Genomic DNA, 112648 nt, shown 5'->3' with positions numbered 1-112648 from the left:
TGACCGTATGGCGAACGGAGCTGCTTTGCTCAAAGACCTATTGCAAGCCGCGAGTGCCGAACGTGAACCAGTAGCAAACCCAGTAGACCCAATGCTTCAAGACTTGAGTCTGCGGCTCAAGAAGCTTGGCGCTCGAGTCGACACCGGCTTCTCGCAAGAGACACCTTTGGTGGTTGCCTATGCCAAGAGCGCTGCCGTAATCGAAGCTGACTGGTCTATTCCTGGCGAGAACAGAACCGAGAAATTCCACATTCGACCGGGCCTTTTGACAGCTCTCGGCTGGAAGTACATCCGTGTTTATAGTTTTGAATTGTTCTCTAACCCGCAGGCGCTAGCAATTCGCATCGCCGAGCAATTGGGAATGCAGGTGACTAAACGGTCAGTGCCATTATTTGATGATTCAGACCGAGCCTTTGAAGACACCGATGCAGCATGGGGTGACCGTGTCGATTCAAATGATCAGCGTTTGAAACAAGACAAGCCGCCGCACTGGGGCTAGGCCTCAGGAGTCTTGTATTAGCTGCTTTTCTTAGGTGAGGCATTATCGGTTTTGTAGAAACCGCTGCCTTTGAAAGTGACGCCCACCTGGCCGAAAACCTTGCGAAGTTCACCCTGGCATTTTGGGCAAACCTTCAGCGCGTCTTCTGAGAATGACTGCTGAATGTCGAAGGTGTGCTCGCAGTTTTTGCAAGCGTATGAATAAGTAGGCACGCTTCTATTTTAACCGTTCGGTGAACAACACAACCTGCGAGGGCGTGACAGCTGCGTCGACGGGGTGATCATGGCTCTCGTTGGGCACTGACTCAAGCAATTCATCGTCAAACACAACAGCGATAACCGGCGGCAGCGGTTCAAACTTCAAAAGCGCTCGATCGTAATAACCCTTGCCCTTGCCAAGCCTGGTTCCGGTCTGGTCAACAGCCAGGGCTGGGATGAACGCTAGATCAACATTCTCGGGAGCAGTGGTCGTACCGGTTGCTTCGTGGAAACCAAATATCCCTACTTCTGATTCGCCTTCGAAAATGACCCATTCGAGCTCGCCGTCTGCTTTTGAAACTGGAAGGAGAACCTCGATATTGTTGTCGATGGCCCAGTCAATGAAAAGTTCGGTATCTGGCTCGTTTCCGTATGGTAGGTAGCAGGCAATGCGATTTGCTCCAGTTGCTAGGCAAAGCTCGGCTAGGTGAACATTGAGCTGCTCTGCAACCTCAGGGTCATACTCCAAGCTGGCCCGACGCTCTTTTAGTTCGGCACGCAGTTGTTGCTTGTTCGCGGCAAGTTCATCCATGCGACTAATCTTGCCATCGTGCCTATGTCTTTTGCGCTCACCCACGGCGACGTTCTGCTTCGAATTATCAAAGCCAAGGATGCCAAGGACCTCGAGCATGCTGTTTTGTCGAATAGAGAGTGGTTGCGCCCCTGGGAGGCGACCAATCCGTATGGACCGAATTCATTTGACTACCGAGCTCAAATTCGAGGTTGGCTAAGGCAAATGAACGACAATCAGGGTTTGCCGTTCGTGATTCTCGTCGACGGAAAAATCGTCGGGCAGCTGAATGTTGCCGGTATAACTTTTGGTTCGGTTGGCGGCGCAGTAATTGGCTACTGGGTCGTGCCTGAGGTAGCCGGTCGAGGCGTAGTGCCGACCGCGGTTGCACTGGTGACCGATTATCTTTTCAACGTTGTCGGGTTGCACCGAGTGGAGATTGACATTCGTCCAGAAAACGTAGCCTCACTGCGAGTGGTTCAGAAACTGGGTCTTCGATACGAAGGTTTGAAAGAGCGCTACATTCACATCAACGGAGCTTGGCGAGACCACTACGTATTCGCGATCACTCACGAAGAGGTGATTGGTGGATTACTTAACCGTTGGATTCAGGGCAAAACGCCCGAGCAAAATTATCCGTGGCTTCAAAATATTGAGCCTGAAATTAAACACACCGAATTAAATGATGGCTTCGGCGGTAGCTGACTCATATCTTTGAGATATGAACTTCAATGGATCCGGCGGCTTGATGCTGCTAGTCATCGCCGCATTGTGGTTTTGGGTTTTCGTACCAAGTTGGCACCAGCGTTCTGAGCAGCGCGATGACGAGCGAAGCTATAAACGACAGATCAAATCTGAACTGAAAAATTTGCAGCGTGAAACTGTTGGCCGCAAGGGGTCGGTGGCTTCTGTTGCACATCGAAGCTTCAGGTTGTCTTTGACTAAACGAGCTTTTGGTGCTCTAACTTTGATGTTTGTCGCAACCGCGGCTGTTACCGGGTATCTGGCAGTTGAAGCGCCTTACTATTGGGCTGCAAGTGCTTCTGCTTTTTTGATGGGTTCCCTCACCATGAGTGTTTTTGTCAAAGCTGTGAAAGTAAACCGTGCTCTCTTGGCAAGCAGTGCTCAGGGCAAGGCGGGGTTCAGATCGGGTCTTGCAAATTCACGAATTCTTGGTGAGGCGAACGAGCAAGAGGCTGAGAACGACCCAAGAGCTTGGCAGCGAAACCCGCTACCGGCACCACGCCAACACATCGGTCAGCTTGAGATTCCAGTGCTTGCCGATGTGGTTTCAATCGAAGATTCACCAGCTTCAAAAGCCAAGCAAAAATTTGATTCAGCAGAACTCGATGAGATTCTTCGTCGCCGCAGGTCAAACGGCTAGCTTCGCATTAGCGAATAGCCCTAGGTCGATTTCTGAGTTGAGTCGACTAAACTTATAGCAATTCCAAAATCAATTTTTCAGGAGATACTCATGGGCATTTTTGCTTCAGTAAAGAAGGCGTTCTCAAAGAACGCAAAGAGCATTGCAAAAGACACCGGCGCACTTGTTGCCGAGGCTGTTGACGAAGTAGCGAAGACCGCTGCCGTTGTTGAGAAGAAGGTTGAAAAGGCCGTTGACAACGTAGAGAAGAAGGTTGCTTCAACTGCAAAGGTTGTTGAGAAGAAGACCAACGCCGCAGTCAAGACTGCAACCAAGACTGCAACCAAGGCAACCAAGACTGCAGGTACTGCAGTAAAGAAGGCTGCTGGAACCGCTGCAAAGACCACCGCAAAGGCTGCTGCTGCAAAGCCAGCCGCTGCAAAGAAGCCAGCTGCTAAGCCAGCACCGAAGGCTGCTGCTAAGCCAGCCGCTAAAACTGCTGCCAAGCCAGCGCCGAAGGCTGCCGCTAAGCCAGCTGCAAAGCCAGCTGCTAAGCCTGCTGCTAAGCCAGCTGCTAAGCCAGCCGCTAAGCCAGCTGCAAAGCCAGCTGCTAAGCCTGCTCCAAAGAAGTAATCACTTTCAATAAAAAACCCCGCCAATCACTGGCGGGGTTTTTTATTTTTCTCTTGAATTAGTTTTTTGAAACCACCCAGTCGGCGCCTTGTTTCAAAGTCGGGTGTTGAAATTTAAACCCAGAAGCAACCAGTCGATCGGCACTCATTTTTTGACTGCAAAGCAGAAGTTCTGTCGCAGCCTCACCTAGCAAAAGCTTCAGTGCAAAACTCGGAACAGCGAGGATTGTTGGTCGGTGAAGGGCCTTACCCAGCGAATCGACAACATCCTTGCAGGTGGCGAATTCTGGTGCAGTTAGGTTGAAGGCGCCGCTAGCTGACTCGGTGTTGATCAAGTGAATGATTGCTGCAGCTTCATCTTTGAGGCTGATCCACGCCCACCACTGTTTGCCTTTACCCAGAGGGCCACCGATTCCCAATTTGATCAGCGGAAGAAGTCGCCCCAGGGCGCCAAGAGTGCGAGACATGACCATTGTGGTTCGCACCAAGACCACTCGAACATCAGCCGGTGCTTTTAGAGCCTCTTGTTCCCATTGGTAGGCAAGGTCGCTCAAGAAACCCTTGCCTTTCGGTTCATTCTCGGTCAGCAGGTCGTCGCCACGATCTCCATAGATTCCAGATGCTGATCCGCTGACAAAAACCTTCGGGCGCTTCTTTGTATTTTGCATGGCGTCGACCAATGTTTTTGTTGAGTCAAGTCGCGATTGAATAATTTCTTTTTTATAAGTTGAAGTCCAAGGAATTTTGCCAGTGGTGGCACCAGCAAGATTAACAACCGCATCAACGGTTTCGATTACCCCAGGGGTCAGGTACCCGGTGCTAGGGTTCCACTCAACCTCATCTTGCGAAACACTCTTTCGTCTCACTAAGCGAATCGGTTCATGACCGGCAGCGCGCAGTTGAGCTGCAACCTCTGTGCCGACTAGTCCGCTTGCACCTGAAATTAGTACTCTCATGAATTGCTCCTTCGCATACCTAAAGATGTCATACCTTTTGGCAACCGAATTATTCCTAGGGTTTTGCCTCTGCCTAGAATGGAGTCATTATGCATATTGAACCTTGGGTTTGGATTGTCACTGTCAGCGCACTTGTCGCCCTAATCGGTATTGACTTGGTTTATCAGTCACGTCACCCGCACGAGCCTTCATTCAAAGAGTCTGCCCTCCAGAGCGGAATGTTTATTGGGTTAGCTTTGGTATTTGCCTGGTTCGTAGGTCAAATCTGGGGTGGGCAATTCGGTTCAGAGTTTCTTGCCGGTTTCATCACCGAGAAGAGCCTCTCGGTTGACAACTTGTTTGTCTTCTTAATCATCTTTAGCCAATTCAAGGTTCCCCGCAGACTTCAGAGCGAGGTTTTGCTTGCAGGTATCGCAATCGCACTTGTTCTTAGAGGAATCTTCATCGCACTTGGTGCGGCCCTGATTGAGCAATTTAGTTTCATGTTCTACATTTTTGGCGCGTTCTTGGTTTACACCGCCTTCATGCTGATCTGGGATTCTTTCCACGAAGACAAAGAAGACAAGGTTCCTGGCGGAAAGCTAATGGAGTTAGTCAAGAAGCGCTTTGCGACCACTGAGGAATATCACGGCAGCAAGTTGACTGTAAAAATCGATGGCAAAAAATTCATCACCCCAATGCTTTTGGTGATGCTAACCATCGGAACCACCGATGTGTTGTTTGCCCTTGACTCAATTCCTGCGGTCTATGGTCTAACCGACGAGGCTTACATCGTGTTTACTGCAAACGCATTCGCACTATTGGGTCTCCGTCAGTTGTACTTCATGCTGAGCGGCCTCATGGAGCGCTTGAAGTACCTAGGTGTTGGGCTTTCGATCATCCTTGCCTGGATTGGTGCCAAGTTGGTCTTTCACGCGTTGCACACTAACGAGCTGCCGTTCATCAATGGCGGTCACCACGTTGAATGGGCGCCTGAAATTAGCACTGAACTTTCGCTAAGCGTGATTCTGGTAACTCTGATCGTGACAACTGCTGTGAGCCTGTTTGCAACAAGCGAAAAGCGTGCCGCCAAGAAAGCTAAAAACTAGCCTTTAGTTTTGGCTAGCCAAACTCATCTGGGTTTGGTCCGGTTCGCTCGCCTGCATCTAGAAGGCCAATAATTCGCATTTCGGTTTCATCCAAGGTGAAATCAAAAACGTTGATGTTTTCGGCAAGTCGTTCTGGGTTTGTAGTTTTTGGAATCACAAGATTGCCCAGCTGAATGTGCCAACGCAAAATGATTTGCGCAACGCTCTTGCCGTGTTTTGCTGCCAGGCCCGAAAGAACTTCGTTTTCGGAGTATCGACCACGGCCGAGCGGTGCCCAAGCTTCAGTTTTGATGTCGTGGGCTGCTCCAAACTTTCTAACTTCTGACTGTTGAAATGCTGGGTGCAGCTCGACCTGGTTCACGGTCGGAATCGCACCGCCGGCAGCAACCAATTTTTCTAGGTGGCTTGGCTGAAAGTTCGAAACACCGATTGAGCGAACCTTGCCGGTTGCAACTACCTCTTGAAACGCCTGCCAAGTCTCTAAGAACAGGTCTTGAGCAGGGCATGGCCAGTGAATCAGCAAAAGGTCGATGTAATCGATGTCTAGGCGTGCAAGGCTCTCTTCAATTGCCACTTTGCTCTCTGCAAAACCCTGTCGGTCATTCCAGATTTTGGTCGTGACAAAGATCTCTTCGCGAGCAATTTTTGAAGCTCGGATACCTGCGCCAACTTCTGCCTCATTACCGTAGAGGGCGGCGGTGTCGATTCTTCGGTAGCCAGTGTCAATTGCCGATTGAATGAGGTCGACTGCAACATTTTGGCTCACCTTATAAACGCCGAGGCCCAATTGCGGAATTGAGTTGCCGTCTCGTAAAGCGATGGTTGGCATGGCGGTTGGGTCAAAAGTCATTATTCGCTCCAAGGTCCGTAGATGGGGTTCCACTCAGCAATAGTTCTCTCGCCGATGAAGCCGGCAATGTCAAATGGATCTCCGTCGAGAATTACGGCCAGAGTCGAGAGTGATTCTGCTTTGAAAATAAGAAGAGCGCTCGGGGTGTCAACCATTGGTCCCGAGGCTAAAAGCGTTCCGCCGTCGAGAAGCTGGGCAAGCCACTCACGATGCGCAGGCCTCACGGCAGCTAGGTCGTCGGCATCGGCCGAATAAAAATAAGTAACCGCAAAGATAGCCATGTCTCAAGACTAAATGCTGCCGCTCAGAGCGCTTGCTAAATGCTGCTTAAATCCAGCTCGGCAACCACATGTGTATCAACCAAAAGCCATAAGGAATCTTGGTGCCAATCCAGATCGGCAGATAAAACATAGACAGCCCGAAAACTGCAGCGAGGTAAATCAAAAACCCACGCTTGATTGATCTGGCAACTTTTGGCTCGGCAAAGCGCAGGTAGATTTTGACCACATAGAGCAGAGCCAAAATCATCCAAGGTAAAAATGCAATTGAGTAGAACTGAAAAACAGTGCGTTGCATGAAGAAAAGCCAAGGCACATAACCCGCGAGAACACCCAGCAAAATTAGTCCGGCGGTGCGGTCGCGTTGGCGAAGGTACCAAACCAAGAGAAAGAAAAGTGAAAGAGCGGCTGGCCACCAAATCAGTGGGTTTCCTAATGCGGTAATTGCGCTTGAGCAACCACTCGCCAGCTGGCAACCGTCAACGCCTTCAGCCTGCCCCTCATAAAAGAAGCTGGTTGGTCGAAGAGCAAATAGCCAGGTAATCGGGTTTGATGCATACGAGTGCGGTGTGTTTAGGCCAACGTGAAACCCGTATGCGCTCTGGTGATAGTGAATGAGCGAGGTAAACCAATTGCTTTCGGAGTTGCGCTCATAACCATCAGAACCAAGAATCCATCCGAGCCAACTGAGCACATAGACGCCAAGCGCGGCGGGAACCATGATTAAGAATTCGCGTAACCCTTGCTTGATTGTGACCGAGGTGAATTGGTCTACCTCTGATCGACGACGCGCTAAATATTCACTGATAACGAGGTAAAGGCCGAATGCCGCCAAGAAATAAAGGCCAGACCACTTGACCGCCATTGAGGCACCGAGTGCTAGAGCCGAGGCTAGCAGCCAAGGTCTGCGCCAAGTAACGACGGCTAGGTCAACCCTTGCCCGATCTCGAAGCAAGAAATAGAAGGCGAGCAAAACGAAAAATGCCAGGATGCCATCGAGAAGTGCGGTTCGAGCAAGCACGATGGCGTGCCCATCGATAGCCATCAGAAAACCAGCTGCCAAAGCCCATTTTTGTGATTTGAGCAACCGCTTGGCAATCAGCATGATCAGCCACACCGAGGCAATGCCTAGAACGGCGGTCGAGATTCGCCAGCCAACTGGGTTCGTCGGCCCAACCAGCCACATTCCGAACCCGATAATCCATTTGCCCAGTGGAGGGTGAACTACAAACGCAGGTGCCGGCAAAAAGGAATCAACCTGACCACTTTCGAAAAGGGTGTTGGCATCAGCCGGCCAAGCGCGTTCCGCTCCGGTTTTCCAAAGCGACCATGCGTCTTTCACATAGTAGGTTTCGTCGAAAACAAGCTTCGCCGGATAGCCAAGGTTGATTAGTCGCAACAAGGTGGCAAGAGCAACAACCATCCATGTTGAATAGCGTGCAAAAAATTGAGCCAGCTGCTTATTGGCCTGAATTCGATTTTGCAAAGCATTCACCTGCCCAATGCTAGACAATAGAGCGTGCTCATTCTTGCTGCGACCCCAATCGGAAACCTATCCGACGCTTCGCCGCGTTTGCTCGAACACCTGCAAACTTCAAAATTTATTGCTGCTGAAGACACCAGAAGCCTGCTCAAATTGGCCAACTCGCTGGGCGTAAAAATCAATGCGCGCCTTTTTAGCCTTCATGAGCACAATGAGGGTGACCGTCTCGATCAAATTCTTGAAATTGCCAAGGATGAACCCGTGCTGGTCGTCAGTGATGCGGGAATGCCAACAGTTAGTGACCCGGGGTTCCTTTTGGTGCGCGCTGCCGTTGCAGCTGGAGTTGAGATCACCGTTGTGCCAGGGCCTTCGGCAGTTCTAAGTGCGCTCGCGGTATCAGGCCTACCAACCGACCGATTCACCTTTGAGGGGTTCTTACCTCGAAAGCAGGGCGATCGACGCAAGATGTTTGCATCTCTGGCAAGAGAACCCCGCACGATGGTGTTCTTCGAGTCACCGCATCGAATTCTTGAATCACTGCAAGATGCTGCGCAAGAGCTGGGTGAAGGTCGACAGGCAACTGTTTCACGCGAATTGACCAAAAAGTTCGAGCACACCGAGCGTGGCACGCTTGAACAGCTGGTCGACTGGGCTCGAAGTGAGCCACGCGGAGAAATGGTGCTGGTCATCGCCGGGGCTGCAGTGATTGAAATCAAGACCGAAGATTTAGTTGGGCAAGTCATTGCGCTCACCGAAGAAGGCATGCGACTCAAAGAAGCGGTAGCCGAAATCGCGAGTTCAGCTGGTGCGAGCAAGAGTGAACTTTATCAATTGGTGCTTGAGCAACGTCAAGCTTCGAAAAACTGAGCCACAGCCTCGGTTAAGATGGAAACCATGCCAAATAACAACGGAAAGTCGTTTTATGTAACGACGCCGATCTTCTACGTCAACGATGCCCCTCACATTGGCCACGCCTACACCGAGGTTGCATCTGACGTACTCGCACGCTGGCACCGCCAGCGCGGAGAGAACTCATTCTTGTTGACTGGCACCGACGAGCACGGTGAAAAGATTCTTCGCACCGCAGCCGCAAACAAAACCACTCCACAGCAGTGGGCTGACAAGTTGGTTGAAGAAGCCTGGTTGCCCCTTCTTGAAACCATTGATATTAAGAATCAAGACTTTATTCGCACCACCGAACCTCGCCACGAAAAGGCTGTTCAAAAGTTCTTGCAGCACCTTTACGACACCGGCTTTATCTACCGGGGTTCATACGAGGGTAATTACTGCGTGGGTTGCGAAGAGTACAAAACCGAAGCTGACCTAATCGAGGGCGAAGGCGCATTTAGCGGGCAAGCAGTTTGTGCCATTCACTCGAAGCCGGTTGAGAAACTTCAAGAGACCAACTACTTCTTCAAGCTGAGCGAGTTCGAAGACAAGCTTCTCGCGCACTATGAGGCGAATGCCAAGTTCATTCAGCCAGAGTCTGCTCGCAACGAGGTTGTTTCTTTTGTTCGTCGCGGTCTCGAAGACCTTTCAATTTCTCGTTCAAAAGAGAAGTTCGACTGGGGAATTGACATTCCTTGGGACGACAGCCACATCACTTATGTTTGGTTCGATGCTCTTCTGAACTACATCACCGCCATTGGCTATGGCGAAGATACCGATGAAGCGCGAGCAAAATTCGCTTCACTTTGGCCAGCCTCAGTTCAGGTAGTTGGCAAAGACATTCTTCGTTTTCACGCGGTAATTTGGCCAGCAATGTTGATGGCTGCAGGTCTTGAGCCGGCAAACCAGATCTTTGGCCACGGATGGCTTTTGGTCGGCGGCGAGAAGATGTCGAAGTCAAAGCTCACCGGCATCGCTCCAAGTCAAATCACCGACACTTTCGGTTCAGACGCGTTCCGCTATTACTTCATGAAGGCCATTGCTTTTGGTCAAGATGGTTCGTTCTCTTGGGAAGATCTTTCGGCTCGCTACCAGGCTGAGTTGGCTAACGGATTCGGAAACCTTGCCTCGCGCGCGATCGCAATGATTCACAAGTATTTCGACAGCGTTCTTCCGGCTGGCACAGATTTCACCGAGGCAGATCTTCAGGTTCAGAACATTGCTGCGACCGCTGTGAAAAACGCAAACTCAGCTATCGATGACGTAGCCATCCAGGATGCAATCAGCTCAATCTGGACTTTGGTAGACGAACTGAACAACTACATCACCGTGCAGGAACCTTGGGTTCTGGCGAAGGATGAAGCAAATCGCGCTCGCTTGGGAACCGTCTTGAACACCACCGCTGAGGGTCTGCGCATCCTTGCTGTTTTGTTGAACCCGATCACCCCAAAGGCAACCGCAAAGCTTTGGGCGGCACTTGGTTCAGGTCTTGGAGAACTTGATGCTCAGCCACTAAACGAGGCTGCAGCGTGGGGTCAACTGAAGCCGGGCAACGTTCTAAACGTGCTCGAGCCACTGTTCCCTCGCATCGAAACTGACACCGAATCGAAGTAGCAGTGAGCAACGCTGAGTTCAAGCGAAGTTCGAAGGCGGGTGAATCTGTGAGCGAAAAGCAATCAAAAAAGGCGCCGAGTTTTGCCCCAGCTCCTGAACCGCTTGAAGTTGCGGTCTATGACAACCACTGCCACCTTGAATTTGAGTTCGACGAGCAATTAGGCGCAATGCCATGGATTGAAAACCTAGATCTTGCCGAGAGCGTTGGTGTGAAGGGCGTTCTTCAGGTTGGCGTAACCCTCGAAAGTTCAAAGTGGTGTGCTGAACTTGCCACCAAGGATTCTCGTGTTTTAGCGGCAGTTGCACTGCACCCAAATGAGGCGCCGCTTTATGAAACAATCCAACGCTTGGATGATGCCATCGCAGAAATTGCTGAACTGGCCAAGCAGCCGCGTGTGCGTGCAATCGGTGAAACCGGTTTGGACTTCTTTAGAACTGATGGCGAAGCTAGCCTCGCCCTTCAGCAACACAGTTTTGAAGAACATATTCGAATCGCCAAAGAGAACAACATTGCATTGATGATTCACGATCGCGATGCCCACGACGAAGTGGTTGCAACTTTAAAGCGAGTCGGCGCACCTGAGAAAGTGGTGTTCCACTGCTATTCGGGTGAAACCGACTTGGCTCAGATCTGCATCGAGAACGGTTGGTACATGTCTTTCGCCGGAAACATCACCATCAAGAGAAACCAGCACCTTCGCGACAGCCTGAAAATGGCGCCGGCTGAACTGATTCTGATTGAAACCGATGCTCCATTTCTGGCGCCTGAGCCATTCCGCGGGCGACCAAATGCGCCTTACCTCGTGCCAATTACCGCCAGATTTATGGCAGAAACCCGTGGCCAAGACTTGAATGAACTTTGTGCCCAACTGGCGCTGAATACTGAAACTGTTTATGGCTCATGGTCGGAGGGTTTCTAATGGTTGATCTACTCGGCGGTGCAGACATCCGTGAATTGGCAACTCGCCTTGACGTCATGCCAACGAAAAAACTTGGTCAGAATTTTGTTACCGACCCAAACACCATTCGTCGCATCGTGTCGGCCGCGAAGCTTTCGGGTGAAGAGACAGTAGTTGAGATTGGCCCTGGTCTCGGTTCGCTGACACTTGGCCTGCTCGAAGTTGCCAAAAAGGTCATTGCGGTTGAGATTGACCCGAAAATGGCTGCTGAACTTGAGTCGACCATTGCTAAGCGAGCACCGGGAACTGATTTCACGCTCGTGCGAAACGATGCCCTAAAGGTGACAGAACTGCCGGCTGCTCCAAATGCGCTGGTTGCCAATTTGCCTTACAACATCTCGGTGCCCGTGCTGCTGCATTTCTTGGAGCAGTTCGAATCGATTGACAAAGGTTTGGTGCTAGTTCAGGCAGAGGTTGCTCACCGTCTCGCCGCGACTCCGGGTTCAAAAATCTATGGTGTTCCAAGCGTTAAGTTGGCTTGGTATGCCGATTCTTATCTTGCCGGCAACGTCGGCAGAAACATCTTTTGGCCGGTTCCAAATGTTGATTCGGCGTTGGTTTACTTTGCTAAGCGAGAGACCCCGCTTGGTGACGAAAATCTGCGACTAGCAACTTTTGAGGTTGCCGATGCAGCTTTTGGTCAGCGACGAAAAACTCTGAGGCAAGCTCTGGCAGTGTGGGCTGGTTCGCCCGCTGAAGCAGAGCGAATTTTGATAGCCGCGGGTGTAAGCCCGCAGGCCAGAGGTGAAGAACTTGATGTTCATCAATTTGTTGCGATTGCGCAGGCTCGCTAATGTCTGTTGCATTCAAGATCGATACTGAATTTGAAGTCGAACTAGCCCGGTTATTCACGGTTCTAAACGATGTCTCGAGCTGGGCTGTTTTTGAAAAGCCTCGAGTCATGAGCACCAAGAATGGTCAGCTCACACTTGCTTTTGATGACCGCACTCGTGCCATTCTTAGCTTTGAATTGGTCGAGGGTGCAGTGAAGTTGCGCGTGGTTCATGAGTTGCTAAAAGATGCATCTGAAATCAAACCGCGAGAGCAATACTGGTTCGAAGTTTTGGCCGGCGTTCGCCGCCGTCTCGAGGCAGCATGATTACCGCCAGTGCACCCGGAAAAATCAATATCTTTTTCGATTGCGGAGCACTTCAACCAGATGGATTTCACGAGGTTGCCAGTGTTTACCTGGCCCTTAACCTTCGTGAGCGGGTAAGCGTTTCGCTAAGTCAGACCTGGGCTGTGACAGTTCAAGGCGAAATCAGTGCAGAGCACCTGGCCGGTGTTCCAACCGATGAATCAAACCTGGTTGTGCGGGCGGCAAAACTAGTTGCCAAAATTGCCAAGATCGATGCCCCAACTCCTTTACATTTTGTAATCGACAAGGCGGTGCCGGTTGCTGGCGGAATGGGTGGCGGTTCGGCCGACGCCGCTGCAGCCATGGTGGCTGCCAATGAGATATGGCTTGCGGGTCTTAGTTTTGAAACTCTGGTTGCCGAATCGGGTCGTCTCGGTGCCGACGTGCCATTCGCACTTGCGGGTGAAGTTGCCGTGGGTCTTGGCCGTGGCGAGCAGTTGCGAAGCATCCATGCAACTAAACCACTTCACTGGGTGCTGGTGGCCAACGATGGCGGTTTGAGTACCCCGACCGTTTATAGACACTTGGATGAACTACGTAGCGCTCAGCAGGTTGACCCAACTAAAGTTTCAGCCCCTAGTGTTCCTGCTTTGCTTGAGCAGGCAATCATGAACGGCGATGCACACGCGCTTGCCGGTTTGATGCGAAACGACCTTGAAGCAGCTGCTGTCGACCTCATGCCAACCCTTGCGCAAACCATCGAAGCCGGTGTGGCTGCCGGCGCCTTGGCCGGAATGGTTTCGGGGTCAGGGCCAACTGTGGCTCTGCTAGCCGAGTCTGAAAATTCAGCTGAAAGTATCGCCAACTATCTTGCGATTCAGGGTTACACGGCAATCACTGCAGTTGGCCCCGCAGCTGGAACAATTTTGGAGAGCAACTAAATGGCGCACCTTCTAGGCGCAGAGTCGCTAACCCTGGAGTTTCCGACTAAAAAAGTCTTTGACAATGTCACCGTTGGCCTGAACGAGGGCGATCGAATTGGAATCGTCGGTCGAAACGGCGACGGCAAATCAACCCTCTTAAAACTGCTTGCAAAGCGAATGAACCCAGATGACGGGCGAATTACCCACCGAAACGGCATAACCTATGGCCTGCTTGACCAAGCTGATGTGATTGACCCGGGGCTAACCATTGGGCAATCTGTGGTTGGCGATACCCCAGAGCACGAATGGGCAGGAAACCCAAAAGTTCGCGATGTCATCGGCGGTTTATTAAACGATCTCGATTGGCAAAAGCAGGTCGGTGAGCTTTCGGGAGGGCAGCGCCGCCGCGTAGCCCTTGCCCGACTTTTGGTGCAAGACCTAGACATTGTCATGCTCGACGAGCCGACTAACCACCTCGACATCGAGGGTGTTGCTTGGTTGGCTAATCACCTAAAAACTAGATGGGCATCAAACGCCGGTGGTCTGATTGTCGTCACCCACGACCGCTGGTTTCTAGATGAAGTTTGCAACATCACCTGGGAGGTTCACGACGGTGTAATTGAGCCTTTCGAGGGCGGTTACGCAGCCTATATTCTTCAGCGCAATGAACGCGACCGCAGTGCAGCAGCCTCTGAGGCCAGACGTCAAAATCTGATGCGCAAAGAACTTGCTTGGTTGCGCCGCGGTGCTCCTGCTCGCACCTCAAAGCCAAAATTCCGCATGGATGCAGCGGCTGAGCTAATTGCCAACGAACCCGAACCTCGCGACCAAGTGGCTCTCTCGAAACTGGCAACTCAGCGTCTGGGCAAAGATGTGCTCGACATCGAAAACCTTGATTACTCTGTTGGCGGTAAAGAGCTTCTGCACGATGTGACCTGGCGGGTTGGGCCAGGCGATCGAATCGGGCTGGTTGGCGTAAACGGAGCTGGCAAGACCACGCTTTTGAAGCTAATTCAAGGAACTATTGAACCTACCGCTGGGCGAATCAAGCGTGGAAAAACGGTGAACATCGCCACCCTCAGCCAAGAGGTTCGAGAGCTTGACGAATTCGATGACGAGCGAATTTTTAGCCTGATTGCACGAGAAAAATCATTTTTTGTTGTCGACAAAAAAGAAGTTGGCATCGGTCAATTGGTTGAACAGCTGGGCTTCACGCAGGCCCAGTTGCAAACTCCAATTTCTGATCTTTCAGGCGGGCAAAAGCGTCGCCTTCAGTTCTTGCGCCTGCTTTTTGGTGAGCCAAATGTTTTGATTCTTGACGAACCAACCAACGACCTCGACACCGACATCCTTGCCGCAATGGAAGACCTGCTCGATGGTTGGCCTGGAACGCTGATTGTGGTCAGCCACGACCGTTATTTGCTAGAACGAGTCACTGATCAGCAATTTGCTCTGCTCGGTGATGGCAGCCTTCGTCACCTGCCCGGTGGTGTCGACCAATACCTCGAGTTGCGCAAGCACTCGCTAAACGGTCAGTCAAAAGGCGCGGCAATCAACAGTGCGACTTCTAAGCCAAACACGGATGCACCTTCGGCCGGCAAGCTTTCGGGAGCCGAGGCACGTGAGGCAGAAAAAAACATTGCGCGAATTGAGCGAGCACTAGAAAAAATTGCAGCTGATGAGACCAAGCTTCACGAGATGATGGCCGCTCACGACCAAAACGATTACGCCGGTTTGGGCAAATTTGTTGAGCAGCAGACCGAATTGAATAACAAACGCGATGAACTAGAGCTTGAATGGCTCGAAACATCTGAGTTACTTCAAGATAAATAGCAAGAGCGGGCCTGCCGTATGGCAGACTTAAGGGGCAGTTGAAAGACTGCAGATCCCCCATGGTGTAATGGCAACACTCCGCCCTTTGGAGGCGGCTTTCTAGGTTCGAGTCCTGGTGGGGGAGCGCATTTATTCTGATCGGAGTGCAATGAGCAATAAGCAGTTGGCAATCGTGATTTTGTCGGCCGGCGAAGGCACTCGCATGAAGTCAGCCAAGCCAAAGGTCATGCACGAACTTGCGGGCCTTCCGCTTTTGGGCCATGTTTTGGCAACTGCCAGTTCACTCGACGCACAGCACGTGATTCCGGTAATTCGCCACAAAAAAGAACTGCTTGCCGAATACATTCAGTCAGCTTTCCCTCACGCCGTTATCGCTGAGCAGGACGATATTCCTGGCACCGGCCGCGCAGTTGAATGTGGGCTATTCAGCCTGCCTAGTGACTTTGAAGGCACTGTTGTTGTTACCTCGGGCGATGTTCCATTGCTCGACACTGCCACTTTGACCGCTTTGCTAGAAGCGCACCAGGATGGAAACTTTGCCGCCTCTGTGCTCACCACAATCGTTGATGACGCAACTGGTTACGGTCGAATCATTCGCAACGATTCAGGCGACTTCGTTCAAATTATTGAGCACCGCGATGCAACCCCCGAACAGCTCGAAATCTGCGAGGTAAACGCCGGTGTCTATGTATTTGACGCGGCACTGCTTCGCGCATCGCTTTCAAAAATTGGTTCGCACAATGCACAGGGCGAGAAGTATCTGACTGATGTTGCAGCCGAGTTGCTGGTTCAAGGTCACGGTGTGCAGGCGCTAGCAATCGAAGACAACTGGTTGGTTGCCGGAATCAACGATCGCGTGCAGCTTGCTGAACTTGCTGCTGAATTGAACTTTAGAATTTGCGAGGCCTGGCAGCGTGCCGGCGTCACCATTCTTGACCCAGCCAGCACCTGGATCGACGTAAATGTTCAGCTTGGTCAAGATGTGACCGTATTGCCTGGAACATTCCTTAAAGGCTCAACCGTGATCGGCGAGGGTGCCACGGTTGGACCAGACGTAACCCTGATTGATTCTGAGGTTGGTGCGGGCGCATCCGTGTTGAAATCACACGTACTTGGTTCAAAGATTGGTGCAGGCGCGAGCGTCGGCCCGTTTGCCTATCTGCGCCCCGGAACCGACCTAGGTGCAGATGGCAAAATCGGAACTTTTGTTGAGACCAAAAACGCCAAGATTGGCGCTGGTTCCAAAGTTCCACACCTCAGCTATGTAGGTGACGCAACCATCGGCGAAGAATCAAACATCGGTGCCGGCACGATTTTTGCCAATTACGATGGCGTGAACAAGCACAAGAGCACCATCGGTTCGCACGTTCGAACCGGCTCGCATAACGTGATGGTCGCACCTATTACGATTGGTGATGGAGCCTACACAGCAGCCGGAACAGTGGTTCGCAAGGATGTCGCGTCAGGCGACCTCGCGATGAATGTAGCACCGCAGCGAAACATCGCCGACTGGGTGATTTCAAAGCGCCCAGGCACCAATGCAGCAGACGCAGCCCAAAAAGCTAAAAACTAAAAACCTTCAGACAGAGCGGGAGCCCACCTTGGAAATCACAGCCAGCAACTCAAAGCGACTGGTAATCGTAAGCGGACGTGCCCACCAAGAACTGGCTGAAGAGGTAGCAACCCTGCTAAACACTTCACTTGTGCCAACCACGGCATATGACTTCGCCAACGGTGAGACCTTTGTTCGTTATGAAGAGTCGGTTCGCGGAGTAGACGCTTTTGTGATTCAGTCACACGCTGCAGGCATTAACAACTGGGTTATGGAACAGCTTTTGATGGTTGACGCTATGAAGCGTTCGTCAGCAAAACGAATCACCGTTGTTGCACCGTTCTTTCCTTATGCCCGCCAAGACAAGAAGCACAAGGGTCGTGAGCCAATCTCAGCTCGACTAATGACCGACCTATTCAAAGCAGCCGGCGCTAACCGCATCATGTCGGTTGACTTGCACACTCCTCAGATTCAAGGTTTCTTTGACGGCCCAGTTGACCACCTTTGGGCGTTGCCAATGTTGGCAGATCATGTTGCTGAGCGTTTTGGCAACGAAAACCTGACCGTGGTTTCGCCAGACTCTGGTCGCGTTCGTGTTGCTGACATCTGGGCAGAGCGTCTTGGTGCTCCACTGGCAATCATTCACAAGCGTCGCGACCCAGACCGCCCAAACCAGGTTGAAGCTCACGAGCTTGTTGGTGATGTTAAGGGCCGAACCTGTTTGTTGGTTGACGACATGATCGACACCGCCGGCACCATCGTTGCCGCTGCTAAGGCTCTAAAAGACAACGGCGCAGCTCGAGTGATTGTTGCTGCAACGCACGCAGTATTCTCGAACCCAGCCGTTGAGCGTTTGTCTTCAGGCGTTGTTGACGAGGTTATCGTTACCAACACCCTGCCTATCACTCCAGAAAAACAGTTCGACAACCTAACCGTGCTCTCGATTGCGCCGCTAATCGCAGCAGCAATCAGCGCAGTTTTTGGTGACGAATCAGTCAACAAGCTGTTCCCAGGTCACGCCTAAGTCGCGTAGCCAACCACGATGAAACCTACCCAGCAGGTCGGGTTATTCGGAGCAATCGCCATCGGGCTTGCTTCAATGCTTGGCGCTGGTGTTTTCGTAGTTTTTCGTGAAGCATTTGACTTGGCTGCCAACTGGCTTTGGCTAGCTCTTATGATTGCTGCAACTACTGCCGCACTCAATGCGGCGTCGATTTATCAATTGGCTAGACAAGTCGATCGACCAGGCGGTGTTTATGCTTATGCCCGGGTTTACCGAACCGAGAAACTAGCTCGCACCGCTGGGCTGGCATTCATCCTCGGAAAAATTGCCTCAATTGCTGCCATTGCTCTAGTCTTTGGCTCGTATGTTTTGCCCGAGTACAAAACTCAGGTCGGCGCGGCTGCTATTGCAGTTTTGGCAATCATCAACATTCTTGGAATACAAAGAACCGCCCTCATAGCCGCAATTTTGGCCGGCATTACTGTTTCGTTGTTGGTGTTCACAATCGTGATTAGCGGTTTTCACCCATACGCGATTGATTTGGTTGCTCCGGTAAGCATGTCTGAAGATCCAAAAATTCTGGCAGCGGCAGCAATCTTCTTTTTTGCCTTTGCTGGCTACGCGCGAGTTGCCACGCTTGGCTCTGAGGTGCGTGACGCCAAGAACAACATTCCAAAGGCTATCGCCATCAGCCTTGCCTTGGTTTTGCTGATTTACATTGGGCTGGCCAACGTGCTCGCACCAATTCTTCCGGCTACGGTAGTTGCCGATTCAATGCCCTTTGTCGCTCACTTTTCTGCCATGGGGCTGCAGCTTGGTTGGCTGGTTATCGCAGTTGCAGCACTTGCATCGTTGGGTTCAATGTTGGCGTTGTTGGCCGGTGTCTCTAGAACTGCCGCTGAAATGGCTACGGATGGAGCCATCACCGCACTCTTCGCTAAGCGAAACCGCTTTGGCGCACCTTGGATGGCAGAAATCTTTATCGCTCTGATTGCCGGCGTATTGGTCTTCTCTGGACCGATTGCTTGGGTAATCTCGCTGTCTTCACTTGGTGTCCTGTTCTATTACGCGGTAGGGCACCTGAGTGCTTTGGCTCAGCCTGATGAAGAAAGAATCATGCCAAAATTTGTTCCGCTGATTGGCCTGGCGCTTTGCCTTATTTTGGCGTCATCGGCCGGTTTGCTGTTTGCCGAAGGGCTTCAACCCCGCTAGACTGGCATAAAGACAACGGCGAGGGCTCCATTTGGGGCCGTTATCGACGGGGCAATTAGCCGGTTTCCACTGGCAGGTATCCTCGCGTTCAACGCTTGAGTTGATAAACCAAATCAGAATGGAAACAAACATGAACACAGCAGCAAAGCTAACCGGTTCAGTCCGCAACGCATTCGGTAAGGGTGCTTCTCGCAAGTTCCGTGCAGCAGGTCAGACCCCTGCAGTTATCTACGGTCACGGCACCGAGGCTCGTCACATCACCGTTCCTGCTCGCGAGCTTGCACTTATCCTTCGCCACAAGAACGCAGTTATCGACCTAACCATCGATGGCAAAGAAGAGTCAGTTCTTGTAAAGAGCGCTTCAAAAGACCCAGTAACCCAGATCATCGAGCACGTTGACCTAGTGACCCTAATCAAGGGTGAGCGCGTTCACGTTGAGGTTCCTGTTCACGTAATCGGTGAGTCACTATCTGGCACCGTAATCGACCTTGAGCACAAGACCGTGAAGCTAGAAGTTGCTGCAACCAGCATTCCTGACTTCGTTGAGGTTGTCTTCAACAAGGAGGGCGCAGGCTTCCACGTTCTTGCTAAGGACGTAAAGGTTCCTGCAGGCGCAAAGCTTGAGCTAGCAGACGACGAGCTAATCGCTTCTGTAGTTGCAACCGCAGCTGGTCACGCAGCAGAACTAGCAGCAGAGTAATCAACTGAATAATTCGGCTTACTTAGTAGTCGGGCTCGGTAACCCCGGGCCCGACTATTCTGCTAATCGGCACAATGTTGGCCAGATGGTTCTTTCAGTTTTGGCCGATCGAATCAGTGTCAGTTTCAAAAGCCACAAATCTAATGCTGCCGTAGCCGAGGCTCGGCTCTTTGCTGGTGGCCCAAAAGTTATTCTCGCCAAGCCTGGTTCATACATGAACACCAGCGGTGGCCCAGTCTCGTCGCTGATGAAGTTCTATGACATCCCAGTTGAAAATGTCATCGTGATTCACGACGAACTAGATATTGATGCCGAAACCGTTCGCATCAAACAGGGTGGTGGCCACGGCGGGCACAACGGTCTTCGCGACATTATTGCGGCAAGCGGGTCGAACGATTTTGCTCGTATTCGAGTGGGTATTGGTCGACCACCGGGTCGTATGGATACCGCAGACTTTGTACTTAAAGATTTTTCATCGGCCGAGCGCAAGAACTTGCCGGTCACGCTAGAAATCGCAGCCGATGCAGTTGAGGCCATCGTGCGCAATGGAGTTCAGGCAGCTCAAAATGTCTTCAACACTGCTGGCAATTAGACTTGCCCTGTGAGTACGCAAAATCTCAAGGCCCTGTCGCGCCTTGGCGCACTCATTTCTGAAGGGTATCCCTTCGCAGCACTTCAAGCGAAAATCAAAAATCAACGTGTTGATCTAATCGCTCCTCAGGGCGCGCACTCGGCTGTAGTGGCGGCAATCACCGAATTTCGAAAGAGCTCAAAGCTCTCGCCAGTGCAACTAATCGTTGTTGCGACCGGTCGTGAGGGCGAAGACCTTGCAGCTGCCTTGCATGATTTGGAACCAGACTCAGAAATACTTGAGTTTCCTTCTTGGGAGACCCTGCCTCACGAAAGGCTTAGCCCTAGCCCCGAAACGGTAGGACGGCGACTCAAAGTTTTGCATCGTCTCGGTGACATCGAGGCGCTGGGCGAGAAGATCACCCACCCGGTTTACGTGATTGCATCAGTGCGCGCTGTTCTCCAGCCGGTTGTCGAAGGTTTGGCAAAGTTTCCGCCTCTCAAACTTGAGCGCGGCAAAGATTATTTGTTATTCGAGTTGTCGCTAAAGCTCGTTGAGCTGGCTTACCACCGAGTAGACATGGTTACCAAACGTGGCGAGTTCGCTGCTCGCGGCGGCATCCTGGATATTTTTCCGACCACAGCCGAACATGCAATGCGCCTTGAATTCTTCGGTGATGAACTCGATGAGATCCGACAATTTTCGGTGGCTGACCAACGTTCAATCGAAGGCAAAGTCGACGAAATTGAGATCTATCCGGCTCGCGAGATCATCATCACACCGAGTGTTGCGTCGCGGGCCCGTGAGATGGTTCACGAGTTTCCAAACATCTCCACCATGCTTGCCAAGTTGGCCGAAGGCATTCCAGTTGATGGCATGGAATCATTGGCTCCGGTACTGGTCGACAAGCTGGTTCCATTCACCGATTACCTGCCGAAGAATACATTGGTCACCCTACTTTCACCTGAAAAATCTGCTGCACGAGCGGCCAGCCTGGTTGAAACTAATGAAGAGTTTTTGCATGCTGCCTGGGATGCCGCCACCGAAGGTGCGAGCGCTCCGATTGATTTGAGCACCGGCGGTTTTGTCGAACTTAGCCAGTTCAAAGATGCCTTGGATGGCCGGGCCATGTTCACCGTTTCACAGTTCGGTGCCGATGATGATTCGCTGGTCAATCTTGGGTTATTCGAGATTCCGAATTTCAAGGGGCTCGACACGACGGCAACCGAGTGGCTTGAAGACCAAGCTAAAAACGGGCAGCAAATCATCCTGGTAGCTGAGGGGCATGGCACGGTAGAGCGCCTACAAGAGTTGATGAACGCCGCCTCAATCAAGGCTGAGGTTGCTCAGGGTTCGCTTCGAAAAGGTTTCACCGCACCCGACAGCAAACTGATTGTTCTTACCGAAGCTGAGTTTTATGGCAAGAGCTCGGCTTATGTGAGCCCGCAGGTTCGAAAGTTGGCTGCCAAACGTGGTCAGGCTGTTGACCCGCTGAGCCTCAAGTCTGGCGATTATGTGGTTCACGAAACTCACGGAATCGGCCGCTTTATTGAGCTTGTTCAGCGAACCAGCGGCGTTGGCAAACTGCAGTCGCAACGTGAATATCTGCTGATTGAATACGCGCCAAGCAAGCGCGGCTACCCTGGCGACACACTGTTTGTGCCAACCGATCAACTTGATTTGCTCACTCGCTATGTTGGTGGCGAGGCGCCGGTTCTTTCAAAGATGGGCGGCACCGACTGGGCGAGAGCAAAGGGCAACGCTCGCAAGGCCATTCGTAAAATTGCTATCGACTTGGTCAAGCTCTATTCAGCCAGAATGAAGTCTCGGGGCTATGCCTTTGGGCCTGATACCGAGTGGCAGCATGAACTCGAAGAAGCATTCTCGTTCGTTGAAACGCCTGACCAGCTCACCACGATTGACGAGGTAAAGCGCGACATGGAGCGCGAGATTCCGATGGATCGCCTGCTCGCGGGTGACGTTGGTTATGGCAAAACCGAAGTTGCCGTTCGAGCCGCCTTCAAGGCTATCCAAGATGGCAAACAGGTGGCAATGCTGGTGCCAACCACGCTGTTGGTGCGTCAGCACACGGATACTTTCGAAGCGCGTTACGCAGGTTTTCCGGTAAATGTCAGGTCTCTCTCACGTTTTCAAACGGCCAAAGAGGTAAAAGAAACCCTCGCTGGGTTGGCTGACGGTTCAATTGACATGGTCATTGGTACCCACCGCTTGTTAAGCGAGAGCGTCAAGTTTAAGCAGCTGGGCCTAATCATCATCGATGAAGAGCAACGGTTTGGCGTTGAACACAAAGAGAAGTTGAAAGAGATGAAGACTAATGTCGACATTCTTTCGATGTCAGCAACTCCTATTCCTCGCACACTTGAGATGGCAATTACGGGCATCCGTGAGATGTCGACCCTGGCGACCCCGCCTGAAGAGCGTCACCCAATCTTGACCTTCATCGGTGCTTATAGCGAGAAGCAGGTAGCTGCGGCTATCAGGCGCGAGCTTATTCGTGAGGGGCAGGTGTTCTTCGTGCATAACCGCGTTAGCTCAATCGAGGCCGTTGCACATCAATTGGCCGAACTGGTTCCCGAAGCCCGAATTGCTGTAGCACACGGTCAAATGTCAGAAGTTGCTCTTGAGCAGGTTGTGGTTGATTTCTGGGAACGCAAATTTGACGTTTTGGTGTCAACCACGATTATCGAAACCGGCATCGACATTCCTAATGCCAACACCTTGATTATCGACCGAGCTGAGAATTTTGGCCTCAGCCAGTTGCACCAAATTCGTGGCCGCGTTGGTCGCAGTCGCGAGCGTGCCTACGCCTACTTCTTCTATGCACCAGACAAGCCGCTGACCGAAACAGCTCACGACCGCTTGGCAACAATCGCTCAAAACAACGAGCTGGGTGGCGGCATGCAGATTGCAATGAAAGACCTTGAGATTCGAGGTGCCGGCAACCTTCTCGGTGGCGAACAATCAGGGCACATCGCGGGTGTTGGTTTCGACCTCTACCTACGAATGATCGGTGAGGCTGTGGCTGATTTCAAAGGTGAGAGGATTGAGGCGCCAGCAGAGCTAAAACTTGAATTGCCTGTCGATGCTCACATTCCATCGACTTATGTAGACAGTGAGCGCTTGCGCCTGGAGGCCTATCACAAGCTTTCGGCGGCATCTGGCGAACTCGGCACCAGGGCCCAGCTTGACGGCATTCTCGCCGAGCTAGAAGACCGCTATGGCAAGGCTCCTGACCCGGTCAAGAATCTAATTGAGGTCACCGAGCTGCGCCAGCAAGCGAATCGTCTCGGCCTCAAAGATTTCAACATCCTTGGCTTGCAGGTTAAATTGCAACCGGTCACCTTGGATGAAGCTGCGCAGGTAAAACTCACACACCTGTTCCCGGGTGCCAAATACCTGCAATCTGCGAAGACCCTGATGGTGCCTGCACCAAGAGACCAAAACTTTGAACCAATGCGAGACAAAGAAATCATCGACTGGGCCTGGGCGTTTTTGTCGCGGGTTTTTGCAGTCGCACCAGATCAAAATAATGAACAGGCAGGCACAAAATGACAAAACTTGATGAATTGATTGCGGTTGCTCACAAGCTTCGCCAGCCTGGCGGTTGCCCTTGGGATGCCGAGCAGACCCATGAGTCGCTGACGAAATATTTGATTGAAGAGACTTACGAACTGGTTCATGCCATCGAATCGGGCGACCGTGACGAAATTCTAGAAGAACTCGGCGATGTGCTCTACCAAGTGATTTTTCACAGTGACCTCGCCGCCGCAGGGTCTTTGGGCGAGAGCTTTGACATCCAAGATGTTGCAGAGCTTTCGGCCAAAAAGATGATGGGTCGACACCCGCACGTTTTCGGTACGCCCGAGGAGCTTGAGAAATATGCAGCTAAAACCGGCGACGAGGTGATGGTCAACTGGGATGCCCACAAGCAACGCGAAAAGCCTGAGCGTTCGAGTGTTCTAGATGGCATTCCGCAGAGCCTGCCAGCTTTGGCGCTTGCCGACAAGGTGCTTGGAAAAGCCGAGAAGATCGGTCTGCTAGACGCAGACGAGCCAGGTGCATTCACCATAACCGGCGAAGACGAGCTTGGCGCAATTTTGTTGGCCATCGTTTCGTCGGGCCGCAAGGCAGGGCTTGACCCAGAGCGTGCCCTTCGAAGTGCCGTTCGTGAACTTCAGGTTGAGATTCGCGAAGTCGAGTTAGAAGACGCCACGGATGCCGGTGTCATCGCTCTTCCCACAGAGGAATAACACCGTTTTCACAGAGATTTGTCAGGTGCGAGTGCTTTTCTAATTGTGCAGAAACACTGCAATTGGAGGGCAAAATGGACGAGAACCAGTCACCTTATGAATACGACGAAAAGCCAAAAGCTGGCAAGTCTGTTTGGGTGCCCGGGCTGACTATTGCCGCAAGTGCGTTATTCGCTTTTCAAATGGTTGCCCCAGCAATTGGCAGCAGCGGCTTCTTCGGTGAAAATGCGGTACCCGCTCAAACCAGCGATTCAGCGGCCAAAATTGCAGCTGATACTGGCCTAGACACAGCCAACGCAACCCTGCCAGTGGCTGAAGACGCACTAAGTCTTAGCAATGACACAGTGTCTTCAGCTTCAATCGATTCATCTCTTGACCCTGCGGTCGTTGACTCAACTGCACCAGCTATTGATGTGCCTCTGCCGGCACTTGATTTCGGAAACGTTTCTAGCGCGACGCCAAGCGCAGGTGGTTCAAACGGTTCAGGTTCATACACAGGCGACGAAGATGACGATGATCGCGGCAGCTACTCTGACGATGATTCTGACGATGACCAAGATGAAGTCGATTCTGAAGATGCTGCAGATTCTGAAGATTCTGGTGAAGACGACTAGTTGAGTTGGCTCCGGCTAATCGGCTAAGCGCCAACCCTGTGGCAAACTTGGGGAATGGCTAAAGATGTGCACCCACCTCGCGGAATGCGCGACTTTCTTCCGGTTGAGAAGAATCGTCGCGATCAAGTTCTAACCAAGATTCGCGAGACCTACCTTGGCCATGGCTTTCAAGAAATTGAGACTCCTGCGCTTGAAGATCTGGCTCGACTAACCTCGGGCCAGGGCGGCGACAACGAGAAACTTGCATTCAGGGTCATGAAGCGTGGAGCAGAGCTTGAGGCTGCGCTCGCCGCATCTGACGGCGAAGATAATCTTGCCGATTTGGGCCTTCGTTACGACCTAACCGTGCCTTTGACTCGCTATTACGCAACCAATCGCACCAAATTGCCTGCAGTTTTCAAGGCATTGCAAACCGGGCCCGTTTGGCGTGCAGAGCGCCCGCAAAAGGGTCGTTACCGTCAATTTGTGCAATGTGACATTGACATCATTGGCGACGCCAGCATCCTTGCCGAAATTGAACTTCTAAATGCCAGCTTGGATGCCCTCGCTGCAATTGGTTTGAATGATGCGAGCATCAGAGTGAACCACCGCGTTCTCTTGGCCAATCTATTGGAGCAACTTGGTGTGCCCGAGGCTGGCAAGGGTTCGGCGATGATCACCATCGACAAGCTCGACAAAATTGCCGCTGAAGGCGTGGTTGCTGAGCTAGCCGAGAAGTTCGATGCTGCTGTTGCCGAGCGTGCTGCCGCGTGGTTGAACGCCATTGCTGGCGATTTGCCTATTCCGGCTGAGTTGAACGAGATTTTTGCTGCTGTTGAGGCGCGTCACGGTAAAGGGCGACTTCGATTTGACCCAACCTTGGTCAGAGGCATGGGCTACTACACCGGCACAATTTTTGAGATTGAGCACCCTGAGTCTGGCTCATCAATTGGCGGTGGCGGTCGTTATGACGGCATGGTTGGCCGTTGGCTTGGCACCGATGCGCCTGCGGTAGGTATTTCAATTGGCTTTGAACGCGCGGTCGACTTGGTCGAGGTCTCGCCTGACAATGCCAAATCGCTGGTGTTGATTCTTGATTCGACTGATTCTGCAGTGATCGGTAATGCTTTGAATCTTCAGCAAGAGGCAATTGCAGCTGGTTACCGTGTGCGACTCGAGCAGCGCCCGAAAAAACTCAACATGTTGCTAGGCAGTATGGCTGAACAGGGCTTCGGCTCGTTCGCTTCTGTAGGTGTAGACGCCATTTCATTCGGTGATTTGGCATTGCGCCAAATCGGCTAATGTCTCGCTAAATCTAAACGGCTAGAACTAAACTAATAACCATTACGACGACGTTTTTTAGCGCCGTCTGGCGCGTTCAAAACAGCCCAAATAAGGAGAAACCTTGTCAATCATTGAAGCCATTGGCGCTCGCGAAATTCTTGACTCACGTGGAAACCCAACCGTTGAGGTTGAGGTTCTGCTAGAAGACGACAGCTTTGGTCGCGCTGCAGTTCCATCAGGTGCATCAACTGGTGCATTCGAAGCACACGAAAGCCGCGACGGCGACAAGGGCCGTTACCTTGGCAAGGGTGTTCAGAACGCAGTTAAGGCTGTAGTTGAGACCGTTGATGAGGCACTTGCAGGTTTTGACGCACAAGACCAGCGCCTAGTCGATGCAGCACTTATCTCTCTAGACGGCACTGCAACCAAAGAGAACCTGGGCGCAAACGCCATCCTTGGTGTCTCAATGGCAAACGCACGTGCAGCAGCTGAGTCAACCGGTCAGCCTCTTTACCGCTACCTAGGTGGCCCAAACGCACACACTCTTCCAGTTCCTCTAATGAACATCATCAACGGTGGCGCTCACGCTGACACCGGTGTTGACATTCAGGAGTTCATGATTGTGCCTCTAGGTGCAGAGACTTTCAGCGAAGCAATTCGTTGGGGTGTTGAGGTTTACCACGCACTAAAGAGCCTGCTTCACAGCAAGGGCCTTTCAACCGGTCTGGGCGACGAGGGTGGTTTCGCACCTGAGCTTCCGACCAACGCAGCTGCGCTAGAGCTAATTGCTGAGGCAATTGCCAAGGCTGGATACAAGCTAGGCACCGAAATTGCACTTGCTCTTGATGTTGCTGCAACCGAGTTCTACTCAGAGGCAACTGGCAAGTACACCTTCGAAGGCCAAGAGCGCACCGGTGACGAAATGATCGCTTACTACGCAGACCTAGTTGCACGCTTCCCGCTGGTATCAATCGAAGACCCGCTATCAGAAGATGACTGGGCTTCATGGACCAAGATGACTGCTGAGCTTGGCTCAAAGGTTCAGCTTGTTGGCGACGACCTTTATGTAACCAACCCTGCACGTTTGCAGAAGGGTATCGACGAGGCTGCTGGCAACGCAATCTTGGTGAAGGTAAACCAGATTGGTACCCTGACCGAGACCCTAGATGCAGTTTCACTTGCTCAGCGTCACGGCATGAAGGCCATCATCTCTCACCGTTCAGGCGAGACCGAAGACACCTTCATTGCTGACCTAGCCGTTGCAACCAACGCTGGCCAGATCAAGACCGGTGCACCTGCTCGTTCAGAGCGTGTTGCAAAGTACAACCAGCTTCTACGCATCGAAGAAGAGCTATCAGATGCAGCGTTCTACGCTGGTCGTTCAGCTTTTCCTCGTTTCACCGCTAAGTAAGCTCGGGTTCTAAACCTATGAAACGCCCCGCAAAGGCTCCGTCGATGGCAACATCGATGGCATTGCGGGGCGTTTCTAATAAGTTTCAACTGCTGGCCATTTTGGCTGCCATTGTGGTTGGCGTAATCTCGCTGGCGCCTGGCATGCAAACCTGGGTTTCACAACGACAGGCCATTGCTGAGGCTCAAGCTGACGTAGACCAGGCCAAGGCTGACGTTCTAACCATGCAAGAAGAGCGCAAGCGCTGGGAAGACCCTGTTTATATTCGTTCTCAAGCCCGTGACCGCCTCTATTATGTGATGCCGGGCGAGATTTCATACCTGGTTTTGGGTGCCGATGAAATCGACCCGAATGACACCTCGGGAACAGTTGGCGCACAGTTGGCTGACCGAACAAACACCATCGAAATATCTACTGAGATTCGCGAAACTAAAAACAACTGGGTAGATGCCGTTCTCGAATCTGTGATTCGCGCCGGAACCGAAGTGCCGACCGAAGAATCAACAGGAGCAACCAAGTAATGCCGCTAACCCCAGTAACCGAAGCTGACATCGCTGAGGTATCACGCCAGCTTGGGCGACCTGCTCGAGACATCGTTGCTATCGCTGCCCGATGCGTTTGTGGCAAGCCAACCGTGGTTCACACCGCTCCAAGGCTTTCAGACGGAACACCTTTTCCGACTACTTATTACCTAACCCACCGTGGTGCTACGGCTGCTGTTTCAACTCTTGAAGCAAGCGGACTCATGGCCGAACTGCAGGCTCGTCTTGGTGAGGAGCCAGAACTAGCCGAGGCCTATCAAAAGGCCCACGAATCTTTCATCGCCGACCGTGATCGCACGGCCAAAAAACTTGGTTTAGATGTGCCTGAAATCTCAGGAATCTCAGCCGGTGGAATGCCAACCCGTGTGAAGTGCTTGCACGCGCTAATCGGTCACGCTTTGGCCGCGGGCCCTGGTGTGAACCCAATCGGCGACATTGCCCTTGAAGCCTGCTCATGGAGCCCATACAAGTGCGTCTGCGAAAGCTACTAGCACTAGCACTCACTGTTGCTGGGGTGCTATTTGCAGCCCAGCCTGCCTCAGCCGATGAAATTCGCGATCGTGAATATTGGCTCACCGACTACTCATTTAAAAAAGCATGGAACCTCACCAAAGGTAAAGGCGTTCGCGTTGCTGTAATCGACACCGGCATTGATGCCACCCACGTCGACCTCAAAAACGTAGTTGTTGATGGCGAAGATTTTTCTGGGCTCGGAGATATCAACGGAACCACACCGGTTGGCGCGAGTAATTATCACGGAACCATGGTGGCTGGATTGATCGCAGGGCGTGGCCATGGCAATTCAAAAGGCGCAATCGGCACAGCTCCCGAAGCCTCGCTCATCAGCGCATCCTTGGCTTTTGGGGTTGACGGCATCAACACTGACGATGAAATCGCAAAAGCAATCTACTGGTCAGTCGATCATGGGGCATCAGTAATCAACCTCTCGCTCTCTCGAAGCAGTGCGGGCTGGCCAGAGAGCTGGGATGCTGCTTTTGGTTATGCCTTTGACCATGACGTCGTGGTTGTTGCAGCAGCAGGAAACCGGTCTTCTGGCACCGATACCGTAGCGGCGCCAGCGACTATTCCAGGTGTTTTGGCGGTAGCTGGAGTCGATCGCAACGGCAAGGCAAGCCGCGAGGCATCAACCACCGGGCTGACTATCGGTGTGAGTGCGCCGGCCGATGACTTGATTGGTGTTTACCCTGGTGGTGACTATCGGGTCTGGAGCGGAACAAGTGGCGCAGCCCCAATTGTTAGCGGACTAGTGGCCTTGGTGCGGGCTTATTACCCCGAACTTGACGCAAATAATGTGATCAACCGAGTGATCAAGACTGCCGACAAGCAAACCGAAGAGTCCTATTCTCCGCTTTATGGTTATGGCCTGATTGACCCGCTGCGCGCACTCACCGCAAGTGTTGAACCGGTCACCGAAAACCCCCTTGGGTCGCTTGACCGATGGGTTGACCTTTACCGTGCCAGCGGTGAAATCACGGATGTCTCCGGCGAATCTGGCATCCATGAACCTCTGCCTCAAGACTCACTGGGGGAGACCATCGAGGGTAAGCCAACCGACAATTCTTGGATAGCCACATCTGTGTTCTATGGAGTGCTTGGAATCGGCGTCATATTTTCTGTGGCGCGCAGACTTAGACGTAACATATTGGCCCGTAGAAGGTAGTAAATTAGAAGAATGTCTGCAAACAAGAGCGGCGCCGCTGCGCCAAAAATTCTAATCGTCGGTGGCGGTTACGCTGGTTTCTACACCGCATTCAAACTTGAGAAGCTACTTGGCAAGGGCGAGGCTGAGGTCACCATGGTTGACCCGCTTCCATACCTTACCTACCAGCCTTTCCTACCTGAGGTTGTTGCCGGTTCGATTGAGGCACGTCACGTTGTGACCTCACACCGTCGCCACCTAAAGAAGACCAACATCGTCTCAGGTAAGGTCACCAACGTTGACCACGCCAAGAAGACTGCAACCATCGAGGTTCCTGGTCTAAAGCCTTATAAGCAGAAGTACGACCAGATCGTGGTTACTGCTGGTGCGGTTTCACGTACCTTCCCGATTCCGGGTGTAGCCGACAACGCAATCGGCCTAAAGACCATTGAAGAAGCAGTTGAGATTCGCAACCGCATCATCACCAACCTAGACAAGGCAGCTAACTTGCCAGCGGGTGCTGCTCGTGACCGTCTTTTGACCTTCGTGGTTATTGGTGGCGGTTTCGCAGGTATCGAGACTTTCGCAGAAATGCGTTCTTTGGTCAGCTACCTGTTGCGTTACTACCCAAACATCACTTTTGAAGACACTCACTTTCACCTGGTTGAAGCAATGGGCCGCATCATGCCTGAGGTTTCACTTGAGACCAGCCAGTGGGTTCTTGCAAACCTAGATGCACGCGGTGCAAAGGTTCACCTAAACACCCAGCTTCAGTCAGCTGAAAAGGGCAAGATTGAACTTTCAACCGGCGAAAGCTTTGAGTCAGACGTAATCGTCTGGACTGCTGGTGTTATGGCTCACCCATTTGTTCGCAACACCGACCTACCTCTAGACGAGCGTGGCCGCATCACCGCTAAGGCAACCCTTCAGGTTGTCAACGGTGAAGAAGTTGTTGCTGATGCTTGGGCTGCCGGTGACGTTTCGGCTGTTCCAGACCTTTCAGGCGGCGGCGTTGGTGGCTTCTGTGTTCCTAACGCTCAGCACGCTGTGCGTCAGGCTAAGTTGCTTGCTAAGAACGTTGTGGCTGCTATCCGTGGCGAAGGCATTCAGGAGTACTTGCACAAGAACAAGGGTGCTGTTGCAGGCCTTGGAATCGGTGTAGGTGTGTTCCAGTACAAGAAGCTAGCAATCAAGGGCTTCATCGCCTGGTGCATGCACCGTGGTTACCACGGCTTGGCGATGCCTATGTGGGAGCGCAAGCTTCGCGTATTCTCTGGCTGGGTATGGAACTTCTTGCTGAAGCGCGACATCGTTGCGATCTCAGCGACCAAAGACCCTCGCGTGGCCTTCGAGACCTTCGCATCTCGACCAAAGAAGTAATCTTCTAAATCGAAAAGGGATGCCTTAGGGCATCCCTTTTCATTAGACGCCCCTATAGCCCAATGGCAGAGGCAGTCGACTTAAAATCGACACAGTGTGGGTTCGAGTCCCACTAGGGGCACCAAAATGAAGCCGCCGGTCCAAGTGACCGGCGGCTTCATTTTTGGGCGTGTAGGGTGAGAAACACCTTGGGGCCCCAGCTTTGCTGGGGAGGGGTGAGAGGCTCCGTGAGTACACAGCTGTGCTGGGGAGGGGGCCCGTGAACAACTAGCATTGCTCAAGTGGCTACTCGACCAAAGAGCATAAAAAATTGCCCCGACCAATGGCCGGGGCAATTTCTACTTTTTGCTAATTAGTTGGTCTGGCGGCGTCGCGCAAACATAACTACTAGACCTGCAATCAACAGTGCTGCACCAGCTGCAAAAGGAGCAACTGCGTCAACACCGGTGTCAGCTAGCTCTTCTTTAACAGTAGGCTCAACAACTGGCTCTTCAGTGGTTGGAGGAGCAATCTGACCGGTTGCTGCGAACTGCAGGGTTTCATCCCAGGTTGCACGCACGCCGTTGGTGATTTCGTCTGAATCTGGGTACCAGTCGTAGGCATTGTAGATGTAGTAGCCCGAACCGAAAGTGAAGTAGGCAACGCCAAGGTTGTCTTCACCCTCGCTGTAGTAAACCGGGGTCACGAAGGCCTTCTTTTCAGCAGACCAGGTTGAGTAGCCCATCAGGCCGCCGGTGTAGTTACCGTTTGGAACAGTCGCTGGAAGATCGGCGTTATCGGTCTGCTTGGTCCAAGGGTTGGCAAGTTCATCACTGAGTTCTGTGTTGTTGTCGAACTCGGTGCTGAAGTCAAGACCAGTCATGTAGTTGATGAACTCAGCGTGGTCGTATGAGCCGGTTCCGACAACAGTCTTGCCTGACTCGATCCAAGTCTTAATGTAGGCCTGAGCTTCAGCTGAGAACATGGCTACCTCGCCGAAGTTACAGCCCTCTGGCAGGGTAAGCACGTCAATGCCGTCAAGGGCGTCTGTCCAGGCAGCTTCGCTAGCGTCGCCGCCATCAAATAGGGTTACCGATTTGGCAATGACGCCGAGTGAAGCTGCGATGTCTGCGTCTTCTTGGTCAGGGTCAGTGCAGCTCTCGTTTGAGAAAACCAATACTGCTGGGCCGTCTGCAACAAGTGCTGAGGCAGGGGTTGAAGCCATGGTCATTAGTGCAATTGCGGTTGCGCCCGCAGCCAGCACCTTTGAGATTTTGCGATTCATACTTTTCTCCTGATTGGGTTGAAAGAATATCCCCCTGGAAATCCTTTATCAGGTCTAATTATTGCCCCAAAACATTCCCTTTTAAGAACATTTATTCGGCATAAATGGCTTAAAGCCACTTATTTTTGCTGATATGCGAGGTATACCCAACATCTATTTGCGAGGGCGGAGAATTACGTTGGGTAACTCAGGGGCGGGCGTCCATTTGCCAATTCGATCAGGGAATTCTGCAAAGCGATTTTCGCGAGCGTTCCAGGCTCTTCGCATTTCGAGAATTTCGCCGTGAGAGCGCCCGATGAAGTTCCACCACATCACAATTGGCTCTTCAAACGGCCTGCCACCGAGCAAAATCACAATCAAATTTTCTGAGCCTGCAGTGACTTCAAAACTATCCGTGCCGGGCTGCCGATACATCATTTGGCCAGTCAAACCAATCTCTTCAGCCACCCGCGCTTCACCCTGAACAATCAAGAATCCGTGTTCAAAATCATCTCTAACCGGCAAGGTGATTTTTTCGCCCGCAGGGATGCGCACCTCAGCACCGACGAGCTCGCTGAACAGAGTGGTCTCGGCCGTCTTGCCCAATAACGACCCAGCAAAAATACAAACCTGGTTTGCGCCCAGCATCACTTTAGGTGGATATTCAACGTGCTGAAAAGCAGGTGCCATGTCGCGAGCTGAATCGGGCAGTGCGATCCAAAGTTGAACAGCGTGCAGAAGATTTGCGTCGGCAAGACTCAACTCACTGTGAGCGATTCCGTAACCTGCAGTCATAAGGTTCAGTTGACCCGGGTTTATGTGCTGAATTGTTCCTAGACTGTCGCGGTGTTCAATGCTGCCCTCAATTAGCCAAGTGGCTGTTTGAAGCCCGGTGTGGGGGTGTGCTGCAACTACCATGCCATCGGCTTGAACGGTCGGGCCAAAGTGATCGGCAAAAGCCCACGCCCCAATCATGCGTTTCTTGGCATTGGGCAGAGTGCGCGAAATCTCGATTCCGGTGCGAGTGGTGAGCTTCACCAAACGAGGTTCTAGCAACATGGCATCAGCCTAACTACTGTCGACAGTGATTAGTGGCGGTGATGAAAAGGCTGAATGGCGTCATCGGGAATTTGGCCAAAGCGACCGTACTGATAGTCCTCCATGGCCTTGATTACCCCAGCTTTGTCGTTCATCACAAACGGACCGTAGGCAACCACTGGTTCGCGGATCGGCAGCCCGCCAAGCAAGAAAATCTCGAGCGAGTTGTGGCGAGAATCTTGGGTTTCATCCGCGGTGAAAACAACTCGATCACCATGACCAAACACGGTCAGTGCGCCTGTTGAAATCTTGGCGGTATTCGTGCCCGGGCCTTCTTCGCCCACGGTGCCTGCACCAGCGAGCGTGTAGGCAAGGGCGTTGAACATTGGGTTCCAAGGCAGTGAAACCGAAGCTCCAGGGGCCAAGGTGATGTGTGCGATCGCCATCGGGGTTTGTGATTTTCCGGGGCCAACAAAGCCGCCGATTTCACCAGCAAGCACACGGATGAGTGCGCCGCCATCTTGGCTAGAAATCAACTTGACGTCGTCACCGTTCAAACCTTGATAAGCCGGGTCAATCATCTTTTTCGCGGCTGGAAGATTGATCCAGAGCTGAAGCCCGTGGAAGATTCCACCAGACATCACTAGCGATTCAGGCGGGGTTTCAATGTGCAAAACTCCAGCACCAGCGGTCATGTATTGGGTGGCGCCATTCTCAATGATTCCGCCACCGCCGTGGCTGTCTTGGTGCAAGAAGGTGCCGTCAATCATGTAGGTGAAGGTTTCAAACCCGCGGTGAGGGTGCCAAGCTGTGCCTCGCGGCTCGTATGGTGCATATTCAACTTCACCCATTTGGTCCATGTGAATGAACGGGTCTAGGTCTTGATATGAGACTCCGGCAAAGGCTCGGGTTACTGGGAATCCTTCGCCCTCGTGAGCCTGCGGGCCGCGAGTAACCGACTTGATGGTTCGCGCTCGGCCAACTGCTGCATCTAAACGAGGCAGAGTGAGGGTGTCAGCGGTTACTGCAGGCATTTGAGTCTCCTTTATTGCTGTGAATATACTTAGAGTACACCCAAGTAAAGCCCCACTAGACAAATCTTATTCCCATAGCATTGAGCCATGGAAACTGGATTAGTAGCACTCATCGTAATCGTTGGTATTGTTGCCATCGCAATTATTTGGCTTTGGTCAACCTACAACGGGCTAGTCACCCTGAATGTTCGTGTTGACGAGGCCTGGAGCGACATCACCGTTCAGCTCAAGCGCCGAGCCGACCTGATTCCGAACCTGATCGAAACCGTCAAGGGTTATGCAACCCATGAGCGCGAGGTCTTTGAGAACGTAACCAAAGCTCGCGCGGCAACTGTGTCTCCGGCAGCGATGGCAGACCCTGCCGCGGCAGCTGTTGCCGAAGATGGTTTTCACTCAGCAATCAAGAGCCTGTTCGCAGTTGCCGAGGCTTACCCTCAACTGCAGGCTAACCAGAACTTTTTGAGCCTTCAGGCAGAGCTAACCGACACCGAAGACAAGATTATGGCCGCTCGCCGTTTCTACAACGGTGGCGTTCGCGAACTGAACACCAAGATTCAGCAGTTCCCTCAGAACGTCTTTTCTAAGCGTCTAGGTTTTGCTGCACGCAAGTTCTTTGAGGTTGCCGACAGCGCTGCTATTCAAGAGCCACCGACTGTAAAGTTCTAAACTTTTTCGCAGTTAGTTTTCAAAACACAGGGGCCTGATGTACTCAGCTATTGCAGCAAATAAACGCAACACCTTTCTAATCGTCGGTGGCTTTATTGCCCTACTTGGCGGTATCTCGATTTGGTGGGGGCAAACCACTGGCAATGGTTCAAGCGCGATTTTCATCCTTGGCTTCATTGTGGTTTATGCACTTTTTCAGTATTTTGTTGCGTCTTCAATTGCAGTGGCCATGAGCGGTGCCGTGCCGATTGAAAAGGCCGATAACCCTAGACTTTGGCGCATTGTTGAGAACCTCTCGATCACCGAAGGCATGCCGATGCCAAAGGTTTATGTGATTCCAGACGAAGCACCAAACGCTTTCGCCACCGGGCGCGATCCTAAGCACGCGATTGTGGCGGCCACCACCGGTTTGTTGGCAATCATGGATGACAAAGAGCTCGAGGGCGTCATGGCTCACGAGCTTGGCCATGTGAAGAACTACGACATTAGAGTTTCAACCATTGTGTTTGGCCTAGTTTCGGCAGTTGGCGTTTTGGCCGACATGGCAATTCGTGCGGCTTTCTTTTCTAGCCATGGCAACAACCGAAACTCAAACGACAATGGTTTTGGTCTTGCGCTTATTTTGATCGGCATTGTCGCCAGCATTATTGCTTGGTTCATTGGGCCAATCGTTTCGGCTGCCGTTTCGCGCGAGCGTGAGTACCTCGCCGATGCAACCGGAGCCCACACCACGAGATACCCAGAGGGTCTGGCATCAGCGCTAGAAAAACTTGGTCAGTATGGTCGACCGATGCGCAGAGCAAGCAGCTCAATGGCGCACATGTACATCAACGACCCAATCAAGCCAGGTCTAGTTGAGCGTGTTTTTTCTACTCACCCGCCGATTCCAAAGCGCGTAGAACGTCTACGCGAAATGGGCGGCAAGTTCTAAGGCCCAATTGCCTTTAGGTTCAATCTGAACCTGAGTGCAGCCTTGCCACTTGGCCACTGCAGCAAGATGCTTTGCAAGTGCACCTGTCGAACTGTTGAGTTTTCGGGCAGGTAGGCCGTCTTCGTGCCAACTCGCTTTTGCAATTAGGTAGTTGTTTTGGCGGTCATTTTTAAGGTCGATGCGGCCAATAATTTGGTTATCGTGCAGCACCGGAAGCGTGTAATAGCCGAACTTCCGCTTTGCCTCGGGAGTGTAAATTTCAATTCGGTAGTGAAAATCGAATAGCCGTTCAGTTCTTGGTCGATACCAAATCAACGGATCAAAAGGGCTCAGCAGTGTGGTTCTCGATTTTGAGTCAACCCTTTGCTCGAGTGTCGACGGCGAGGCCAAAGCGGCTTCGCGCCACCTTTCAACCTTCATCTCAACAATCGAACCAGCCTCAATCAACTCATCGATGATGTGATTCGCATCGCGCTTGTTTAGTCGGTGCCAGTCAAGAATGTCGGCCCTCGTGCCGATACCGATTGCAGTCACGGCTTGCAAAATCAAACGGCGTTTTGCCTCGTCTGCCGAAATCGAGGCATTGAGAATCTCAGTAGGCAAGACCTGCTCGGGTAGTGCATAAATTCTGCTGAATTTTTCTCGGCCGCCTGAGACCAAGTCGCCGATTCCAAACAAAGCTTCGAGACCACGCTTGACGTCGCTCCAGCCCCACCAATTACCCCTTCGAACGTTGCGATCGTGTTCGATGGCATTGGCTGTTAGCGGGCCCTTTTCGGCAAGCTCCGCCTTTATCCACTTCAATAGGTCGCTCTGTTGCGCCATCCAAGAATCGTTGCCCTTGGCTAATTCGCCAGCGCGCCAGTTATACATGCGCCATTTATAAAGCGGTAGATTCTCGGTTCGAATGATTGAGGCTTCGTGGGCCCAGTATTCAATCAAGGATGGATTGAAGCCGCCCGAAAGGCTATCGAGTTCGTGCTTTTCATAGGTGCCCAGACGCGAGAAGAGCGGCATGTAGTGCGCGCGCTCGAACACATTGACTGAGTCAATTTGCAAAAGACCTAGTCGGTCGATGGTCTGCAACACTGTTGAATCTGGCGCACCCGAAAGGCCCTGCGCTGCAATCGCTAGCGACCGTGCTTCGCGCATGCTCATTGGTTCAGCCATGTGCACCTCATCTCAAACTAGACTTCTAACCAGCATAGATTTAGTTAGGAATCCGCCATGTCAAAGACTGCTCCTGTAGTTGCGCCGACTCTTGCCGAGTTTGAAGCCGCTCACGAGAATGTGTCTCAGGTGGCAATTCAGACCCCGGTGCTGCACTCGAACTACCTTTCAGAGCTCATCGGTCACGATGTCGAACTGAAGTGTGAAAATCTTCAACGCACCGGCGCCTACAAAATTCGCGGTGCATTCAACATCATCAGCAAATTGTCGCTAGCCGAGCGCAAAAAGGGTGTTGTTGCCGCATCTGCCGGAAACCATGCCCAGGGTGTTGCCCTTGCGGCTAGAAATTTGGGCATAAAAGCCACAATTTTTATGCCGGTTGGTGCTTCTTTGCCAAAGCTTCAGGCAACGGAAAACTACGGTGCCCAAGTGGTTTTGACCGGTTCGATCTTCAGCGAAACTTTGAAGGCCGCCCAGGCACATGCAGCCAAGAAAGGTGCGATTTTTATCCCGCCTTATGACCACATGGATGTTGTGCTCGGCCAAGGAACCGTTGGTCTTGAAATCTTGGATCAAGTACCTGATGTGAATACCATCGTGGTTGCTATCGGTGGCGGTGGCTTGGCAGCTGGTTTGGCAGTGTCAGCCAAGCTGAAAGCTGCTCAGCAGGGTCGCAAGATCAAGGTAATTGGTGTTCAGTCTGAGCATGCCGCACCATATGTGCCTTCGCTCAAAACTGGCAAACTAACCGAACTGACTATCACGCGAACAATCGCTGACGGCATCGCAGTGGGCAAGCCAGGTCGTATTCCATTCGAATTGATAAAGCAGCACGTAGACAAAGTTGTGACCGTAAGCGACGATGAAATCGCCAAGGCAATTGTTGTTCTGATGGAGCGTGCCAAGCAGGTTGTTGAGCCTGCCGGAGCCGTTGCTGTTGCTGCACTTATGTCGGGTGCTATCAAGCCTCGAGGCAAGACTGTAGCTGTGCTTTCTGGCGGAAACATCGATCCGCTGCTAATGCAAAAGGTCATTGGCCACGGATTGGCGGCATCTGAGCGCTACACGACGATTTCGGTGATGTTGCCAGATCGCCCTGGTCAATTGGTCAAGACTGCCGAAGCAATTGCTGCAGCACACGGAAACGTAGTTGAGGTTTTGCACACTCGTCACGGTAAAGGGCTTGAGATCAGCGAAGTTGAACTGCGTATGAGTGTTGAGACCACCGGCCACGAACACCGCCAACGGGTGCTCAAGGCTTTGCATGATGCCGGCCTAAAGGCCCGCATCGAAGCCGAATAGCCTTCAAACCAAAAACCCGGTCTGCGTGACCGGGTTTTTTTATTTAGGTTTCTAGCCTTCGAAGTTTTTGACTTCGAGAATCTCAATTGAACGTTCCTTGCCATTTGGGGCAAAGAAGCTCACTGTGTCGCCAACTTTGGCTCCTATAATTGCGGTGCCGATTGGGCTATCTGGGCTGTAAACATCAATGGCAGTGCCTTCAGCAATCTCGGCGCTACCCAATAGAAACTCAAGTTCGCTGCCGTTCATGTTCAGGCGAACAATGGTGCCCTGCTCAACAACACCGTGGCTCTCGCGAGCTTCACCAACCACTGAATTAGCCAGGATGTTCTCAAGTCGCGCAGCACGAGCCTCGATCTTGCCCTGCTCTTCTTTGGCTGCGTGGTAGCCGCCGTTCTCTTTGAGGTCGCCTTCTTCTCGCGCTTCTTGAATCTTCTTAGCGATGTCAGAGCGTGCAACTGTCAACAGATACTCGAGCTCGGCAGCGAGTCGGTCATAGGCAGCTTGGGTTAGCCAGGTTGGCTCATGGGTTTCAGACATAGTTTCTCTAGTTTATTTCAACCAGCATTTGTCGACTTGACCGGTAACTGCCAATTCAGTCGTTTTAACGATGGTTTCGTAATTTCCTGAGCCGCCGGCCGGAATTTCAACCTCGACATAACCCACCACGCTATAACTTTCACTCAGTGCCTGAACGGCGCAGGTGGCTGTATCTTTGTCGTTTGCAAGTATGACGTTGAAGTTGACTTTGGTTTGACCCGAGTTTAAAACTTCATAGCCGGTTGATTTCGCGACGATTTGATTTGCGTTGGTCATGGTTGTGCTGATTGCCCAAATTACAAAAAGTGCCACCAGTGTCGAAGCGAGCGCAATTACGATTTTGCGCTGACGAACTGAGTCGACAGGCTTTTTGCCATAGCGCTCAGACATTAGGTCAGCTTGAGAATTCATAGGCTTTAAGGCTACATACTTAAACCATGAACATTCTGTTTTCAGCACTGCTAGCTGCATCGCCAAGCCCAAGCCCGTCGGTTGATCCTTCTGAAGTTTGGTACAGCCCAGGCACAGTTGGTTTTCTTGCTGTTTTCGGAATCACAGCTGCGGCAATCGCTCTGATTTTTGACATGGTTCGTCGAGTGCGCCGCATTCGTTACCGTGCAGAAATCGCGGCTCGTCTAGATGCCGAACAGGAAACCGTAACCTCAGAAAAGCCTGCTGCAACTGTCAAAAAGGCTGTTACTAAGCCGGCTCGCCCAGCTGCCCCGGCCAAGCCAAAGCGCGACTAACTAAGCGGGCAGTTTCGCCCAAGCCTGTTCGTCGTCTGCGGTTGGGCGCTTGACCTCAAGCCCAGCTTCTTCGGCAATCAACATGGCTCCGGCCCAGTCGTGTTCTTTGATATCGACTTGGTAATACGCGTCGATTGTGCCTTCGGCCACGTGGCAAATATCTAAGGCAGCTGAACCGAATCGTCGAACGTCTACATAGTCAGGCATGAGTTCAGTAAGTTTTTGAAACTCTGCTCTGCGGGTTTCAGCCGAATACGAAAAACCAGTAGCAAGGATGCGCGCCTCGCGCTCAACCGGTGGGCCAGAAATAGCTTCGCGTTTTCCGTCGCGAATTCTGAATGCACCGCTACCTCGCGTTGCTAAGAAAGTGTCGCCAAGAGCTGGTGCAATTACAACGCCAACAACCCACTGGTCGGTAGCCAAATCTAAAGCTGCAACTGAAACTGCAAAATTCGGCAAGCCGCGAGCAAAATTAACGGTTCCATCAAGTGGGTCGATGCTCCAGCGATAAGCGGCATCCGTGCCCTCAGTTGCATCATATTCTTCGCCGGTCACAGCGTCGTTTGGTCTCAACCGCTTCAAAACGTCACGAACCGCTGTTTCGCTGGCTAGATCGGCATCAGTTACATAGTCGGCGATGCTGGTCTTGGTTTGAATTTTCAATTCGCCGCGAAAGCGTTTTACTAATTCGGCAGAACCTGCATTAGCAGCTTCGATTGCCGTTTGAAGAAGAGCGTCTAAGTTCATGCTTTAAGGCTAAGCCCCAAATGTGCCGGCAGCTGGTGAAAGCGCGATGAGCAGAATGCCGGCCCAGTGGCACATGAAAGCGAGCACGGTGAAGCTGTGAAAAATCTCGTGAAAACCGAATTTGCCTGGGAACGGGTTAGGTCGCTTCATTCCATAAACCACGGCACCAAGGGTGTAGCAGAGGCCGCCAGCCAAAATCAGAATCATCATTGGGGCATTGGCATTCATGAAGTCGACGATGAATACAAAGGCGCCCCAGCCCATGGCGATGTAGATAGGAACATAGAGCCAACGCGGTGCGTGAATCCAGAAGACTCGAAAGCCTATTCCGAGAATTGCAGTCGACCAAATGATGGTGATCAAAACCAGAGCTTTGTCTTGGGGCAATGCCAGCCAAGTAATGGGGGTGTAACTTCCGGCAATCAGCAAGAAAATGTTGGCGTGGTCAATGCGTTTGAGTGTGACCTTCACCTTTGGGCTCCAGTTGAAGCGGTGGTATAGGGCGCTATTGCCGAAGAGCAACAAAGATGAAGCAAAGAATATCGCTGAGGTGACTTTAGCCGGCATACCGTTGGCCAGCACGATGAGAACAATGCCGCCAGCTATCACCAGTGGAAGTATTCCGGCGTGGATCCAGCCACGCCAGGTTGGCTTCACATCGGCCGGCTGTTCGCGAAATCCCTCGGAGATTGGCATGCTCATATGCCAACTCTACGCCTCGGGCTGGGCTAGCGTTAAGCCTGTGCGAAACCTGATTTATCGACTCTATGAGCGCAACCTTGAACGTGGTCTGCTGCCTCAAGATCTGCCTCGCCACGTAGGTGTAATTCTTGATGGCAACCGTCGTTGGGCCGAGCGCCAGGGTGGAGCTAAGGCCAGTCACGGCCATGCCGTTGGCGCACAAAAGACGCTCGAATTTTTGGGTTGGTGCTCTGATCTCGGCATCAAGGTTGTGACCCTCTACCTTTTGTCTACCGACAACCTGAAGGGCCGAGCTGGCGAAGAGCTAAAAGAACTTCAAGACATCATTGGTGGTTTGGCGTTAGACATTGCTAACGATGGCCGATTCAAGACGCAACTGGTCGGCGACCGCGAAGCACTGCCGGCAAGCTTGGCTGATTCGATTGCCAAGGCTGAGGCAAAAACCGTGAAAAATAAGGGTCTGCACGTAAACCTTGCCGTTGGCTACGGCGGTCGAAAAGAAATTGCCGATGCCATGCGTTCAATTCTCAAACAGCATGCCAAAGAGGGCACAAGCATCGACGACTTAGCCGAATTGCTAGACCCAGAATTGATCACGCAGCATCTGTACACTTCTGGGCAACCCGACCCTGACCTGGTTATTCGAACCTCGGGTGAACAGCGGCTTTCGGGCTTTTTGCTTTGGCAGTCTGCGCAGTCTGAGTTTTATTTCGAAGAAGCGCTCTGGCCAGATTTCAGGCGCGTTGACTTCTTGCGAGCCATCCGTGCGTTTGAATCGCGACACCGCCGTTTTGGCGCCTAGGTGAACACTAAATAACGTCCTGAAAAAGTTGGCGTGTCTTTGTGATTGTCGAGCCGCGTTCGGGCGTAATCTCACCTCAAGCTGAGATAAAGGAGCTTTGGTGGGTAAGACATCAGCAGCTAAAGAAAAAGTGACCACAGCGGCCTCGCAGGCAACCAAGACTTATGTTCTTGACACCTCGGTTTTGCTCTCAGACCCCAAAGCAATTTTCAAGTTCAAAGAACAAGAAGTTGTTATTCCCATCATTGTGATTAACGAACTTGAAAAGAAACGGCACGACCCAGAAATTGGCTATTACGCTCGTCAGGCGCTTCGACTGCTAGATGACCTTCGTGCTGAGCACGAGAGACTTGATTTTCCGATTCAGGTAGGCGACGGAGGAATTCTTCGCGTTGAGCTGAATCACATTGACCAGTCAGTTTTGCCGGCAGGTTTTCAACTGGGTGACAACGACAGTCGTATTCTTGCTTGCGCCTTCAACCTCGCAAGTGAAGGTTCGAATGTCACGGTGGTTTCTAAAGACTTGCCTATGCGCGTAAAGGCTTCGGCACTGGGTATGAGTGCTGAGGAATATCGCAATGACAACGTGGTTGATTCTGGCTGGACAGGTATTGCCGAGGTGAGCCTTTCTGCTGACGAGATGGCCGACCTTTATGAAACCGAAGTAATTAAATCCAAGGATGCAGCCGGCCTGCCGGTAAACACTGGCTTAGTGATTTCTTCAGATCGGGGGAGTGCCCTCGGTCGCGTTGAAAAAGGCGGCAAAATCAAACTGGTTCGCGGAGACCGCGATGTGTTTGGCGTTCACGGTCGATCGGCCGAACAGCGCCTAGCAATTGACGTGTTACTTGACCCTGAGGTTGGCATAGTCTCACTCGGCGGTCGCGCCGGAACTGGTAAATCGGCGATGGCGCTGCTCGCGGCTCTAGAAGCTGTGCTCGAACGCCGCCAGCACAAGAAAATTATTGTTTTTCGCCCTATCTTTGCCGTTGGCGGTCAAGAACTCGGCTACCTCCCTGGTGGCGAAACTGAGAAGATGAACCCATGGGGTCAGGCCATTTTCGACACCTTGGGTGCTCTGGTTTCTAAAGAGGTTATCGACCACATCGTTGATCGCAACATCCTAGAAATTTTGCCGCTGACTCACATTCGCGGTCGCTCTTTGCACGACGCTTTTGTGATTGTTGACGAGGCTCAGTCTCTCGAGCGAAATGTTTTGCTAACCGTTCTGTCGCGCATTGGTCAAAATGCAAAGGTGGTTCTGACTCACGATGTTGCCCAGCGCGATAACCTGCGGGTTGGTCGTCACGACGGAATCGCCGCGGTAATTGAGTCACTCAAGGGGCACGACCTTTTTGCTCACATCACACTGATGCGTTCTGAGCGTTCGGCTATTGCTGCTTTGGTCACCGACTTGCTCGACAACTAATTTGACCTGTTCATAACTTGCGCAGGTGATGGCGCTTTTCAATAGCCTGCTCGGGTGAATGCACAATTTATATTTGCCATGCTGTTGCCTTGGCTGGGCCCTGCCTATCTACTGGCGGTTGCCTGGCCGCTAGCCAAAACAGACATCCGTGAACATCGCCTGCCTAATCGACTGGTTCTTCCAGCTTTGCCCATAACGCTGCTGAGCCAGCTACTGACGGCTTGGCTTGAAGATGCATGGATGCAGGCCCTGCTGGCACTTGGTGTGGCTGCTGTGGCCTTTGTAATAGGCTTGCTGCTAAATCGCCTGGCATCACTTGGAATGGGCGATGTGAAGCTAATCACGGTCATTGCGCTGGCGCTTGGATGGTTTAGTCCTATGTCACCGCTGGTTGCAGTTTTTCTCGCATTTCTCGCGGCGAGTTTGGCAGTATTGCCACTTTTGATTCTTCGCAAGCTAAGTCGGTCAAAGAGTATTGCGCTTGGGCCTTACCTGCTGGGAGGCTTTAGCGCTGCCCTCGCGCTGGTGCCTTTTTCATAGGCTGAGAACTTGAGATCAATCGCAAGCCATCGGGTACCAATTCAATGAAGCTAATGGCGAGCATGATTGCAGCAACGATCAGCAATAAGTGCGAATTGATTTCAGAATTTAGTAGTGATTGGTTGAGCCAAATGGTGCCGGCACCGATGATTTCAGCAATCACAGATACCGCGACCAAAACAAAAGTCTGAATGCGGCTGTGTCCGGCGGCTAAAGCCAAGGCAGCAATCGAGAGGCCCTCTGGAATGTTCTGCAGTCCGATGGCAATTCCAGTGGCTAATCCGGTGTTCAGGTCAGCACTTGCCGCTGCTATCGAGGCAGTGCCCTCTGGGATGTTGTGCAGGGTAAGTGCGATCGTTACAACGGTTACAGACCCAAGAATTCCGGTAGCTTTTTTCTGAAGCTGAGCCGAACCAAATTTGATGAGCGCAAAAATCAACAGGCCAATAATGAACCAGAGCGCAGAGTCGGCCCAGCCGCGGTCAATTGAGAACGCATTTGGAATCAGTTCGACCACGCTGGCGATGATCATTGCTGCAGCGGCCACAAGAAGGGCATAGCCGTTAAAGATATTGCTTTGTTTGGGCAGGTAAGCCACCAAGACATAACCAATCAGGGTTGCTATCGCCGCAAAAGCGGCAATAGCAAAACCCAGATCGATTGAGCCGTTGATAAGAAACCTTCTATAAGCCAGGGCTGGTCATAGACAGAACGTCAAGCGCCTTGTCCAGTTGCTCCATCGTAAGTTTTTCGCCATCAACATAGCCAAGTTCGATTGTTGCTTCGCGAACAGTCAGGCCCTTCGCAACTGAGTGCTTAGCGATCTTCGCCGCTGCTTCGTAACCGATGTATTTGTTTAGCGGAGTCACGATTGACGGGCTAGATTCAGCAAGAGCACGGGCACGCTCGACGTTAGCCTCAAGCCCCCTTACGGTCTTGTCGGCCAACAAACGCATTGAGTTTGCCAGCAGGCGAATCGATTCGAGCAGTGCGTTACCCATGACTGGGATCGCTACATTGAGCTCAAAGTTACCGGTGGCGCCAGCCCAGGCAACAGTTGCATCGTTGCCGATTACTCGAGCGCAAACCATCATTACAGCCTCAGGAACCACAGGGTTCACCTTGCCAGGCATGATTGATGAACCAGGCTGCAGGTCAGGAATATGCAGTTCAGCGATACCTGCGTTTGGCCCTGAGCCCATCCAGCGAAGATCGTTGTTGATCTTGGTGAGCGAGACTGCAAGTACACGCAAAGCACCAGATGCTTCAACCAGTGCATCGCGTGCACCCTGGGCCTCAAAGTGATCGCGAGCCTCGGTAATAGGCAAACCAGTTTCTTCGGCAAGTAGGCGAATGACTTCTTGTGGAAATCCCTTTGGGGTGTTGATTCCAGTGCCAACTGCGGTGCCACCAAGTGGAACTTCGGCAGTACGGCCGATGGTTGACTGAACGCGCTCAATTGCATAGCGAATCTGCGCTGCATAGCCACCGAATTCTTGACCCAGGGTCACTGGGGTTGCATCCATGAGGTGAGTGCGGCCAGCTTTGACTACGGTCTTCCAGAGCTCTTTCTTCTCTTCAAGAGCAACCGCTAGGTAGTCGAGTGAAGGCAAAAGGTCGTTGATAAGAGCTGCGGTTACGGCAACGTGAACCGAGGTTGGGAACACATCGTTTGAAGACTGCGATGCATTCACATGGTCATTCGGGTGAACGTCTTTGCCAAGGCCACGGGTTGCAAGAGTTGCAAGTACTTCGTTCATGTTCATGTTCGAAGAGGTTCCCGAACCGGTCTGAAAAATGTCAACCGGAAATTCACCGTCGTGCTTGCCGGCAATAACAAGGTCTGCAGCATCGGCGATTGCATTAGCGAGCGCAGAATCTAGAACGCCAAGCTTGGCATTGGCCAGGGCAGCGGCCTTCTTGATCTGGGCAAGCGACGCAATGTGGGCGCGCTCTAGCGTGGTGCCAGAGATAGGAAAATTCTCAACAGCGCGCTGAGTCTGGGCACGATAAAGAGCGTTTACTGGAACTTTTACTTCACCCATGGTGTCGTGTTCGATGCGGAATTCCACTTGGTGTGACCTTTCGTTGCGTTAAAAATGCTGTCTAAGTTTTGTTTTTAGTTGAGGTTGTCGCTCGTGAAAATTGTTGCGATTTCGCCACGGCTCAAGGTGTAGTTAGCGCCAACCACGGCCAGCTTGCCGGCCTTGACGGCATCGGCAATTAGTTTGCTGCGGGTTAGAAGTTCATTGATGGTGTCTTGGATGTGCAACTGCGTGATGTCATCAATGTGGTGCTTGCCGTCACGGTTTGCTGCCTCAACGGTTGGCCTAATGCGCTCGACTAGGTCGTGAATGAATTCGCCCTTAGATTCAAGTTTGCCTTCGGTCGAATCTATGGTTGCGCGAATTGCTCCACACTCGTCGTGACCAAGAACCAAAATCAGGGGAACGCCCAAAACTTCAACTGAATATTCAAGTGAACCAAGAATGGTCTCGGCAATAACTTGGCCGGCATTGCGAACTACAAAAAGGTCGCCGAGGCCGACGTCAAAAATGATTTCTGCCGAAAGACGAGAGTCTGAACAACCGAATAGGGCGGCAAATGGCTTCTGCCTTGCAGCTAGCGACTCGCGGCGATCAATGTCTTGTCTTGGGTGAGCCGGAGTGCCAGAAACAAAGCGACGGTTGCCGTCAAGAATGGCCTGCCAGGCGTCACGCGGGGTTTCAGGTCTGGTTGATTCGATCACTTGTCTAACTCCGTTTCAACTAGTTGGGCAAACTCGGCAAATTCATCTGGGGAGGCATTGCCTTCAAGCGACACATAGTCACTCTCTAGATTGAGAGTCCATAACACCGGATCAGCCTCAACCTTTGGGCCGGGGGTTTGCTTCAGCCAGTTTGGTGCACCAGCAAAACTTTCATCAGGCACAAAGCCTGCGCTTCGAAGCGTAACCCAGGTTGGGTTCACGGCAAATGCCTGGGTCAGGCCAACGTACTGATTCTTAGGGCCGACAAAGCCAACCTCCCAATACTCAACGCCGTCAGCTGCGGTCGAAACCCACTTGGCGTGGTTGGCCCACCACCCCTGAGGCAGTTCGGGGGCAAGAACCTCGTGGCCACTGGCAGTTTTGGCCTCAATGGCAAGTGCGATGTGATCAACAGGCTGAATTCGGTTGCTGTCATCGCGAGGAACAATAAGAACAATTGCAATCATGATGCCAAGCGAAGCTACCAAAGCCAGAAGCAGATTATTGAGCGTCTGCTTTGCTCTGTGTTTAGCCGCTGAGTCTTCGCTCACTATTTTGCTTTCTTTGTTTCGATTGCGTCGTCGAGTCGCTTGCGAGCACCGGTTAGCCAGTTTTCGCATTGGGTGGCAAGGGCCTCGCCGCGCTCCCAAAGAGCCAGTGACGCCTCGAGAGTTACAGCGCCTTGCTCTAGCTCGGCGACAACTTTAATGAGTTCATCTCGAGCTTGCTCATAGCTGAGTTCAGCCACGTCGGCATTTGGGTTCTTTTGTGCGCTCATCTTGGGTTCCAGTCTATTTCTTAGTCGGCAGTGACGCCGATTTGTCCCTTGGCCAAGCGCACTGTTAGCGCCTGCCCTGATTTAACTTTTGCGGCATCTTGAATCACATGGCCCTGTGCATCTCTAACCACCGAGTAACCGCGATCAAGGGTTGATTGTGGTGATAGTGAACGAACTTGCTGACGAAGGTGCCCGATAAGCATCGATTCACGATTCAACACCTGGTCTAGTTGGCCACGCGCCGATTGAAGTGATCTTTCGAGTTCAAGTTCTTTGTCGTCGATGAATGAATAGGGGTTAGCCAGGCTTGGTCGACTGCGAATTTGCTCTAGGCGCTCTAACTGCGCATTCACATAACCTTCAACGCGCAAAAATGCACGCTGCCCAAGCTGTGCAACTTTATGAAGTTCTTCAACGACGTCAGGAACCACACGTTTTGCAGCATCGGTCGGAGTTGATGCTCGAAGGTCTGCAACATCGTCAAGAACTGGGCGATCATTTTCGTGACCGATGGCAGAAACAATTGGGGTTTTGGCAGCTGCGGCTGCTCTAACCAAGGCTTCGTCGCTGAAGACCATGAGGTCAAGAAACGACCCTCCGCCTCTGGCAATGATGATGACGTCAATCTCAGGGTCTTCATCCAGGGTTTGAATGGCACGGATAACCTCTGGCGCGGCCTTGTCACCCTGAACCAAAGTGTGAATTACACGAAATGAGACATCTGGCCAGCGAAGTTTGGCATTTTGCAGCACGTCTTTTTCGGCGTCGGAGTCTTTGCCGGTAATTAGGCCAATTTTGTTCGGCAAGAACGGCAGCGGCTGCTTGCGCTCTGGCGAGGTGAGGCCTTCGATGCCTAGCTGCGTGCGAAGGCGTTCGATTCGTTCAAGTAGTTCGCCAAGGCCCACCTTGCGCATTTCGAAAACCTGCATTGTGAGCTTGCCGCCCTTGGGCCAAAAAGCTGGTTTGATTAGCGCTAAAACACGGTCGCCCTGCTTCAAATCAGCAGGAATCTTCGCCACGTTCCAAGAGTGAATCGAAACACTGTTTTCAACCTGCAGGTCGCGAAGTTCGCCGAACATGTTGCTTGGCCCAATTTTGATCGAGGCAAGTTCGCCTTCGACCCACAGAGTGCCTAGGCGCTCGATCCACTCTTTGAGAGTTGCCGAAAGGCGAGACACCGGCCAAGGAGAAAGCTCCGAACTGACTTTAGGGGCGCCAGAGAGTTCGTCTTCTTGCATTTCGCCTCCTAAAGTTGGCCACCACAATCCGTCAATTGAAGCCGTTTATCATTGAGGGGTGACTGAAATCAAGGATACCGCCGACCAGCGACTTCAAAGTTCTTCAAAGATGGTGCTGTTAGCTGCTCCGCGTGGCTATTGCGCTGGTGTTGACCGAGCAGTAATCGCAGTTGAGAAAGCACTCGACCACTACGGTGCTCCGGTTTACGTGCGCAAGCAAATTGTTCACAACAAGCATGTGGTTTCTTCGCTGGAAAAACGTGGAGCGATTTTTATCAACGAAGTTGACGAAGCACCCGAGGGTTCAGTTTTGGTTTTTTCTGCTCACGGTGTTTCACCGGCCGTGGTTGCCGCTGCCGAGGCTCGCGGGCTCAACACCATTGACGCAACTTGCCCATTGGTAACCAAGGTTCACCGCGAGGTTCAGCGATTTGCTGCTGAAGACTATGACATTCTTTTGGTTGGCCACGAGGGTCACGAAGAAATCGAAGGCACCGCAGGTGAGGCGCCGCACGCTGTTCAAATCATCGACAAAGACGAATCGATTGAGCGCTCAACTGTTCGTGACCCAAAGAAGTTGATCTGGCTCTCGCAGACCACGCTTTCAGTTGACGAAACCATGGAGACCGTGGTCAAACTTCGCAAGAAGTATCCAGATTTGCAGAACCCACCGAGCGACGACATTTGCTATGCCACGCAAAATCGCCAGGTTGCCATCAAGAAGGTTGGCGCTGGTTCAGATCTTGTTCTGGTAGTTGGTTCGGCTAACTCTTCAAACACCGTTCGTTTGGTTGAGGTTGCACTCGAGGCCGGCGCAAAGTCTTCGTATCGCATCGACTATGCATCTGAAATCTTGGATGAATGGTTTGACGGAGTTCAAACCGTTGGTGTGTCATCTGGTGCATCAGTGCCTGAAGAACTCGTTGATGAGGTGCTAGTAGATCTAGCTCGCCGCGGCTATGGCGACGTTCGCACCGTGCAGACCGCTGAAGAAGACGTTCAGTTCTCATTGCCAGCTGAACTTCGCAAAGAACTCAAAGCTGCCGGCACCGACCTAAACAACAAGGTCAAGCGCTAATAAATTTAGTTAAATAAATGGGCCCCTTCGAAATGAAGGGGCCCATTTATTTGAGACTTTTTACAAGCTCATTGACTTTCCGGCTGAACCTAGCTCGGCAGCTGCTTCGCCAACGCGAACAGCCATGCCTGCCTCGGCAACCTTGCCCCATGCGCGTGGGTCATAGAACTTTTTGTTGCCAACTTCGCCGTCAATCTTTAGTACGCCGTCGTAGTTAGCCATCATGTGGCCAGCAATTGGGCGGGTGAACGCATACTGAAGGTCGGTGTCGATGTTCATCTTGATGACACCGTGTGAAACAGCCTCTGCGATTTCTTCTGGGGTTGAGCCTGAACCACCGTGGAACACTAGGTCGAAAGGCATCAACTTGCCGTACTTTGCACCAACAGCTGACTGGATTTCACCAAGTAGCTCTGGGCGAAGCTTTACGTTGCCTGGCTTGTAAACTCCGTGAACGTTACCGAAGGTTAGAGCAACCATGTAGCGGCCGTTCTCGCCAAGACCAAGTGCCTCAGCAGTTGCTAGACCGTCAGCAGGGGTGGTGTAAAGGTGCTCGCCCATGCCGCCCTCAACGCCGTCTTCTTCGCCACCAACAACGCCAACTTCGATCTCAAGAACTGCACCGATGTTCTTGGTCAATGCCAGCATCTCTTTTGCAATCTGTAGGTTCTCTGCCATTGGAACAGCTGAGCCATCCCACATGTGTGAGTTGAAAAGTGGGTCTTGACCGTGCTTGACGCGGTCTTCTGAGATGGCAATCAGCGGGCGAACAAAGTCGTCAAGCTGGTGCTTTGCACAGTGGTCAGTGTGAAGTGCAACGGTGATGCCGTAGTTCTTCGCTGCCTCGCGTGCGAATGCAGCCATTGCTGCAGCGCCAGATGCCATCTTCTTGATGGTCGGGCCAGACCAGTAGTCGCCACCACCGGTGGTTACCTGGATGATGCCGTCTGAGCCAGCTTCTGCCAAACCTGCAAGTGCAGCGTTTAGAGTCTGTGAGCTAGATACGTTGATCGCTGGGTAGGCAAAGCCACCATTCTTAGCGCGGTCAAGCATTTCTAGGTATTGGTCTGGTGATGCTACTGGCATAGCTGAACTCCTAAGTTCTATAAGGTGAACGACGTCATCGGCGGCTTAATAAGATGTTAGCAAGGATGCGGGTTTGTCCGCTCCAAGAAAGGCACCGATGCTGCACAACGCTAATGGCCCAACCATGGATATTTTTGCTGCCACTGTCGCTGCCACGGTTGGCTGCTGGCCGCTGGTCGGCTCGGGCGACAAATTAGCCGTAGACGGCGCTGCAGTAGATGCAATGCGTGCATCTCTCAGAGGTGCAAACTTTGGCGGAATCGTTGTCATCGGTGAGGGTGAAAAAGACGAAGCACCAATGCTGTACAACGGTGAAATTATTGGCGGGGGCCAGCCAATCGAGTGGGACATTGCTGTTGACCCAGTAGACGGAACCGCACTGGCGGCAGCGGGTATCGATGGTGCGGTAGCTGTGATGGCTGCCTCTGAGCGCGGATCGATGCTCGAATCATCCGAGGTTTATTACATGCAAAAGATAGTTTCGGGGCCAGCGGCAAGGGGCCTACTCGATCTTGATGTTTCGCCAGCTGAAAACATTCAGCGCCTTGCTTTGGTTTTGGGTAAGCCGGTTTCAGAAGTCTGCGTTGCAGTAATCAATAAGCCTAGAAACGCTGAATTGATAGCCGAGGTTCAGGCATCTGGTGCCAAATGGGTTCGATTCGATGAAGGCGATATCGCGATGGCAGTTGCGGCGGCCACGCCAAACACCGGGGTAGACCTACTGCTTGGTGTTGGCGGATCCCCAGAAGGTGTTGTCACGGCGTGCGCAGTTCAGGTGCTTGGTGGTTTCATGCAGACTCGCTTTGCGCCTGAAACCCCTGACCAGATTTCACGCGCGCTCGCTGCGAACTATGACTTGGAGCGCAAATTTGAACTTGAAGAACTGGCATCGGGCACAAAATTCATTTTTGTGCTCACCGCCATTACCGATGGCCTGCTAGCCGATGGTGTTCGCGTTGATGGTGATGATCTTGTAGTTCAGAGTTTTATTTTGGATTCTGAATTGGGCGTTGGCCACACCGTCGAGGTTCGCATTCCGCGCGACTAATCTGCAGTGCAACGTCAAAAAAAGAAAGAGACCCGGTTGGGTCTCTTTCTTTTTAGTTGAATCCTTTAGATGATCGCTGGCTCGCTCAAAGGCTCGTCGCGGTTTGGCTCTACAGTCAAAATAGCCTCTGGCATGTTGTCTAGGTTCATCAAGCCTGAGGTTGGCTGCTGAACTGAAACAGCTCCCCACTGAACGGCTGCGCTGATGCCCTTAGGGACATCGAAGCCGACACCAAAACGGTCGTCTTCTTCTGCAGTGGTGGTTGCAGCTACAGCTGACAAGAACCCTGCAAGAGTTGAGTCGCCGGCACCAACAGTGTTGATTACCTTGATTGGCGGGGTGCGGGCTGCCCAAGCGTGGTTCTTGGTTACGCCGATCATTCCGTCTGCACCAAGGCTGGCAAGAACGCATTCGACACCGTTTGCACAAAGTTCGCGCGCTGCATCAATAACGTCTCCGTTGGTCAACAATGAGCGGCCAACTGCTGAGGCAAGTTCTTCGGCGTTTGGCTTCATAACGCTTGCCGCGCCATTCTTAGCCCAGTACTGCAGCGCTTCACCAGAAGTGTCAAGGGCAACGCGAACGCCAAGCTTCTTCATTGCATCGAAAAGAGGCTGAAGGTCTACGTATTTTCCGGTTGAAAGATCAGTAGGTAGTGCGCCAGCAATAACCAACCACTTTGCGTCACACTTGGTTACGGTTTCGACGGTTAGCTCGATAACCGCCTTCCAGTCTTCTGAGGTGAGTGGTCGTGGAGCTTCGTTGACCTTGGTGGTTGCGCCGTCTTTGATGACCATGGTCGTCGAAACGCGAAGGCTGCCGTCTACCCAAAGCGGAACAAGAGATTCGGTGTGACCGGTGCGCTTTAGAACGCTTGGGTCTTCGTTGCCAATTGGAACAACGCCAGGTGCGGCCATTCCGATTAGGTTTAGGCCCTTGGTTACGTTGATGCCTTTTCCGGCAAGCTCTTCAACAACGCCATCGGCACGGTTTACGCCACCCTCAATAAGGTCGTGTACGTAGTAGGTGCGGTCCAGTGTCGGTGACGGTGTCAGCGTGACTACTGGTGACTTGATGTCAGACATGAAGTTCTCCTCGAGATGCTTGATAATCGCCGATTTGAAAGAATCGGATTAAATCGGGCTACTAACTTCATTGTCGAGCGCTTCAAAAAAGTATAGCGAGACCAAGATGCCCTCTTTGGCTAATTCATCGACAAAGTGATGACTTTGTTATTCGGGTTTTTCGGTCAATTCGCTTGCGGTTAGAGCCTGTGGAGCCGCATCAATCTCTCGCGGTGCCGCAATTTCTTCGGTGCCGAGAGCGTTTTCATCCAAGTCATTTAGCTTTCGAGCTGTCACCAAGACACGAGACTCGAGGCTCGAGACAAACTGGTTGTAATCCTTGACTGTAGACATGATCGAGCGGCCGAGTTTGTCAGCGTGCTCAGCAACTTTGCCAACCCGCTCATAAAGTTCTTTGCCAAGTTTGATCATGGTTCGCACCGATGTTTCATCTGCGTTCTGGCGCCAGATGTAGTTAATTGTTTTCAGAACCGAGAACAAGCTGACCGGTGAGGCCAAGGCCACGTTCTTTTTGAACGCGTATTCGAGCAAACCTGGGTCTGCATCAAGTGCAGCTGACAACAACGATTCGCTCGGCACGAATGCGATGACAAAGTCTGGGCTAGCGGCAAGGCCGCTCCAGTATCCGCGAGTAGCTAGGTCATCGATATGTTTTTTAACGGCCTTGACGTGCTCATCAATCAAACGCTTGCGACGAGCAAGTTCTTCTCCTGAAGCCAGTTCAGAAATTGTTGATGCCTCTTGATAAGAGTTGAACGGAACCTTCGAGTCGATTGCCAAAGATTTGCCACCTGGCAAATTGATCACCATGTCGGCTCGGCCCGAACCGGTGTCGGTGCTGAAGCTTGCCTGTTCGTCAAAATCTGCGTGCTTGATAAGACCTGCGAGTTCAACCAACTTGCGAAGCTGCGTCTCACCCCAAACTCCGCGGATGCTATTTGAAGATAGCGCTTGCGAAAGTTGCTGGGTTTGTTTGCGAAGTGCCTCGTCAGAGTCGATGGCATTCTTTAGCTGTTCTTGAATAGAACCAAACTGCTCGGTGCGTTCTTTTTCTAGGCGCGTGACTACACCCTGCATTTGCTCGAGGTGAACCTTTACCGGCGCTAGGGCCTGAAGAAGCTTGTTTTCTTCACGATCGCGTTCATCGCGTTCGCGTTTCTCGTTTTGTGCTTGCCCCAATTGAGCTTCGAGCCCGGCAATTTGTGCCTGAAGACCAGCAGCCTGAATTAGCAGCGCTTGTTCCTGCGACTCTGGCGTCGAAGCTGATTTTCGGGCATTGGCGATCAGCCAGCCGATGACCGCGCCGACTACTAGACCCATGGCGAGAAATAGAAAAGTTTCCATTCCCCGAGTATTTCATCCGTGCCCGACAATTAGGCGCTGGGTTTGTGGATTGGTTTCAGAACCTGTTTAGTGGCAGTTAGCAATGACTCAAGGTCTTCGGCATCATGTCGATTGGCTGCATGAATAATGATGTTCGCGCAGGCATCGCTGTCGGCCAGGGCATCGTGATGAGCGAACTCTTCGATTCCAATGGCATAGGCAACCGCGTTCAACCGATATGACTCGAGATTGTAGGTTTTTCGCGCAATGGCGAGCGAGCAGGCATAGGTCAGATTGGGAATGTCGCGACCAACTAATTGGGCAGTCGCTCGAAGCACGCCCATGTCGAAAGGTGCGTTGTGCGCAACCAGGGTGTCGTTGCCAATAAAGCCCAACATCAGGTCAAGCGCTTCAAAAGCCGTGGCAGCGCCATCAACATCACTCGGTCGAATGCCATGAACACGGATGTTGCCCTCGTGAAACCAGTCGTTTGGATACGGGGGCTGAATCAGAAAAGAGAGTGTGTCTGAGATCTTGCCGTCACGCACTTTTACTAAGCCAACCGCGCATGGGCTGGCCGGCGAACCGTTAGCGGTTTCAAAATCTATGGCGGTGAATTCAAGTGGCACCAAGCCAGTCTGCCAGTTAGAGCTGACAGCAAAGTAGACTTGACCCTCGTGGCTCTAACTATCGGAATCGTGGGACTGCCAAATGTTGGCAAGTCGACCCTCTTTAATGCACTCACCAAGAACAACGTTCTAGCGGCAAACTACCCGTTTGCAACCATCGAACCAAACGTTGGTGTTGTGAACCTTCCTGACCCTCGCCTTCAGGGCTTGGCTGACATGTACGGCTCAGAGCGCTTGCTACCGGCCCCGGTGTCATTCGTTGACATCGCCGGCATCGTTCGCGGCGCCTCAGTTGGTGAAGGTCTCGGCAACAAGTTCTTGGCCAACATCCGTGAAGCTGACGCGATTGCTCAGGTGGTTCGCGGTTTCGTTGACGGTGATGTGGTTCACGTTGACGGCAAGGTAGATGCCAAGAGTGACATCGAGACCATCAACACCGAGTTGATTTTGGCCGACATGGAGACCCTCGACAAGGCTCGCCCGCGAATTGAAAAAGAAGTTAAGGGCAAGAAGATGGAGCCAGCGGCTCTTGAGGCTATTGACGCTGCCAAGGCTGTTCTTGATGGTGGCCAACCGCTATCTTCGAGCGATGTCGACCTAACTCCGATCAAAGACATGGGCTTGCTAACCGCAAAACCAATTATTTATGTTTTCAACGTAGACGAGTCGATCTTGACTGATGCAGCTAAAAAGAAGGCGCTCGCCGACTTGGTGGCCCCTGCAGAAGCTGTGTTCCTTGACGCCAAGGTTGAGTCTGAACTAATCGATCTTTCGGTTGAAGAAGCTAATGAGCTGCTTGCATCGCTAGGCCAGGATGAATCGGGACTAGACCAGCTGGCTCGAATCGGCTTCGACACCCTCGGTTTGCAGACTTATCTAACTGTTGGTCCAAAAGAAGCCCGTGCCTGGACAATCCACAAGGGTTGGACCGCACCTCAGGCTGCCGGTGTCATTCACACTGACTTTCAGCGCGGATTCATCAAGGCCGAAATTGTCTCTTATGACGACCTAATGGCGGCTGGCTCAATGGCTGATGCCAAGGCGGCCGGCAAGGTGCGCATGGAGGGCAAGGACTACGTCATGAAAGATGGCGACGTAGTGGAGTTTCGCTTTAACGTATAAACCCACGGGGTATATTAGAAGGACCTTCGCAATAGCGAATCTTTTATATATCTTTCACCTGGGGGCCCCACATGGGACTGTTTTCTTCGTCGAACGACCGTGCGTCAGACTCAGCTCTTGACGCCTTCGTTGGTCAAGTTCTTTTGCCGCCAAAGCTTTTTCTTACAAAGCAACCGGGCGAGCAGAAGATTCGAGTTTTTGGGCAAACCATTTATGCCGACACTCGTCAGAACATTCTGAACAAAGCTCTCAACGAAGGCTTGCCTTTCTGGCAAGGAAAAGTTGTTCTTGAGCAACGTGTGGTTACTGAAGAGGGCAGCCTGCCTAAGCAGGTCTTTGCCATCCTTGCCAACGACGGCGAGTGCATCGGTGAACTAAGCGAATTTGATCGCAGCGCACAGGCAATTCTCGACTTTGATGGCGAAACCAGCTACCTGGCTCGCGCAGTGATCCAAGACGACTTAATTGGCAACCTGGTTCAACTTTTTATCGACCCAGCAAACCGGGCCTAGTTTCTTAGCGCCAACGAGGCTGTGGTTGTGGTCATCTAAACTGGTTCGCATGTCTGAAAAACCATTTGCCTACTCAGTAGAGCGCACCTTCAAAACTGACCTTGAAACCATGTGGTCGGCATGGATGAACCCAGAGTCGCTCGAAGCTTGGTATCACCCAACCATGCTCAAGTCGGTCGAAGGGGTTTTTGAATCTGAGCCGGTTGTCGGCGGCGTGTGGGCAGCTGCGGTTGATGTCTCAATGCATGGTTTCAATGCCTATTTCTATGGCAAATACACAGCTTTGGTTGAGAATGTTCGTATCGAGCACACCATGCACTACACCCAGGATGTTGCCGCGTTCGAGGCAAAAGACTTTGGCACCGAATTTCATAACGTGATCATTGATTTTGAACCGCGTGACGGGGGAGTCTGGGCTAAATTTAGTCAGTTCGGCGTTCTGCCTGAGGGCGAGGCTCCGCGCGCCCAAGAGGGCATGGAGAGTTACTTTGATTCGCTCGATGCGTTTCTAGGCAATCGCTAAATGCAGCGCAACGGCAAGTTTGCTTCTGTCTACATCGAGACCCACAAAGATAGCCTGGCTCTCCAGTTAGAAATTCTTGGTGAGAATGCAATCAGCCCAGCAGTTGAGAAATATTTTCTCCGTAATCTGCTTATTTCTCTTGAGATGCATTTTGTTGAAAGAGACCGAAAGCTTGAGGTTGCCGGTGGTGCACTGCAAGAACTTCGAGATGCTGTCGACACCCTGATGCACGATGACAAAGCGCCGGTTGCTTTGGCTTATTTGCTAGAACTTTCAGCCGATGCCTTTGCTGAGTTAGAGGCTAACTTCGCCGAATGATTTGCCCTCGAGCATTGTGGGCAAGCGCGCGATCCTGGCTTAGTTTCTTCGCCTCGAACGCGTTCACCAATTCGGGCCTCATACGAGTGGCCTTCAGGGCATAGCCACCAAACCTTCACATTTGACTTGCGAGTGAAATCTGAGGGTTTGGCCTCTCCGTTCTTGCCCGGATGCCATTGCGAAGCGACCACCGGGCATTGAGTGGCTAGGTCGTTTTCTCCAGCAATCACCGACTTGCCAGCGCACACCGGGCAACCTCGCCCGCCACAGCGAGCGACGGTCGTTGCCTGCCATTCATGACCGCAGTCTCCTAGCCACCAGACTTTGCGGCGATCAGACAATCCAACTTCGCTGGCAGTCAGGCCAGAATTCAACTCAAGGTGCCACTGGGTTGCCAGTTCGGGGCGTTCATCCGTGAGAAATTTCTTCGAGGCCATGCAAACAGGTTACTTATTGCTAGGGGCCAATCGATTATTGAACTTGGTTTACGGTCAAAATCACCGATGGAATGCCAGGCCTGGCAGGTGAACTTGTGGCCGGCTGAGAAAGCAATCGAAGGTCAACATCAGCTGATGCCCAATTGAGTTCCACATAGTCTCCAGCCTCGACGGTCACAAAGAAGTTCCAAGCGGCAACGACTTTGGCATTGTTGCCGTTGATGGTGATGCCGGTGTTGCTGAAGGCTTCAGCGGATCCGTTCTTAGACAACCAAATTTCAAAGTCATCAAGGCCAGAATCGGTTTTGTCTGCCTGAGCTGAAAATTGCACGTTATAGGTGCCAGCGGTGCTGAAAGTGATTTTTGAACCCTGCGAAATCGAAACTCCGTGCAGTTGACCCGGTTGATTGAAAGTCATGACGTTTATGTCGTTTGCAACCATATTGGTTTGGGTTGTGGTGTCATACCAAGAACCAAAATTTCCAAAGCCTGAAGTTCCAGCCGGTCCTTGCGCGCCAGTAGCTCCTACTGGCCCTTGTGCGCCGGTTGCCCCCTGCAAACCTTGCATTCCTTGTGGGCCGGTGGCGCCGGAGGGTCCCTGCGGCCCAATCAAGCCCTGCGGTCCGGTAGGTCCGATGATTCCGCTAGCGCTGGTCAAAAAGCTGTCATCTGGGAATCGAATTCCATTAGCTACAGCAAGATATCCAGTGTCGCCAGGGGCGCCAATTGTTATGTCTTGATCCGAGAGAATCGAGCGAATTCCTGTGGCGGTTAAGCGAATGTTTCCGATTCGTAGTGAGTCGACACCGTCGATTAGCAGGGTGCCGTCATCGACCGTGAGACCAGCTTGGATGTGAGTTGTCATGTCTTCGATATAAAGCGTGCCTGGACCAAGTTGGAGGCTCTTCCAGCGAAACTGCGGTGTTCCAAGTGAGTAGCCATTATCTACGGCTGGAACCAGGTCACCTTCGATGGCGCTGAGAGTGATCGGATCAGTACAAATGCCGGCCGCACCATCTGCGCCGTTCACACCATCGGCACCATCGACGCCGTTTGTCCCGTCGACGCCATCCGTTCCTGCTTCGCCAGGTGCACCATCCGTGCCGGCTTCACCATCAGAACCATCAGAACCATCAGAACCATCAGAACCATCAGAACCATCAGAACCATCAGAACCATCAGAACCATCAGAACCATCAGTTCCAGCGCTGCCATCCGAGCCTGCTTCACCATCAACACCATCGGTGCCATTAGATCCATCAGTACCGTTGGCCCCGGCCTCGCCATCCGTGCCATTTGTTGCAGAAGGTTCGGGTGAAGGTGAACCAATTGGCGGCACTGGGCAGAACCCAAGTACCTTGATTGAATTGAGAAGTTGATTTTCACCGCTTATCGACTCAGCTAGGTAGAAGCCCCCAGTGGTCAATGCAATTGCCAGTGCAGCGGCACTTAGCGACAAACCTAATTTTGAATTTTTAGACACTTGTTCTCCCCAGAACTGTAATGAAAGCTAGTCGCTTTCCCCCCGGGCGTTCCAATCTGGAACAAGTAACTAATGTTGCTAGCCTAACGCTGCATTTGTATTAACAAACACCATTTCTATTTCTGTGAATACCTTGGGAGAACCCAGATAAATCGCAGCAGCAACGTAGTCTTGATACATGACCCTTTTGACCGCAACTAAGGCGGCGACAAACTTTCACGAAGTTCTTGATTTAGTAAGAACGGCAGGGTTGCTAAACAAAAAGCCGAGCTTCTACATCATTCGACTTTCTGTCATTTCAGCACTTGCCACCGGCCTCTGGTTCTTTGGTTCATTCGTTGGTCAGCTTGTCTCACAGCACTGGGCCTGGATCTTCCTCGCCTTTTTGGTTGCCGGCCTCCTCGGCATCTTGAGTGCGCAATACGGATTCATCGCCCACGAAGCTGCCCACCGACAGATCTTTAGAAACAACAAGGCAAACGACTGGCTGGGGCTTGTGCTAGCAAACCTTTTTGCTGGTTTGAGCTATGGTTTCTGGTTGCGCAAGCACAACAAGCACCACCAGCACCCGAACCAAATCGGTCAAGACCCAGATATCGCAATTCGTATCTTGAGCTTTACTCCTGAGTCACGCAACGAAAAGCGCGGCATCGAACGCTGGATCAGCGAGCGCCAGGGCTACTTCTTTCCTTTCCTGCTGCTGCTAACCGGTTTCGACCTGCTGCTTGACAGCATGAGCAACCTGCGAAAGACCGATCGCCCGCTTTCAAAGCGTTTGATTGAGTTTGGTCTAATGCTTGTTCGCCAAACCGCGCCTTACCTTTTGATGACGCTTTTCTTTGGGTGGCTGTGGGCAATCGCACTATGGGTATTCATGATGATGGTCTTCGGTTTCTTTATGGGTGCGGCCTTCGCGCCAAACCACAAAGGCATGCCGTTGGTTCCCAAGGATGCAAAAATCGACTTTTTCGAACGCCAGGTTTTGACCAGCCGCAACATCAAGGGCAGCTGGTTGAAAGACAACCTAATGGGTGGTTTGAACTATCAGGTCGAACACCACCTATTTCCATCCATGGCACGGCCTAACCTCATCAAGGCCAACAAAATCGTGAAGCAGTTCTGCGAAGACAAGGGCATCACCCTGGTCGAGATGAACCTGCTGGCTAGTTACAAAGTGATCATCGATTACTTGAGCAAAGTGGGTTTGAGCAACAACGCCGACCCATTTGTTTGCCCGATGGTCGCTTCACTGCGCCCACGCAGCTAGTTCTAAACTTGGTTGCATGACTGCAATCGATGAATACCTAGAGGGTGTCGAGAGTTGGCACCGCGAAATGCTAATTAGCTGGCGCGACGAATTGCGCAAGCAATTGCCAACCGCAGAAGAAAGCATTTACTATGGCGTGCCTTGCTTCAAGGTTGACGGTGATGCGGTCGCCGGTTTTGCGGCTTATAAGAAGCACTGCGCATACTTTCCATTTAGCGGCCAGACGCTGAAAACACTTGAACCCCACTTGGATGGCTTCACCCGCACCCAAGGCGCCCTGCACGTCAAAGAGCACCAGGTTCTGACCAGCAAAATGGTGAAAGAATTATTGGCAGCACGAAAGATAGAAATTGAACAGGGCTACGGCCACAGAAAGAAGAAGTAATGGACTTTTCACAAATCAACTGGTTGGCAGTTGTTGTTGCTGCAGTTGCAGGGTTCGTAGTCGGCGGTGTTTGGTTTGGTCCAAAGACTTTTTATCCAATTTGGTGGAAGCTAAGCGGAAACGAGCCGACCACTGAACCTGGCGGCCAAAGCCCACTGGTGCTATTTGGCTCAACCTTTTTGGCTACTTTGGCACAGGCTGCCACCGTTGCAATCTTCATTGAAGTTGCCACAATCGTTGACCCTAACTTTGGCCCCGTTCAGGGTCTAGCGGCCGGTGCGCTACTTGGTGCAGGTATCGCCGCGGCCAGCTCGCTCTCTCACCGTCTTTTCAGTCGCGCAGGCTTTGCTGTTTGGATCATCGAGGTTGGGCAAGACATCGTTAGCCTTGCCGTGATGGGTCTGATCATTGCATCCTGGCTGTAGAGCTTATTGAGCTTAAAAAAGAAATCCCCGACCAATGGTCGGGGATTTTTCTTTACTTGCCGCAGTTGCAACCACCGTTGCAGCAGCCATCAGTCATCTTGTTCATTTTCGCCTCCCTACTGTTCGTATATCAGTAGAGTACATCCATGATTTTGGGTGTCAAGCGACTCACAGGCAACTGACAGAAACTGCAGTTAGTTATTTGATGGTTCGCATTTGTGGGCCAACAACAATTGAGCCCGCTGGAAGATCTTTGGTCACGATGGTGGCTGCGCCGATCGATGAATTGTCGCCGATGGTGATGTTGCCGAGAACAACCGCACCTGCGCCGATCACAACATTGTTGCCAATTGTTGGGTGGCGCTTTGCAGTGATGTTTTCTTTTCCGCCAAGAGTCACGCCGTGATAAATGAGCACGTCGTCGCCGATAATTGCGGTTTCGCCAATTACAACCCCCATACCGTGGTCGATGAAGACTCGACGGCCAATTTGGGCACCTGGGTGAATTTCAACGCCGGTCCAGAAGCGCGTAGCAGTAGCCATAACGCGAGAAAGAACGCGAAAACCGCTCTTGTAGACCGCATGGTTAATGCGGTGCTGCCAAAGAGCGTGGAGTCCTGGTGAGGTTAAAACAAGCTCGAGCGCGCCGTAAGTTGCCGGGTCGCGCTCGATGCCAGTTTTAATGTCTTCGCGAAAACGTATCAAAGTACTTTTTAGTCTAGGTCCTGAAGGTCTTTGTAAAGAACTGTTGATAGGTAGCGCTCACCGAATGAAGGAATGATTACAACAATCTTCTTGCCGGCAAACTCCGGGCGAGCTGCAATCTGAGAAGCGCCCCAGATAGCTGCACCTGATGAAATACCACCAAGGATGCCCTCTTCAGCGCCCAATCGACGTGACCACTTGATGGCCTCTTCGGTAGGAGCGTCAAGAACCTCGTCGTAGATGTTGGTGTCAAGAATCTCAGGGATGAAGTTTGCACCAATTCCCTGGATTGGGTGACCAGCTGGGGTTCCACCGTTAAGAATCGGTGATGCCTCTGGTTCAACCGCAAAGATCTTTACATCTGGGTTCAGTGCCTTCAGAGCCTGGCCAACACCGGTGATGGTACCGCCGGTGCCGATGCCGGCAACAATAGCTGCAACCTGGCCGTCGGTGTCGCGCCAGATTTCTTGTGCTGTGGTGTTGCGGTGAATCTCTGGGTTTGCTGGGTTGGCAAACTGACGAACCTCTACAGCTCCGCGGGTCTGGCCGATCTCGGCTGCCTTAGCAACAGCACCGCGCATACCCTCCGCAGCTGGGGTTAGAACTAGCTCTGCACCATAAGCGCGAAGCAGGGTGCGACGCTCCTTGCTCATTGAATCAGGCATGGTCAAGATAACCTTGTAGCCGCGAGCAGCACCCACCATCGCCAATGCGATTCCGGTGTTGCCTGAGGTTGCCTCAACAATTGAGCCGCCTGGCTTTAGCTGACCTGAACGCTCTGCGGCGTCGACCATGGCAATTCCGATGCGGTCTTTTACGGTTGCGCTTGGGTTATAAAACTCAAGCTTTGCTAGAACTTCGGCAGGGCCCTCGATAATGCGGTTGATTCGCACTAGAGGGGTGTTTCCGACTACCTCGGTGATGTTGTTGTAAATCGCCATGATTTTCCTTTGGGTAAGACGAGTTGGAGCTTCTGGGTCAAATATAGCGACCCGAAAATGCTTGTTTCTAACTGTTACGATTTGCCGCTAGCCTCTAACCATGAAGCGTTTATTGACCGGCATCAACCCATGGTTGCCCGTCTTTGCATTCGTTACGCTTTTTCACATCATCCGTGGCTCTGGGCTAGATGCCCTCATTTTTGGCCTTGGATGTTTGCTGCTTATTGCCGACTGGAAGCACTGGGTTAAGTGGCACATGCCAGAGCGCCCAAAGGTCAGTGGTTGGGTGATTCTGCTGGTTATGGCTATCAGCTCGAGCGTGTTGTTTTTTTCAGAGCGCGATGGTTGGCAAGACAAACTGCTCTTGCTGGTTCTGGCGCCGATTGCCATCACTATGGTTTATTACCGTGATCACGGGCCGAAGCCGGGCTCAACCAAAGTTATGGGGCGAACCAAAGCGATTTGGATCACGCTGGCGCTAATGATGGCTGTATCTGAACTCTTTGCCTTCATCTTTGCTGAGGTTTATAAAGACGATTCGAGCTTTCCGACAATTTCGGTTCTGGTGAATCCGGTGCTTGATTCGCCCTACGGCCGAGCAATCTTTTTGATTGTTTGGATGGCTATCGGCGTTGGGTTGCTTCAGATACGGAGAAAGCGCTAATGCCTTCGATTCCAATTCTTGAATACATAGCAGTGATTATTTTGGGCTTTGCTATTTGGCTGGGCGGCAGATTTTGGCCAAACAAAATTGCCCCGTTTGGCGCGCTAATTAGCAGAATCATGCATCATCGCAACACCCGCCTGGCATTGGTTGTGGTGTGGTGGTGGCTAGGTTGGCATTTCTTCACCGAATAGCGTGTTGCGCGGAGAAACTTGTGACTATAGTGTTGTTTAATGTCAGTATGTTAGGACAAACACTTAGTTCCTAAGTTTCACCAATCAGAAAGTTGTACGAGGAAGTATGGCCGAGCGCAATGCACCCTTTGATGTGATCACTATTGGTCGCGTAGGTGTCGATATTTATCCTTTGCAAGTTGGCGTTGGCCTTGAGCACGTCACTTCTTTTGGCAAGTTTCTTGGCGGCAGTGCCACCAACGTTGCTGTTGCTGCTGCCAAGTATGGTTTGAAGTCAGCGGTGATCACTCGCACCGGTAACGACCCGTTCGGCAAATACATCCATGAAGAGTTGACTCGCTTGGGTGTTGACGACCGCTTCGTTTCTGGAGTCGAAGGTTTGCCAACCCCGGTTGTTTTCTGCGAGATTTTTCCACCGGATGACTTTCCGCTTTATTTCTACCGCGAGCCGAAGGCACCAGACCTGGTCATCAACCAGAATGAGCTAGACCTAGACGCTATCTCGCAGGCAAGGATCTACTGGTCAACTGTGACCGGTCTTAGCCAGGAGCCGAGCCGCACCGCTCACCACGTTGCCTGGGATGCCCGCGGTCGCAAGGCAAACACCATTCTTGACCTTGACTACCGCACCATGTTCTGGTCTTCACCTGAACTAGCCAGTGAACAGGTTTCACGAGCACTAGACAAGGTGACCATAGCAATCGGCAACAAAGAAGAGTGTGAGGTGGCCGTTGGCGAGACCGAGCCAATGCGTGCCGCCGATGCATTGCTAGAGCGTGGCCTTGAGATTGCAGTCGTAAAGCAGGGCCCGAAGGGTGTGCTTGCCAAGACTCGCGAAGAGACCGTTGAAGTACCTCCTTACTTTGTAGACGTGGTCAATGGCCTTGGTGCTGGCGACAGCTTTGGTGGCGCATTCTGCTATGGATTGCTTCAGGGCTGGGAGCTAAAGCGAATCTTGCAATTCGCAAACGTAGCTGGCGCAATCGTTGCTAGCCGCCTCGAGTGCTCAACTGCAATGCCAACTTTTGAAGAAGTTGAAGACATCTTGAAGGGAATGAACAAGTGAATCTAGATTTCGACAAGTTGCGCGAAACACGCGCTGCTAACCCGGGTGCGCTCGCCGAGATTTACAAGAACCGCAAGCGCCGCGAGGTTATCCAGGGTGATGGTCGACTATTCATCGTCGCTGCTGACCACCCGGCCCGTGCAGCACTAGGCGTTGGCAAAGACCCTGAGGCCATGGCTAACCGCTACCAGCTTCTTGAAAACCTGGCTATTGCCTTGCAGAATCCTGGCGTTGATGGTGTTTTGGGAACCCCAGACATCATTGATGACCTGGCTTTGCTCGGTTTACTCGACAACAAATTGGTTGTTGGTTCAATGAACCGCGGTGGCCTAAAGGGCGCAAGCTTTGAGATGGATGACCGCTTTGGTGCCTACAACGTTGAAGGCATCGTTCGCGATGGTCTTGATTTTGCAAAGACCCTCAACCGTGTGAACTTCTCAGATGCTGGCACCGCAAACATGCTCGAAGCAACCGCTCAGGCTGTTAGCGATTCAGCAGCTGCCGGTGTTCCAATCATGCTTGAGCCGTTCATCAGTGAATGGGTCAACGGGGCTATCAGGAACGACCTCTCAACCGAGCAGGTAATTCTCTCGATCGCCATCGCTTCAGGCCTAGGTAACTCAAGTGGCCACACCTGGATGAAGCTGCCAGTTGTAGAAAACATGGAGCGCGTGATGGAAGCAACCACCATGCCTACGCTTCTTCTCGGTGGAGACCCAGTTGGCACCATGGAAGAAACCTTCGAGTCATGGCGCAAAGCCTTGGTTCTGCCGGGCGTTCGCGGCCTTGTTGTTGGTCGCAGCCTTCTCTACCCAAAGGATGGCGACGTAGCGTCAGCCATCGCAACCGCCGTTGAACTAGTTCACGGTTAATCAGATTTAGGAAAAGGAAAAACAAATGAGCAACCTACCTGTAGTTGGCCACTGGATTAACGGTGCCCACAAAGCAAGCAACTCTGGCCGCACCGCTGACGTTTATGACCCAGCACTTGGCGAAGTAACCAAGCACGTAGCCCTTGCCAACGAAGCTGAAATTCTTGAGGCTATTGCTTCAGCCAAGGCAGCTTTCCCGGCGTGGAGCAACCTGTCGTTGGCTCGTCGCCAGGCAATCATTTTCAACTTCCGCGAGTTGTTGAACCGCAAAAAGCCAGAGCTTGCTGAAATCATCACAGCTGAGCACGGCAAGGTTTTGTCTGACGCACTTGGTGAAATCACCCGTGGTCAAGAAGTCGTTGAATTCGCAACCGGTATGCCTCACCTGCTTAAGGGTTTCTACTCTGAGAACGTTTCAACCGGTGTTGATGTTTACTCAACTCGTCAGGCACTCGGCGTTGTTGGCGTAATCAGCCCATTCAACTTCCCGGCCATGGTTCCAATGTGGTTCTTCCCGATTGCACTTGCTGCCGGAAACTGCGTAATTTTGAAGCCTTCTGAAAAAGACCCTTCAGCCGCAATTTGGATGGCTGAGCTTCTTAAAGAAGCAGGTCTACCTGACGGTGTATTTACTGTTCTAAACGGTGACAAAGAATCTGTTGATGGCCTATTGACCCACCCGGATGTAAAGGCAATCTCATTCGTTGGTTCAACCCCAATCGCTCAGTATGTCTACGAAACTGGTTCTCGTCACGGCAAGCGTGTTCAGGCACTTGGTGGAGCTAAGAACCACATGTTGGTTCTTCCTGACGCCGACCTTGACCTAGTTGCCGACTCAGCAATCAACGCAGGCTTTGGTTCTGCTGGTGAGCGCTGCATGGCAATCTCTGTTGTTGTTGCGGTCGAGCCGGTTGCTGATGACCTGATTGAGAAGATCAAGACCCGCATGGCAACCCTTCGCACCGGAGACGGTCGTCGTGGTTGCGACATGGGCCCATTGGTTACCAAGGTTCACCGCGACAAGGTTGCTTCATACATCGACATCGCTAAGGCAGATGGCGCAGATGTAGTTGTTGACGGCCGCGATGACAAGTTCGATGGTGCACCAAACGGTTTCTGGCTTGGCCCAACCCTGATTGACAAGGTTCCAACCTCATCAAAGGTTTACACCGAAGAGATCTTTGGTCCAGTGCTCTCAATTGTGCGCGTAAAGACTTATGAAGAGGGCGTAGACCTAATCAACAACGGTGCTTACGGCAACGGAACAGCTATCTTCACCAACGATGGTGGCGCAGCTCGCCGTTTCCAGAACGAAGTTGAGGTTGGCATGATCGGCATCAACGTGCCAATTCCTGTGCCAGTTGCCTACTACTCATTCGGTGGCTGGAAGTCATCATTGTTCGGTGACACCAAGGCTCACGGTGTAGAGGGTGTTCACTTCTTTACCCGCGGCAAGGCAATCACTAGCCGCTGGCTTGACCCAAGCCACGGTGGAATTAACCTAGGCTTCCCACAGAACTAGTTTTTCGAAGAAGTTAGAGACTCCAATGACGTGGTTTTACAAAAAAGGTGAATTGAGCCAAGACGGCTGGGATGTCCTGGTCGATGGTTCAATCGAGGGCTGGCAACACACTGGCCTTCGAGTTGGCACCCTTGGCGAAAACCGCAAGTTTCACCTGCCGGCCGATGGTCTCGAGCGCATGATTTTTGCGCTCGAAGGCCAGGGCCTGAAAGTTGAATACCGTCTAGCTGGAGACTCTGAGTTCACCAGCAAGTTCTTGCGTGGTCGCAAATCGGTTTTTCACGGAACCACCGACATGCTTTACCTACCGGTCGACACTGAAATCAAAATTCAGGGCGATGGCCGTGTCTGCATCGGTGAAGCTCCGGCAAAAAATGCCAAGCCGGTGAGTTTCATGGCAGCAGAAGACGTTCCAGTATTTGTTCGCGGAGCTGGGCGCGAAAGCCGTCAGGTTCACAACTTTGGCGTTCCAGACACGCTCGACGCAGACCGATTCATCATTGTCGAAGTGATTGTTCCAGCCGGCAACTGGTCTGGCATCCCAGCCCACAAGCACGATACTTACATCCCTGGCGTTGAATCGAATCTCGAAGAAATTTATTACTTCGAGACTGCGGTCACCCGCGGAGTTACCGCTCCGATGGTGACAGACCCAACCGGCTTTCTTCGCGGTTACGCTTCAGACGAGCGTGACTTTAACATCCTCGAAGAAGTTCGTTCGGGCGATGTCGGTCTAGTTCCACACGGATGGCATGGCCCAGCGATGGCTACACCTGGCTATGACCTTTACTTCTTCAACGTGATGGCCGGCCCAGACCCCGATCGCAGTTGGAATATCACCGACGACCCAAACCAGGCTTGGATTCGCGAGACCTGGCACAGTCAAGATCCAGACCCAAGACTTCCTTACACGGCGTAATCAGAGAAAGAAACAAAAATGGCAACTCGCAGAATGTCTGTCAGTCAGGCAATCGTTGAATTCTTAGCTCACCAGTACACCGTCGATGGCGACATCCGTGTGCGCACTATCGAGGGCTTCTATGGCATCTTTGGGCACGGAAACGTTGCTGGAATTGGCCAGTCGCTAAAACAGCTTTCGGTGACCAACCCTGAAATGATGCCGTATCACCAGGCACGCAATGAGCAGGCCATGGGTCACGAGTCAATTGCCTATTCACGAATGACTCGTCGCCGCTCTACCTACGCCTGTGCAGCATCGGTTGGCCCAGGTGCGGCAAACCTTTTGACCGCAGCGGCAGTTGCCACCACCAACCGCTTGCCGGTTTTGCTATTGCCATCTGACACCTTTGCAAACCGCGTTGCCGACCCTGTTCTTCAGCAGCTAGAGCAGCCGCACGATGCAAGCCTGACTGTGAACGATGCGTTCAAGCCGTTGTCTCGATTCTTTGACCGAATCACCCGTCCAGAGCAGGTTTTCTCAGCCATGCTTGGCGCCATGCGTGTTTTGACTGACCCGGTAGAAACCGGTGCGGTGACTGTTTGCTTGCCTGAAGACCTTCAGGCTGAGTTCATCGATGTTCCAGAAGAATTTCTGGCAGATCGCGAATGGCACATTCGTCGCCCTCGCCCAGACCGCGGCTTGATGGCCGAGGTAGCAGCTGCAATTCGTGGTGCAAAGCGCCCGATGATCGTTGCCGGTGGTGGCGTGATTTACTCAGACGCTAACCAAGAGCTTCGTCGATTTGTTGAGCAGACCGGTATACCTGTGGGCATGTCTCAGGCTGGTGTTGGTTCACTAGTTTGGGATCACGAACAGAACCTAGGTGCAGTTGGCGCAACTGGCACCACCGCTGCAAACCGCATTGCTGCTGAGGCAGATGTCATCATCGGCATCGGTACTCGCTACAGTGACTTCACTACCGCTAGCCGCACCGCGTTCCAGAACCCGAACGTGAAGTTCATCAACATCAACATCGCATCTTTCGATGCTTTCAAGCACGGATCAGCTATTCCTGTCGTTGCTGACGCTCGTGAATCAATCATCGAGTTGGGTGAAGAACTCTCTGGTTACAGCGTGGCCAGCGATTTCCGCAGTCACTACACCGAGCAAAAGAGCATTTGGGATGCAGCGGTCGACGCAGCATTCGAAGACCAGCGCCGCGAGCTTCCGGGTCAGCCTGAAATCATCGGTGCTGTGCAGCAGTCAAGTGATGCCCGAGACGTTGTGATATGTGCTGCCGGTTCACTGCCAGGCGACCTACACAAGCTATGGCGAGTGCGCGATGACCTTGGCTACCACGTTGAGTATGCCTTCTCATGCATGGGTTATGAGATCGCTGCCGGTCTAGGTGTTGCCCGTGCCGACAAGACGCGTGACGCAATCGTCATGGTTGGCGACGGTTCATACCTAATGATGCACACCGAATTGGTTACGGCTGTTGCAGAACGCCTAAAGTTCATCACAGTTCTAATTCAGAACCACGGATACGCCTCGATCGGCCACCTGTCAGAGGATGTAGGTTCGCAGCGCTACGGAACCAAGTATCGCTACCGCGATGAAGCTGGCAACAACCACGAGACCGGCGACATTCTGCCGATTGACCTCGCTGCAAACGCAGAGAGCTACGGCGTGAAGGTTATCCGTGTAGAACCAGGCCCAGATTCAATCACCGACCTAAAGGCTGCCATGAAGCAGGCTAAGGCTCACGTTGGTGGCCCGGTTCTGATTCACATCAACAACGATCCATTGATCTACGCGCCAGACGGTGAGGGTTGGTGGGATGTACCGGTTATGCCAGTATCTGAGCTAGAGAGCACCCAGAAGGCATTTGTCGGTTACGACGAGGTCAAGAAGACTCAAAAGGCACTCATCGGCAAGGGCGCTGTAGAGCGCAAGAACTAGCAAAGAAGCTAAGGAGAGAATCATGGTCAAAATTGCATTAGACCCAACCCCGTTCCACAGCACCCACTCGCTACTTGAGTTTCCGGCGCTCGCAGCAGACCTCGGATACAAGTACCTGCAGATGACTCCGCACGCCGACATGATTCCCTTCTTCAACCACCCAAAGGCTGATGACGACCTTGTGAAAGCCATGCGCAAGGCTTGCAAAGACGCCGGCGTAGAAATTGCATCAACCCTGCCGGTTTTGCGTTGGTCAGGCCCAGATGAAGATGCGCGTGAAGCAGCGGTTCGATACTGGAAGCGCGTGATTCGCATCACCGCAGATCTTGGTGTCGACACCATCGGTACCGAGTTCAATGGCCGCCCTGAGCGTGCCGAAGAATCAGAACGCGCTTTCTATCGCTCGATGGAAGAGCTTGTTCCGATCATCGAAAAAGAAGGCATCAAGGTCTTTATCGACCCGCACCCAGATGACTTTGTTGAGAACGGCCTCGCTGCCTGGCGCGTGATCCGTGGAATCAACTCAAAGAATTTTGGCATGGTTTACGTTGCCTCTCACACCTTCCACATGGGTAACCAGCCGCTTGAAATTATGCAGGCTGCTGGCGACCGTCTGGGAATTGTGCACGTTTCAGACACCATGGACCACACCGCTTCGCACGGGTTGCGCTACATAACCAACCCACCGGGCAACGCTGTTCGTGTTCACCAGCACCTCAAGATGAATGACGGTGACGTCAATTTTGACGAGTTCTTCTCTGGGCTAAAGTCAATTGGCTTCTTGGATAACCCGAACAGCATCATGTGCTCTAGCGTTTTCGCTGAGAACGACAATGCTCGCGCCGTGGCTATTTTTCAGCGCCAAGAAATGGAAAAGCGCATCGCAGCGCTCGCGTAATAAACAGTTCACTAAGTGGGTTACCGATTCGGTAGCCCACTTTCTGTTTTTAGGATAAGAACATGGCAAAAAAAGAGATTAAAAGTCGAAACGATCAAAGGCCGCCAACGATGGCAGACGTGGCTGACAAGGTTGGAGTATCGCGACAGCTTGTTGGTTTGGTCTTTCGTGATGCACCCGGGGTTGGCCCCGAGACCGAGGCCAAGATTCGTGCTGCTGCAAAAGAACTCGGCTACCGCCCAAATCTTGCCGCTCAGTCATTGCGCCGTGAGGGCTCGAAGTACATCGGCGTTGTTTTTCATGCCGCAGAAACCTCGACCTACGAGATTATCCCCGCCATTTATAAACAGGCAGCCGAACAGGGTTTTCAGGTGGTGTTGAGCGCGATTTCTAGCGATCGAACCGATCTTGAGGCAATTGACGAAGTTATTGGCCACCGTTGCGACGGCCTGATCCTGATTGCATCAACATTGAGTTTGACGAGACTGCAGAAACTTGCCCGAACAATTCCGCTGGTCAGTCTCGGACGTCGACTTTCAACTGTTCGTTGTGGCGTTGTTTCGTCTCGCGGTGAATCGGGAGTATTTGACGCAGTCGAGTATTTGATTTCGCTGGGTCATAAGTCGATTGCCTATGTCAATGCCAAAGACATGCTCGACATCGAGTACCGACTCGAAGGTTATGAATCAGCAATGGATAAACACAAATTGAAGAAAACGATTGTCTCGATCACTGGCGACTTTGCCGAGCCTGGCGGCGCATTGGCGGCTGACAAAATTTTGAATCTCGAACAACTGCCTACTGCTGTTGTGTGCAATAACGACCAGAGCGCATTTGGTTTGGTCTATCGCCTGCAAAAAGCAGGTTTGCGTGTGCCTGAAGATATGTCAGTAGTGGGCTATGACGACACTATTGCAAAACAAGAATTCCTAAGTTTGACAACTGTTCGACAGGATCCAGAAGAGCTCGCAAGGGCTGCTGTTGAAGACTTGGCCGCCCGCATTAAGGGTGACAAGTATCTGTCTGAAACATTCCTGACTAGCTCCACTCTTGTAGTGCGTGCTAGCACGTGCCAGCCAATTGGTAGCAAGGATTAGTTATAAAAACGCCTATTTTTAGGGGACAGGCTACTAGCACGTGCTAGTGAATCTTTACTGATTTGTTATCAAATATGGACCCTTTGTTATAACAATGCCTCGTCGTTAACGCTAAATTCGTGTTGGGTTCGATTAGTTACTTGAAACCAATCTCAAAAATCCAACACGAAAGGGACACAACGAAGTGAAGCTATTCAACAAAAAGACCATCGCAGCGGCAGCCCTTGCTGTAGCAGCGACTCTTACATTTGCAGGTTGCAGCGCACCTGCAGCAGAACCAACAGCGGCAGTAGGCCTAGACAGCGGTTTCGGCAAGCGCGCCGAAGCACGTGACGCTTACTTCTTCACCTACTACAACCCAGCCGGCGATGCTTTCTGGGCGCAAATCCTCAAGGGTGGCGAAGATGCAGCGAAGCTAGGTAACTTGAACTTCACCCACCAGACTGCTGAGGGCGACTCTGCAGCAATGGTGAACCTAGTTCAGACCGCAATCGCGACCAAGCCAGCATTGATCCTGATGCCTTTCAACGAAGGTGAAGCATGGGTTGACGTCGCTTGTCAGGCACACGATGCAGGCATCACAGTTATTGCCTTCAACGTTCCAGCTCCTGCATCAGCAGGCGCTTGTGTTTCAGGCTTCGTAGGTCAAGACTTCTACACCGTGGGCACCATCATCGGTCAGAACCTGCTTGACTCAGGCGCTGTTGCAAAGGGTGACAAAGTACAGATCACTGCAGAAGAACCAGACCAGCCTTACGCTCTTCAGCGTGGTGGTGGCGTTTACGACGTTCTAAAGAAGGCCGGCGTAAACGTTCTTCCTCAGAGCGAGTGGCTACGTACCGGTGGAGATGACGCGCCAGCACTTGACGCTCTAACCACTTACCTAGTTGCTAATCCTGACGTAAAGGTCATGGTTCCAGTTGGTGGAACCCCTCACCGCAACCTTCCTGCTGCTCTTGTAGCCGCTGGAAACACCACCACCAAGGTAATGGGTTTTGACACCGCTCCGGCCATCATCCAGGGCCTAAAGGATGGCGTCATCCTTGCAACTGCTGACCAGCAGGGTTATGTTCAGGGCTTCCAGGCTGTTATGCAGGGTGTACTTAGCCTTGACTTCGGCTTCTCAGCTGCGAACATCAACTCAGGCGGTAACGGTCTAATCACCAAGGACAACGTTGCCAACATCGAAGCGCCTGACCTTCAGGGCGTTCGCTGGTAATAACTAGTTTCAAATAGCGTCGAGGCCGGTCGAGCAAAATACTTGGCCGGCCTCGATGCACACCCCCAAAGTTTATAAATTCTCTACACAGCAAAGATGCTGAGAGGAAAAGGAATATCAATGTCAAACCGTCCACCAGGCGAGAAGAAGCCAGTTCTTCAGGCCCCACTAGCTACAGAAGCGATCACTCAGGTGAAGCGACTATCTGACAAGCAACCAACCACTTTTATCGGCCGAATGAAAAACGAACTTCAGTTCATTCGCGGTCGCGGCGCATTTGAAATCAGCATCGTGCTTGCAGTTCTTCTGATTGGCTACATTGTCGCGAGCGTTATTAGCCCGACCGGTTTCGCATTCCTTAACCCAAACAACCTTTCAGGTGTTATTTCACAGAGCATCCCAGTGCTGGCCATTCTTGGTCTGGCAGCCGGAATCTTGATGATTGCTGGAGAGTTTGATCTATCGCTCGGCCCTGCAATTACCTTCAACGCGATTGTTTTCATCAAATTCTCTGAATCTTTTGGTCTTGCTGCCGGAATCATCGGTGGAATTCTGAGCGGTGTATTCATCGCTTTGGTAAATGGATCAATCGTGGTCTTCACCAGAATTCCATCGTTCATTGCAACTCTGGGTATGAGCTTCTTCTGGGCCGGGGCATCAATCTTTGTGAACGGTACCACGCCAGCGATCCTTACCAAGTCTCGCGACGAAGTAATGGTGTTCCTTTTTGCTCAAGACTTCGGCTCTTTCCGGTCACAACTGGTTTGGCTACTCATCCTTGGAGTTCTTGCCTGGTTCTTCTTGCACCGCCACAAGTTGGGTAACCACATTTTTGCCGTTGGCGGCAACGAGTCTGCAGCCGAGGCTATCTCTATTAACTCAAAGAAAATCAAACTAATCGCTTTTGCAACTTTCGGTGGTCTCGTCGGATTCGCGTCAATTTTGATCGCAGTCAGAACTTCATCGATGCAACCTGGTGGATCAGCTACTCAAGACTTCACTCTGTTCGCAATTGCAGCAGCGGTTGTTGGTGGCACCTCACTAAACGGTGGCCGCGGAAGCGTAATTGGCATCATCGTCGGTGCAGCCCTCATTGAACTAATTCGAAACGGCTTGTTGCTTGCAAAGGCACCTGGTTTCTACATCACACTATTTGTCGGTATCACCATTGTTATCGCCTCGATCTTCAACAAGGTCATGGAAGGAAAAGCACGATGAGCACTCCACTCCTTAGAGTTCAGGGCGTTACAAAGAAGTACGGCCCAAACACAGTTCTAAACGATGTTTCGTTCGAAATTGGCAAAAGCGAAGTAGTAGGCCTTTTAGGCGACAACGGAGCTGGTAAGTCAACTTTGGTGAAGATTATGTCGGGTGTTGTTGATGCAACTGCCGGCGAGTTCTTTTGGGATGGCACCAAAATCGAGAACATCAACCGCGAAAAGACTGAAGAACTTGGTGTTGAAACCATTTTTCAAGATTCAGCTCTGGTTCCTCAGATGAGCATCACTCGCAACATCTTCATGGGTCGTGAGATAACCAACAAACTTGGTCTGATGAAGATTAAAGAAATGGACGCGATCACTGCAGATGTTCTTGACAGCGTTGTGACTATCGAGGGCATTAAGTCGCCGAAGCAGTTGGTTTCTTCTCTCTCAGGTGGTCAAGCTCAGGCGGTTGCGATTGCGCGTGCAGTGCACTTCAAGCGCTCACTCTTGATTCTTGACGAGCCAACTTCGGCACTTGCAGTTCGAGCAACCGAAGCCTTGCTTGACTATCTTCGCCAACTCAAAGGCGAGGGTGTGAGCTCGGTATTAGTTACTCACAACCTTCACCACGCCTACCAGGTGTGTGACCGCCACATTGTTATGAACCACGGTCGCAAGATTCTGGATGTTCGCAAAGAAGACACCACCGTTGAAGAACTTACCGCTGCCGTGGTTGGCGGCGCTGAGGGCATTCGTCGTTACCGCGAAGGCAAAAAATGAGTGGTCAAATTCGAGTCGGAACGGCTCCAGACTCATGGGGTGTTTGGTTTCCAAATGACCCTCAGCAAGTTCCCTGGGAACGATTCTTAGATGAAGTTCAGGAGGCTGGTTATCACTGGATCGAATTGGGCCCTTACGGTTATCTACCAACTGACCCAAATCAACTCTCGGATGTTCTTGAAGAGCACAACCTCAAATTGTCAGCTGGTACCGTCTTCACCGGTTTCCACAAAGGTGACGACCAGTGGAAGCGAGCCTGGGATCAGGCGCTAGACGTTGCTGGCTTGGTTTCTAAGCTCGGTGCTGAGCATCTTGTGGTGATTCCTGACCTGTGGCGTTCCGACGCTACCGCTGAGGTTCTTGAGGCACGAACTCTCGAAAACGACCAGTGGAAGAAATTGGCTGCTGGCCATGACAAGTTGGGCAAGGCTTTACTCGAAGAGTATGGCATCAAACAACAATTCCACTCTCATGCCGATAGCCATATTGGAACGTATGCCGAGGTGGAGCGCTTTCTCCAGGAGACCAGCAAGGAATTCACCAATCTGTGTCTAGATACCGGTCACTTCGCCTACTACTTGGGTGACAACGTCAAACTGATGAATGCCTACCCTGAGCGCATCGGTTACCTGCACCTGAAGCAAGTGCATCCAGACATCCTCGCCGAGGCATTGAAGAACGACATGCCGTTCGTCGATGCTGTAGCTAAAGGAGTTATGACCGAGCCCGGCTTTGAAGGAGTTCCTGAGTTCGCTCCGATTCTTGAAAAGGCTGCCGAAATCAACCCTGAGATGTTCGCAATCGTAGAACAGGATATGTACGGCTGCGACGTCGATTTTCCTTTCCCAGTTGCGAAACGCACCCGCGATCACATTGGCTCATGCACTCATGCAGCCCGTTTTATATAACCTGAAAGAGAATCATGTCTGAACTAAAAATCGCCGTTGTTGGCGCAGGTTTGATGGGTGCAGATCACATCATCCGAATTGAAAATCGCATTGTAGGTGCTCAGGTTGCGGCCGTAGTTGAACCAGACGAGGGCCGAGCCAAAGCTGCTCTTGCAGACGCACCGAATGCTAAATGGTATCCAAACATCGAGGCTGCAATTGCCGACGGCGGCATCGATGCTGTCCTAATAGCAACCCCGGGGCAGTTCCACGAGCCAGTTCTGCTGCCCGCGCTTGGTGCCGGGTTACCAATTCTTTGCGAAAAGCCACTTACCCCGGATGCCGAATCTTCTCTTCGAATTGTTGAAGCTGAGATAGCTACTGGAAAGCAGCTGATTCAGGTGGGCTTTATGCGCCGATTCGATGCTGGCTACATGGAACTTCGCGAGTTGATTGCTTCTGGCAGCCAGGGTGAATTGCTGGGTCTTCACTGTGCTCATCGCAACCCGGCAGTGCCCGACACTTACCACAATGACATGTTGATTTTCGATTCCATTGTTCACGAAATCGATGTGGTGCGCTTTTTGACCGACTCACCAATTAAATCTGTAGAAGTGAAGTACATGAAGCGCAATGAACTGTCGCCTGACAAGTTGCTAGAGCCGATTCTGGCACTGCTTGAAACCGAGTCAGGGGTTTTGGCCACTGTCGAAATGAACGTCTCAGTTCAATTCGGCTACCAGGTAAAGACCGAGGCTGTTTTTCAGAAGGGAATAGCTGAGATTGGCCGTACAGCCGGTCTCAACTTGTTTGCCGGTGGTCAGATTGCCACAGCGGAACACATGTCATTCAAGACTAGATTCGCTGCTGCTTACGATTCGCAAATTCAGCGTTGGGTGAACGCAGTGAAAATTGGCAAGATTGATGGCCCAAATGCCTGGGATGGTTACCTCGCCGCAGCCGCGGTTGAGGCTGGACTTTCTGCGTTGCATAGCGGAGAGAAAGTAGCTGCAAACTACGAGAAGAAACCGGCGTTTTATCGCTAATCGTCGTTAGTGATCAAATTGACCCGACCGGTATGGAAGTGCTGGTCGGGTCAATTTTTGCGACAAATTTGGACCGTTCCGAACTAAAATATCTATAGGCAAAGACGCCTGAAAAATCTCTCGAAAGTAACCATGACTTTTCAACTTGCAGCATCAGCGGAGATGCTATTTCTTGACCTTCCATTTGTTCAGCGCGTAGAGCGCATCCGTGATTTGGGTTTTCAGGTAGAAATCTGGAACTGGACTACCAAGGACATGCAAGCGCTGGCCGCGACCGGTGCAACGTTCTCTTCGATGACCGGATACATCGAGGGCGATCTAATTACCGAAGAGGGCGCTGACCGTCTTATTGAGACTGCCAAGCTTTCGCTAGAGGCAGCCAAAATTATCGATTCACCAAGATTGAACCTGCACGGCACCGGGCTTGATGGTGATGGTCAGGCTGTTAAGCCAACTCCAGTAGTAACCGGTGCCGACTGGGCCAAGGCCAAAGACACTTTGGCGAGACTTGCCGATCTCGGCGCTGCGCACAACCGAGTGTTCACCCTTGAGAACCTCAATAATCTGGTTGATCACCCAAACGTGCCATTTGCCAAAGCGGCCGACACTCTGGCCCTGGTCGAATCAGTTAATAGTGATTACCTGAAGTTGAATCTTGACCTCTACCACGCACAAATAGGCGAGGGCAATTTGGTCGGTTTGGTCACCGAGTGCCTGCCTTGGATTGGTGAAATTCAAGTTGCCGATGTGCCTGGGCGCTGCCAGCCTGGAACTGGTGAAATTTATTACCCGAGAATTGCGCAAGCTTTGACTGAGCTGGGATACAACGGTGTGGTTGGTCTTGAAGGCTGGGCTAGTGGTGACTCAGAGCGGGCACTCGAAGACTTCAGAAAAGCATTCTCGCAATAGTCATTTAAATATGTAATAATGTCCTTACAAAGTATTTCTACTTGAAAGGACGAAATGCCACTAGTCAGAATCGACCTAAACCGTGGGCGAACAGCTGAGGCCGTAAAGGCAATTGCTGACGCCATTCACGAGGCGATTGTTGACGTTTATGGCATTCCGCCTCGCGACCGCTTTCAGATCATCAACCAGCTCGAAAATGGTTCGATTATCGCCGAAGACGCTGGCTTGGGTTTTGAGCGCACCAATGGTGTGGTCATGATTCAAATCTTCACCCAGCGTGGTCGATCAGTAGAAACTAAACAAGCTCTATATGCAAAGATTCACGCAAATCTTGCAGCGCTTGGCGTAACCGGTGAAGACGTTTTCATCGGTTATGTAGAGAACGGCCCACAGGATTGGTCTTTTGGATTCGGGATTGCCCAATACCAAACCGGTGAGTTAGCGGTGCCGGCAGCTGGGGCTGCCTAGGCTCAACGCAAAAAAATGGACCCGTGGCTGCAGCCTGGGTCCATTTCTTTTTAATGGTTATTTCTCGACGAGAGTCACTTCGAACGAGTAAAGATCTGGTCGGTAGCAGTGGTGACCAAACTCAACTGCCTTGCCTGAATTGTCGTAGGCAGTTCTATCCATGGTCAACAGCGCAGCGCTCTTCTCAATGTCAAGCAGATTAGATTCGGTGGCGCTGGCCTTGCGAGCGCCGATGCGTTGCTTTGCAACACGGATGGTGACACCGCGTGATCGAAGCAGTTGGTAAAGGCCAAACTCATTCAGCTCTGCTTCGGTGATCTCGGTGAACTCTGTAGGCAGCCAGTTCTCAAGAATTGAAACCGCAACGTTGTCAGCAGAACGCAGGCGCTTTACATACAGAACGTTTGCACCTACAGCCACGCCAAGCTTTTCAGCGATTTTTGCATCAGCCTTTTGAATCTTGTAGTCAATCAAGGTGGTGGAAGGCTTCTGGCCACTGCGGGCAAGGTCTTCATAAAGCGAGGTCAACTCAACGCCACGGGTGACCTGGCCATGAACAACCTGAGTTCCAATGCCGCGACGGCGAACCAGCAAGCCTTTGTCAACGAGATCTTGAATCGCACGGCGAACTGTTGGGCGGCTAAGGCCTAGACGCTCACCGAGAGCAACCTCGTTTTCGAGGCGTGAGCCAGCCGGCAAAGTGCCATCCATGATGGCCTGCTCAATCTTCTGAGCTACCTGAAAATACAGGGGAATAGGGCCTGAGCGGTCAAGGTCCATAAACGCTGACATCGGCAGAATCTGCTCTTGCTGATTCACTTGTTACCTCTTGCTAACTAACAGTCGCCATACTTTGGCAATTTGTTAGAACATTAGCACTTAGTTGCTAATTTTTAGCGAAATGTGGCTTGGGTCAAGTCGTGTAATTTGCTGTTGGTCGCCAGCACCGATGATGATTCCGCCGTCAAAACTCCGGCCAGGTCTGAGAATTTTCCGCCAGCCAATTCAACTACCGGAACCAGTGCGGCAATGTCATATATTTTGAGGTCGTGTTCGGCCACGATGTCGACTGAACCTTCGGCCAGCAACATGTAGCTCCAGAAATCTCCGTAAGCACGAGTGCGCCAAATTTTGCGACTCAGGTCAATGAGTTGCGGCAATTTGCCAGATTGATCCCAGAGCTGCAGGTTGTTGTAGCTTAGCGATGCGTTTTCAAGCTCAGAAATGCCCGACACGGTGATTTGACGTTCGGTGCCGTCAATCTCACGGGTGTGTGCTCCAATGCCCGGAGCAGCCCACCAGCGGCGACCCAGGGCTGGTGCTGAGACTACGCTGACAGTCGGCTTGCCATCGATAGAAAGTGCAATCAAAGTTGCCCAGACTGGCACACCACGAAGGTAGTTTGCCGTGCCGTCGATTGGGTCGATGATCCAGGTTCGGTTGGTTGAACCATCGCTTGAACCATACTCTTCGCCAATTAGGGCATCGGTTGGAGCCTTCTCGGCCAGAATTGCCTTCAAGGCTGCTTCAACGGCTTTGTCAGCGTCGGTAACCGGGCTTCGGTCTGGCTTGGTCTCGACCTTTAGATCAAGCGCACGAAATCGCTGCAGTGAGATTTGGTCTGCGGTGTCTGCCAGTTCAAGGGCAAGCGCGAGGTCGGCGACAAAGTTCATGAATAAAGTCTATTCCGCGCTCTTGTCGATGGATTTGTCTGAATGAGTAGCCAGCGATGTCATCAATCGGCGGAGCGAATCAACTCTCGAAGCACCGTGCTCACCTAAAGTGCCATTGGCAATTGCTGTGTCGAGTTCGCAGTCAGGAGCGTCGGCAGCATGAGTGCAGTCGCGTGGGCAGGTTTCGATAACTGACCATAGATCTTCGAAAGACTTGAGCAGATTCTCTGGCTTGACATGCCCTAGGCCAAATGAACGAACACCTGGAGTGTCAATGATCCAACCTTGGCCGACAGTTTCGTCGAGTTGAATTGCTCGCACCGAAGAGCTGGTGTGACGCCCGCGGCCGGTAACTGCATTTACTCCGCCGGTGGCTCGCAGTGCGTGCGGTGCGAGTGCGTTTACGAGCGTTGATTTGCCCACACCTGAGTGACCAACAAATACTGTGGTTTGCCCGTCTAGCAACTCACGCAAACGGGGGAGGGCAGGGTCATCCGAGCGATTCAAAACCACTGGGATGCTCAGGCCTGAAAAGTTGGCCAAGAACTCTGCCGGGTCGGCCAGGTCGGTTTTGGTGATGATGAGAATCGGTTTGAGACCTGCGTCGTAGGCTGCTGCCAAATAGCGGTCAATCAGTCGAGTTCTTGGTTCGGGGTTGGCGATAGCCACCACGATGGCCATTTGGGTGGCGTTTGCAACAATCACGCGTTCGACTAAGTCAGAGTCATCGGCACTGCGACGAAGCAAAGATGTGCGTGGTTCGATGCGAACAATTCTTGCAAGTGCGCCAACGGTTTCTGAGATGTCGCCGGCCAGAGCCACGTTATCGCCTACGGCTGCACCGTGCTTGCGAAGCTCTTTGCCCAGAGTTGCATTGATTACGCGCTCTTCGTCTTCGAGCAAGACTCGATAACGGCCAACATCTACGCCCAGAACGAGACCAATTGGGGCCTCTTTGTGCTCAGGTCGTTTTTTGGTTCGTGGCTTGTTGCCCTTTGGGTTTGGGCGAACGCGCACATCGGTTTCATCCAGGTCGTTCTGACCCGGATCTGGCTCATAGAGCCAACTCAAGCGTTGCCTTCAAGCATGCTGTTCCACATTTTGTCGAAATCGGGCATGGTCTTTGAAGTTGTTTTAATGTCTTCAATTTCAATGCCTGGCACACGCAGCCCAATGATGGCGCCCGCGGTTGCCATGCGGTGGTCTTCGTAGGTCTGCCATAGAGCGCCGTGAAGGTTATCGCTCGGGTCAATCTCGAGACCATCTGGGGTTTCGCGGGCAATGCCACCAATTCGGTTGATCTCGGCGGCCAGCGCTGCCAAACGATCTGTTTCGTGACCGCGAAGGTGCGCGACACCGCGAATGATGGTTGGGCTGTCGGCAAGTGCTGCCAATGCAGCAATAACTGGGGTTAGCTCGCCACCGATTGAGAGATCAATGTCGATGCCGTGAATCGCGCCGGTTCCGGTGATTTTTAGGCCAAAGTTTTCACGAACAATTTTGGCACCCATCTGTTGCAAAATTCCATCAAACTCATCGCCAACCTGGGTGGTTGAGTCTGGCCATCCTGGGATAAAAACCTCGCCGCCGGCAACCATGGCTGCGGCTAAGAACGGGCCAGCATTTGAAAGGTCAGGTTCGATGGCAACCGTGCCGCCGGCAATCGGGCCTGGTTCTACTCGCCACACCGCAGGTGCAGGGCTAGAAACTTTGACTCCGCGCTTGGCTAGGCAGTCGAGGGTCATTTCGATGTGAGGCATTGAAGGTAGGTGCTCACCCTGGTGCTTTAGCGTGATGCCGTTTTCAAAGCGAGCTGCGGCAAGCAAAAGGCCCGAAACGAACTGGCTTGAGCTTGATGCATCGATGGTGATTTCGCCACCGGCAACTGAGCCGTTTCCGTGAACGGTGAACGGTAGGGCGCCTGAACCGTTGTCTGAAACCTCAGCACCCAGGGCACGAAGACTGTCGATGGTCACGTTCATTGGGCGGCGACGAGCGGCTTCATCACCGTCGAACAAGACATCCTGGTTGCTTAGAAGTGAAATGGGTGGCACGAATCGCATAACCGTGCCAGCTAGACCACAATCGATCTTTGCCTCGCGGTTGAAAGCCCCAGGCGTGACCAGCACTGAACCGTCATCGTTGACCTGAACCTGTGTGCCAAGACTGCGCAGCGCCTCAATCATCAGGGTGCTATCTCTGGATGCCAAAGTGTCGGTCAAGAGCGTTGGTTCGCTCGCAATTGCAGACAAAACCAACTCGCGATTGTTCAAAGATTTAGACCCAGGTAGCGAGACGGTAGCGTTCAACGCACCCGTGGCAATTGGGGCAGGCCAAGGCTGGGAATACGCTGAAGAGGTCATAGGTTCAAAGTTACCATGAGTAGTTTTGTTGCTTCGGGTGCTGGCTTTGGCATGCCAAGACTAAACTCGAAAACGATGAAGTCAAAAGACGCTTCGGCGAAGCAAAATCAGATTCAAGAGTTTGAACAGCAGGCCCTGCCGCTCATGCCGCAACTGTATGGTGCGGCTCTCCGCTGGACTCGAAACCCCTCGGATGCAGAAGATCTAGTTCAAGAGACTTTTGCCAAAGCGTTCGTTGCTTGGGCCCAGTATCAGCAGGGCACCAACCTCAAAGCTTGGCTCTACCGAATCATGACCAACACCCACATCAACTCGTTCAACAAACGGGCAAAAGATCAGGCCAAGGGTGGTCTAGATGACCTTGAAGACTGGCAGCTCGGCTCAGCCGAGTCGGTAACCTCGCTAGCTAGCCGATCTGCCGAGCTAGAGGCGATCGACAATATGCCATCAGAAACCATCAAGGATGCTCTGCACCAGATTCCGGATGAGTTTCGAATGGTGGTTTATTACGCCGTGGTTGATGGTTTGCCTTATGCCGAAATTGCCGAAATTATGGGAACCCCGGTTGGCACCGTGATGAGCCGACTTCACCGAGGCAAAAAACTTTTGAGAACTCTGTTGGCCGAATATGCCGCCCAAGAGGGTTATGACGTGTCTGATAACAAGGATGAGGTTAAGTAATGTCTGAGATCGACTGCCAAGAGACTAAACGTCACGTGCATGAATATCTGCACAATGAGCTGTCTGACCAAGAATTGGATGACATCACCGCTCACCTTGCTAACTGCGACAGTTGTGAGACTGATTACGACCTAGAGACCCTCATCAACGGTGCCATCAAGCAGAGTTGCACGGAGGATGTTCCTCAGGAGCTAGCCGAGCGAGTACTCGCCGAGATTCGCCGCATACAGGCCAACGGCGGAGTTCACTAATCAGATTCAGGCAGTTCGAGCCACTCGTACCAGCCGCGGTTCAAAACCAACCACGCCACTAGTCCGTGACCAATCTGGCCAGGTAATCCGTGGTCAGAACCTGAAATTTCTTGATTCCAGCCCTCGTGCTCAACGAGAGGTCTGAAGCAGTCGACAAATGGAATGCCTCGTCGAGTGGCAACATCTTCAAAGCCGGTGGCTAGGTGCTCAACCTCAGGGTTTAGCTCTGGGTTGCGATGCGGAGTTGGGCCAATGATAAAAGACTGAATTCCGGCACGTTTTGCTTCGTCAACAATGGTTGCAACATTTAGGCGACTTCTCGAAAGTGAGATACCCGCTGCCGGGTCGGTGTTTCCGAGGGCCAGAACCAAACGATTTTCGGTCTCGGCGCTGAAGCGGCGCCCGATCTCAGCAGCCCAACGTTCAGCAAGCATGCTCGTTGTTTCATCTGGGGCAGGTAGAGCAAAAATGTCGATTCGCGGGTTGTTGCGTGGAGTTTTTGAAGTAACTCGACCTACCCAACCCATTCCTTTTGGGTCGCCGGCGGCCGAGATAAGCGCATCGCCAAGAATGACGATGCGCACATCACGACGCGATTCGGTGCTCATATTTAGATTGAGAACGCTCTCGAAATAAGGTCAGCTTGTTCAGCAGCGTGCGCTTTTGCAGAACCGGTTGCCGGTGATGCGCTGGCTGGGCGAGATACAAGTTTGGCTACTTGCCCATCCATGTAGCGAGGCAAGAACAAACCGATGTAAGTCCAAGGGCCCTGGTTGGCAGGTTCGTCTTGAACCCAAACCAATTCAGCATTTGGATACTGTGCGTACGCAGCCTTGATCTCGTCAACCGGAGTTGGGTAAAGCTGTTCGACGCGAACGATTGCGGTGGTTCCATCGTTACGCTTCTGAGCCTCGGCAAGAAGATCCCAGTAGATTTTGCCTGAACAGAATAGAACGCGCTTGACTGCATTGGCATCAAGGTTCTGCTGGTCAGGAATAACAGTCTGGAATGTTCCGGTGGTGAAATCTTCAACTGCAGATGATGCGGCTTTGAGACGCAACATTGACTTAGGGCTGAATACCACCAACGGGCGCTTAGGCGTTGAGTATGCCTGGCGACGAAGAAGGTGGAAGTGGTTTGCCGGAGTCGAAGGCTGAGCAACTGTCATGTTGTTCTGGGCACACAACTGCAGGTAGCGCTCGATTCGTGCTGATGAGTGGTCTGGACCCTGACCTTCATAACCGTGAGGCAAAAGTAAGACCACACCGGAGTGCTGGTTCCACTTTTGTTCAGCAGATGAAATGAATTCGTCGATGATGCTCTGGGCGCCGTTGGCGAAGTCACCGAACTGGGCCTCCCAAAGAACCAAGGCATCTTGGTTCTCAACTGCATAACCGTATTCATAGCCCATGGCTGCATACTCGCTGAGCAATGAGTCATAGATGTAGAACTTGGCTTGGTCTGCGGTTAGGTTGCGCAGTGGCATCCATTCCTGACCATTGATGCGGTCGTGGAACACAGCGTGGCGCTGAACGAAGGTTCCGCGGCGGCTGTCTTGGCCAGCCATGCGAACTGCCTTGCCCTCGACCAAGAGCGAACCAAGAGCTAGTAGCTCACCGAAGCCCCAGTCGATTCCGCCCTCGCGACTCATTTCGACTCGCTTGGTTAGCAACTGCTGAAGCTTAGGGTGCACGTTGAAAGCAGGTGGCTGGTTGTTGTGCGCGTCACCGATTAGCTCAACCATCTGGCGAGAGATCGCGGTGGCGTTGGCAACACCAGTTTGGTCGCTCGCGGTGGTTCCGATGCCTACCGGGCGTGGAACCAACGGTGGAGCGGCAACCATAGCCTCGTGAACTTCAACGAATGCTTGCTCAAGACGGTTCTGGAAACCTGCGTTTGCAGCTTCGAACTCATCACGAGTGATGTCGCCACGGCCAACCAATGATTCCATGTACAGGGTGCGAACTGAGCGCTTTGCCTCAATCAGGTTGTACATCAATGGCTGAGTCATCGACGGGTCGTCACCTTCGTTGTGACCGCGACGGCGGTAACAGATGATGTCTAGAACTACATCTTTCTTGAATTCTTGACGGAACTCGAAAGCCAAACGAGCGACGCGAACTACGGCCTCTGGGTCGTCACCGTTCACGTGGAAAATTGGAGCCTGAATGCCCTTGGCAACATCGGTTGCATAAACGGTTGAGCGTGACTCACCCGGAGGGGTGGTGAAGCCAACTTGGTTGTTGATCACGATGTTGATGGTTCCACCGGTCTTGTAGCCGCGAAGCTGAGACATGTTTAGAACCTCTGGCACAACGCCCTGACCGGCAAAGGCAGCGTCACCGTGGATGATTACCGGCAGCACCGGGTAGACATCCTTGGACATCGCGTCAAAGCGGTCAAGCTTTGCTCGAACGATACCCTCGACAACCGGGTTTACCGCTTCAAGGTGTGAAGGGTTAGCGGCTAGTGAAACGCGAACCTGCTTGCCCTCCATGTTGGTGAAGGTGCCTTCGGTGCCGAGGTGATACTTGACGTCACCCGAGCCCTGAACGGTCTTGGTGTTGGTGTTGCCCTCAAACTCTTTGAAGACCTGACCGTAGGTCTTGCCAGCAACGTTGGTTAGAACGTTTAGGCGACCGCGGTGGGCCATGCCGATGACAACTTCGTGCAGGTCAGCGTTGGCAGCTTCTTGAAGAATTTCATCCAAGGCGGCAATGGTTGACTCGCCACCCTCGAGGCTGAAGCGCTTCTGGCCAACAAATTTGGTCTGCAAGAAAGTTTCGAAGGCCTCAGCCTCGTTCAATTTTTCTAGGATGCGCATCTGCTCTTCGCGAGTTGGCTTTGCGTATGGGCGCTCAAGCTTGTCTTGGAACCACTTGCGCTGGGCTGGGTCTTGAATGTGCATGTATTCAACACCAACGGTGCGGCAGTAGCTGTCGCGCAAAATCTTATAAATCTCGCGGAATTCAGCCTTTGATTTGCCGCCAAAACCGCCGGTTTTGAAGGTGCGGTCGAGATCCCAGAGAGAAAGACCGTGGTTCAAAATGTCTAGGTCGGCGTGTGAGCGCTGCTTGTATTCAAGAGGGTCAACATCTGCCATCAGGTGACCACGAACGCGGTAAGCGTTGATCAGCTCTTGGATGCGTGTCTCTTTGGTGCGGTCGTCGTTCTCATTGCGCTCAAAGTCGGTAACCCACTTGACCGGCTCATATGGAATGCGTAGGTCGGCGAAAATCTCGTCATAGAAGCCACGGGCACCCAATAGAAGTTCGTGAACCTTCTTAAGGAACTCACCTGAACCAGCACCCTGAATAACTCGGTGGTCATAGGTTGAAGTCAAAGTGATGGTTTTGCTCACGCCGAGTTTTGAAAGTTGAGCGTCAGACATTCCCTGGAATTCGGCCGGGTAGTCGAGCGCGCCTGCGCCGACGATGCAGCCTTGGCCCTTCATAAGTCGTGGCACTGAGTGCACGGTGCCGATGCCGCCAGGATTGGTCAGTGACACGGTTGAGCCAGCAAAGTCGCCAGCGGTCAACTTGTTGTCGCGGGCCTTCTTGACTAGGTCTTCGTAAGCACTCAAGTACTCGGCAAAGTTCAGGCGCTGAGCGCGCTTAATGTTAGGAACCAGAAGGGCACGGGTGCCATCTTCTTTTGGAATGTCGATAGCCAAACCAAAGTTGATGTTCGCTGGCTGAATTACTGCCGGGCGGTCGTCAACGAGGTCGTAATAAACGTTTTGGCTTGGGAACTCTTTTAGAGCTCGGATAATTGCGTAACCAATGATGTGAGTGAACGACACCTTGCCGCCACGGGTGCGTGAAAGGTGAGAGTTGATCACAATTCGGTTGTCGATCAAAAGTTTCGCTGGAACGGTGCGAACCGATGTTGCAGTCGGAACCTGAAGCGAAGCATCCATGTTGGTGGCAAGTGCTTTAGACATGCCCTTGAGAATGTTTACTTGGTCTTGCTCTTCGTCTTCTTCGACGGTTGAGATTGCCTCGGTCACGGGAGCCTGTGCTGGAATCGGCTGCGGACGAGGTTCAATTCTTGTGGTTTTTGCAACCAGTGGAGTTGCTGGGGTTGCCGGTGCAACAGGAGCAGCTGGGGTCACAGGTGCAACCGGAGCAACAGGAACAACTGGGGCTGCGGGCTGAACGTCAACTGGGCCGGTGGTTGCATGTGGTGTCTCGGTCGGGTGGTATGACTCGAGAATTGGCCACCACGCCTTGTCGACTGAGTCGGGGTTCGAAAGCCACTGAGCGTACATCTCATCTACGAGCCAGTCATTGGCTCCGAATGCGTTGTCGCCGTTTGCGTTCTCAGCGTTGCCTGACAGAGAAACCACCTCTTTATGATTGTCCGTTCGATGTGCAGACTTAAGCCTACCCTTTTGAACTTGGTCAGAATGGCGATAAGCGGGGTTTGCTAAATGTTTCTGCTAAATCGGCGCGGGTATGATTTAGGAGATGGATAAAGCAGGTTCTGACCATAGATTCACGGGTGTGATTACCCGATGAATGATTGGCTAATGCTCGGGGTGGGCATTGTTCTCACCATCGGCACCGGGCTGTTTGTTGCCAGTGAATTTTCACTGGTCAATCTTGAGCGCAGCGACCTAGAGGCCCGTCGCGAACGCGGCGAGCGAGGTCTTAGCAATTCGATTCGCGCACTGACTAAAACCAGCACTCACCTCTCGGGTGCGCAGTTGGGCATCACTCTCACCACCATGTTGACTGGCTTTCTCGCAGAACCAGCTTTGACCTCACTTTTGAAGCCTGTCTTGATTGGTCTGGGCATTGGCGAATCAATGCTCGATGGTGTTGGTCTGGCCCTGAGCCTTTTTATTGCCACCCTGTTTTCAACCCTGATCGGTGAATTGGTTCCTAAAAAATTGGCACTGACGATTCCGCTGCAGGTCAACAAATTTGTGGTGGGTTTTCAAATCGTTTTCACCTGGATTTTCAGCGGCATGATCTTTGTCTTGAACAAACTTGGCAACGCCATCGTTCGTTCAATTGGCATCGAGCCGAAAGAAGAGTTGAGTTCGACCAGAACTGCCGAAGAGCTATCGGCGCTGGTTCGTCGTTCAGCTAGCCTCGGCGCTCTTGACGCTCAAACCGCCACTTTGCTAACCAAAACATTGGCACTTAGCCAGCTGGTTGCTGCTGATGTAATGACTCCTCGCCCAAGAATGCACATCTTAGATAAATCGGCCACCATGACCGACTTGATTCAGGCATCGGTAAAAACCGGCCACTCGAGGTTCCCGATTGTTGACGGTGGTTCAGACGACATTATTGGCGTGGCACATATAAAGCAGGCCGTCGCTGTGCCTCGCGAAAAGCGAAATGAAGTACGCGTTTCAGCCATCATGGTTGAGGCACCGAGAGTGCCCGAAACTATGAGCCTTGAGGCCTTGATGGTTGACCTGCGTGCCAAGGGTTTGCAACTAGCAATTGTGGTTGATGAATATGGTGGCACCGCGGGTCTAGCTACCCTCGAAGACTTAGTCGAAGAGTTGGTTGGCGAACTCGCCGACGAACATGACCGCGCCAAAGCTGGAGTCACGCGCGGTGCAAACTCATCGGTGTTGTTCCCGGGCATGATTCGCCCAGATGAGCTTCGCGAGATGGCAATTAAGGTTCCTGCTGACGGAGCGTATGAAACCGTCGCTGGTTTCATGATGAGCAAGCTCGGCCGCATTCCTGCTGTTGGCGACCAGGTTGAAATTGAAGATGGCATCTTGCGCGTTGAACGCATGGATGACCGTCGCGTAGACCGTGTGAGATTCACCCCAACTTCTGAGGCTGAAGGGGTGCAAAATGTCTAACGACTGGATGGGCATTCTTTGGTTTGTGATTTTGGTTCTGGTCAACGGGTTCTTCGTTGGTGCCGAATTTGCTGTGATTAGCGCTAGACGTGCACAGATTGAGCCAAGAGCAGAGGCTGGCAGCAGGCCGGCAAAAATCACCATTAGGGCCATGGAGAAAGTGGCTCTGATGCTGGCGACATCGCAGCTAGGTGTAACCATTGCCTCGCTTTTGATTTTGATAATTGCCGAGCCGGCAGTTCACCACCTGCTTGAGCCGGTGCTCGAAGCTACGGGGGTGCCGCACGAATTGCAGACAGGTTTAGCATTTGCAATCACGCTAGTTTTGGTGTCTTTCATGCACGTGGTTATCGGTGAAATGGTTCCTAAAAACATTTCGTTCTCGGTGCCTGAACGCGCAGCTCTAGTTCTGGTTCCGGTGCTTTACGGCGTGGCCATGGTGGTTCGCCCGATAGTGGTTGCGTTGAACTGGGCAGCAAACTCGCTGCTTCGGCTTATTGGTGTTCATGCCAAGGATGAAGCCAACAGCACCTACACGCTCGACCAGGTTGAAGACATCGTTGAACATTCGACTCGCGAGGGCGCGCTATCAGACCTATCTGGAACTTTGTCCAACACTTTCGAATTCACCGAGAAACAGGTCAAGGATGTTGCTGTTCCAACCGCCAGCTTGATCAGCTTTGTCGATTCGGTCACTCCTGCTGAAATCGAGCAGGCGGTTGCAAAGCATGGTTTCTCAAGATATCCGCTGACTGATGCTGATGGTGATTTTGTTGGCTACCTGCACCTCAAAGATGTTATTGATCTTCGAGAAGACGAATTTAGAGATGCATTCCCGGCCAAACGCGTCAGGTCTCTGATTTCACTTCCAGCGACGATGGAACTTGAAGACGCCTTAGCCAGCATGCGCCGTGTTCACGCTCACATGGCGAAAGCATTCAATAAAGCCGGTGAAGTTGTAGGAATTCTGTTCCTTGAGGACATCCTCGAAGAGCTGGTTGGCGAAGTAAACGACGCAACTCAGCGCTAATTACTCGCCTTCAGGAAACTTTCCACGACGATAAGGATTTGGCCACTCGACTTCGACACCCATCTGGTGAGCAGCTCTCAACGGCCAATAAGGGTCGCGCAGGCTAGCTCGGCCAATTAAGATGACTTCAACTTTTTCGTCTTGCAAGATTTGCTCGGCCTGTGCACCTGTGGTGATTTGACCAACGGCTCCGACTGGTTGGTCAACCTGATCGGCAACGTATTCAGCAATAGGAACCTGATATCCCGGGCCGGTCGGAATCTGTACCCCGGTAATCAAGCCACCGCTAGAGATGTCAAATAGATCGGCACCGGCCTCGGCGCACCATTTTGCAACCTCAGCTGTTTGTTTTTGATCCCAGCCGCGTTCTTTGTAATCGGTGGCCGAGAATCGAACGAAAATCGGCATGCGTTGGCCAACTTCTTCACGGATAGCCTCGACGATTTCAATCAGGAACCGAGCACGATTCTCAAGCGAGCCACCGTATTCATCCTTGCGCTTATTAGTTAGTGGCGACAAAAACTGGTGAATGAGATAACCGTGAGCTGCATGGATTTCTACAGCATCAAAACCAGCCAGCATGGCGTGCTTGGCCGCAGTCGCAAAGTCGGCAACCAAGTCGTTTACCTCGTGTGAAAACAACTCGCGGGGTGCGTCATAACCGTCGAAAGCCTTGTTGGTTGATGAAAGTGTTGTCCAGCCGCCTTTTTCAATTGGCACTGTGCCCTCGCCTGACCATTCACGATATATCGAGCCTTTTCGACCCGCGTGAGCAAGCTGAATTGCAGTCATTGCGCCTTGCTCGTGAGCGAACTTATTGATGCGCGCCCAGGCGGCTACCTGCTCGAAGTTCCAAATACCTGGGCACCAAGGTGAAATGCGACCTTCAGGGCTAACCGCAGTTGCCTCGGTGATGATTAGGCCGGCACCGCCAACGGCTCGTGAACCAAGGTGAACCATGTGCCAGTCATTAACAACGCCGTCTTGGTTGTCGCAAGAGTACTGACACATTGCGGCGATGAAAATGCGGTTTTTTATCTCAAGCTCACGAATCTGAAGCGGTTCAAATAGCTTGGTCATCAAGGTCTTTCTCTGGCAGTCAACACTTGGTAGTTAGTCTATTCAAGTGCAGAACCTGTTAAAAGCCGTGATCGAGCCAGCACGAGCATCAGACGATAAGTATTCGCGTGGTGTGGTTGGTTTTGTCACGGGTTCGGCTGAGTACCCAGGCGCAGCCATTCTGGGCGTGACAGCCGCGATGCGAACTGGCATAGGCATGGTTCGTTATTTGGGGCCGACTGAAGTCTGCAATCTGGTTACAGAAACTCGCCCAGAGACAGTGATTCAACCCGGAAGGGCGCAGGCCTGGGTTGTCGGTTCAGGAGTTTCTTCGACCGATCCGGGTGATCAGTTGCCGAGAATCGAAACTCTAATTAGGCAACCCGGACTCATGGTTCTTGACGCTGCTGCTCTTGACCTGGTTGATTTCTCACTGGTTGAGGCTGTCTGTGTTTTGACTCCCCACGCCGGCGAACTGGCAAGGCTTTTGAACCGCCTCGGGCATCCGTGTGAACGCCCAGAAATTGAAGCCGACCCAGCAGCATTTGCTGAAATCGCGGCCAATCTCACTGGTCAAACTGTTTTGCTCAAAGGCCACCAAAGCGTGATTTCAAACGGCACAGATTTTTGGTCTTGCCCGCCCGGCCCACCGGCTTTGGCGACGGCTGGCACGGGCGATGTTTTGGCAGGAATTTTGGGTGCTCTGCTGGCTGCCAATTCTGCTGAAATCATCTCGGGTGAGCTAACCGTTATTCAGGTAGCTGCTGCTGCGGTGCAGGTGCACTCGCGTGCGGCCGAAATTGCGTCTGCCAACGGCCCGATCACCGCACTCGATGTGGCCAACTCGATTCGATTGGTGATTGGTGAGATCTATCGTGCCGACTAAACCAATCGCTTTAGTGAAGACCTTTCCGCTAGTAGTCGGGTCTATTGCAGTTCACTCCCTTTTGTTAATGCTGCTTCCGCTTTGGGGTGAAGTATCACCGATGGCAGATGTAAGCCTCTATGGTTGGTGGCTTGACACAACACCTGGCTTTGAAGTTTTGGGCATTAGCCGTGACTGGGTTTACCCTTTTCCGGCGCTAATACCCATGGTTTTAGCCAAAGTGCTTGGCCTACTTCTGGCTGGCGGCAATGTGCTCACCGGTTGGATCTTGCTGTTAACCGTGATCGACACCATGGCCATCTTGACCCTGGTTCAGTTTGGCCGAAGTGGCCGCCAAAGGTTTACCGCAGCTTGGTTCTGGCTGGCATTCATCTTTTTGCTCGGCCCGGTTGCCATTGCAAGAATTGACGCAGTGGCAACAGCAGTAGCGCTTTTTGGTGTTTTGGCACTGAGTGCTGGGCGCATTCGATCCGCGGTAATTTTGTTCACATTTGGCGCATGGATCAAGATCTGGCCAATCGCGACCGCACTTGCCGTTTTCGTGGCTGATAAGGCACGCAAAATGATTGTTCTGCTCGGCATTGCAACCTCAGCCACAATTTTGGCCGCGGGTTGGGCGCTCGGGGGAGATGCTTCAATGTTCAGCTTCTTCACGATGCAGGGAAATCGCGGAATCCAGGTTGAGGCGCCAATCGCAACTATTTGGCTTTGGGCTTCAAAATTGGGGGTTCCAGACACCTACATTTATTTTGACCAGGTGATGTTGACCAATCAGATGCACGGCCAAAATGTCGAATTGATTGCCTCGCTAATGAATCCTGCGATGTTGGTGGCATTTTTGATCACCGCTGGGCTGGCATTCAAGGCTTATCGGGCTGGGGTTGACCGAAACAGTATTTTTGCTGCCACCGCGCTAACGGCTGTGCTCGACCTAATTGTTTTCAACAAGGTTGGTTCACCCCAATTTCAAGGCTGGCTTGCGGTGCCCATTATTGCTTTGATTATTTTCAAACAACACGGATGGCGCTTCGCGACAATCACAGGTTTAACCTTGGCATTTTTGACCAACTTGATTTACCCAGTTTTCTACCTTGATTTGATGGGTATGGGCTGGACCAGCATTGGTTTGCTAACCGTGAGAAACCTGTTGCTGATTGGCTTCTTAGTTTGGGCCAACATCAAACTCTCAGGCCTGAGCAAGTCGAAAACTGGTGAAGGAGCGATTAGCCGCTAAGCCCCAAGCAACTCAGCAATCATTGGGCCTACAATATCGCGCTCAATCAAGAAGCCGTCGTGCCCATATGCAGACTCAATCACTCGAAGTTCGCCACCAACCAATGGGCCACCAATGTGATCAGCAATCAATTGCTGGTCTTGAATCGGAAAGAGTCTGTCTGTTGTAATGCCAACTACCAGGCTCGGAATCTTGATAGTCGATAGTGCCTCGGCCACGCCGCCTCGACCACGGCCAACGTCGTGTGAATTCATGGCTTCAACTAGCGTGATGTAGCTGTTGGCATCGAATCTTCGTGTGAACTTATTGCCGTGAAAATCTAGATAACTTTCAACCGCAAACCTGCCGCCGCCACCAAGTGGGCTAACCCCTGATTGCCAGCTGCGCAAGAATCGATCGTTAAGTTCACCCGGTGAACGGTAGTTGATCAGGGCCATACGCCTAGCCAGGGCTAAACCGCGGTGCGGCCCGAACCCAGCCTTGGCGTCGTAATAGTTGCCGTCATTAAAGTTTGGGTCAGTCTTAATCGCTTCAATCTGCACTGAGTTGAGCGCGATTTGGTCAGCGCTTGAAATAGCAGGTGCGGCAATTACGGCAATCTTTTGAACCTCAGCCGGGTGCATGATTGCCCACTCAAGAACGTGCATTCCGCCCATCGAGCCACCGATGATGGCCGACCATTTTTTGATTCCGATGGTGTGTGCAAACTCGCGCTGTGCGTTGACCTGATCGCGAATTGTTAGATACGGGAACATCGCGCCAAATTCGCGGCCATTGGTGTCGAGTGAAGAAGGCCCGGTCGAACCCTGGCAACCGCCAAGGATGTTTGGCACGACTACAAAATATTTGTCAGTGTCGATAGCTAGTCCCGGGCCAATAAGGTCGGTCCACCAGCCCTCGGTCGGGTGCTGTTTGCTAGCTGGCCCGGCAGCGTGTGAGTCTCCGGTTAGTGCGTGAAGCACTAGAACAGCATTCGAGTGCTCGTGGTTCAGCTCGCCATAGGTTTCGAATGCAATTCGCGCAGACGCAAGAACACGCCCGCTCTCAAGTTTGAAGTTTGAAAGGGGCGCGAACTGGCGGTCTCCGGCCGGGTCACCGTCTCGCCATGCTCCGGTCGCGGGTGGGCGGCCGATTAGTTGTCGGCTGAGCTCATCCGTGATGAAAGATGACGGGACGGTGTCCTCGGGCGTTTGGAATTCCATAGAGGTTTAAGCCTATAAGGCTTCAACCTACTTTGCTGCTTGGAACGCTGTTTCTAGGTCGGCAATCAGGTCATCAACCGACTCAAGACCAACAGATAGGCGAATCAAGCCAGGGGTAACGCCTGAGCTCTGCTGTTGTTCTGGTGTCAGCTGCGAGTGAGTGGTTGAAGCAGGGTGAATTACCAATGATCGAACGTCACCTATGTTTGCCACGTGGCTAAATAGGTTCAAGCCATCTACAAACTTTGCTCCGGCTGCCACTCCACCCTTGATCTCGAATGAGACGATTGCACCGGCACCCTTAGGCGAGTACTTTTTGCCAGCATCAAACCAGCGCGAGGTCGGAAGACCCGCGTAGTTCACGCTTTCAACCTGCGGGTGCTTAACTAGCCACTCAGCAATCTTCTGCGCATTTGCAACGTGTCGTTCAACACGCAAGCTCAAGGTCTCAATGCCCTGGATAAGCTGCCAAGCGCTTGCCGGAGCAATCGAGGCACCAATGTCGCGAAGCAATTGAACACGAGCCTTGATGATGTAAGCGATGGCATCGCCTAGTGCAGCGGTGTAGTTCACGCCGTGATATGACGGGTCTGGAGTGGTCAGGCCAGGGAACTTGTCTGACTTGCTCCACTCAAACTTTCCGCCGTCAACAATCGCTCCGGCAACCACTGTTCCGTGGCCACCCAAAAATTTGGTGGCTGAGTGAATGACGATGTCGGCGCCAAATTCAAGTGGGCGAATTAGGTAAGGGGTCGCAACGGTGTTGTCGACAAGCAGTGGAACACCGTTGTCGTGAGCAACCTTGGCAACACCTTCGATGTCAAGAATGGCAACGGTTGGGTTGCCGATGGTCTCAGCAAAGAACGCCTTGGTGTTTGGCTGAACTGCCGCTGCCCACTCGGCAAGGTCATCCTGGTTTTCAACAAAAGTTGTGTTGATGCCCAATTTAGGCAGGGTGTACTTGAACAAGTTGTAGGTGCCGCCATAGATTGACGAAGACGCAACAATGTGGTCACCGGCTTGTGCAATGTTCAAAATTGCAAAAGTCTCAGCTGCCTGACCTGATGACAGCAACAGGGCAGCGGTTCCGCCCTCAAGTGCTGCGATGCGCTTTTCGGCTACATCCTGGGTTGGGTTCATGATTCGGGTATAAATGTTGCCAAATTCAGCTAGCCCAAACAGTTTGGCGGCGTGCTCAGATGAGTTGAACGTGTATGCCGTGGTCTGATAAATCGGGGTTACGCGTGCGTTTGTGGTTGGGTCTGGTGCTGCACCGGCGTGAATCTGTGCAGTTTCAAAACCCCAGTTGTTTGGGTCAGTGCTCATGATGCTTTCCTCCATTTACATTGCGATTGTCTAAAGCGTACGAGCAAATTCACACGGATGAAACAGTGCAAGCAACAGAAGGTAATCGAATGAGCATATGCTTGAACCATGTTGTTCGAGCAGATGGATCAGAGTTGGCAAATTGCGCTCGCAGACACCCAGCCTTCACTCGAAAAACTCGAGGCAAAACTGCGCAGCAACGGTTCAGAGTTTGTTCCTGATTTTTCTAAAATCATGCGCGCATTTGAGTTGCCGCTTCAGGATGTTCGGGTTCTGATCGTCGGGCAAGATCCGTATCCAACACCCGGTCACGCCATCGGGCTCTCATTCGCAGTGGCGCAGGGAACAAATCCGTTGCCGCGAAGTTTGAAGAACATCATGATCGAATTGCGTGACGACATTGGTCGAACTGTTTCAGCTGGCGGTGATCTAACCAAGTGGTCTGCTCAGGGAGTCTTGCTGCTGAATCGGCACCTAACCACCGATGTTTCTGAAGCGGGCGCACACTCAGATCTGGGTTGGGCTGAGTTCACCGACCGGGTTATCCGCGTTCTGAATCGTCAGTTGGGTAGAAACCTGGTTGCCATACTTTGGGGTGCGCAGGCCCAAGAACTTCGACAGGCACTCTGCGATTGCGTTGTGATTGCTTCGGCTCATCCGAGCCCGCTTTCTGCCCGAAAAGGTTTCTTTGGTTCGAAGCCGTTTTCTAGAACCAACGATGCCTTGCAACAGGCTGGTTTGAAGTCGATTGATTGGGCTTGTTGAGAAAGTGAATAGATGCCTCTAGATTCCGAATCACGCTGGCGGTTGGTTCGTGCCAAAAAAGCCAAGGGTGCTCAACCCGATTCAAACGAGGTTGTGGTTCGCCCCGCGGTTGAGGCCGACCTACCTCAATGCGCCGAGATTTATAACTATTACATTCGCAACTCGGTGGTCACCTTTGACGAAGACGTGATGTCAATTGAGCAGTGGCGAGAAAAATTTGCCTGGATTCAAAGCCTTGGTATGCCGTTCCTGGTAGCTAAATCGGGTGGCGGCCAGACTCTGGGTTTTGCCTACGTAGCTCCTTGGCGACAAAAGTCGGCATTCAAACGCACGGTTGAAGATTCAATTTATTTGAGACCAGCGGCAATCGGAAAACGCGTTGGAACCAAGTTGCTGGCTGAACTTATTGATCAGGCTAAGGCAGCAGGTGCGCGTGAAATTGTCGCGGTAATTTCAGATCAGGGCGCTGAATCATCAATTGCCCTTCACGAACACTTTGGCTTCAAGCACCAAGGTCACCTCGGAAAAGTTGGCTTTAAGTTTGGCCGCTGGCTGGGCACCGTGTTGATGCAAAAAAGTTTGTAAAAATCGTCACTTAATTGCCGTTTGCTGACATAGCAGTCGGTTTGTTTGGAACAATGGAATCTCGCTGTAAACGCTTTAGAAATCGAGAAAATCTATGTCGCAAGCAACCTTCTTTAACCTGCAGTCAGACGGCGCTTCAATTGTGGTTTACTTATCAACCGGTACTCCCGTGGTTTTGCACTGGGGAGCCAGCCTCGGCCAGGGTTTCAATGAACAAGACTTTATTAATGCGACTCGCGAGGCTGTTCCTCACGGTGACCTAGACGATTATCAGAACCCTGGCGTTTGGCGCGAAAATGCCCGCGGTTTTCTCGGTCGCCCAGCATTGCTTGGCCACCGTGCCGGCTTGGACTGGTCACAAAAGTTTGAGGTTGTCGAGGTTTCTGCAACTGAAAACTCTCTATTCGTTCGCAGTGCCGATGAGCAAGCTGGCCTTGAACTCACCGTAAAGTTTGAGTTTGCCTCTGGCGGAGTTCTAAAGATTTCGCAGAGCGTAAAGAACACCGGTGCTGGTGACTTTTCACTAGATGCACTGACCACCTTCATGCCGCTGCCTGATTACGCAGCTGAAACCATGGATTTCACCGGTCGTTGGGTTAAAGAGCGTCAGCCGCAGCGACGCCCGATTCAGGTTGGAACTTGGGCCCGCGAAGGCCGCGAGGGTCGTTCTGGCCACGATTACACCATCGTGCAGTTGGCGATGACTGCGGGAGCCGGCTACCAGCAGGGTGAAGTTTGGTCGCTTGGTCTGCAGTGGAGCGGCAACACTCGCCACCTGATTGAAAAAATGGCCACCGGCCGAACCACCATGGCGGCTGGCGAGCTTTTGCAGCCGGGTGAGGTAATTTTGGCCGCCGGCGAGACCTATGAAGCGCCGGTAGTTATTGCTGCACATTCCGAGGTTGGCATCGACGGCATTACCGATCGCCACTACCGTTGGTTGCGATCGCGCCCAAACCACCCGAGCACAGTGCGCCCGCGCCCGCTCAGCCTTAATGTTTGGGAGGCTGTCTACTTTGATCACAACCTAGAAAAGCTAACCGCGCTTGCTGATGTGGCCCAAGAAATTGGCGTTGAACGATTTGTTCTTGACGATGGTTGGTTTGGTTCAAGGCGCGATGACAAGTCTGGACTTGGCGACTGGATAGTCAGCAAGGATGCCTGGCCTGACGGCTTGAAGCCACTTATTGACGTTGTGAAGGCACGCGGCATGGAGTTCGGGCTTTGGTTCGAGGGTGAGATGGTCAACCCTGATTCGGATGTTTACCGCGCCCACCCAGAATGGATTTTCCAGGTTGGCAACCGCATTCCGCCATTTGGCAGACTCCAGCAGGTGCTAGACATCACACATCCTGGGGCTTTTGAGCACGTTCTTGGTCAGGTTGATGCAATTCTTTGTGAATACGAAATTGACTACATCAAGTGGGATCACAATCGCACTCTCACCGAGGCGGCTCACTTTGGCAAGGCTGCTGTTCGGGAGCAAACCAAAGCAATTTATCGCCTATTTGACGAGCTCAAGCGACGTCATCCGGGGCTTGAAATTGAGTCTTGTGCTTCGGGTGGTGGCCGCATTGATCTCGGAATGGTTGAGCACGCTGATCGTTTCTGGACCTCTGACTGCAATGATGCGTTGGAGCGTCAGTACATTCAGCGTTACACCCAATTCGCTATTCCGCCTGAAATGCTCGGTTCGCACATCGGGCCGCACCATGCACACACAACTTTCAGAACTCACGAATTGGCTTTCAGAGCAGTTACCGCTCTGTTTGGTCACGCGGGACTTGAATGGGACCTAACCCAGACCACAGATGAAGAGCGCGCTGCTCTCAAGGGTTGGGCCGCTTATTACAAGCAAAACCGTGCGTTGCTGCACGGTGGCCGCATGGTGCGAGTTGAGCAGCCTGACGACAGCGCATTCGTTCACGGTGTTGTGTCGCATGACAAGTCTCGAGCAATCTTTGCCCTGGCGACCTTGCGCTCAACCCCTAGCATCACGCCAAACGCCATGCGTTTCGAAGGTCTTGACGCGGCAGCTACCTACCGAGTTCGCTTGGTTGAACCAGCCGGCGCAGGCATCACCATTGGTCGCCAGAACCCAATCTGGATGACCGGTGTAGAACTAACCGGTGCTGCACTTGCCAAGGTTGGTTTGCGACCGCCTGTGCTGGCCCCAGAAAACGCCATTTTGGTTGAATTAGATCGAATCTAGCTGAATAAAAAACCGGTCAGGGCGAACTCTGACCGGTTTTTTCACACTTTTTAGTGACGACGCCTTCTAGTTTTTAGCATCGTGGCTCCGGCAGCAATCATGGTCAAGCCCGCTGCAAGTTGCAAGAGGGTTGAGTCGGTGCCGCCGGTGTCAGCCAAAACTTCGTTCCGGTTTTCAGGTGCTCCTGTTTCACCATCCACTACTTCCTCATCCACCGGTTCCTCTGGAGTTGGCGAATCAGGATCAGAGATAAGGAATGAGCGAGTCACGCTAGTGGCTGGTGAATAAGTTCCGTTGCCCGCTTGACTCGCCTCGATGGTGCAGGTTCCCGCTGCAACGAATGTAATTACGCCGCCAGAAATTGTGCAGACACTCGGGGTGCTCGAAGTTAAGGTAACCGCGAGTGATGAGTCAGCTGTCGGAGCAATCGTCAAAGTGCCATCACCGAGCAATTGATCGTTTGGCTGTTCAAAAGTAATCACCTGAGGCAATAGGGCCTGAGTGTCACTTCCCAGTGGAGTCGTGTAAGGGGTCAGTGATTGAAGTGTAAATTCACCTTCGCTAGCCTCTCCATCCACTGAATCGAGTGAGTAGTTTCCGGCCGGCAAGCCATCCTGGTTCACTTCACCGCCGGTAGGGGTCAGTGTAAAGCAAACATCGTCGGAGTTATCTCTGATGTTGTCTTGCCCGGCCCAGCAAATAACCACTTCGGTATCAGCTGGTTGATTTAGAGGGTCACGAACTTCAGCCTGAATCGATCCGTCACCTACAAGCCCAACCCAACCAAAACCAGCAGAACCTGCAGGAACAAGCACCAGGGCCTGGCCATCGCTGGCCGCACCTTCAGAGTCGTAGGTTACGCTCAGTTCCGCTGGAGGAGTTGCCGAGACCAACCATTCGCCCTCAACAACGCTGGTGAATAAGAAGGCGCCGGTTTCGTCGGTGGTGATGTAGGTGGTCGACTGAGCGGTAATCCTGCGGGCTGCGATTCCGGTAGTTACCGCAGGGTCATCCAGGGTCACTGAAACACCCTTGGCACGGGGCTCCCCCTCGTCTTCGACACCGTCGCGGTCAAGGTCAATCCAAACCACTCCGGCAATCGACTGAGAAATAGCGGCAGGCGGGGTTGGGCCGGCTGGTGGCACGGTCAACTCATTCAACTCTCGTTCAAGGTCGGCTGGGTCAGCAAGGGTAAAGGAGCCCCCAAGTTCCGACTTCAAAGCGGCGTCTTCGTTTGCTCCCATGTCGTCAAGTTCATGAAGCGCGCGAGCTTTTGCATCTGCTTCGGTCTCGCCGGCTGGGCGGCTTGAAACCTGAGCCTCGATGTATTGTTTAGCGTTTAGCGACTTACAAACCCCGAAATAACCGTCGGTTCCATAGAAGATGCTCTGCGCGCGAGGTTCATCCCAGTTGTACCCGGATGTAAGTGAGTTGCCGCTGGTGAACGGAGGAATGATGTCGCCCCAGTCCTTCTGGTTATTTGGATACGTAATGTCTTTGTTGAACACCTTGTGAATCGTGGTGCCATCGTTGTAGCTCTCGTTGTGGGAGGTGTGATCGTTGTTTCCCTGGCCATCAGCAGCGTTCTTAGAAACCGTGATTCGACGGTAAGGGTTGGTGGTTGCATTGGTGCGGTGGCAAATGGTCACCTTGGTTGCTGGGCGAGCATCAGCTTCGTCAACGATTATCAAGGCAGGGGCCATTGCCAAAAAGACCGACGCGAGGATGCCGAATGTCAGCGCCTTTTTGCTCTGAACGCGAATTTTCACTTGTGCCACCAATCGTCTGTGCAAAGAATATTCGCAATAGCGAAGTATTAGACGAAATTAGCAATCTATATGGTCGCAAAAGCGAACATGCTGGGTTTACCCAACATTGTGCGACCGGTTAAGTCAAAAAAACCAGACCAAGTTGAACTTGTCTGGTTTTTTGTTGGTGCGGAAGGTGGGACTTGAACCCACACGCCTCGCGGCGCTGGAACCTAAATCCAGTGCGTCTGCCAATTTCGCCACTCCCGCATGCCTTATTACTATAAGCCATCTCTCCTGTGGATAACTTCGGTTCTGGCAAAAAAGTTGAATAAATATTGACCTTCTTCAAGAAAAGAGGGCTTCGATGACTAATTTGCTGCAATCGGTGAGTGCGCGCACCCGGCAGTTCATCCTTGATGACAAGCTCACTGTTGAATCGGCTATCGACAAAGCCATGGATGAAGTGATCGAAAAAAGCCAAATCACTTTGCCTGAAGAGTCTCAGGTGCGCGAGGCTCTGGTTCATAGCATCCAAGGATTCGGCGTTCTGCAAAATTTGCTCGATGACGAAGGTGTTGAGGAGATTTGGATTAACTCACCGAATGAAATTCGAATTGCCAGAAATGGTGTAGCCGAGGTCGTCTCTGTTTCAATGACGGCGAGTGAGCTGGCTTCACTGGTTGAACGAATGTTGAGGAGCACCGGCAGGCGCCTAGATAGGTCAACTCCCTTTGTTGACGCATCGCTAGCCGACGGTTCGAGGCTGCATGTTGTGATCCCAGAGATTACGCGTGATCATTGGGCGATAAATATTCGCAAGTTTCCGCGCAAGGCACTGCTCTTGAGTGACCTCGTGCTCAGGGGCGCAATCGGTATTGATGAAGCGCTCTTTCTGAGCGAAGCAGTAAGAGCCGGCAAGAATATCTTGGTCAGCGGCGGAACGCACACTGGCAAAACCACTCTGCTAAGCGCACTGCTTGCCGAAGTGCCAGATGAAATGCGTGTGGTGAGCGTCGAAGAGACTTTTGAGCTCAATTTGCCGAACCGTGACTGGGTGGCGATGCAAACTCGTCAGGCAAACCTTGAAGGCGTGGGCGAAGTAACGCTCAGACGTTTGATCAAAGAGGCCCTTCGCATGCGGCCGAATCGTCTGGTGGTTGGTGAAGTTCGAGAAGCCGAGAGTCTCGACCTGCTAATTGCACTGAACTCAGGAATGCCTGGAGCCTGCACAATTCATGCGAATTCTGCCGCTGAAGCAGTTTTGAAAATCAGAACCCTACCCCTGCTAGCTGGCCAGAACATCGCCACTGAATTCGTCGACCAAGCGGTTGCCTCGTGCATCGACCTAGTGGTGCACTGCTCGATATCGGCCGATGGTTTTCGCCGAGTGGCTGAAATCGCTGAAGTTGGGCGCGATTCAGGCTCCAAGCCCGTTGCCAAGTTGCTACCTTTCGATCAGGTTTGTGATGAAGTGGCTTAGATCTTCACTCGAGGGTGCCGGATTGCAGCGGGTTCGACCGATTGATTTCTTTTTATCGCTGTGTTTTATTTCGGCGATTTTGGGCTTGGTAATTTCGGCAATCAGTGGTGTTGCGCCACTCGGTTTATTCAGTGGTCTAGGCACATTAGGTCTTGGGCTCGAAATGCTGGCAACTCGAGCCCGAATGCGAAGGCGCGAGTTAACCAAACTCTGGCCTGAGGTTATAGATGCAATTTCTTCGGCGGTGGTCTCGGGTGTATCAGTTGCCGATGCCCTAACTGAACTCGCTGATCGAGGCCCAACTCGACTGCGCAATGCGTTCTTGGGTTTCAGTTTTCGCCTGGATTCAGGTTGGCAGCTCGCAGATGCGCTCGACTGGTTAAAGAGTGAATTTGGCGATGAGCATTCAGATCGACTTCTCGAGGCCTTGCGCTTAGTTACTCAAAATGGCGGTTCAGCAATCAACACGATTCTTCGTATTCAGGCAAAGCAGCTCAGACAAGACCTTTCACAGCGAGCCCAAATTGATTCCAAACAGGGATGGGTGGTCGGCACCGCCAAAATTGCAGTGGCCGCACCATGGCTCATTGTTGGCATGCTTTCGATGCGCGCTGAAAATGCTGCCATTTATAACTCTCAGTCGGGTGTGGGTATTTTGCTGCTGGGATTCCTGATATCCCTATTTGCTTACCGACTGATTCATGTTTTAGGTGCTCTGCCTCAGGGCGAGCGGGTATTCGCATGATCGCCGTGGCTTTCCTGATTGGTGCTGGTGCGATTGCTCTTGTTCTGCGAGCGATGAGCCTAACTGCTAGCAATTCGCTGATTTCGAGAATCTCACCTGATCTTTCTCTCAGCCCGCAGCTGCAAGAATTCAGATTTCGAAACCTTCGAAAGTCCTTCTCGGCAGTTCTCAGAACTCAAACACTTAGTTCTAGGCGCAAATCGCAAATTCAAAGTGAAATGCCAGATGTCATTGATTTTCTTTGGGTGGCGACCAGCTCGGGAATGAGTCTGCTAAGTGCAATTGAACTTTTAGTTTCGAGGGCCTCAGGTCAGGTGAGTCACGAGCTTGCCAGGTTTCTTCAAGCTTTGAATCTTGGTGGCGATTTTGAATCAGAACTTGAATCACTCGCTAAACGACTGCCGGTTCGGCAGGTAGAAGAGTTCACTCACAAAATTGCGCTTGCCATAAATAGAGGTTCACCGTTGGCCCAGATGCTGGGTGAACAGGCGAAGAGTGCCAGAGACGAACTTCAGAATGCATTACTTCAGCGAGCGGGCCGCAATGAGACTCGCATGTTGATTCCATTGGTTTTTCTAATCTTGCCCGTGACCGTGCTCTTTGCCATTTATCCCAGTTTGCAACTGCTGAATCTGAACTATCTATAAAAGGAGAAAAATGAACACCAGGAAATTACTCAGTGATGACACCGGCGACGTACCAGGTTGGGTCTTGATCACCCTCATGACGGCTGGGCTGGTCGTGCTGATGTGGTCGGTGGCCGGGCCAGCTTTGCAAGGCGTATTTGATTCGGCAATGGATAAGGTTGTTGCTTTTTAGACGGCAGGGGCGCAACTTAGATTTCTGGCGCAGCGAACGTGGTTCAGCTGTGATCGATTTTGTTCTGGTTGCACCAATGCTGCTCATGATGACAATCACAGTGGTGACGGTTTTGCTTGCTAACTTTACGCAGATGATTTTGCTCGACAGTGCCTCTGAAGGCGCTAGATTCTCAGCCCTCGCCGATCAAAATGCCGAATCTGGCTGTTTGCGGGCAAAACAACTCGCCGAATCGGCGCTCGGGCAAATATGGAATGTTGAACAGGCTTGTTTTATAGATGGTTCGGTTCGGCCCAAAATAGCCACGGTTGAGCTCTCGGCATCGATACCTGGTCTGGGCTTTTTACCTGAAACTTTGAAAATCAAGGAGGTGTCAATTGTTGCCTTGGAACTTCAAAGATGAATCGGGTTCGGCAATTCTTGAGTTGGTAGTTTTCGGTTTCGCGCTTCAGCTTTTGGTGATGATTGCGGGTTTGAATGTTTTGGCGATACAAAAAGATCAAATCACTGCTGAATCAATCGCTCGGCACTCGCTTCGGTCATACCTTTTGTCGCAGACTGACCCAGAATCTACAGCTCGAGAAATCATTGACGAGAGTAAGTCGAAATCGAACTTGTCGCTGAATCTAGTTTGTGAACCCGATTGCGAAAAACCGGCCAGTGTCGTCACTCTCGAAGTTAACTTAGGAAGAGCGAAGGCGGCCGCGACCATGGTGCATCCGTGAGGTCTGAACGGGGCTCAATAACTCCGCTAGCTCTGGGGGCCACCCTCTTCACAGCACTGGTGATTTTGGCGATTTCTCTCGGAAGTTCAATGTTTGTGGTTCAAAAGCGGCTTACGACTTTGGCCGAAGGTGCCGCTTTAGCGGTCGCTGCAGATCAAATGACCGTCAACGAGTTTTTAGCCCTCGCCCGAAACGGAGAAAAGTACCGCTTAGAGGTAGCCCAAGAAAAGGCCGAAGATGGGCTAACGGTTCAGGTTTCGATTTGCACTAGTTTGGCTCTCGGGGGCTGGTTTGTTTCTCACCCCATCAAAGTATGTGCAAATGGAGCAGCTAGATCTGAATAGTTGTCGCTTACTTGATGCCGTGATGCGGTAGGTAGCGCCACATCAACCAAGCGCCGAACACAGAAAGCCCACCAATGGTAGTGAGCCCGGCAGCAAGGCTGATGGTTGCAGTGAGAACTGAAAGAATTGGCGCAGCTGCAGCGATTCCGCCATCCAAGAATATTCGGTAAGCAGCCAAGAACTCATTGCGGGCACCGGCTGGTGCAAGGTCGGCACCAATCACCATGACCAAACCAGCACCCATAGCGTTAGCTACCGAAAGCACAATTGCAACGGCCAAGAATGACCAAGCATCGGTAGATAAGCCAATTAGACCCAGCCCGATACCCATTGCCACCAGAGTCGGCACCGCGGCGAATCGGCGACCACGCTTGTCAATTGCCTTACCTCCCACATAGAAGAGGGCAAAGTCAAGGGCACCGGCAAGGCCAATCAAAAGTGCCGCTTGTTCAACAGGAAGCCCGATGAATAAAGCCCACAGGGGCAGGCCAATATTTCTTGCTGTTCTGGCAAGGGCCAAAATTCCGGAGGCTGTTCCAAGGGTCAGCAGCTTGTGGCGTTCCGCGACAGCAACTTTCCAAACTCCACCGGCAACGTTCGGGGGAGTGTCGGCCATAGCCTCGGGTTTGGTTGTCAGAAGCGTGATTCCGGCCAGTCCGCAAAAAACAACGGCCATCCAGTAGACCGACTCAATGCCAAACCAAGCAATCACGCCCGCACCAATCAGCGGCCCAAGAAAGCTTCCGAGGCGAAACATTCCACCAAGAATCGATAGCGAGCGAGCGCGAAACTCAAAGGGAACCGTCTCAGCTATGTAGGAGTGGCGTGCCAGGCCAAAAACAGATGCCGTGCCGCCGATGATGAAAACTCCCAGCCCGAGCATAAAAATGTTGGTGGCAAAAACTGAAAACAAAATGCCAGTAGCAGCAACAAAAGCCGCTGCAATCATCGACCTGCGCTCGCCGAGTCGATTCACCAATCTTGCTGCTGGCAAATCGGCCAAGACCGTTCCGAACATGACTAAACCGGCGATGATTCCGGCAGTTGCTAGGTCGGCACCCATGTGCTCAGCGCTCGCGGGAATGATCGGAATAAGACCAGCCTCGCCAATTGAGAAAAGCACTGCCGGTAGGTAAACCGGCATGACAAGTTCTTTGACTTTGAACTTAGATTTGCCTGGCATCTAACAATTATCCCTCTCGCCTAAACTAGGGGTGACATGGCAGAACTAGACCTCACTTCAGAAATACGCGAGCTGCGTTCGACCTTTGCTGATATCAGCCAAGTAGTTGACGCCCCAAAGCTGGCTGCCGAGGTTCTAGAACTCAAAGAACAGGCCTCTGACCCGAATATCTGGGATGACCCTGCGAACGCCCAGCGAGTGACGAGCCACCTTTCGCAAAAACAGGCCATGATCACCAAACTTGAATCGGTTCAGACTCGCCTGGATGACCTCGAAGTTCTCATCGAAATGGCAAATGCCGAGGGTGATGCCGCAGAACAGGCCGAAGCCAAAAGTGAGCTTGCTTCGCTCCAGGTGTTGATCTCAGAGCTTGAGGTGCAGACGCTGCTCAATGGTGAATACGACGCGCGATCTGCCGTAATAACCATTCGCTCGGGTGCTGGCGGCGATGATGCAACAGATTTTGCTGAGATGTTGATGCGCATGTACCTGCGATATGCCGAAAAGCACAAAATGCCTTTTCAAGTACTCGACACATCATTTGCCGAAGGCGCTGGCATCAAGTCGGCAACCTTTGAAATCGATGCCCCATTTGCTTTTGGCACCCTCTCGGTTGAAGCCGGCACTCACCGCTTGGTTCGCATGAGCCCTTTCGGTGCAGCCGGAAAGCGCCAGACTTCATTCGCTGCAGTTGAAGTTGTTCCGCTTATTGAACAGACCGATGTAGTGGACATCCCAGAAAACGACATTCGCATTGACGTGTTCAGGTCTTCTGGCCCAGGTGGTCAATCAGTTAACACCACCGATTCTGCAGTTCGCATCACCCACCTTCCGACTGGCACCGTGGTGAGCTGTCAAAACGAGAAAAGCCAGATTCAGAACAAGGCAGCAGCAATGCGCGTTCTGCAGTCACGCTTGCTTGAGATTCGTCGTCGCGAAGAAGATGCCAAGAAAAAACAGATCGCCGGCGATGTCAAGGCAAGCTGGGGCGAACAAATGCGCTCGTATGTTTTGGCGCCTTACCAAATGGTCAAAGATCTTCGCACCGAGCACGAGGTCAACAACCCCGGTGCCGTTTTTGATGGCGACTTGGATGGATTTATCGCTGCCGGAATACGCTGGCGCAAGCAGACACAACAGAGCGCCTAAGTCGCATACCCTCGGCCTGAACTTAGGCTGGACTCATCATGATTCGCATCGAAAACGTCACCAAACAGTACAAAGGTTCGGCACGGCCAGCTTTGAACTCAGTTTCGCTCGACATTGAAAAAGGCGATTTTGTCTTTCTAGTCGGAACCTCAGGTTCAGGTAAGTCTTCACTCATGCGACTAATGCTCCGCGAAGATGTTCCGACCTCTGGCTCAGTTCACGTGCTTGGTGAGAATCTGGTTGGTATTCCAAGTCGTCGCATTCCTTATTTTCGTCGTCGTCTCGGAGTGGTCTTTCAAGACTTTCGTTTGCTACCAAACAAGACTGTGGCTCAGAACGTAGCGTTCAGTCTCGAAGTTATTGGCAAGTCGCAGGGATTCATCCAAGAAGCAGTGCCAGATGTTTTGCGTTTGGTTGGTCTCGATGGCAAGGCTGATCGCCTGCCGAGCGAGCTTTCAGGTGGTGAGCAACAGCGCGTTGCCCTGGCTCGCGCAATTGTGAATAAGCCTGCCCTGCTCTTGGCTGATGAGCCAACCGGAAACCTCGACCCGGCAACATCACAAGACATCATGGCTCTGATTGAGCGCATCAATCTCAATGGCACAACAGTGGTGATGGCAACCCACGACCGCGGAATCGTTGACCGTTTGAAGAAGCGCGTTGTTGAGTTGAAGCACGGCGAAATTATCCGTGACGAAGTTGGTGGCACCTACTAATGAAGTACATAATCAGCGAGATTCGTCAGGGTATTTTTCGCAATGTTTCTATGGTCATTTCTGTGGTTTTGGTGACTTTTATTTCACTCACATTCGTGGGTGCAGCATCTCTTCTGCAGATGCAAATTGGCCAGATGAAGACTTATTGGTATGACCGAGCCCAGGTTGCAATTTATATGTGCAGCGATGTATCGCCAGCTGATGCGTGCCCACAGGGTGAGGCCTCGGATGACCTCAAGGCTGCCGTTGAGGCAAAACTACAGTCAGATACTTTGAGCGCCTACGTCGAGAAGTTCTACTTCGAAAACCACGAACAGGCATACGCGACCTTCCAAGAGCAATTCAAAGACAACGCGGTTGCCAAGTATGTGACTAAAAACCAGCTGAATGAGACCTTTTGGGTCAAACTAAACGACGCTCGTGACAGCAAAATCATCACCGAGAGCTTTACCGGAGTCGCGGGTGTTGAAGAGGTTCGCGACCAGCGCAGTTATCTTGATCAAATATTCAGCATCTTGAATGCCGCTTCGCTTGCTGCAATCGGCATCGCAGTTTTGATGCTTTTCTCAGCGGCTCTGCTCATCTCAACCACAATTCGCCTAAGCGCATTTAGCCGCCGTCGCGAACTCGGAATTATGCGACTTGTTGGTGCCAGCAACTTCTACATCCAGTTGCCGTTCATCCTTGAAGGTGTTGTTGCTGCAACTATCGGCTCTATCTTGGCCGGCGGTGCCGTGTTGGCGATTGTTCAGTTCTTTGTTCAGGGGTACCTGGCTCAGAGTTTGCCGTTCACCAGTTTTGTAGGGCTTGCTGATGGTTTGCTAGTTGTTCCAATTCTGATTGGTGCCGCAATCTTGCTTTCAGCTGCAGCATCTGGTCTCGCGATTCGCAGATACCTGCGAATATAGAAACCTTATGCCTAGAGAACGTGGTCAAAAAGTTGTTGCGAGTAACCGCAAGGCTCGTCACGACTACCTGATTATTGATGTGTATGAGGCTGGAATGTCTCTAACCGGCCCTGAAGTGAAATCGCTTCGAGCTGGCCGCGCATCGCTGGTTGATGGTTATGCAACTATCGAGGGCGGCGAGGTTTGGCTAGAGAACGTCCATATTCCTGAATACACTCAGGCCACCTGGAACAACGGCCCTTCAAGACGCCGTCGCAAACTTTTGCTTCACGGCCACGAGATTTATAAACTCATGGGCAAAATCAAAGAGTCTGGCTACACGCTCGTTCCGCTTTCTATTTATTTCAAGGATGGCCGAGCCAAGGTTGAGATCGCTCTGGCTAAGGGCAAGCGCGAATATGACAAGCGTCAGACTTTGAAAGAGCGCCAAGACACACTTGAGGCATCGCGAGCGATGTCGACTAAGGGCAAAGACTGGTAATTCACAGTCATCTCTCAGCCTCAGGCCTACTTAATGTGGGTGCTGGGGCTTATCCTTTTAACAACCACGAAAGCCAGAGGTTTTGGCCTGCGGGTTGATGGTAACTAAATATGGGGATGATCGGTTTCGACAGTGCATGTGTAACTGGAAGAAGCGGGTCGAGAATGTAGCGTCAACTCGTTAATGTCCGCTGCAAACTATAGGTGCTAAATCATCACGCACCGACTTCGCCCTAGCTGCTTAAGTTAGCCCCGAAGTCCGTTAGATCAGATTTGATTTCGTTCTGAACCCTAGCGTCATTTAGAGATCTTGCTGAGTAGTTGTGTCGAAGGGCTGCTCGGGACTTTCACTTTGGCTGGGCCCGTCGGATATGTCGCTTCAAGCTAGTGCCGGGGCCGAGTAGAACCTTATTGAAGCTACACCCGTAGAAGAGTCAGAAACTCTGTATTGGACGGGGGTTCAATTCCCCCCATCTCCACTCAGACTTCGGTCTACGAGTCATCCCATACGCTAAGGCCCACCAGAAATGGTGGGTTTTTGCGTTAAATTCAGTAATCGCCTCAGGTAACCTTGTCTCGAAGCATTGTTGTTAATAATTATTTTTTAGCTTCATTCCACTATTCAAATTAGAGAAATGAAGAAAATGAACGACAAAATCACCAAACAAAAACTAAAGCACGAAGAGTCAAAGCGTCAGCTTGAAGAGTATGCAGAGGTTAGGCCTCTGCTCGACAAGATGCGACGCAAAAGCTTCGACTATCAAGAGCGCTGGCATGGCTTTGGCTCGCCGGTCGGTCTTGGCATTGGGTTCGCTTTGCTAGGCATCGGAGCTTTTTTCTTTGCGCTGGCAATCACGACATTGCAGTAGTTAGAGAGGGTGGCTCTCGCTCGAAAGGGTGAGAGTCACCTTTTGCTTTAACATTGGTATATGAACTCATCCCAGAACGCCGCCGAATGGTTTGTGACCTATGGTCTGCAAATCTTCGAAATTGTCGGCATTTTGGCATTCGCACTGTCTGGCCTAATCGAGGCTGCTCGCAAAAAACTTGACCTAGTTGGAATGGCTATCGTTACCGGCCTTGCTTCATTCGGCGGTGGAACCTTGCGGGACATCTTGCTCGACCGTCGACCGTTCTTCTGGGTTGAACACCAAGAGTGGATCTGGGTCATTCTCATCATGTGTGCACTCGCGCTTTTGTTCATGAGAGCCCGACACCTTGAGCCAACCGAGCGTTCTATGCAGTGGCCTGATGCACTAGGTCTTGGCATCTTTGCCGCCAGCGGCACTCAGATTGCAATCACCGCGGGCATGCCGGCAATCATTGCCGTCGTTATGGGTGTCATTACCCCGGTATTCGGTGGAGTTCTGCGAGATGTAGTGGTCAATCAAATTCCACGTGCGTTCAACGATCACCAGCCCTATGCGGTCATCGCATTCGCCGGTGGTTGGCTAATTGTTCTCATGAATGCACTCGGATGGCCGGCAATTTGGGCGGTAAGCGTTGGCGCTTTCATCATGATCGCCCTAAGAATTTCGGCAATCGTATTTAGCTGGCGTCTGCCAACCTGGCGAGTTTAGTTTTTTAGCAGGCTTCGCTAGAAGTCTCGGTGCAAGGAGCCAATTGGGCCACGCGCTGCGGAGTAACACCCAGTAGAACCGCAATATCACGCATGGTTAGGCCGCGGTCGCGCATGCGACTCACAACATCACGAATCTCATTAGAAGCTTCTTCTTGCAGGCGAGTGGCAGTGCGCATTTTTTCTTGAGCGGCTTCAATGTCGCAGATGATGCCAGGCATGACAGCCTCGACCTTAACCACGATGTCGCACTTCTCTTCGCCGGTAACCTCAGCAGCCATCAGTTTGATCTGCTCGGTTGCTTTGTCTAGGCGCTTGGCGGTGGTCTTGAAGTTGCCAAGCTCCGGAACGGCAATTAGCCATCCGTCTTCTTGACGCTCACACAAGGCTTTGACCTCCATGCAGACCACCTACTTCCAAATTTTGTCTAGGGCTACTTGACTAAATAAGTAAACCCGTGCTTTACTAATAACTGTAAGTCGGATTCACCGACAAATCAAGACTACAAAAGGAACTCACATGAACTACGTATATGCAATCGCGGGTCTAGCCCTGTCGGTTTTCGT

The 112648-nt window shown here is 52.1% G+C and carries 120 protein-coding genes, 3 tRNA genes and 1 other RNA gene (1 of these 124 cut by a window edge); 83 read left to right on the top strand and 41 right to left on the bottom strand.

What is annotated here, in order from left to right; translation table 11 throughout:
• A protein-coding gene (locus Q0L26_RS06470) for a hypothetical protein (protein WP_296648959.1) crosses the window boundary here: on the top strand, window positions 1-499 show its end. It extends 3182 nt beyond the left edge of the window; the window shows 499 of its 3681 coding nt (coding positions 3183-3681); the start codon falls outside the window, past its left edge; its stop codon occupies window positions 497-499.
• A gap of 17 nt (window positions 500-516) precedes the next feature.
• On the opposite strand, the gene Q0L26_RS06465 is transcribed toward Q0L26_RS06470, so the two are convergent.
• Entirely contained in the window at window positions 517-711 is a 195-nt protein-coding gene (locus Q0L26_RS06465; protein ID WP_296648957.1) for an FmdB family zinc ribbon protein, read from the bottom strand.
• A 4-nt stretch (window positions 712-715) separates the two neighbouring features.
• Entirely contained in the window at window positions 716-1387 is a 672-nt protein-coding gene (locus Q0L26_RS06460; RefSeq protein ID WP_296648954.1) for a 5-formyltetrahydrofolate cyclo-ligase, read from the bottom strand.
• On the opposite strand from Q0L26_RS06460, the gene Q0L26_RS06455 reads away from it, so the two are divergent.
• The 3 genes from Q0L26_RS06455 to Q0L26_RS06445 all read left to right on the top strand — a co-directional run bounded on the left by Q0L26_RS06455 (window position 1313) and on the right by Q0L26_RS06445 (window position 3263).
• Entirely contained in the window at window positions 1313-1972 is a 660-nt protein-coding gene (locus tag Q0L26_RS06455) for a GNAT family protein (protein WP_296648951.1), read from the top strand. The two genes, Q0L26_RS06460 and Q0L26_RS06455, sit on opposite strands and share 75 nt — an antisense overlap.
• 43 nt (window positions 1973-2015) lie before the next feature.
• Complete coding sequence (locus tag Q0L26_RS06450) at window positions 2016-2651, top strand: hypothetical protein (protein ID WP_296648948.1); 636 nt, start codon at window positions 2016-2018, stop codon at window positions 2649-2651.
• 90 nt (window positions 2652-2741) lie between these two features.
• The gene (locus Q0L26_RS06445; protein ID WP_296648945.1) at window positions 2742-3263 is read left to right on the top strand and encodes a hypothetical protein; all 522 of its coding nucleotides are present in this window, start codon (window positions 2742-2744) and stop codon (window positions 3261-3263) included.
• A 58-nt stretch (window positions 3264-3321) separates the two neighbouring features.
• Here Q0L26_RS06445 and Q0L26_RS06440 read toward each other — a convergent pair whose 3' ends face one another.
• Window positions 3322-4218 carry a TIGR01777 family oxidoreductase gene (locus Q0L26_RS06440; protein ID WP_296648943.1) on the bottom strand — a complete coding sequence of 299 codons (897 nt, stop codon included), beginning with the start codon at window positions 4216-4218 and terminating at the stop codon, window positions 3322-3324.
• 89 nt (window positions 4219-4307) lie between these two features.
• Here Q0L26_RS06440 and Q0L26_RS06435 point away from each other — a divergent pair, with 89 nt between their 5' ends.
• Window positions 4308-5306 carry a TerC/Alx family metal homeostasis membrane protein gene (locus Q0L26_RS06435; protein WP_296648940.1) on the top strand — a complete coding sequence of 333 codons (999 nt, stop codon included), beginning with the start codon at window positions 4308-4310 and terminating at the stop codon, window positions 5304-5306.
• A gap of 13 nt (window positions 5307-5319) precedes the next feature.
• Here Q0L26_RS06435 and Q0L26_RS06430 read toward each other — a convergent pair whose 3' ends face one another.
• The 3 genes from Q0L26_RS06430 to Q0L26_RS06420 are packed head-to-tail and all read right to left on the bottom strand — an operon-like array spanning window position 5320 to window position 7947.
• On the bottom strand, window positions 5320-6156 hold the full coding sequence (locus Q0L26_RS06430) for an aldo/keto reductase (protein ID WP_296648938.1): 837 nt from the start codon (window positions 6154-6156) through the stop codon (window positions 5320-5322).
• Window positions 6156-6437 carry a YciI family protein gene (locus Q0L26_RS06425; RefSeq protein ID WP_296648933.1) on the bottom strand — a complete coding sequence of 94 codons (282 nt, stop codon included), beginning with the start codon at window positions 6435-6437 and terminating at the stop codon, window positions 6156-6158. Before Q0L26_RS06425 ends, Q0L26_RS06430 begins: the two co-directional genes overlap by 1 nt.
• 46 nt (window positions 6438-6483) lie before the next feature.
• Window positions 6484-7947, bottom strand: coding sequence for a phospholipid carrier-dependent glycosyltransferase (locus tag Q0L26_RS06420; RefSeq protein WP_296648931.1), 1464 nt, complete (start codon window positions 7945-7947; stop codon window positions 6484-6486).
• 6 nt (window positions 7948-7953) lie between these two features.
• Between Q0L26_RS06420 and rsmI the strand changes: the two genes are divergently transcribed.
• The 23 genes from rsmI to Q0L26_RS06305 all read left to right on the top strand — a co-directional run bounded on the left by rsmI (window position 7954) and on the right by Q0L26_RS06305 (window position 31515).
• Complete coding sequence (rsmI, locus tag Q0L26_RS06415) at window positions 7954-8784, top strand: 16S rRNA (cytidine(1402)-2'-O)-methyltransferase (protein ID WP_296648928.1); 831 nt, start codon at window positions 7954-7956, stop codon at window positions 8782-8784.
• Window positions 8785-8811: 27 nt separating this feature from the next.
• Complete coding sequence (metG, locus tag Q0L26_RS06410) at window positions 8812-10419, top strand: methionine--tRNA ligase (protein ID WP_296648926.1); 1608 nt, start codon at window positions 8812-8814, stop codon at window positions 10417-10419.
• 47 nt (window positions 10420-10466) lie between these two features.
• Window positions 10467-11339, top strand: a complete 873-nt coding sequence (locus Q0L26_RS06405) for a TatD family hydrolase (protein WP_296648923.1) — start codon at window positions 10467-10469, stop codon at window positions 11337-11339.
• Entirely contained in the window at window positions 11339-12172 is an 834-nt protein-coding gene (rsmA, locus tag Q0L26_RS06400) for a 16S rRNA (adenine(1518)-N(6)/adenine(1519)-N(6))-dimethyltransferase RsmA (RefSeq protein WP_296648920.1), read from the top strand. Before Q0L26_RS06405 ends, rsmA begins: the two co-directional genes overlap by 1 nt.
• A complete protein-coding gene (locus Q0L26_RS06395; protein ID WP_296648917.1) occupies window positions 12172-12477 on the top strand; it encodes a hypothetical protein in 306 nt (101 codons plus the stop codon). The genes rsmA and Q0L26_RS06395 overlap by 1 nt, the downstream gene beginning before the upstream one ends.
• Window positions 12474-13397, top strand: coding sequence for a 4-(cytidine 5'-diphospho)-2-C-methyl-D-erythritol kinase (locus Q0L26_RS06390; RefSeq protein WP_296648916.1), 924 nt, complete (start codon window positions 12474-12476; stop codon window positions 13395-13397). Before Q0L26_RS06395 ends, Q0L26_RS06390 begins: the two co-directional genes overlap by 4 nt.
• The gene (locus Q0L26_RS06385; RefSeq protein WP_296648913.1) at window positions 13398-15212 is read left to right on the top strand and encodes an ABC-F family ATP-binding cassette domain-containing protein; all 1815 of its coding nucleotides are present in this window, start codon (window positions 13398-13400) and stop codon (window positions 15210-15212) included. It abuts the gene before it with no gap.
• 53 nt (window positions 15213-15265) lie between these two features.
• Window positions 15266-15336: transfer RNA gene (locus Q0L26_RS06380), tRNA-Gln, on the top strand.
• A 24-nt stretch (window positions 15337-15360) separates the two neighbouring features.
• Window positions 15361-16785 (top strand): bifunctional UDP-N-acetylglucosamine diphosphorylase/glucosamine-1-phosphate N-acetyltransferase GlmU, encoded by a 1425-nt coding sequence (glmU, locus tag Q0L26_RS06375; RefSeq protein ID WP_296648911.1) that lies wholly within the window; start codon window positions 15361-15363, stop codon window positions 16783-16785.
• A 28-nt stretch (window positions 16786-16813) separates the two neighbouring features.
• Complete coding sequence (locus Q0L26_RS06370) at window positions 16814-17788, top strand: ribose-phosphate diphosphokinase (protein ID WP_296648907.1); 975 nt, start codon at window positions 16814-16816, stop codon at window positions 17786-17788.
• A gap of 18 nt (window positions 17789-17806) precedes the next feature.
• A complete protein-coding gene (locus Q0L26_RS06365; RefSeq protein ID WP_296648905.1) occupies window positions 17807-18979 on the top strand; it encodes an APC family permease in 1173 nt (390 codons plus the stop codon).
• A gap of 130 nt (window positions 18980-19109) precedes the next feature.
• Window positions 19110-19679 carry a 50S ribosomal protein L25/general stress protein Ctc gene (locus tag Q0L26_RS06360; RefSeq protein ID WP_296648901.1) on the top strand — a complete coding sequence of 190 codons (570 nt, stop codon included), beginning with the start codon at window positions 19110-19112 and terminating at the stop codon, window positions 19677-19679.
• Between the two features lie 4 nt (window positions 19680-19683).
• Entirely contained in the window at window positions 19684-20271 is a 588-nt protein-coding gene (gene pth / locus Q0L26_RS06355) for an aminoacyl-tRNA hydrolase (protein WP_296649261.1), read from the top strand.
• A gap of 147 nt (window positions 20272-20418) precedes the next feature.
• The gene (mfd, locus tag Q0L26_RS06350; RefSeq protein ID WP_296649258.1) at window positions 20419-23823 is read left to right on the top strand and encodes a transcription-repair coupling factor; all 3405 of its coding nucleotides are present in this window, start codon (window positions 20419-20421) and stop codon (window positions 23821-23823) included.
• A complete protein-coding gene (locus Q0L26_RS06345; RefSeq protein ID WP_296648898.1) occupies window positions 23820-24521 on the top strand; it encodes a MazG family protein in 702 nt (233 codons plus the stop codon). Before mfd ends, Q0L26_RS06345 begins: the two co-directional genes overlap by 4 nt.
• Before the next feature lie 74 nt (window positions 24522-24595).
• On the top strand, window positions 24596-25135 hold the full coding sequence (locus Q0L26_RS06340; protein WP_296648895.1) for a hypothetical protein: 540 nt from the start codon (window positions 24596-24598) through the stop codon (window positions 25133-25135).
• 54 nt (window positions 25136-25189) lie between these two features.
• Complete coding sequence (gene hisS / locus Q0L26_RS06335) at window positions 25190-26416, top strand: histidine--tRNA ligase (RefSeq protein WP_296648894.1); 1227 nt, start codon at window positions 25190-25192, stop codon at window positions 26414-26416.
• Between the two features lie 103 nt (window positions 26417-26519).
• Window positions 26520-27809, top strand: a complete 1290-nt coding sequence (gene eno, locus Q0L26_RS06330) for a phosphopyruvate hydratase (protein WP_296648891.1) — start codon at window positions 26520-26522, stop codon at window positions 27807-27809.
• A 44-nt stretch (window positions 27810-27853) separates the two neighbouring features.
• Window positions 27854-28330 (top strand): septum formation initiator family protein, encoded by a 477-nt coding sequence (locus Q0L26_RS06325; protein WP_296648889.1) that lies wholly within the window; start codon window positions 27854-27856, stop codon window positions 28328-28330.
• A complete protein-coding gene (locus Q0L26_RS06320; RefSeq protein ID WP_296648885.1) occupies window positions 28330-28842 on the top strand; it encodes a DUF501 domain-containing protein in 513 nt (170 codons plus the stop codon). The genes Q0L26_RS06325 and Q0L26_RS06320 overlap by 1 nt, the downstream gene beginning before the upstream one ends.
• Window positions 28806-30032: a S8 family serine peptidase gene (locus Q0L26_RS06315; protein WP_296648882.1), complete on the top strand. Its 1227-nt coding sequence runs from the start codon at window positions 28806-28808 to the stop codon at window positions 30030-30032. Before Q0L26_RS06320 ends, Q0L26_RS06315 begins: the two co-directional genes overlap by 37 nt.
• 12 nt (window positions 30033-30044) lie before the next feature.
• Complete coding sequence (locus Q0L26_RS06310) at window positions 30045-31391, top strand: NAD(P)/FAD-dependent oxidoreductase (RefSeq protein WP_296648879.1); 1347 nt, start codon at window positions 30045-30047, stop codon at window positions 31389-31391.
• 48 nt (window positions 31392-31439) lie between these two features.
• Window positions 31440-31515 (top strand) — tRNA-Leu (locus tag Q0L26_RS06305).
• Window positions 31516-31743: 228 nt separating this feature from the next.
• Here Q0L26_RS06305 and Q0L26_RS06300 read toward each other — a convergent pair.
• The 3 genes from Q0L26_RS06300 to Q0L26_RS06290 form a co-directional block, all read right to left on the bottom strand.
• Complete coding sequence (locus tag Q0L26_RS06300) at window positions 31744-32655, bottom strand: hypothetical protein (protein ID WP_296648876.1); 912 nt, start codon at window positions 32653-32655, stop codon at window positions 31744-31746.
• A 153-nt stretch (window positions 32656-32808) separates the two neighbouring features.
• A complete protein-coding gene (locus tag Q0L26_RS06295) occupies window positions 32809-33693 on the bottom strand; it encodes a pirin family protein (protein ID WP_296648873.1) in 885 nt (294 codons plus the stop codon).
• Window positions 33694-33722: 29 nt separating this feature from the next.
• On the bottom strand, window positions 33723-34706 hold the full coding sequence (locus tag Q0L26_RS06290) for a pirin family protein (protein ID WP_296648870.1): 984 nt from the start codon (window positions 34704-34706) through the stop codon (window positions 33723-33725).
• An 87-nt stretch (window positions 34707-34793) separates the two neighbouring features.
• Here Q0L26_RS06290 and Q0L26_RS06285 point away from each other — a divergent pair, with 87 nt between their 5' ends.
• Together Q0L26_RS06285 and Q0L26_RS06280 are read left to right on the top strand one after the other, a co-directional pair.
• Window positions 34794-35372 carry a LemA family protein gene (locus Q0L26_RS06285; protein ID WP_296648868.1) on the top strand — a complete coding sequence of 193 codons (579 nt, stop codon included), beginning with the start codon at window positions 34794-34796 and terminating at the stop codon, window positions 35370-35372.
• Between the two features lie 37 nt (window positions 35373-35409).
• Window positions 35410-36303, top strand: a complete 894-nt coding sequence (locus tag Q0L26_RS06280) for a M48 family metalloprotease (RefSeq protein ID WP_296648865.1) — start codon at window positions 35410-35412, stop codon at window positions 36301-36303.
• On the opposite strand, the gene Q0L26_RS06275 is transcribed toward Q0L26_RS06280, so the two are convergent.
• On the bottom strand, window positions 36277-37473 hold the full coding sequence (locus tag Q0L26_RS06275) for a crosslink repair DNA glycosylase YcaQ family protein (RefSeq protein WP_296648862.1): 1197 nt from the start codon (window positions 37471-37473) through the stop codon (window positions 36277-36279). The two genes, Q0L26_RS06280 and Q0L26_RS06275, sit on opposite strands and share 27 nt — an antisense overlap.
• Window positions 37474-37530: 57 nt before the next feature.
• Here Q0L26_RS06275 and ilvA point away from each other — a divergent pair, with 57 nt between their 5' ends.
• Window positions 37531-38775, top strand: a complete 1245-nt coding sequence (gene ilvA / locus Q0L26_RS06270) for a threonine ammonia-lyase (protein WP_296648860.1) — start codon at window positions 37531-37533, stop codon at window positions 38773-38775.
• A gap of 51 nt (window positions 38776-38826) precedes the next feature.
• On the opposite strand, the gene greA is transcribed toward ilvA, so the two are convergent.
• Window positions 38827-39315, bottom strand: a complete 489-nt coding sequence (gene greA, locus Q0L26_RS06265; RefSeq protein WP_296648857.1) for a transcription elongation factor GreA — start codon at window positions 39313-39315, stop codon at window positions 38827-38829.
• Window positions 39316-39327: 12 nt separating this feature from the next.
• On the bottom strand, window positions 39328-39705 hold the full coding sequence (locus Q0L26_RS06260; protein ID WP_296648855.1) for a DUF4307 domain-containing protein: 378 nt from the start codon (window positions 39703-39705) through the stop codon (window positions 39328-39330).
• A gap of 47 nt (window positions 39706-39752) precedes the next feature.
• On the opposite strand from Q0L26_RS06260, the gene Q0L26_RS06255 reads away from it, so the two are divergent.
• On the top strand, window positions 39753-40061 hold the full coding sequence (locus tag Q0L26_RS06255; RefSeq protein ID WP_296648852.1) for a hypothetical protein: 309 nt from the start codon (window positions 39753-39755) through the stop codon (window positions 40059-40061).
• Here the strand turns inward: Q0L26_RS06255 and Q0L26_RS06250 are convergent, their stop codons facing one another.
• Both Q0L26_RS06250 and Q0L26_RS06245 read right to left on the bottom strand, forming a co-directional pair.
• Window positions 40062-40808, bottom strand: a complete 747-nt coding sequence (locus tag Q0L26_RS06250) for an inositol monophosphatase family protein (RefSeq protein WP_296648850.1) — start codon at window positions 40806-40808, stop codon at window positions 40062-40064.
• Between the two features lie 9 nt (window positions 40809-40817).
• Window positions 40818-41504: a hemolysin III family protein gene (locus Q0L26_RS06245; protein ID WP_366518406.1), complete on the bottom strand. Its 687-nt coding sequence runs from the start codon at window positions 41502-41504 to the stop codon at window positions 40818-40820.
• Here Q0L26_RS06245 and Q0L26_RS06240 point away from each other — a divergent pair.
• The 3 genes from Q0L26_RS06240 (at window position 41503) to Q0L26_RS06230 (ending at window position 44281) form a co-directional block, all read left to right on the top strand.
• On the top strand, window positions 41503-42312 hold the full coding sequence (locus Q0L26_RS06240) for an isoprenyl transferase (protein WP_296648845.1): 810 nt from the start codon (window positions 41503-41505) through the stop codon (window positions 42310-42312). The genes Q0L26_RS06245 and Q0L26_RS06240 overlap by 2 nt on opposite strands.
• Before the next feature lie 100 nt (window positions 42313-42412).
• Window positions 42413-43741 (top strand): PhoH family protein, encoded by a 1329-nt coding sequence (locus Q0L26_RS06235; protein ID WP_296648843.1) that lies wholly within the window; start codon window positions 42413-42415, stop codon window positions 43739-43741.
• 54 nt (window positions 43742-43795) lie between these two features.
• On the top strand, window positions 43796-44281 hold the full coding sequence (locus Q0L26_RS06230; protein ID WP_296648841.1) for an A24 family peptidase: 486 nt from the start codon (window positions 43796-43798) through the stop codon (window positions 44279-44281).
• Here the strand turns inward: Q0L26_RS06230 and Q0L26_RS06225 are convergent.
• From Q0L26_RS06225 to xseA, 6 genes are all read right to left on the bottom strand, one after another.
• Window positions 44247-44879: a ZIP family metal transporter gene (locus tag Q0L26_RS06225; RefSeq protein ID WP_296648838.1), complete on the bottom strand. Its 633-nt coding sequence runs from the start codon at window positions 44877-44879 to the stop codon at window positions 44247-44249. The genes Q0L26_RS06230 and Q0L26_RS06225 overlap by 35 nt on opposite strands.
• Before the next feature lie 85 nt (window positions 44880-44964).
• Window positions 44965-46353, bottom strand: a complete 1389-nt coding sequence (locus Q0L26_RS06220; RefSeq protein WP_296648834.1) for a class II fumarate hydratase — start codon at window positions 46351-46353, stop codon at window positions 44965-44967.
• A gap of 47 nt (window positions 46354-46400) precedes the next feature.
• Window positions 46401-47030, bottom strand: a complete 630-nt coding sequence (locus Q0L26_RS06215) for a carbonic anhydrase (protein ID WP_296648832.1) — start codon at window positions 47028-47030, stop codon at window positions 46401-46403.
• Window positions 47027-47581 carry a DUF4245 family protein gene (locus Q0L26_RS06210; protein WP_296648829.1) on the bottom strand — a complete coding sequence of 185 codons (555 nt, stop codon included), beginning with the start codon at window positions 47579-47581 and terminating at the stop codon, window positions 47027-47029. Before Q0L26_RS06210 ends, Q0L26_RS06215 begins: the two co-directional genes overlap by 4 nt.
• Window positions 47581-47808, bottom strand: coding sequence for an exodeoxyribonuclease VII small subunit (locus tag Q0L26_RS06205; RefSeq protein ID WP_296648826.1), 228 nt, complete (start codon window positions 47806-47808; stop codon window positions 47581-47583). Before Q0L26_RS06205 ends, Q0L26_RS06210 begins: the two co-directional genes overlap by 1 nt.
• A 20-nt stretch (window positions 47809-47828) precedes the next feature.
• Window positions 47829-49046: an exodeoxyribonuclease VII large subunit gene (gene xseA / locus Q0L26_RS06200; protein ID WP_296648824.1), complete on the bottom strand. Its 1218-nt coding sequence runs from the start codon at window positions 49044-49046 to the stop codon at window positions 47829-47831.
• A 58-nt stretch (window positions 49047-49104) separates the two neighbouring features.
• Here xseA and Q0L26_RS06195 point away from each other — a divergent pair, with 58 nt between their 5' ends.
• Window positions 49105-50124: a 4-hydroxy-3-methylbut-2-enyl diphosphate reductase gene (locus Q0L26_RS06195; RefSeq protein ID WP_296648821.1), complete on the top strand. Its 1020-nt coding sequence runs from the start codon at window positions 49105-49107 to the stop codon at window positions 50122-50124.
• A 60-nt stretch (window positions 50125-50184) separates the two neighbouring features.
• Here Q0L26_RS06195 and fbaA read toward each other — a convergent pair whose 3' ends face one another.
• Window positions 50185-51210, bottom strand: a complete 1026-nt coding sequence (fbaA, locus tag Q0L26_RS06190; RefSeq protein ID WP_296648818.1) for a class II fructose-bisphosphate aldolase — start codon at window positions 51208-51210, stop codon at window positions 50185-50187.
• 73 nt (window positions 51211-51283) lie between these two features.
• On the opposite strand from fbaA, the gene Q0L26_RS06185 reads away from it, so the two are divergent.
• A complete protein-coding gene (locus tag Q0L26_RS06185; protein WP_296648815.1) occupies window positions 51284-52258 on the top strand; it encodes a fructose-bisphosphatase class II family protein in 975 nt (324 codons plus the stop codon).
• Window positions 52259-52323: 65 nt separating this feature from the next.
• Here Q0L26_RS06185 and Q0L26_RS06180 read toward each other — a convergent pair whose 3' ends face one another.
• From Q0L26_RS06180 to Q0L26_RS06170, 3 genes are all read right to left on the bottom strand, one after another.
• Window positions 52324-53343 (bottom strand): 1-phosphofructokinase family hexose kinase, encoded by a 1020-nt coding sequence (locus tag Q0L26_RS06180; RefSeq protein WP_296648813.1) that lies wholly within the window; start codon window positions 53341-53343, stop codon window positions 52324-52326.
• A 147-nt stretch (window positions 53344-53490) separates the two neighbouring features.
• A complete protein-coding gene (locus tag Q0L26_RS06175) occupies window positions 53491-54687 on the bottom strand; it encodes a DNA recombination protein RmuC (RefSeq protein WP_296648810.1) in 1197 nt (398 codons plus the stop codon).
• 29 nt (window positions 54688-54716) lie between these two features.
• On the bottom strand, window positions 54717-55295 hold the full coding sequence (locus tag Q0L26_RS06170) for a 3'-5' exonuclease (protein WP_296648808.1): 579 nt from the start codon (window positions 55293-55295) through the stop codon (window positions 54717-54719).
• A 48-nt stretch (window positions 55296-55343) separates the two neighbouring features.
• Here Q0L26_RS06170 and ychF point away from each other — a divergent pair, with 48 nt between their 5' ends.
• The 4 genes from ychF to Q0L26_RS06150 all read left to right on the top strand — a co-directional run bounded on the left by ychF (window position 55344) and on the right by Q0L26_RS06150 (window position 57770).
• Window positions 55344-56417 (top strand): redox-regulated ATPase YchF, encoded by a 1074-nt coding sequence (ychF, locus tag Q0L26_RS06165; RefSeq protein WP_296648805.1) that lies wholly within the window; start codon window positions 55344-55346, stop codon window positions 56415-56417.
• Window positions 56418-56488: 71 nt separating this feature from the next.
• Window positions 56489-56929, top strand: coding sequence for a hypothetical protein (locus tag Q0L26_RS06160; protein ID WP_296648802.1), 441 nt, complete (start codon window positions 56489-56491; stop codon window positions 56927-56929).
• A gap of 49 nt (window positions 56930-56978) precedes the next feature.
• The gene (locus Q0L26_RS06155) at window positions 56979-57452 is read left to right on the top strand and encodes an SRPBCC domain-containing protein (protein ID WP_296648800.1); all 474 of its coding nucleotides are present in this window, start codon (window positions 56979-56981) and stop codon (window positions 57450-57452) included.
• A complete protein-coding gene (locus Q0L26_RS06150; protein ID WP_296648797.1) occupies window positions 57453-57770 on the top strand; it encodes a hypothetical protein in 318 nt (105 codons plus the stop codon).
• Here Q0L26_RS06150 and Q0L26_RS06145 read toward each other — a convergent pair.
• Together Q0L26_RS06145 and Q0L26_RS06140 are read right to left on the bottom strand one after the other, a co-directional pair.
• Window positions 57710-58207 carry a zinc-ribbon domain-containing protein gene (locus Q0L26_RS06145; protein WP_296648794.1) on the bottom strand — a complete coding sequence of 166 codons (498 nt, stop codon included), beginning with the start codon at window positions 58205-58207 and terminating at the stop codon, window positions 57710-57712. The two genes, Q0L26_RS06150 and Q0L26_RS06145, sit on opposite strands and share 61 nt — an antisense overlap.
• A 34-nt stretch (window positions 58208-58241) precedes the next feature.
• A complete protein-coding gene (locus Q0L26_RS06140) occupies window positions 58242-59690 on the bottom strand; it encodes a hypothetical protein (protein WP_296648792.1) in 1449 nt (482 codons plus the stop codon).
• Between the two features lie 178 nt (window positions 59691-59868).
• Between Q0L26_RS06140 and Q0L26_RS06135 the strand changes: the two genes are divergently transcribed.
• From Q0L26_RS06135 to Q0L26_RS06125, 3 genes are read left to right on the top strand one after another with little or no spacing between them, the layout of a single operon-like run.
• On the top strand, window positions 59869-60957 hold the full coding sequence (locus Q0L26_RS06135) for an acyl-CoA desaturase (protein ID WP_296648790.1): 1089 nt from the start codon (window positions 59869-59871) through the stop codon (window positions 60955-60957).
• A 16-nt stretch (window positions 60958-60973) separates the two neighbouring features.
• Window positions 60974-61342 (top strand): iron chaperone, encoded by a 369-nt coding sequence (locus Q0L26_RS06130; RefSeq protein WP_296648787.1) that lies wholly within the window; start codon window positions 60974-60976, stop codon window positions 61340-61342.
• A complete protein-coding gene (locus Q0L26_RS06125) occupies window positions 61342-61767 on the top strand; it encodes a DUF1761 family protein (RefSeq protein ID WP_296648785.1) in 426 nt (141 codons plus the stop codon). Before Q0L26_RS06130 ends, Q0L26_RS06125 begins: the two co-directional genes overlap by 1 nt.
• Window positions 61768-61965: 198 nt before the next feature.
• Here the strand turns inward: Q0L26_RS06125 and cysE are convergent, their stop codons facing one another.
• Together cysE and cysK are read right to left on the bottom strand one after the other, a co-directional pair.
• Window positions 61966-62472: a serine O-acetyltransferase gene (cysE, locus tag Q0L26_RS06120; protein ID WP_296648784.1), complete on the bottom strand. Its 507-nt coding sequence runs from the start codon at window positions 62470-62472 to the stop codon at window positions 61966-61968.
• Between the two features lie 8 nt (window positions 62473-62480).
• On the bottom strand, window positions 62481-63413 hold the full coding sequence (gene cysK, locus Q0L26_RS06115; protein WP_296648781.1) for a cysteine synthase A: 933 nt from the start codon (window positions 63411-63413) through the stop codon (window positions 62481-62483).
• A gap of 100 nt (window positions 63414-63513) precedes the next feature.
• Between cysK and Q0L26_RS06110 the strand changes: the two genes are divergently transcribed.
• From Q0L26_RS06110 to Q0L26_RS06035, 16 genes are all read left to right on the top strand, one after another.
• Window positions 63514-64077, top strand: coding sequence for a hypothetical protein (locus Q0L26_RS06110; RefSeq protein WP_296648779.1), 564 nt, complete (start codon window positions 63514-63516; stop codon window positions 64075-64077).
• A complete protein-coding gene (locus tag Q0L26_RS06105; protein ID WP_296648776.1) occupies window positions 64077-64271 on the top strand; it encodes a DUF6186 family protein in 195 nt (64 codons plus the stop codon). Before Q0L26_RS06110 ends, Q0L26_RS06105 begins: the two co-directional genes overlap by 1 nt.
• Window positions 64272-64377: 106 nt before the next feature.
• Window positions 64378-65337 carry a 5-dehydro-2-deoxygluconokinase gene (gene iolC / locus Q0L26_RS06100; RefSeq protein WP_296648774.1) on the top strand — a complete coding sequence of 320 codons (960 nt, stop codon included), beginning with the start codon at window positions 64378-64380 and terminating at the stop codon, window positions 65335-65337.
• Window positions 65334-66209: a deoxyribose-phosphate aldolase gene (locus Q0L26_RS06095; protein ID WP_296648770.1), complete on the top strand. Its 876-nt coding sequence runs from the start codon at window positions 65334-65336 to the stop codon at window positions 66207-66209. The genes iolC and Q0L26_RS06095 overlap by 4 nt, the downstream gene beginning before the upstream one ends.
• A 25-nt stretch (window positions 66210-66234) precedes the next feature.
• Window positions 66235-67731: a CoA-acylating methylmalonate-semialdehyde dehydrogenase gene (locus Q0L26_RS06090; RefSeq protein ID WP_296648768.1), complete on the top strand. Its 1497-nt coding sequence runs from the start codon at window positions 66235-66237 to the stop codon at window positions 67729-67731.
• Window positions 67732-67756: 25 nt separating this feature from the next.
• Window positions 67757-68650 (top strand): 5-deoxy-glucuronate isomerase, encoded by an 894-nt coding sequence (gene iolB, locus Q0L26_RS06085; protein WP_296648766.1) that lies wholly within the window; start codon window positions 67757-67759, stop codon window positions 68648-68650.
• An 18-nt stretch (window positions 68651-68668) separates the two neighbouring features.
• On the top strand, window positions 68669-70594 hold the full coding sequence (iolD, locus tag Q0L26_RS06080) for a 3D-(3,5/4)-trihydroxycyclohexane-1,2-dione acylhydrolase (decyclizing) (protein WP_296648765.1): 1926 nt from the start codon (window positions 68669-68671) through the stop codon (window positions 70592-70594).
• 22 nt (window positions 70595-70616) lie between these two features.
• Window positions 70617-71492 carry a sugar phosphate isomerase/epimerase family protein gene (locus Q0L26_RS06075; protein ID WP_296648762.1) on the top strand — a complete coding sequence of 292 codons (876 nt, stop codon included), beginning with the start codon at window positions 70617-70619 and terminating at the stop codon, window positions 71490-71492.
• A gap of 62 nt (window positions 71493-71554) precedes the next feature.
• On the top strand, window positions 71555-72589 hold the full coding sequence (locus tag Q0L26_RS06070) for a LacI family DNA-binding transcriptional regulator (RefSeq protein ID WP_296648761.1): 1035 nt from the start codon (window positions 71555-71557) through the stop codon (window positions 72587-72589).
• Between the two features lie 184 nt (window positions 72590-72773).
• Complete coding sequence (locus Q0L26_RS06065; RefSeq protein WP_296648759.1) at window positions 72774-73808, top strand: substrate-binding domain-containing protein; 1035 nt, start codon at window positions 72774-72776, stop codon at window positions 73806-73808.
• 120 nt (window positions 73809-73928) lie between these two features.
• Window positions 73929-75026, top strand: coding sequence for an ABC transporter permease (locus tag Q0L26_RS06060; protein ID WP_296648756.1), 1098 nt, complete (start codon window positions 73929-73931; stop codon window positions 75024-75026).
• Complete coding sequence (locus Q0L26_RS06055; RefSeq protein ID WP_296648755.1) at window positions 75023-75793, top strand: ATP-binding cassette domain-containing protein; 771 nt, start codon at window positions 75023-75025, stop codon at window positions 75791-75793. The genes Q0L26_RS06060 and Q0L26_RS06055 overlap by 4 nt, the downstream gene beginning before the upstream one ends.
• Entirely contained in the window at window positions 75790-76701 is a 912-nt protein-coding gene (locus Q0L26_RS06050; protein ID WP_296648752.1) for a sugar phosphate isomerase/epimerase, read from the top strand. Before Q0L26_RS06055 ends, Q0L26_RS06050 begins: the two co-directional genes overlap by 4 nt.
• Window positions 76702-76715: 14 nt before the next feature.
• Complete coding sequence (locus tag Q0L26_RS06045) at window positions 76716-77726, top strand: Gfo/Idh/MocA family oxidoreductase (protein WP_296648750.1); 1011 nt, start codon at window positions 76716-76718, stop codon at window positions 77724-77726.
• A gap of 132 nt (window positions 77727-77858) precedes the next feature.
• A complete protein-coding gene (locus Q0L26_RS06040; RefSeq protein WP_296648747.1) occupies window positions 77859-78635 on the top strand; it encodes a TIM barrel protein in 777 nt (258 codons plus the stop codon).
• A gap of 54 nt (window positions 78636-78689) precedes the next feature.
• The gene (locus tag Q0L26_RS06035; protein ID WP_296648745.1) at window positions 78690-79103 is read left to right on the top strand and encodes a tautomerase family protein; all 414 of its coding nucleotides are present in this window, start codon (window positions 78690-78692) and stop codon (window positions 79101-79103) included.
• Between the two features lie 57 nt (window positions 79104-79160).
• Here the strand turns inward: Q0L26_RS06035 and Q0L26_RS06030 are convergent, their stop codons facing one another.
• The 4 genes from Q0L26_RS06030 to aroA form a co-directional block, all read right to left on the bottom strand.
• Window positions 79161-79922 carry a GntR family transcriptional regulator gene (locus tag Q0L26_RS06030; protein ID WP_296648742.1) on the bottom strand — a complete coding sequence of 254 codons (762 nt, stop codon included), beginning with the start codon at window positions 79920-79922 and terminating at the stop codon, window positions 79161-79163.
• Between the two features lie 74 nt (window positions 79923-79996).
• Window positions 79997-80776, bottom strand: coding sequence for an inositol monophosphatase family protein (locus Q0L26_RS06025; protein ID WP_296648738.1), 780 nt, complete (start codon window positions 80774-80776; stop codon window positions 79997-79999).
• Between the two features lie 9 nt (window positions 80777-80785).
• Window positions 80786-81847 (bottom strand): ribosome small subunit-dependent GTPase A, encoded by a 1062-nt coding sequence (gene rsgA / locus Q0L26_RS06020; protein WP_296648735.1) that lies wholly within the window; start codon window positions 81845-81847, stop codon window positions 80786-80788.
• Window positions 81844-83139 carry a 3-phosphoshikimate 1-carboxyvinyltransferase gene (gene aroA, locus Q0L26_RS06015; protein WP_296648734.1) on the bottom strand — a complete coding sequence of 432 codons (1296 nt, stop codon included), beginning with the start codon at window positions 83137-83139 and terminating at the stop codon, window positions 81844-81846. The genes rsgA and aroA overlap by 4 nt, the downstream gene beginning before the upstream one ends.
• Before the next feature lie 75 nt (window positions 83140-83214).
• Between aroA and Q0L26_RS06010 the strand changes: the two genes are divergently transcribed.
• The gene (locus Q0L26_RS06010) at window positions 83215-83820 is read left to right on the top strand and encodes a sigma-70 family RNA polymerase sigma factor (RefSeq protein ID WP_296648731.1); all 606 of its coding nucleotides are present in this window, start codon (window positions 83215-83217) and stop codon (window positions 83818-83820) included.
• Window positions 83820-84071: a mycothiol system anti-sigma-R factor gene (gene rsrA, locus Q0L26_RS06005; protein ID WP_296648728.1), complete on the top strand. Its 252-nt coding sequence runs from the start codon at window positions 83820-83822 to the stop codon at window positions 84069-84071. The genes Q0L26_RS06010 and rsrA overlap by 1 nt, the downstream gene beginning before the upstream one ends.
• Here rsrA and Q0L26_RS06000 read toward each other — a convergent pair.
• Window positions 84068-84679 (bottom strand): GDSL-type esterase/lipase family protein, encoded by a 612-nt coding sequence (locus tag Q0L26_RS06000; RefSeq protein WP_296648725.1) that lies wholly within the window; start codon window positions 84677-84679, stop codon window positions 84068-84070. The two genes, rsrA and Q0L26_RS06000, sit on opposite strands and share 4 nt — an antisense overlap.
• Window positions 84680-84681: 2 nt before the next feature.
• Window positions 84682-88410 (bottom strand): multifunctional oxoglutarate decarboxylase/oxoglutarate dehydrogenase thiamine pyrophosphate-binding subunit/dihydrolipoyllysine-residue succinyltransferase subunit, encoded by a 3729-nt coding sequence (locus Q0L26_RS05995; protein WP_296649256.1) that lies wholly within the window; start codon window positions 88408-88410, stop codon window positions 84682-84684.
• A 177-nt stretch (window positions 88411-88587) separates the two neighbouring features.
• Here Q0L26_RS05995 and Q0L26_RS05990 point away from each other — a divergent pair, with 177 nt between their 5' ends.
• Both Q0L26_RS05990 and Q0L26_RS05985 read left to right on the top strand, forming a co-directional pair.
• Window positions 88588-89904, top strand: a complete 1317-nt coding sequence (locus Q0L26_RS05990; protein ID WP_296648723.1) for a hemolysin family protein — start codon at window positions 88588-88590, stop codon at window positions 89902-89904.
• Window positions 89897-90934 (top strand): hemolysin family protein, encoded by a 1038-nt coding sequence (locus tag Q0L26_RS05985; RefSeq protein WP_296648720.1) that lies wholly within the window; start codon window positions 89897-89899, stop codon window positions 90932-90934. Before Q0L26_RS05990 ends, Q0L26_RS05985 begins: the two co-directional genes overlap by 8 nt.
• Here Q0L26_RS05985 and Q0L26_RS05980 read toward each other — a convergent pair whose 3' ends face one another.
• Window positions 90935-92014 (bottom strand): NADH:flavin oxidoreductase/NADH oxidase, encoded by a 1080-nt coding sequence (locus Q0L26_RS05980; protein ID WP_296648719.1) that lies wholly within the window; start codon window positions 92012-92014, stop codon window positions 90935-90937.
• Window positions 92015-92060: 46 nt separating this feature from the next.
• Between Q0L26_RS05980 and Q0L26_RS05975 the strand changes: the two genes are divergently transcribed.
• Both Q0L26_RS05975 and Q0L26_RS05970 read left to right on the top strand, forming a co-directional pair.
• Window positions 92061-92879, top strand: coding sequence for an ADP/ATP-dependent (S)-NAD(P)H-hydrate dehydratase (locus Q0L26_RS05975; RefSeq protein WP_296648716.1), 819 nt, complete (start codon window positions 92061-92063; stop codon window positions 92877-92879).
• 100 nt (window positions 92880-92979) lie between these two features.
• Window positions 92980-94113 carry a glycosyltransferase 87 family protein gene (locus tag Q0L26_RS05970; protein WP_296648714.1) on the top strand — a complete coding sequence of 378 codons (1134 nt, stop codon included), beginning with the start codon at window positions 92980-92982 and terminating at the stop codon, window positions 94111-94113.
• Here Q0L26_RS05970 and Q0L26_RS05965 read toward each other — a convergent pair.
• Entirely contained in the window at window positions 94110-95315 is a 1206-nt protein-coding gene (locus Q0L26_RS05965; protein ID WP_296648711.1) for a homoserine O-acetyltransferase, read from the bottom strand. The genes Q0L26_RS05970 and Q0L26_RS05965 overlap by 4 nt on opposite strands.
• Before the next feature lie 27 nt (window positions 95316-95342).
• Entirely contained in the window at window positions 95343-96641 is a 1299-nt protein-coding gene (locus Q0L26_RS05960) for a bifunctional o-acetylhomoserine/o-acetylserine sulfhydrylase (RefSeq protein ID WP_296648708.1), read from the bottom strand.
• 108 nt (window positions 96642-96749) lie between these two features.
• Between Q0L26_RS05960 and Q0L26_RS05955 the strand changes: the two genes are divergently transcribed.
• The 3 genes from Q0L26_RS05955 to Q0L26_RS05945 all read left to right on the top strand — a co-directional run bounded on the left by Q0L26_RS05955 (window position 96750) and on the right by Q0L26_RS05945 (window position 100203).
• The gene (locus Q0L26_RS05955; RefSeq protein ID WP_296648704.1) at window positions 96750-97406 is read left to right on the top strand and encodes a uracil-DNA glycosylase; all 657 of its coding nucleotides are present in this window, start codon (window positions 96750-96752) and stop codon (window positions 97404-97406) included.
• Between the two features lie 12 nt (window positions 97407-97418).
• Complete coding sequence (locus tag Q0L26_RS05950; RefSeq protein WP_296648702.1) at window positions 97419-97991, top strand: GNAT family N-acetyltransferase; 573 nt, start codon at window positions 97419-97421, stop codon at window positions 97989-97991.
• Between the two features lie 94 nt (window positions 97992-98085).
• The gene (locus Q0L26_RS05945; protein WP_296648698.1) at window positions 98086-100203 is read left to right on the top strand and encodes an alpha-galactosidase; all 2118 of its coding nucleotides are present in this window, start codon (window positions 98086-98088) and stop codon (window positions 100201-100203) included.
• Window positions 100204-100253: 50 nt separating this feature from the next.
• On the opposite strand, the gene Q0L26_RS05940 is transcribed toward Q0L26_RS05945, so the two are convergent.
• Window positions 100254-101981 (bottom strand): SdrD B-like domain-containing protein, encoded by a 1728-nt coding sequence (locus tag Q0L26_RS05940; protein WP_296648696.1) that lies wholly within the window; start codon window positions 101979-101981, stop codon window positions 100254-100256.
• Between the two features lie 155 nt (window positions 101982-102136).
• Window positions 102137-102221, bottom strand: a tRNA-Leu gene (locus tag Q0L26_RS05935).
• 97 nt (window positions 102222-102318) lie between these two features.
• On the opposite strand from Q0L26_RS05935, the gene Q0L26_RS05930 reads away from it, so the two are divergent.
• From Q0L26_RS05930 to Q0L26_RS07145, 7 genes are all read left to right on the top strand, one after another.
• Window positions 102319-103434, top strand: a complete 1116-nt coding sequence (locus Q0L26_RS05930; RefSeq protein WP_296648693.1) for an ATPase, T2SS/T4P/T4SS family — start codon at window positions 102319-102321, stop codon at window positions 103432-103434.
• A complete protein-coding gene (locus tag Q0L26_RS05925; protein WP_296648690.1) occupies window positions 103421-104179 on the top strand; it encodes a type II secretion system F family protein in 759 nt (252 codons plus the stop codon). Before Q0L26_RS05930 ends, Q0L26_RS05925 begins: the two co-directional genes overlap by 14 nt.
• Window positions 104180-104397: 218 nt before the next feature.
• Entirely contained in the window at window positions 104398-104826 is a 429-nt protein-coding gene (locus Q0L26_RS05920; protein WP_296648688.1) for a type II secretion system F family protein, read from the top strand.
• 10 nt (window positions 104827-104836) lie between these two features.
• On the top strand, window positions 104837-104998 hold the full coding sequence (locus Q0L26_RS05915; protein WP_296648685.1) for a hypothetical protein: 162 nt from the start codon (window positions 104837-104839) through the stop codon (window positions 104996-104998).
• Window positions 104985-105401 (top strand): TadE family protein, encoded by a 417-nt coding sequence (locus tag Q0L26_RS05910; RefSeq protein WP_296648683.1) that lies wholly within the window; start codon window positions 104985-104987, stop codon window positions 105399-105401. Before Q0L26_RS05915 ends, Q0L26_RS05910 begins: the two co-directional genes overlap by 14 nt.
• Complete coding sequence (locus Q0L26_RS05905) at window positions 105376-105723, top strand: hypothetical protein (RefSeq protein ID WP_296648680.1); 348 nt, start codon at window positions 105376-105378, stop codon at window positions 105721-105723. The genes Q0L26_RS05910 and Q0L26_RS05905 overlap by 26 nt, the downstream gene beginning before the upstream one ends.
• Window positions 105720-106067 (top strand): pilus assembly protein TadG-related protein, encoded by a 348-nt coding sequence (locus Q0L26_RS07145; RefSeq protein WP_366518402.1) that lies wholly within the window; start codon window positions 105720-105722, stop codon window positions 106065-106067. The genes Q0L26_RS05905 and Q0L26_RS07145 overlap by 4 nt, the downstream gene beginning before the upstream one ends.
• A gap of 7 nt (window positions 106068-106074) precedes the next feature.
• Here the strand turns inward: Q0L26_RS07145 and Q0L26_RS05900 are convergent, their stop codons facing one another.
• The gene (locus Q0L26_RS05900) at window positions 106075-107250 is read right to left on the bottom strand and encodes an MFS transporter (protein ID WP_296648678.1); all 1176 of its coding nucleotides are present in this window, start codon (window positions 107248-107250) and stop codon (window positions 106075-106077) included.
• Window positions 107251-107286: 36 nt separating this feature from the next.
• Between Q0L26_RS05900 and prfB the strand changes: the two genes are divergently transcribed.
• The 7 genes from prfB (at window position 107287) to Q0L26_RS05865 (ending at window position 112083) form a co-directional block, all read left to right on the top strand.
• Window positions 107287-108399 (top strand): peptide chain release factor 2, encoded by a 1113-nt coding sequence (gene prfB / locus Q0L26_RS05895; protein WP_296648675.1) that lies wholly within the window; start codon window positions 107287-107289, stop codon window positions 108397-108399.
• Between the two features lie 38 nt (window positions 108400-108437).
• Window positions 108438-109115, top strand: coding sequence for a cell division ATP-binding protein FtsE (gene ftsE / locus Q0L26_RS05890; RefSeq protein ID WP_296648672.1), 678 nt, complete (start codon window positions 108438-108440; stop codon window positions 109113-109115).
• The gene (gene ftsX, locus Q0L26_RS05885; RefSeq protein ID WP_296648670.1) at window positions 109115-110023 is read left to right on the top strand and encodes a permease-like cell division protein FtsX; all 909 of its coding nucleotides are present in this window, start codon (window positions 109115-109117) and stop codon (window positions 110021-110023) included. The genes ftsE and ftsX overlap by 1 nt, the downstream gene beginning before the upstream one ends.
• 7 nt (window positions 110024-110030) lie before the next feature.
• Entirely contained in the window at window positions 110031-110504 is a 474-nt protein-coding gene (smpB, locus tag Q0L26_RS05880; RefSeq protein ID WP_296648667.1) for an SsrA-binding protein SmpB, read from the top strand.
• A 112-nt stretch (window positions 110505-110616) separates the two neighbouring features.
• Window positions 110617-110985: a transfer-messenger RNA gene (gene ssrA, locus Q0L26_RS05875) on the top strand.
• 153 nt (window positions 110986-111138) lie between these two features.
• Window positions 111139-111372, top strand: coding sequence for a hypothetical protein (locus Q0L26_RS05870; protein ID WP_296648665.1), 234 nt, complete (start codon window positions 111139-111141; stop codon window positions 111370-111372).
• A 60-nt stretch (window positions 111373-111432) separates the two neighbouring features.
• The gene (locus tag Q0L26_RS05865) at window positions 111433-112083 is read left to right on the top strand and encodes a trimeric intracellular cation channel family protein (RefSeq protein ID WP_296648663.1); all 651 of its coding nucleotides are present in this window, start codon (window positions 111433-111435) and stop codon (window positions 112081-112083) included.
• 4 nt (window positions 112084-112087) lie between these two features.
• Here the strand turns inward: Q0L26_RS05865 and Q0L26_RS05860 are convergent, their stop codons facing one another.
• On the bottom strand, window positions 112088-112483 hold the full coding sequence (locus tag Q0L26_RS05860; protein WP_296648660.1) for a hypothetical protein: 396 nt from the start codon (window positions 112481-112483) through the stop codon (window positions 112088-112090).
• Window positions 112484-112648 lie beyond the last annotated feature (165 nt).

The organism is Rhodoluna sp. (assembly GCF_024641065.1).
Lineage (GTDB): Bacteria > Actinomycetota > Actinomycetes > Actinomycetales > Microbacteriaceae > Rhodoluna.
Note: the sequence above shows the minus strand (reverse complement) of the source record. Positions and strands in the feature narration are given on the sequence as shown.

Bases quoted from the DNA above. Each gene is read 5' to 3' on its own strand.
- Q0L26_RS06110 (WP_296648779.1), top strand. From the start codon at position 63,514: ATGAAGCGTTTATTGACCGGCATCAACCCATGGTTGCCCGTCTTTGCA.
- Q0L26_RS06300 (WP_296648876.1), bottom strand. From the start codon at position 32,655: ATGAATCGCAAAATCTCAAAGGTGCTGGCTGCGGGCGCAACCGCAATT.
- Q0L26_RS06255 (WP_296648852.1), top strand. From the start codon at position 39,753: ATGAACATTCTGTTTTCAGCACTGCTAGCTGCATCGCCAAGCCCAAGC.
- Q0L26_RS06325 (WP_296648889.1), top strand. From the start codon at position 27,854: ATGGCAACATCGATGGCATTGCGGGGCGTTTCTAATAAGTTTCAACTG.
- Q0L26_RS06150 (WP_296648797.1), top strand. From the start codon at position 57,453: ATGCAGCGCAACGGCAAGTTTGCTTCTGTCTACATCGAGACCCACAAA.
- Q0L26_RS06105 (WP_296648776.1), top strand. From the start codon at position 64,077: ATGCCTTCGATTCCAATTCTTGAATACATAGCAGTGATTATTTTGGGC.
- Q0L26_RS06260 (WP_296648855.1), bottom strand. From the start codon at position 39,705: ATGTCTGAGCGCTATGGCAAAAAGCCTGTCGACTCAGTTCGTCAGCGC.
- rsrA (WP_296648728.1), top strand. From the start codon at position 83,820: ATGTCTGAGATCGACTGCCAAGAGACTAAACGTCACGTGCATGAATAT.
- Q0L26_RS06455 (WP_296648951.1), top strand. From the start codon at position 1,313: ATGTCTTTTGCGCTCACCCACGGCGACGTTCTGCTTCGAATTATCAAA.
- Q0L26_RS06295 (WP_296648873.1), bottom strand. From the start codon at position 33,693: ATGTTGCTAGAACCTCGTTTGGTGAAGCTCACCACTCGCACCGGAATC.
- glmU (WP_296648911.1), top strand. From the start codon at position 15,361: ATGAGCAATAAGCAGTTGGCAATCGTGATTTTGTCGGCCGGCGAAGGC.
- rsmA (WP_296648920.1), top strand. From the start codon at position 11,339: ATGGTTGATCTACTCGGCGGTGCAGACATCCGTGAATTGGCAACTCGC.
- ftsX (WP_296648670.1), top strand. From the start codon at position 109,115: ATGAAGTACATAATCAGCGAGATTCGTCAGGGTATTTTTCGCAATGTT.
- Q0L26_RS05965 (WP_296648711.1), bottom strand. From the start codon at position 95,315: ATGGAATTCCAAACGCCCGAGGACACCGTCCCGTCATCTTTCATCACG.
- xseA (WP_296648824.1), bottom strand. From the start codon at position 49,046: ATGCAAGAAGACGAACTCTCTGGCGCCCCTAAAGTCAGTTCGGAGCTT.
- Q0L26_RS06320 (WP_296648885.1), top strand. From the start codon at position 28,330: ATGCCGCTAACCCCAGTAACCGAAGCTGACATCGCTGAGGTATCACGC.
- Q0L26_RS06145 (WP_296648794.1), bottom strand. From the start codon at position 58,207: ATGGCCTCGAAGAAATTTCTCACGGATGAACGCCCCGAACTGGCAACC.
- Q0L26_RS06130 (WP_296648787.1), top strand. From the start codon at position 60,974: ATGACTGCAATCGATGAATACCTAGAGGGTGTCGAGAGTTGGCACCGC.
- Q0L26_RS06160 (WP_296648802.1), top strand. From the start codon at position 56,489: ATGGGACTGTTTTCTTCGTCGAACGACCGTGCGTCAGACTCAGCTCTT.
- Q0L26_RS05865 (WP_296648663.1), top strand. From the start codon at position 111,433: ATGAACTCATCCCAGAACGCCGCCGAATGGTTTGTGACCTATGGTCTG.
- Q0L26_RS06010 (WP_296648731.1), top strand. From the start codon at position 83,215: ATGAAGTCAAAAGACGCTTCGGCGAAGCAAAATCAGATTCAAGAGTTT.
- Q0L26_RS06425 (WP_296648933.1), bottom strand. From the start codon at position 6,437: ATGGCTATCTTTGCGGTTACTTATTTTTATTCGGCCGATGCCGACGAC.
- Q0L26_RS06430 (WP_296648938.1), bottom strand. From the start codon at position 6,156: ATGACTTTTGACCCAACCGCCATGCCAACCATCGCTTTACGAGACGGC.
- Q0L26_RS06345 (WP_296648898.1), top strand. From the start codon at position 23,820: ATGACAAAACTTGATGAATTGATTGCGGTTGCTCACAAGCTTCGCCAG.
- Q0L26_RS05870 (WP_296648665.1), top strand. From the start codon at position 111,139: ATGAAGAAAATGAACGACAAAATCACCAAACAAAAACTAAAGCACGAA.
- Q0L26_RS06155 (WP_296648800.1), top strand. From the start codon at position 56,979: ATGTCTGAAAAACCATTTGCCTACTCAGTAGAGCGCACCTTCAAAACT.
- Q0L26_RS06040 (WP_296648747.1), top strand. From the start codon at position 77,859: ATGACTTTTCAACTTGCAGCATCAGCGGAGATGCTATTTCTTGACCTT.
- iolB (WP_296648766.1), top strand. From the start codon at position 67,757: ATGACGTGGTTTTACAAAAAAGGTGAATTGAGCCAAGACGGCTGGGAT.
- Q0L26_RS06445 (WP_296648945.1), top strand. From the start codon at position 2,742: ATGGGCATTTTTGCTTCAGTAAAGAAGGCGTTCTCAAAGAACGCAAAG.
- Q0L26_RS06000 (WP_296648725.1), bottom strand. From the start codon at position 84,679: ATGAGCACCGAATCGCGTCGTGATGTGCGCATCGTCATTCTTGGCGAT.
- Q0L26_RS05930 (WP_296648693.1), top strand. From the start codon at position 102,319: ATGACTAATTTGCTGCAATCGGTGAGTGCGCGCACCCGGCAGTTCATC.
- Q0L26_RS06310 (WP_296648879.1), top strand. From the start codon at position 30,045: ATGTCTGCAAACAAGAGCGGCGCCGCTGCGCCAAAAATTCTAATCGTC.
- Q0L26_RS06025 (WP_296648738.1), bottom strand. From the start codon at position 80,776: ATGAACTTTGTCGCCGACCTCGCGCTTGCCCTTGAACTGGCAGACACC.
- Q0L26_RS06245 (WP_366518406.1), bottom strand. From the start codon at position 41,504: ATGCCAATCTCCGAGGGATTTCGCGAACAGCCGGCCGATGTGAAGCCA.
- Q0L26_RS05860 (WP_296648660.1), bottom strand. From the start codon at position 112,483: ATGGAGGTCAAAGCCTTGTGTGAGCGTCAAGAAGACGGATGGCTAATT.
- Q0L26_RS06055 (WP_296648755.1), top strand. From the start codon at position 75,023: ATGAGCACTCCACTCCTTAGAGTTCAGGGCGTTACAAAGAAGTACGGC.
- Q0L26_RS05960 (WP_296648708.1), bottom strand. From the start codon at position 96,641: ATGAGCACTGACCCAAACAACTGGGGTTTTGAAACTGCACAGATTCAC.
- Q0L26_RS06450 (WP_296648948.1), top strand. From the start codon at position 2,016: ATGCTGCTAGTCATCGCCGCATTGTGGTTTTGGGTTTTCGTACCAAGT.
- Q0L26_RS06205 (WP_296648826.1), bottom strand. From the start codon at position 47,808: ATGAGCGCACAAAAGAACCCAAATGCCGACGTGGCTGAACTCAGCTAT.
- hisS (WP_296648894.1), top strand. From the start codon at position 25,190: ATGGCTAAAGATGTGCACCCACCTCGCGGAATGCGCGACTTTCTTCCG.
- Q0L26_RS06275 (WP_296648862.1), bottom strand. From the start codon at position 37,473: ATGGCTGAACCAATGAGCATGCGCGAAGCACGGTCGCTAGCGATTGCA.
- Q0L26_RS05900 (WP_296648678.1), bottom strand. From the start codon at position 107,250: ATGCCAGGCAAATCTAAGTTCAAAGTCAAAGAACTTGTCATGCCGGTT.
- Q0L26_RS06435 (WP_296648940.1), top strand. From the start codon at position 4,308: ATGCATATTGAACCTTGGGTTTGGATTGTCACTGTCAGCGCACTTGTC.
- smpB (WP_296648667.1), top strand. From the start codon at position 110,031: ATGCCTAGAGAACGTGGTCAAAAAGTTGTTGCGAGTAACCGCAAGGCT.
- Q0L26_RS06385 (WP_296648913.1), top strand. From the start codon at position 13,398: ATGGCGCACCTTCTAGGCGCAGAGTCGCTAACCCTGGAGTTTCCGACT.
- Q0L26_RS06440 (WP_296648943.1), bottom strand. From the start codon at position 4,218: ATGAGAGTACTAATTTCAGGTGCAAGCGGACTAGTCGGCACAGAGGTT.
- Q0L26_RS06395 (WP_296648917.1), top strand. From the start codon at position 12,172: ATGTCTGTTGCATTCAAGATCGATACTGAATTTGAAGTCGAACTAGCC.
- Q0L26_RS05980 (WP_296648719.1), bottom strand. From the start codon at position 92,014: ATGACCAAGCTATTTGAACCGCTTCAGATTCGTGAGCTTGAGATAAAA.
- iolD (WP_296648765.1), top strand. From the start codon at position 68,669: ATGGCAACTCGCAGAATGTCTGTCAGTCAGGCAATCGTTGAATTCTTA.
- Q0L26_RS06365 (WP_296648905.1), top strand. From the start codon at position 17,807: ATGAAACCTACCCAGCAGGTCGGGTTATTCGGAGCAATCGCCATCGGG.
- fbaA (WP_296648818.1), bottom strand. From the start codon at position 51,210: ATGCCAGTAGCATCACCAGACCAATACCTAGAAATGCTTGACCGCGCT.
- Q0L26_RS05945 (WP_296648698.1), top strand. From the start codon at position 98,086: ATGTCGCAAGCAACCTTCTTTAACCTGCAGTCAGACGGCGCTTCAATT.
- Q0L26_RS05970 (WP_296648714.1), top strand. From the start codon at position 92,980: ATGGCAGATGTAAGCCTCTATGGTTGGTGGCTTGACACAACACCTGGC.
- Q0L26_RS06360 (WP_296648901.1), top strand. From the start codon at position 19,110: ATGAACACAGCAGCAAAGCTAACCGGTTCAGTCCGCAACGCATTCGGT.
- iolC (WP_296648774.1), top strand. From the start codon at position 64,378: ATGGCCGAGCGCAATGCACCCTTTGATGTGATCACTATTGGTCGCGTA.
- Q0L26_RS06135 (WP_296648790.1), top strand. From the start codon at position 59,869: ATGACCCTTTTGACCGCAACTAAGGCGGCGACAAACTTTCACGAAGTT.
- ilvA (WP_296648860.1), top strand. From the start codon at position 37,531: ATGTCAAAGACTGCTCCTGTAGTTGCGCCGACTCTTGCCGAGTTTGAA.
- Q0L26_RS06175 (WP_296648810.1), bottom strand. From the start codon at position 54,687: ATGGAAACTTTTCTATTTCTCGCCATGGGTCTAGTAGTCGGCGCGGTC.
- Q0L26_RS06250 (WP_296648850.1), bottom strand. From the start codon at position 40,808: ATGAACTTAGACGCTCTTCTTCAAACGGCAATCGAAGCTGCTAATGCA.
- cysK (WP_296648781.1), bottom strand. From the start codon at position 63,413: ATGGCGATTTACAACAACATCACCGAGGTAGTCGGAAACACCCCTCTA.
- Q0L26_RS06090 (WP_296648768.1), top strand. From the start codon at position 66,235: ATGAGCAACCTACCTGTAGTTGGCCACTGGATTAACGGTGCCCACAAA.
- Q0L26_RS06070 (WP_296648761.1), top strand. From the start codon at position 71,555: ATGGCAAAAAAAGAGATTAAAAGTCGAAACGATCAAAGGCCGCCAACG.
- Q0L26_RS06280 (WP_296648865.1), top strand. From the start codon at position 35,410: ATGTACTCAGCTATTGCAGCAAATAAACGCAACACCTTTCTAATCGTC.
- Q0L26_RS06180 (WP_296648813.1), bottom strand. From the start codon at position 53,343: ATGTCTGACATCAAGTCACCAGTAGTCACGCTGACACCGTCACCGACA.
- Q0L26_RS06050 (WP_296648752.1), top strand. From the start codon at position 75,790: ATGAGTGGTCAAATTCGAGTCGGAACGGCTCCAGACTCATGGGGTGTT.
- Q0L26_RS05955 (WP_296648704.1), top strand. From the start codon at position 96,750: ATGTTGTTCGAGCAGATGGATCAGAGTTGGCAAATTGCGCTCGCAGAC.
- Q0L26_RS06045 (WP_296648750.1), top strand. From the start codon at position 76,716: ATGTCTGAACTAAAAATCGCCGTTGTTGGCGCAGGTTTGATGGGTGCA.
- aroA (WP_296648734.1), bottom strand. From the start codon at position 83,139: ATGACCTCTTCAGCGTATTCCCAGCCTTGGCCTGCCCCAATTGCCACG.
- Q0L26_RS06460 (WP_296648954.1), bottom strand. From the start codon at position 1,387: ATGCTCGAGGTCCTTGGCATCCTTGGCTTTGATAATTCGAAGCAGAAC.
- Q0L26_RS06315 (WP_296648882.1), top strand. From the start codon at position 28,806: ATGGAGCCCATACAAGTGCGTCTGCGAAAGCTACTAGCACTAGCACTC.
- Q0L26_RS06285 (WP_296648868.1), top strand. From the start codon at position 34,794: ATGGAAACTGGATTAGTAGCACTCATCGTAATCGTTGGTATTGTTGCC.
- Q0L26_RS05950 (WP_296648702.1), top strand. From the start codon at position 97,419: ATGCCTCTAGATTCCGAATCACGCTGGCGGTTGGTTCGTGCCAAAAAA.
- ftsE (WP_296648672.1), top strand. From the start codon at position 108,438: ATGATTCGCATCGAAAACGTCACCAAACAGTACAAAGGTTCGGCACGG.
- Q0L26_RS05915 (WP_296648685.1), top strand. From the start codon at position 104,837: ATGAACACCAGGAAATTACTCAGTGATGACACCGGCGACGTACCAGGT.
- Q0L26_RS05925 (WP_296648690.1), top strand. From the start codon at position 103,421: ATGAAGTGGCTTAGATCTTCACTCGAGGGTGCCGGATTGCAGCGGGTT.
- Q0L26_RS06075 (WP_296648762.1), top strand. From the start codon at position 70,617: ATGGTCAAAATTGCATTAGACCCAACCCCGTTCCACAGCACCCACTCG.
- greA (WP_296648857.1), bottom strand. From the start codon at position 39,315: ATGTCTGAAACCCATGAGCCAACCTGGCTAACCCAAGCTGCCTATGAC.
- Q0L26_RS06390 (WP_296648916.1), top strand. From the start codon at position 12,474: ATGATTACCGCCAGTGCACCCGGAAAAATCAATATCTTTTTCGATTGC.
- Q0L26_RS06060 (WP_296648756.1), top strand. From the start codon at position 73,929: ATGTCAAACCGTCCACCAGGCGAGAAGAAGCCAGTTCTTCAGGCCCCA.
- Q0L26_RS05990 (WP_296648723.1), top strand. From the start codon at position 88,588: ATGAATGATTGGCTAATGCTCGGGGTGGGCATTGTTCTCACCATCGGC.
- Q0L26_RS06290 (WP_296648870.1), bottom strand. From the start codon at position 34,706: ATGCCTGCAGTAACCGCTGACACCCTCACTCTGCCTCGTTTAGATGCA.
- prfB (WP_296648675.1), top strand. From the start codon at position 107,287: ATGGCAGAACTAGACCTCACTTCAGAAATACGCGAGCTGCGTTCGACC.
- Q0L26_RS06240 (WP_296648845.1), top strand. From the start codon at position 41,503: ATGCTCATATGCCAACTCTACGCCTCGGGCTGGGCTAGCGTTAAGCCT.
- Q0L26_RS05985 (WP_296648720.1), top strand. From the start codon at position 89,897: ATGTCTAACGACTGGATGGGCATTCTTTGGTTTGTGATTTTGGTTCTG.
- metG (WP_296648926.1), top strand. From the start codon at position 8,812: ATGCCAAATAACAACGGAAAGTCGTTTTATGTAACGACGCCGATCTTC.
- Q0L26_RS06340 (WP_296648895.1), top strand. From the start codon at position 24,596: ATGGACGAGAACCAGTCACCTTATGAATACGACGAAAAGCCAAAAGCT.
- Q0L26_RS05920 (WP_296648688.1), top strand. From the start codon at position 104,398: ATGCCAGATGTCATTGATTTTCTTTGGGTGGCGACCAGCTCGGGAATG.
- Q0L26_RS06125 (WP_296648785.1), top strand. From the start codon at position 61,342: ATGGACTTTTCACAAATCAACTGGTTGGCAGTTGTTGTTGCTGCAGTT.
- Q0L26_RS06035 (WP_296648745.1), top strand. From the start codon at position 78,690: ATGCCACTAGTCAGAATCGACCTAAACCGTGGGCGAACAGCTGAGGCC.